Raw genomic sequence first — 84,331 nt, 5'->3', positions numbered from 1 at the left:
AAAGCCGTCCTCCGCTCCGCTAAAGGACGGGGCTTTAGACCCAATTTTTTGGTAAAATTATGTCGGGATGCTAAATTTAGCATCCCGACATTAATCTCTCGCGTCTAATTGTTCCCAAGCCGCATCGATATATCTCTATTTTTTAATTTTACTGGCGATCGCAATAATTATTCAGATCTGTGACCAAGCGGTCTTCATCTTGAGTTGCCGTTTGCAAATCATTCAACGCCGCAAAAATTTCTTCTTGGTCTTCAGTGGCAAACGCATCTACAAAACGTCTCGTCATGAGACTGGTTTGCCGATACATCGTAATAAATCCTTGACGGTAGCCATTGAGAGCGCCATCGCTCAAAGATAAATTCGCCATTTTGTTTGCGGCTTCGTTAATAGATTCCGCAGCCATTAAAAGCGCTTGTAATTGATCTTCACCTTCATCGGTATTGGCTGACTGTGCTGCGGTTACCGCTTCATTGGCAATGTCAATCAGGCGATCGCATTGAGCTTCTTTGGTGTTTTGTGCGAAGGCTGGAGAAGCCAGATAAACAGGGCTAAATGCGAAAACACCAACACTAATAATGAGATTTGAGACTGTTGCTTTAATTTTCATTTTAATTCAGTATAAAGGGTGAATCATTGAGCGATCGTGTGGGCAAGTCCCGACACGATCGAAGAGGCAATCAGTTAACTTTTTTGAGAAGCAGGAATGGTAATATCAACGATGTTAATATCGTCATTCAAATTACTCAAAGGCGGGTTAATATCGGCGGAGTTGCCAACAACCAAAGTGGTGAGGCGATCGGGATAGAGATATTTGCGAGCAGCCTGTTGTACGTCCTCAATTGTTGTGGCTTTGATTCCTCGCTGATACTGAAAAATATAATCGGGAGGATAGCCATAAAATTCATAGCGCATTAATCGCTGAATGGTTTGGGCCGGGTCTTGAAAGTTGAAAACAAAGGAGTTCAGAATAGATTCTTTGGCATAGTCTAACTCTTCTGGGGAAATAGGAGACTCTCGCAAGGTTGCAATTTCTTTGAAAATGGCTTGAATAAACGGCACCGTTGTATCCGATCGCGTCTGTCCGCCCGCAATAAACATCCCCGGATAATCGTATTGGGGACTCCAAAATCCATAGACGGAATAGGCCAATCCTTGGCGCGATCGCACTTCATTAAAAAAGCGCCCGCCAAAGCCATTTAAAACGCCATTGACAACACTCAAAGCTGGATAATCTGGGTTTTTCAAAATTCCCCCCAAATGACCGATTTGAATGTAACTTTGGGTAAGTTGGGGCTGTTCGATGAAAAAGAGTCCGCCTTGTTGTTGCGTTGACACTTCAGGCATGGCGGGGAGAGGAGCGGCGGCGGGAGGTTGCCAAGAGCCAAATTTTTCAGCAATTAAGGCTTTCATGCGATCGCGATCGAAATCCCCAATAATTCCCAATAACATTTGCTCTGGACGGAAAGAACGTTGATAAAAATCAATGAGATCTTGCCGAGAAATATTCTCGAGATGTTCGTATTCGACTGTGCGAGCATAAGGACTTGTATCGCCATAAATGAGCTTAGAAAATTCTCGGCCGCTAATACTATCGGGATCGTCATTGCGGCGAGCAATTCCCCCGCGAATCTGTTTTTTTGCTAACTCGAATTGTGCGGGATCGAAAGCAGGTTCTTGAATCACTTCAGCAAAGAGAGAAAAGACCTGTTCTAAGTCTTCGCTGAGGGCATTGAAACCTGCACTGCCACTGGTTTCACCGATACCTGTTTCGACTGAAGCCGCTCGATTTTCGAGGATTTCATTGAGTTCGTCGGGCGCATGTTTCAAGGTGCCGCCACTTCGCATCACCGAGCCGGTCAGTCCGGCTAAACTAATTTTATCGGCGGGTTCTAAACGAGAACCGGTTTTAAATAAAGCCGTTCCTCCCACGAGGGGCAATTCTCGATCTTGGACGAGGTACACCACAATTCCATTATCGAGTTGATAGCGATCGTAGTCGGGAAGTTGAACTTCTGGCAGGGGAGGAAATTCCAATTCGTCATAATGTCTCGGGGTAGCGGCTGTCACCGATCGCGCAGAAAAGGCAACCAATAACAACGTCACTAAAAACAATCCCAACCACTTTAAATAGTTTTGCGTTTTTTTCATTCTTTTTCTTTCAAACAACAAGAGATAGAAACGAGCCACAGAGGAAGAGGGGAAAACGTATTTCAACCTTCATCTTTGAGCAGTCTGCCGATAGTTTTGTTTTCGGAAGTAAATGTTGTCTTGGCAACCCGGAGAATATCTTGGGGAGTAACGGCTTCAATTTTTTTCAACTGCTCGAATAAATTGCGCCAGTTTCCTGTTTTTGCTTGATATTCGACGAGGGAATATGCCATTCCAGCATTGGAATCCAAGTTATAAAGAACGCCTGCTAGCGCTTGAGTTTTGAACCGCTCTAACTCTTCCGTGGTGACGGGTTCGGTTTGTAAGCGTTCGATTTCTTGATCTAATGCTCGTGCTACTTCTTCTAAGGTATGACCGGGTGCTGTGGTCGCATAAAGCATCATTAAGTTAGGATACTTATCTCCCGGAAATCCAGTAAATCCTGCGGCACTGAGGGCAATCTGCTGCTCTTCTACGAGGGATTTATAGAGACGAGAGGTGCGACCGTTACTGAGGATCGCCACGATCGCATCGTAAACGGCGCTATCGGGATGGTTGAGAGAAGGACGGTGAAAGCCTTCGAGATAAATGGGTTCGGATTTGAGTTTTAAGGTCACTTCCCGGGTCTCTCGCTGCGGGGGTTCCACAATCGTGACTTCTGGGGGAGCGGGTTTGGCGGCATAGCGTCCGAAATAAATTTGCGCCAGTTCTCGAACGCGATCGGGATCGACATCACCGACGATCGCAATCGTGATATTGTTCGGAACATAGTAGAGATCGAAAAATTCTTGTACGTCTTCCCGCGTTAAGTTCCGAATATCTTCATCGTAACCGATAATGGGTCTTTTGTAAGGATGAGCTATAAAAGCCTTGTCTTGAAAGGCTTCTACCAGTTGTCCGATTGGGGAATTGTCGGTACGCCACCGCCGTTCTTCTAAGATGACATCCTGTTCTTTAAAAAATTCGCGAAAGACGGGATCGAGAAAGCGTTCTGACTCGAGGGACATCCAGAGTTCGAGTTTATTGGCGGGCAAACTATAGGAATAAAACGTGAAATCAATGGACGTTGCCGCGTTTAACCCCTTCCCTCCCGCTTGTTCGACAATTTGTCCGAATTGATTTTTAATGCTGAGATCGTCGGCTTGTTGTTGCACGGCGAGAATTTCGGCGGCGAGTTTTTCGGCTTCTTCGCTTTTCTCGGCAGCGATCGCGGCTTTTTGTCGAGCCACTAAGGTGTCAAGGCGATCGAGGAGGGGTTTTTCGGCGGCGTAATTGCGCGTCCCGATACGGCTAGTCCCTTTAAAAGCAAGGTGTTCGAGGAAATGCGCGACTCCAGTTTTGCCATCGGGTTCGTCAACCCCCCCGACGTTGGCATAGGTGGCAAAAGAGACCACTGGGGCTTCGTGACGTTCCAAAACAATGAATTGCAAACCATTCTCAAGGGTAAACTCCGTCACTTTTTCGATCGCGCGATCGAGATAGGGTTGAATGTTAGCGTGAGGAGAGTTAGGAGTGCGTTGGGCGGAGGCGGAACTGGGGAGCAAACCCCACACCAGAACCGCGATACAGAAGTAACAAAAGAGTTTTTGCCAAAGAGCTAATCGTTTCATTCGTGCCAATTACCAAAAGCGATCGCGACAACCAATAAGGGAAAGATGAGGGTGAGATCGGGATAGATCTTGAATGCAGATGGGTTTCATTCTTGCCCGTATCTTTCATCCCCCAACAATAGCTTTTTTTGGACAAAGGTTGCAGAATCCCCCGGGTCGAGATCGCGATCGGCGAAAGAATGAGATAATTAGCCTGGATTTAACTCTGAACTGTGCGATGAAAATCTATCCCTCACCCGCGAATTTTAAGCAAGCAATACTCAAAGTCATAACTGTTTTGTTGGTATTATTGGCGATTGGTTTGTTTACTGTTAGAGATTATGGCGTGAGTTGGGATGAAGGGACAGAAATTTCTACGGTGAAATACAATTATGAACTGATCGCTCGAGGTCGAGAAATCCCTAAAGATTTGCAATATTATGGGATTGCTTTTAATTTGACCAGTGAGATTGCTTTTCAACTCAAGGAATATGCAACCAAAGGATTATCCCACAATCCCTTAGAAGCACAAGCGATCGAGGAAGGAGATACAGGGGTAGCCCAAGCAATTTACGAACGGATCAAAGTCAAACATCCCCTCACTTTTTTGGTCGCATTTATCGCTTATATTTGCGTTGCTGCGATCGTTGGCATACTCGTAGGAATAGATTATGCTTGGTTCGGCCCTATCGTATTAGCTTTATTTCCCCGTTTTTGGGCACACGGATTTTTTAATCCGAAAGATATTCCTTTCGCAGCAATGTTTACGCTGGGAACATTAATGGGATCGTTATTAATCAATTTTTATCTTCAAAAAAAGGAATGGGAACTCAAATTAGGATTCAATAAAATCACGCTTTGTTTTCTCCTCTATGGCGCTTTAATTGGGTTGGTAACGGGAACGCGAATTGGTGGCTTTTTCCTCTTATTTTTTATTGTTCTCGCTCATGGTTTGACGCGGTTTAATCTGCGAGATATTTGGCGTGATATTCCTCGCTATTGGCTTTTTTATCTCTTGATTGGTATTGCTTGGATGGCAACGACTACTCTTGTTTATCCGGCTTCTTGGTCGAATCCTGTCGGCTGGTTTTTAGATACTCTACACTATACTTCCAATCATGCTTGGCCTGGAGTTAATTTATTTCAGGGTATGGAGATTAAACCTAGCGAAAATCCTTGGTATTATTTACCGTTGTGGTTCTTTCTTGCGAATCCATTTCTTTGGTTGATTTCTTTCATTATCGGTTTAATTTTTATTGCAGCCAATTATCGAATTTTCACCAATCTACAACGTGCATGCGTGGTTTTAGTGCTACTACAAGTTTCCTTTTCTCCTCTCCTTGCCATTGTTTTACACGCGAATGTTTATGCGGGAATGCGTCAATTTCTCTTCATTATTCCTGGAGTTGCGGCCATTGCTGCAGCCAGTTTGAGTTGGATTTATCAGAAAATATGGCAGCAGACTTGGAAATTAGCCGCGATCGCATTCTTGATGGTTTTAATTAGTCCGATTATTTTTGATATGATGACGCTACATCCCCATCAATATCTTTATTTTAGTCGAATTTCAGGAGGATTGAGTCATGCTCATGGGCGTTTTGATACGGATTACTGGGGATTAACATTACGAGAAGGAACGGAATGGGTTAATGAAAATGCCGAACCTAATTCAACCCTTGCGATCGGCGGTCCACTTTATATCGGGCAAATGTTTGCCAAATCCGATCTACAAGTGCTAGATATAGAATCCGATTTGGATTATGGTGTAAAAGGTCGTCCTGATTACTATGTTGCGATGCCTTTTATTGAATTACAAGATTTATTTCCCGAATGTCCCATCGTTCATAATGTTGCGAGGCAAGGTGTTCCCATTACGATTATTAGGGACTGTCGCCAAGCAAAACAATCTTCTTAGATATCTAAAGCGATCGCCTTTAAAATCAGATCAAAAACCTAACAAAAATTCAAGATTCCGAATCAGTTACAAATCGACATCTACAAGCGATCTCTGAACGAATAAGGAAAAATCATTGTTTGCTGTTCGGATATATTGCAAACAAAAATGAAGAAGGATGAAGAATCATTTCAATTAAACAATATTTTCATTGTTTAATTGAGCGATAAAGGCAACAGGTATCAAGCATTGCAAGGATTTTAAGGATTTGGAGAATAGTTATAAAGAGATTGGGTGAAAAATCGCGATCGCCCAAATTTCTGAGACAATGCTCTAGCAACGAATCGTCGAGCATTAAGAAATTTTACAATTACTTGCTGGAGGCAATCTTTTATGAAATTGGCTTATTGGATGTATGCAGGACCCGCACACATTGGCACTCTTCGCATTGCCAGTTCTTTTAAAAATGTTCACGCGATCATGCACGCACCTTTGGGGGATGATTATTTTAACGTTATGCGATCGATGTTAGAACGAGAACGAGATTTTACCCCCGTGACCGCGAGTATTGTCGATCGCAATGTTTTAGCACGAGGTTCTCAAGAAAAAGTTGTCGACAATATTACCCGTAAAGATAAGGAAGAAACTCCCGATTTAATCGTTTTGACTCCTACTTGTACTTCGAGTATTTTGCAAGAAGATTTACAAAACTTTGTCGATCGCGCCCAATTAGACTCCAAAGGCGATGTGATGCTGGCAGATGTAAATCACTATCGGGTCAACGAACTGCAAGCAGGCGATCGCACTTTACAACAAATCGTTCAGTTTTACATTAATAAAGCCCGTAAAAAAGGCGAACTTTCTGAAGAGAAAACGGCAAAACCCTCGGTTAATATTATCGGTATTTCTACCCTTGGTTTTCACAACCAACATGACGGCACAGAATTGAAGCGTTTAATGTCAGATTTAGGGATTGAAATTAATGCCATGATTCCTGAAGGCGCCAGCGTCCACGAACTTAAAAACCTTCCGAAAGCATGGTTTAATCTCGTTCCTTATCGGGAATTAGGAATGATGGCAGCACAGTATTTACAAGAAGAGTTTGGTACGCCTTATGTTGATATTACCCCAATGGGAGTGGTAGAAACGGCTCGTTGTATTCGACAGATTCAAAAAATTCTCAATGAACAAGGTGCGAACGTTGATTATGAAAGTTTTATCGACAATCAAACTCGCTATGTTTCTCAAGCGGCATGGTTTTCTCGTTCCATTGACTGTCAGAATTTAACCGGTAAGAAAGCAGTCGTTTTTGGCGATAATACTCATGCTGCAGCCATGACCAAAATTCTCGCACGAGAAATGGGAATTCATGTCGTTCTTGCGGGAACGTATTGCAAGTATGATGCGGACTGGTTTAAGGAACAAGTCAGCGAATATTGCGACGAGGTTTTGATTAGTAATGATAATGGAGAAATTGGCGATGCGATCGCGCGGCTCGAACCTTCTGCTATCTTTGGAACTCAGATGGAACGTCATGTCGGCAAGCGTTTAAATATTCCTTGTGGGGTTATTGCCGCACCTATTCACATCCAAAATTTCCCCATTGGTTACAGTCCTTTTGTGGGCTATGAAGGCACCAATCAAATTGCAGATTTGGTGTATAATTCCTTTACATTAGGGATGGAAGATCACCTCTTAGAAATCTTTGGCGGTCACGATACCAAAGAAGTAATTACGAAAGGAATTTCTGCAGATTCCGATCTGAATTGGAGTAAAGAAGCGAAAGGAGAATTGAACAAAATTCCCGGTTTCGTGCGCGGAAAAGTGAAGCGAAATACTGAGAAATTTGCTCGCGATCGCAATATTGGCGAAATTACTTTAGAAGTGATGTATGCTGCCAAAGAAGCAGTAGGAGCATAAGATATTGAGATCGGAAAGGGTATTTTTTGAAATATCCTTTCCTTTCATAACAGAACGATATAAAGATTTTTGAAGATTCTGACGAAATCACAGGATTTTATGATAAGAAATAGGATAAATATTTTTGTTGCTTCACCAGAAAAAAATTAATAGATAAGCGCTAACATTCTTCTATGAAGATAAGCAATAGAGGTATTGGTCGCAATGATAAATTCAGAAAAAATCGATCGCCGCTTACCGCTCGTTCTCCTTTTGCTGAGATTGAGTGTATTTTTAGTGATGGCTATTTGGACGGCTGATAAGTTTGTCAATCCAACGCATGCGTCGAAAGTTTTTGAAGCTTTTTATAAAATTGGCGGTTTGGGAAATACAATTATTTACGTCATTGGAGCCGTACAACTCTTAATTATTCTTGGCTTTGTTGTGGGCTTTAAAAAGCATTTAACCTATGGGGCGGTCTTGCTCATGCACGCAGTTTCTACGTTGTCTGCTTTTGGTATATACTTCACCCCTTTTAAGAGTCCGAATCTGCTCTTTTTTGCGGCTTGGCCGATGTTAGCCGCGTGTTTTGCGCTCTTCTATCTTCGTGATGCCGATCGCCTTTGGACGGTGGGTAAAGTTCTGACTCCTCAAGTTGAAGAATAGAGTCGGCGATCGCGATCGATAATTTGTAGGGATGTAAAATTTTACGTCCCTACAAATTTAGAGATTTAACCTTGCATCCATTCCGTATGGGTAAACTCCCCACGAGGCTTATCGATGCGTTCGTAGGTATGCGCCCCAAAATAATCCCGTTGCGCTTGGGTCAGATTTTGCGGCAGGCGATCGCGGCGATAGCTGTCAAAATAATCTAAAGAGGCGCTAAATGCCGGCACCGCAATTCCCGTACTATTCGCAACCATCAAAACCTCTCGCCATGCTTTTTGGCGATCGAGAATGCTTTGTTTGAATTCGGGAGCTAACAGCAAATTGGGTAGATTGGGATTGTCGGTAAATGCCTTTTTGATCTTATCGAGAAAACCTGCTCGAATGATACAGCCACCTTTCCAGATGCGCGCATCCTCTGCCAAATTGAGATTGTATCCTTTTTCGTCAGATGCCTTTCTCAACAAAGCCATTCCTTGAGCGTAAGAACACATTTTGGAACAATATAAAGCATCTCGAACTTTGTCGATAAATGCTTTCTTATCCCCAGAAAAAGGTGTTATCGCGGCAGTAATTTCCTTAGATGCTGCCATCCGTTCCTCTTTATAAGAAGACATAACGCGAGCATTCACCGCCGCAAACATGGTCGGAATGGGGACTCCTAATTCTAAGGCACTGACAACCGTCCAGCGTCCCGTGCCTTTTTGCCCTGCCGCATCGAGAATCAAGTCAATTAAATGAGTCTTGGATTCTTTATCAACATATTTGAAAATATCTGCTGTGATTTCAATCAAGAAAGAGTTTAACTCATCCGTTTTATTCCATTCCGTAAAGATTTCATGAAGTTCTGGATTGCTCACTCCCAAACAGGATTTCATCAGGTCGTAGGCTTCGGCAATTAACTGCATATCGCCGTATTCAATGCCATTGTGAACCATTTTGACATAGTGACCTGCGCCTCCGGGTCCGATAAAAGTTACGCAAGGACCGTCATCAACTTGAGCGGCAATTTTAACAAGGATGGGTTCGAGTTCTTTATACGCACTTTCAGTTCCTCCAGGCATTAAACTGGGACCGTTTAATGCTCCTTCTTCACCACCGCTAACCCCCATCCCTACAAATCCCAATCCGGTCGCTTCTAATTCTTGGGTGCGCCGTTCGGTGTCATCATAGAGAGAATTTCCCCCATCGATGATCATGTCTCCTTCTTCGAGGAAAGGTTTTAGTTGTTGGATAACTGCATCGACGGGTTTCCCCGCTTTTACCATCACTAAAATCTTGCGCGGGCGATCGAGCAATTTCACAAATTCTTCAAGAGAATAGGCGGCCTTTACGTCTTTTCCTTGCGCCCGTTTTTCCATAAACATTTTTGTTTTGCTTTCGGTTCGATTGTAAACAGCAATCGGAAAGCCTCGGCTTTCGACATTCAGAGCCAAGTTTTCTCCCATTACCGCCAAACCGATCACGCCAAAGGTTCGTTTCGCCATAAGTCCTCTCTGTAAAAATTACGAATTGCTGGCAAGTGGAAATTTTACTCAATTTTGAGTTGAGAATCGCTTTCATCCTAGCCCGATCTTTGGCGTTATCATCTAAAGAAGAAGTTAAATATTAATTGTCAAAACATTTTTCAAAATAAAAGCGTAATTAAATGCACAATAAATATTAAAAATTGCTTAAAATAGATCGGGTAACAGTTATCATCAGTCACCCGTTAAGCTATAGAGAGAAACTCATTACCGATTGAATATGAGGGAAACAATTGATAAGACAGAAAACGAGATGGCGATCGCGTCTCGTACTTATCTTTGGTTGGGGGCGATCGCTTTAATCTATTTACTCCTTGTGGCGGTGGGGGCGATCGGTTCGGGATTTCGTCTGGTGGTTGGGGAGAGGGCGATCGATTTATTTGCTTTTGCCACCAATCCCTTTGCTGGCTTATTTGTCGGCACTTTAGCCACGGCATTAATTCAATCCTCGAGTACGATTACTTCGATCGTTGTCGGGCTAGTGGCGGGAGGTTTACCCGTTTCTGTCGCCGTACCGATCGTGATGGGGGCAAATATTGGCACGACTATTACGAACACTATTGTCAGTCTCGGTTATGTTCGCGAAAAAGAGGAGTTTCAACGAGCATTTGCGGCGGCGACGATTCACGATTTCTTTAATTTTATTTCTGTGGTCATCTTTCTGCCATTGGAAATTTTCACTCACTTTTTCGAGAAATTGGCGCAGATTTTGGCAGGTTTCGTGGTTGGGGAAGTTGCTGTCGATGCAGAGAAATTTAATTTAGTTGGGGCAGTTACGTCTCCTGTTGAGGGACTTTTAGGGGCGATCGCTAATTATTTTCCAACTCCATTTAATGGTACAATTCTTATTATTTTCGGTATTCTTGCTATTTTGGCTGCAATTTTCTTTTTAGGCAAGTTATTAAAAGAGTTGCTGGTGGGAAAAGCAAAGGAAATGTTAGAAAATGCGATCGGATCCGGGGCGCTAAAAGGGATTTTTTCTGGCACCCTAGTGACAGTTTTGGTGCAATCCTCTTCCACAACGACGAGCTTAATTGTGCCGTTAGCCGGAACGGGTTTTTTGAGTTTAGAACAGGTTTATCCGTTTACTTTGGGCGCAAATATTGGCACTTGTATTACGGCAACGATCGCAGCAACGGCAGTGACAACCCATCAATTACCAGCGTTAGAAATTGCTTTGGTGCATTTACTGTATAACGCGATCGGGGTCATTGTTATCTATGGTATTCCGTTTTTAAGAAATCTGCCAATTATAGGTGCAAGGATGCTGGCAAAGATAGCCTGCGAGCAAAAAATTTGGGCTTTTATTTATATTATCTCTGCCTTTTTTCTCCTTCCTGCTCTCTGTTTCGCCCTAGGATAGCGATTATTTCAGTTATCAGTTATCAGTTATCAGTGAAGAGGATTTTCGAGGAACTTTTTTAACCTCGCATATTGCAGATCGGTTTGAGATAAATGAGAATAAACTGGTAGAATAGTATGGAGTGCATGCAGTCTGTAATCGTTTCGATCGATGCAAAAATTGAGCCGCGAACGTCCGAATTTTCCTCGCTTGAGAGCGATCGCCGTCAGTGTAGGACGGTTGGCGATCGCAGGAACGATCTGCGGTATGGGAGTATTTGCCGTACAATATAGCGATCGCTTTGCAGATAAAGAGACGCAAGCGAACTTATCAGGCATTACTTTAGTCAGTTGGGTGGGGATGAGCTTTGCTTTCTGGGGTTGGGGGGAATATTTTTATTATCAAAGAGAACGAGAAGCACGCGATCGCCGACGACATTTTACCCATCATTTACGCGAACGAGAACAGGAGAATTTAGCCTTGCAAGCACAGTGGGATAGCGATCGCCAACAGTGGGAAAATGCGATTGTCAGCTATCAAGCTCAGTTATCCGAACAAATCCAACGACGACAGGAAATGGCTTGGGAATTAGAACAAACTCGCAAAGTATTACCAGAAATCAAAGAACTATCAATTGTGGATGACATACTACAAAATAATCAAACTTTAGAAGCAGAAAATACTAGGCTTTTACAAAATGTAGAAGTTTTTCAAGGACGCATTCAGCAGTTACAACAAGCTCTCGATCGCCGTAACGATCGCGAGCTTGTCTTAGAGAATGATAAAAACCAAATAAAGCGATCGATACCGTTATCTCAACTCACAGGATTTTCCAGCAAAGAGGTTATTCGTGCTTTTAAACGTTTGGGTTTTAGCTGCGATCGGCAAAGAGGCAGTCATGTCACTTTAAAAAAGCATGTCAATTGCGTTATTCCCATCAAAGCAGAATTAGCTCCCGGAACGCTAAAAAGTGCTTTGCAGCAAGCAAATATCAGCATTGATGAATTTTTAGATAGTCTTTAAAATTAAGGATGAAGTAGGAAAGCTCCTCGCCGTTCGAGTTCTGATAAAATTTGTCCCGATCGCTCTTTACCGATTAAAAAATGCAACCGTTTTAACTGCATTGCATTATATTTATCAATTTCTAATTCTGCGATCGCTTGTCGTTTCTGTGCTATCGATAAATGCCCTAAAACTACCTCGATCGCATCGATGAGATGATAGGGGAGTTTTTGGATTGCTGGGATGAATTCTGCGAGAATTTTAATTAAGATTTGGCGATCGCTATCTGACAAAGGCGATTGTTTAAACAGCGTAACCCCCATGACATGATGTCGAGATTTATTTTTCAGCATTTCTTTGAGAGCCTGAATAATCATTTCTTCCCGACAATCTTTAAGGAATTGACGATAACTATTCAGTTCCCATCCTTCTAAAATACCCTGCATGACAAATCGGAGAATCTGAGGATTGTTGGTTTCCATAAAATCCGTCAGACAAGGAAAAAATAATGGCTTGAATTCACCGAGTTCTTTGCGATCGAGAAAACCTGCAATTTGTGCGAGATGGTAGGTATTTTCAGCTTTGAAAATAGAGTACAGGGTTCTTTCTTGTACTGTTGTTGCGAAGGCGATCGCTTTTTCGGTATAGCGTATCCCCCATGTTTCCATTTCGTAAGCGCGTTCGAGAATATCTCGCGTTGCAATTTGTAGAATTGTCCGTTTTTGAGGGTGACTTGCAATTTGAAATAGTTTAACGCGATCGAGATTAAATTGTTGAGCATTCCAGTAAATCGGAGCATTACTTTTGCGATCGCTCAGCAGACAAGCTGGTGCCTTATGAGGCGCAAAAACGGAAGATAGGAGACATTGTATGCGATCGCGCTCCGAAGCTGGCAACGGCAAAAAATCCGTAGTTTGAGAAGTCATAAATCTATTCCTCACACAGTTAGTCGATCGCGGGGTTTTGAACACGTTCTGCACTCTGTCCAACACAATACGCCTGTTGGTTTTCTGACGCAAACAGAGTCTTTAGTCGTTGCCTTTTCTCCATAATTTGGGGGTCGATATGCCTTCTGATAATAGTCAATCAAGGCCTGAAGAGGGTTTGAATAGGACAGAATTTTAATTGTCTGCATTATCATTTTCTTGACATTGTGTTTGTTTGACACTATGCTTAATGTGTCGATTACACAAAGCTATGAAAGGTCAATACGAACTTGCAATGGGTTCGATCGCGGGACGAGAACATATTCGTCTCGGTCGCAATAATCAAGATGCGTTATCCGTACTGAGTTGCGATCGTTTTACTCTAGCAGTGGTGTGTGATGGTTGCGGTAGCGGTCGTCACAGCGAGGTGGGTGCTAAAATCGGGGCGAGATTAGCGATCGAAACTATCTCTAAGTGCTTAGACTTGAAGGAGATCGCAGAGATTAGCGATCCTAAATTTTGGCAGTCTATTCATCAAGATATCCTCACTCAATTGCAGGTTTTTATTAAAGCAATGGGAGGGAATTGGCAGCAAACTCTTAATGATTATTTTCTATTTACCACGATTGGGGCATTGATAACGCCGGAAAATACTTGGATTTTTACCATTGGCGATGGTGTAATTTTATCTAACAATTGCTTGACAAAATTGGAGTTTGCCGGTAACGCACCGCCCTATATTGCTTATGGTTTAAAATATCTCTGGGAAGCGCGAGAATGCCCTCAAGAATTTCAATTTCACATTCATGAATTTTCGGCAACGGCGGAATTAAATCATTTATTAATTGGTACGGATGGAGTTGGCGATCTCATTGATGTCTGCGGTCGCATGATTCCGGGAAAATCAGAAAAAGTCGGTCATATTTCACAGTTTTGGCAAAATGACAGTTACTTTGAAAATCCCGATAAAGTTCGCCGAAAACTCTTTTTAATGAATCGCGAAGTTCACAAAACCGGACAACGAAAAGAAGTAGGATTATTACCTGATGATACCACCTTAATTGCGATTCGTAAAGTAAAAAAGAAGGAGTAGGGAGACGGAGAGAAGACAAAATACTAATTATTTATCACTGACAACTCACTCAGAAAAATGGATATTTATCTCAAAGGCAAACGCATTCGCCTCAAACCCAGTCAAGCGATCGGGAAAGGAGGAGAAGCCGATGTTTACAAACTCGGACAAGATCGTGCTGTTAAAATTTTTAAATCTCCCGATCATCCCGATTACCAAGGACTATCTCAAGAACAGAAATCGGCAAAAGAAAGATTAGTCGAACATCAACAAAAGTTGCGTCAATTTCCAACTAATTTACCGCATCATGTTGTGACTCCAGAAGAGCTTGCAATGGATAAACAAGGTAGTATTATTAAAGGGTATACAATGCCTTTAATTAGTAACGCTGAAGTATTATTGCGTTATGGAGAACGATCGTTTCGTAGTGGAATAATTGATAATCAAACTGTATTAAAAATCTTTCAGAATTTATATGAAACTATTGCTAAAATTCATCTTGCAGGAGTTGTTATTGGTGATTTTAACGATCTGAATGTTTTAGTAAAAGGAACAGAGGCATATTTTATTGATGCTGATTCTTTTCAGTTTAATGGGTTTTATTGTCGTGTCTTTACGGCAAAGTTTGTCGATCCTTTACTTTGCGATCGCACTGCATCCAGTCCGATTATGCAATCTTATCACAACCAAGATTCAGACTGGTATAGTTTTGCGGTGATGCTCATGCAATGCTTATTATTTGTCTCTCCTTATGGGGGAATTTATAAACCCAAAAATTCCCGCAAACGAATTCCTCAAGCAGCGAGATCTCTCAACAGAGTTACTATTTTTAATTCAGAAGTTAAATATCCCAAACCTGCAATTCCTTATCAAGTCCTTTCTGACGATCTCTTACATCATTTTTATCAAGTTTTTGAGGAAGATAAACGAGGAGAATTTCCGCGATCGCTTCTCGATCGTCAAGGTTGGCAAAAATGCTCCAGTTGTGGAGTAGAACATGCGAGATCTAGCTGTCCGCTTTGCACGAATATACAAATTATACCCTCAGTTTCTCCCATCGGAACAAAAACCGTGCGAGGAACTGTCACCGCAGAACTCATTTTTAAAACCGAAGGAATAATTCTGAGTGCAAATTATTCTGAATCAGGTTTACAATGGTTGTACTGGAATGGCAACGAATTTAAACGGGAAGATGATGCGATCGTTTTTACGGGAAAGCTAGATCCTTATACTCGCTTTCGCTTGCAAGGAAAAGCAACATTAGTTGGAAAAGAAGGACAAGTCATTACTCTCAGTCCGAATGCTCCTCCAGACCGTTTAGCTGCGGATAATTGCGGAATGCAGGTACAATTTGATACTAATGCGATCGCGCGATATTGGTTGCATAACGGCCAATTATTACGAGACGGACAGTTAGGATCGGAGTATATTGGTGATGTTTTAAACCATCAAACTCGCTTTTGGATGGGTTCGCAGTTTGGGTTTGGGTTTTATCGTGCAGGAAATCTAACTGTTAGTTTTGTTTTTGATGCACGAAGAAAAGGTCTAAACGATCGCTTGCAAATTCCTCTCGGATCGGGACAATTGGTAGACGCTGATTGTACATTTAGCGATCGCTTTTGTTGGTTCTTTTGGTCGATGCAGGAAAGAGGAACAACTATTCATCGCTGTGCTTTAATTTCCGCTAATGGAGAAATAAAAGCATTACATCAAGGAAATGAATCTTGGTGTAATACTTTTCGAGGAAAATGTGCAGTGAATCATTTTCTTCTCTGCGGGACAGATGCAGGGATCGTGAGAGTGGAAGCACATAGCGATCGCTTATTTGTCGCCAAAGAATTTCCCGATACAGAACCTTTTGTTGATACAAATACTCGTCTATTTCCGGGTCGAGATGGATTATATGGAGTGAGTCAACAAACCATCTATTTACTCAAAATTAGCTAAAATTGAGTGGATAAATTTAAGCACATTATATTCATGTAGTTTCTCTAAGTAAAGTTAAGAGTTATTGAAAATCTAAATAAAATATTTATTTTTATGTCAGCATAGTACCTTATCTAATTTCCTCAAAGAAAATGAAATCATATCGATATACATTAGTAACTCTGATGTTTGCAACTTGTCTTTATATTATTACTGTTTCTCTAGAACTCGATCTGTTTGAAAAAATTTTAGAACTGTTGCACGAACTTGAAGTATTTGAAATTGATGAGTTTATTTTACCAATTTTAGTGGTTCTTGCCGGAATTTTTTGTGATGCGATAATCAGAGCGAATAAAAAGCAAGTGTATCTGGAAAAACAGAAAGAAAGAATAGATGTTTTTCAAGCTACGATGCGAACAGTTCAAGATATTGTTGGAAACTTTTTAAATAATTTATTACTATTTGTGATGGAGGTTGAAAATTCTCAAGCTCTCGATGAAGAAACAATTGAGGAATTAACAAGTTTAATTTATGAGACTTCAGAACAATTAAATAAACTTGCGGATTTTAAAACAATTATTGCAAACGATGGCAATAATAAATTGCAGAGAATCGATATGAAGAAAAGTCATTAATGATTATATTAATATAATATTTTAGCTGAAACCTGTCACATTTTTTCTTTAAAGTTCATTAATCAGTAGAGCAACAAAGTCAATTATCTCTGTTGTTTTTAACAGTTGATCTCACAAAAAGAAAATGAAATCTTATTCTTGTACATTAACTATGCTGGTTTTTGCTGTATTTTTTTGTGTTCTCACTTTCAACTCCGATCGCGAAATTCTATCAAGAATCTTAGAACTTTTATATCAACTGAAAATATTAAAATTTGATAAATTGATATTGCCATTTTCGATGATTTGTGGTGGTTTTATTTGGGATCTTTTGAGAATATCAAATGAAAAGAAAATAGCTTTAGCAAAACAGAGAGAAAGAATAAATATTTTTCAGATTACAATGCGAACGGTACAAGATATTGTTGGTAACTTTTTAAATAACTTGTTGTTTTTCGTGATGGAAGCTGAAAATTCTCAAGATTTCAACAAAGAAACAATTGAAGAATTAAATAATCTAATTCAAGAAACCTCAGAAAAATTAAATAAACTTGCAAATCTAAAAACAATTATTGAGCAAGATAACAATAATGTAGTTCGTCTGATTGACATAGACAAGAGCTATTAACGATTAGGATACAAACTCAATATTTCAGTAAGATAGATAAGATTGAATCTGTCTTAATAGTACCATTTTATCTAATGTTGTCTCAAAGACTTTCCATTGAATCTCGCCAATATCCAAAGATTCTTGTTTTTGACGAATGGCAACTGTGGCATCAGAAACATCATTTTTTCGATCTTTAATACGCTGATAAGCAACCTCTGAAGGAACATGCAACCAAATTCCATAGAAGGGAATATCGCCGATTTTAGCAACAGTTTCAATGTCTTGACGAAGGTGGCGATCGGCAAAAACACAATCAACAATGACGCTAATTCCTGCTTGTAATGCTGTTTGCGCGATCGCAAACAACTTCTGATAGATAATCTTACTGACTTCCTTTCCATAACAATGACTGGGTAAGCTATCGCTCAAGGGAATACCAAAGTGAAGTTTTCGCATAACATCACTTCTGAGAATTAGAGCACCGGGACAGCGATCGAGTTGTGGCGCGATCGCTTGGGCGAGGGTTGATTTACCCGTCCCTGATAAGCCACCAATAACAATACATTTAGGTTTTCTCGGAGCAAGATAGGCAAGTGCTTTGGCGAGATAATCTTCAGCATCCTGTAAGAATTTCGGCCGTTTTGCGCGATCGTGTAAACTTTCTGCGATCGCAACACTCACATGAGCGCGAACGGCGGCGCGAGTTGCTAAAAACAAAGGCAATAAAGCGACTCCTGCAAAGTCATTTTCGTGCCAACTATAGTAATTAAAAATCCGATTGGCATAAGTCGAGAAATTGCGAAAATCCAAATCCATTAACAAAAATGCTAAATCGTAAAGTACGTCAATCATTGAGAAAGATTCGTTAAATTCAATCGCATCAAAAAAGAGAGGTTTTCCTTTATATAAACAAATATTGTGTAAGTGTAAATCCCCATGACAATGTTTGATATACCCTTCTTTTTGACGGCGATGGAGTAAGCTGCGATATTTTTTGGCAAAACCGAGAGAAAGCGAAGTTAATTCTCGGGTACGATCGCGCGGTAAAATATGAGCAAAGTTAGCAAACTGCTCGTCATTGCCCACAATAATTTGCAGAATACGCTCTGCTCCCGGAACGCGATCGCAAACTTCTGCTTTTTGATGAAACTCAACTAAATTAGCAGCAATACTCTCAATCATTTCTAAGGTTAATTCTCCTCGATCTGCGACGCGATCGAGAACATCAGACGGTTCGAAACGATTCATTTCAATTAACCATTCGATCGCTTCTCCTTCTCCATCAAAAGCAAGACGATTATCGGTTTCTCGGGTAATCGGAAGAGTGCGTAAATAAATTTCAGGCGCAGTTCGTCGATTCAAAAAGATTTCGCGATCGCACATGAATTTACGCTGGGTCAGGGTAGAATAATCCATGTAGGGAAAATAGACCGATTTTTTCAATTTATAGGCTTGGGTATCGGTCAAAAACACGATCGCGCCGTGGGTTTCAATTTGTTGAACTTGTGTTGTTGCTTCGGGGTAGTTCTTCGCCTCGGAGAGAAAAGCAATAACGCGAGATTGGTCTTCGATAATGCTCATCGCTCAAAAAGTAGCCCTATATTTTTAGTATAAAATGCAATTGAAAGTTCCAGCAAATATGACACTTTTTGTAAAATTTAGCAATGCGATCGCTGACCTAAAGTCGTAAAATTGTTGCAGGAACATTTATTCAAACAAAAATAATGAGTTACGATAATTCTGATAAATTTTAATTTCCGAGGAGTCCATCTCAAATTTTCAACCCTGTCATTCATTTAACGAGAGGCTCTTGACTCAATTTCTATCTTTTTTTAAGACATAATAATTTATCGATACCTGAGTTTAAACCATAAAATTGTCGAAGCCAGCAATCCTGTTACAATATTGGTCAAAATAACCGGTATGTCTTGAACTAAGAATCCATAGGTTACCCATAAAAAGACTCCCGTGCAAAAGGAAATAAACATTCCTTGAGAAATATCTTTGGTTGATTTTGACCTCCAAGTTTTCACCACTTGAGGAACAAAAGCGACTGTTGTTAACGATCCGGCTGTTAAACCAATAAATGTTGCAAAATCCATGACAATAAACCCAAGATTAACAATGCCCATATTCATAGCATGAGTAGTTTAGTTTCTCTCGATCCCTTTGATTTAGCTTTAGGTTTGGCCTTGATGGCGATCGCGATCGCTTTGGCCGCATGGCAACAGTTGGGACTGGCCGGACAAATGGCGATCGCGACCGTCCGCACCGTCATGCAGCTTCTTGTAGCGGGTTATCTTCTCGCCTTTATTTTTGCCCTTAATACCCCTTGGTCCGTCGCGATCGCTCTCATTTTCATGCTCTCGGTGGCAGCGATCGTTACTCACAACCGCATTGCGCCCAAACAGAAACCTCTTTTACCCATCATTTGGGGATCTTTGTTAGCCAGCCTGTTTCTCACCTTGAGTTATATTATTGTCGCGATCGTGCAACCGCCAGTTTGGTATAGTCCTCAATATCTCATTCCTTTGGGGGGAATGATTCTCGGCAATGCCATGAATGCTGCTGCCATTTCGGGAGAGCGTTTGGCAAGTGCGATCGAGCGCAGCACCCTCGAAATTGAAACCCATCTCAGCTTGGGAGCAACTTCTCAACAAGCAGTGGTATCTTACCGAAAAGCGGCCATTCGAGCAGGTCTCATTCCCTTGATCAACCGCATGATGGTGGTGGGACTGGTTACATTACCCGGTGCCATGACCGGACAAATTTTAAGCGGAATTGACCCCATTGATGCCGCACTCTACCAAATTCTCATCATGTTTATGGTTGCTTTTGCGGAATTAGTTGCAGTTTTGCTCGTAACTCGCGGTGTTTCTCGCCAATTCTTCAGCCGCTACGAGCAGTTAAAGGGACTTTGAGAGAAATATTGGCCAATCGATCGCTGCTTTTTGACCCCAAGGAACTTATCCTGCGTAAAATAATTCTTAAAGGAAAGAAGGTTTCCATTCTATTCATTACCTGTTTGGTTTTCTGCGCTTATGTTAACGATTGCAAAATTGTCTCGAATTGTCGGCAGACCGATGGTGCGCTCTCTCGCGATCGCGGGTTTGGCGATCGCGGGGATCGGTTGGGGAGTCGTGCCAGACTTGACTCGTCCCGCTCCTCATTGGTTTAATACTGTTGTTCGCGCTCAAAATGTGACCAATGATGAAATTGAGAATTATGCGAGAGCCGTTTTAGATATGGAACCCATTCGCCAGTCGGCATACAACGACATTAAAAAAATTGTCACGCCTAATGCTCCTCCAAATATCGTTTGTAATGCTGGGGCTTCTTTTAGCGGCCTTCCCGGTAATGCCAGACAAGTTGCTGTAAATTACTGCAATGAATCTCGTCAAATCGTACAAGAGAGCGGACTCTCCATCGAGCGTTTTAATGAAATCACCGCTCAAATTCAAGGCGGCGATGCCGATCTCGAAAGACGCATTCAAAGTGCCATGAGAGAGTTACAATAAGTAACGCTCTCAACCAATTTCAATGTTAACTTTAACTCAGCGTCTTCCTCGGAATGCGATCGCATCCTCAGATTGTTTGCGTCTGCTTCTCAATGCTGAAGAAAGAACTCGCAGTCGCCATCGTTTTGAAACTTCCGATGGTCAGGTTTTTATCTTGCGTTTGCAGAGGGGGACGGTTATGCGTGATGGCGACTTTCTACAAGCAGAAACCGGGGAAATTGTTTGTATTGCTGCCAAACCCGAACCTGTTTTGACAGTGAAGGCGAAAACTGTTTTAGTCTTGCTTAAAGCAGCTTATCATTTGGGCAATCGTCATGTTGCTTTAGAAGTTCGCGAAACGTATTTGCGTCTTGCTCCCGATCCAGTTTTGCGATCGATGTTGGAGCAGTTAGATCCCGGTTTGGAGATTGAGGCAGAAATCGCCCCTTTTTCTCCTGAAATTGGTGCCTATCAACATCATCATTAAATTACCGCGATCGCTTCTTTTCTTATTCCTAATGTATCAGAAAGAGCAAGGGAAATCATTACGCGATCGCCAAAAAACTTCCGTACTTTGTCGCAATATCTTTTATTGTCCTAAGAGAATATTTATCAAGTCAAATACGAGGACAAATTTTGGTAATTTAAGGTTTGCATTCTTACTTTTAAACTAATCGCAATGTGCCGATGAGAACGTATTTTCCATAAAATTTCGTGCGCGTCCCGTAAATCTCAATATCGACTTGGCGGCGATCTTTACGCTGCCCTTTAAACTGACAAGAAAGAATAGGGTTGTAGCCTTGAAAACACTGGGAAAGTAACTCGGCGACTTGATGATAGTGGGTCGTCGCCACTAACTTGAGAATTGACTTTAATGTGACCAATTCCCCAAACTCAAAGCCAAAAATTTCGGCAACTCTCTGATTGGCGTAGAGAAATCTGCCATTTTCCGCCACAATATATAACCCTAAATGAGCCAGATCGCGATCGCTTTCATTCTTGTCTGCTTTAGTTTCTGTGACCTTCTCTTCCTTCTTACCGTGTTCTTTCACATAAAGACGAGCATTATCTAGGGCTAGCGCCATTTGCCGAGCGCACATCTGCATCAAATCCGACAATTCTTCGTTAAAGTGATAAGGATCGGGATGAGTAAGGGTGAGAATACCGAGGAGAACTTTTCCTCTGAGAATGGGAACGCAGAGAGCAGAACCGACAGTGTAGGGTTGTCCCGGTAGCGTTAGCCAGCGTTCATCCTTACGAGTATCCTGAATTAAACCGACTTGACGGCGCTCGACAACCCAGCCCGCCAAACCGCTATCGAGAACCTTACCAATGAGATGTTCTTTCTGTTCTTTTATTGTTGCCCCACGAGCGAGAATACTTTCTGTTACTGCACCTTTTGTGTTGAGCAAAAAGAGACTGCTTTCGTGAGCATCAGTGAGTTGCACTGAAACCTTAATCGTCGTTTGTAACATCGATCGCAGCATCAAGCGCCCGGTTGCCGTTTGCCCGATGACCACCAGAGAGCGCAACATATCATCTTGAGCATCAAAAGCAATCTCTACTTTTCGGAGACGCTCAATTTCGCGCAATACAGCCTCTTGTGGTTGCTGTAGCAATTCTTCTGGCGATAATCTGGATAGAGTGCGGCTCATGCTTCCCCCTTGTCTGATATATTGTCGGCGCTTGTGAATGCCTTAGAAATTGCGCTGATATTCTTCGAGCAAGTCCATTAAATCGACTTGGCAGGCGAGGGGAAGTAAATCGAGAAGTGGAATTTCGCGCTTGCCACCGCCAATTTTAACAGGAATGCCTTGCAAAATTTGGATGACGCTATCTTCATCGAGTCGGTTCTCTTCGAGCAGTGGATACACCCCTTGTGCCACTACGAGATGCAGCTTGGCATCGGCGAGATATAAATGCCATTTGGCAATATCAATATAGACGTTTTTGCCAATTTCCGCCGCGAGCATTTCAATTGCTTCGGTTGTTTGAGAGTTTGCCATGATTGAAATGAGTTCCGATCGCTCTTAGCTATCGGATTTTATAGAGTAATCTGCGATCGCTAGAATATAAATTAAATGTAGCAAAAGTACGCCCAGCCAACTCAATGTGAACCCGGTTTCCCAAGGCCAATCGGCATTTTTAATACCCGAAACAAACCACAACCCGGAATTGATCGCCAGATAGATTCCCACGTGAATCGCAAAATTCATGCGATCGTCCAAGCGACGATATTCGGGGTCATTGCGATCGGGTTTGCGCGGCCAACGAGGGGGCATGCTTTTCTCCTTTTAAGATGGTTGGGGATACCCAGAGGAAACGAATATTTTCTCAGGTAATTCTTTCATATTGCCATATTCTCCGCACTCTTTCCCGTTTCTCGCTGGTAATCTCCGGACTTGCCTCCAGTTTTTCGCACGAGATAAATCGCTTCGATCGCGATCGCTTTCTCTAGGGCTTTGGCCATATCGTACAGGGTCAAGGCGGCCACGGAAACGGCGGTGAGTGCTTCCATTTCGACTCCGGTTTCGGCTTTGGTTTTCACCGTTGCTTGAATTTGATACCCCGGCAATTCGCGATCGGGGGCAATCTCCACGGCAATTTTACTCAAAGGGAGGGGATGACAGAGGGGGATGAGTTGGGCTGTTTGTTTGGCCGCCATGATTCCCGCAATTTTTGCCGTGGCAATAACGTCGCCCTTGGGAGCATTTCCCGCTTCAATGGTTTCGAGGGTCGATCGCAACATTCGCACCCGTCCCACTGCGATCGCTTCCCGTTGCGTGGCGGTTTTGGCAGTAACATCCACCATTTGCACCTGCCCTTTTTCGTCGAGATGAGATAATTTTTCCGTCATCTTGTTTTATTGAGAAAAATCGTGTTATACTCATAAATCGTTGCACAAATGCAGCGTTTTGCTTTAGGGGACTGTAGCTCAGTGGACTAGAGCACGTGGCTACGGACCACGGTGTCGGGGGTTCGAATCCCTCCTGTCCCGCTTCGATTTAAACCTTGTATAACATCCCTTTCAATTGCTTCCCAATGGGATAACTCGTACTGATACTGCTTTCGTGAAAATGATTCCTTCTCTTTCGTTCCATAGCGAGAGCAGATCGGGCTCGGTTCATCCGTCAAGGTCAAGCCTACGGTTGCCCCTTCAGGTCAAACCCTGACTGATGCCCCTATGAGCCTGTCTCTCGGATTTTTTGCATATCTCTATACAGAGGCTCTAGAGCCTCTGTATAGAGATATACACATACTTATGGGCAAGGAGAGACTCGAACTCTCATGACCAAAGGCCGCTACATTTTGAGTGTAGTGCGTCTACCAATTCCGCCACTTGCCCGGATTTTTGTCAGTTTTGCTATTATAACCTACTTTTCCTCGATTTAGCAAGTCTTGATAAGCAGGAGAACTCGCCCAGCGATCGATCTCTCGGGCGCGGAGGACAGGGACAGGGTGGGTTAATTGACTATTTTGGCTGGTTTTCAGCATTTCTCCCAATTCCGTCCCGCTCATTTCGTCGTAATCTTTAGCTTGAGCGATAAAAGCATCTAAATTCAACATGGGCGCAAGACTGGGGGATCCCCCCGCTAATTTCATCAATACTGACATGACCGTGCGTGGGTTTTGAGTGGCCAGAAGGGCCGCGCGATCGCAACTAAATTCGGCACAGCGCAGCCATTCTAGCATTTGCTCTTGTAAAGATTGAGCAATTAAAGATCCCCAAATCGGCAAAATATTCGAGGCGAGAACGATTAAATTAGCGAGAGTTAAATAGACCCCGTGTTCGCATTTGAGATGACCTAATTCGTGCGCCATGACCGCTTGAATTTCCTCTGGAGTCAGCATTTCCACCAGTGAAGTATGCAGCACCATAAACGGCTTTTTCCCTCGCATGGCAAACGTGTAAGCATTGGGGACGGGATTTTGCTGGAGGTAAAGTTGGGGTGGTTCGAGATCGAGAATCTTGCAAGCCTCTAAGAGCAGATCGTGCAGGTGAGGCAATTGGCGATCGCCGACCCGCACGCTCGAGGCAATATTATTGAAATAAAATAATTCCTCGGCTACAGATCCTAACAGGGTGCGGACAGCTACATCCATGCCGGGGAGTTGTTTCAAAGCATTAGTTGCCGCCAAGTCGAGAGGATGTCGGAACAGATCGGCTTTAAGTCCAATTAAAGAGACTTTGTTCGCTGTGATTTTGTTAGTTGTCATTTGGGGATATTTCACTCAAACAACCAGTTTTGAACGCGAATTAGGCTAGCCCAGTCGGGTTTTCGGCTCAAGCCATCCTCAAGATTTTCTTGGATTTCTTGACGAATTTCTGCACTAAAGGCCATAACGCGTTGGACGGCTTCAATCTGTTCGCGCACGCCTTTGGTTTCTGTCTCTAAGAGAGCAATAGCAAGATTAATGCGACCTTGGGGAGAATTTTTGTCTAATTTCACGCCTTTTTGTGCCGCCTTGAGAGCTTGTTGGGGCTTATCCACCAAGAGATACAGCCATGCTAAACTCGACCATGCCGTAGCGTTTTTCTTGGCGCGATCGCAAATTTCTTTAAAAACGGGAATAAGAGACTCTGGACTTTCTCCATTTTTATAGCGTTCTAAGCCATTTTCATAGAGAGAAGTAACGGGTTCAACCATAATTGAGGAAGTAATGAGTAAATAAGTAACAAGTAAATGAGTAACGAAGAATCAGTCGATTAGACTCCGAAGGATTTGCCACAGCCGCAAGTTTGGTTAGCATTAGGGTTTGTAAAGTCAAAACCGCCACCAATTAAAGCTGTACTGTAGTCAAGAACTAAACCATAGAGATAGAGCAGACTTTTCGGATCGCAAATAATTTGAAAGCCATCATAATCGTATACTTCATCATCTTCGCGAATATTGGTGGGATCTTCAAAATCCATCATGTAAGACATTCCAGAACAACCGCCGTTGCGAACGCCAACCCGCAAACACAGATCCTTTCCTTGTTGATTTCTCAGGGCTAACAAATGGTCTAAAGCGGTTGAGGTGAGTTGGATTCCCTGTTGAGTGGTTTGAGTGGCTTGAGTCATGGATAGACAAACTCCTAAAAATTTATGATGGGAATTTCGATGATGATGTTGTACTTAAGAGCATTGTACAATATCCATCATAACGAGTTCTCTCTATCTCGCGGGAGACTATTAACTGATGGCTGGTGACTGATAACTGATAACTGGTGACCGATGACTGTTCCGCGTTACACTAGAACGGTTAGATTAATATTTGCGTTGGCGATAAAGTGACGAGTTAAGTATGAGCAATCTCCCTCTAAATACCCTGCGTCGATTGAAAAAAATTCCCCAAAATCCTAGTGTTTGGGAGGGGGATCGGCGATCGCTGACGGCACTGACTCCAGAGTCGGGAACAGAGGATGAGGGAGGAGATTGTATTATTTGGGTCGATGGTTCCGAAGGTATGGTCAGGGCAATGGAAATTGTCTCTCCAGAAATTGGCGTTGAGGCGATCGCGAGAACGCTATTGCGTGCCATTGAAAGCCCCCAAAGCCCCGGACGACCTGCCAGACCGAAAAAAATTGTCGTGCGCGATCGCGAAATCCAATTTTTCTTGCGTGGTGCCCTACAAAATCTCGATATTGCCATCGACTACGTGCCGGAATTACCCATCGTTGACGAATTATTTCGCAGTTTCGCCGAGTTTCAAAATGCTCGCCCTCCTCGTTTGCCCGCGCAATATGCCCGAGGGCTGCAAGAGGCGGCTGAAGAAATTTGGGAAATTGCGCCGTGGGAGTATTTGGAAGATTGCGATATTCTTGCCGTTGAGGTGAATTATGGGGATATCGAGACGCTATATATCACGCTATTGGGAATGCTGGGACAAGAATATGGCGTATTGCTCTATCGGTCTTTGGATTCTCTCAAGCGATTTCGCGCTTCTGCCATTGCCAAGCACTCAATGGAAGCCTTAGAAAGCGCCTTTTTATCTCAAGATTGTTTGTTTCTCAATTACGAAGCCGATGAAGATGTCAATTTCGATCCCGAAGATGAAGAGGAAAATTTAGCCGATTTACCCCTAGAAGATATCGTTCCTGTTTTTGGCAGTTTACACCCCTATGAAGGATTGCGCCCCTTTTTAGATGAAGAAGAAGCGATTGTCGTTTATTCTGCCCTGAAAGCGTTGGGAGAGTTTTTTGAGGAATATAGCGATCGCCTCGAAGAGGAAGATATCGTCCCCATTTTACAGAAATCTTATGCGATCGCTTTACCGGAAATCGATTCTGCTCCTCAAACGTTAGAAATTGGCGTAAAAACGTTACCGGATTTAACCGACGAACTTTTGGGTATGGGGGTAGAAGAGGACGATGATGAAGATTTTCCAGAAATTCGCGATGATTTGTTTCCCGATAAATCTTTTGTCAGCATTGGCGTACTGCCTTGGTCAACGGTGCAACAAATTCGCGTTAACCCCAGAACCTTCAATCAAATGCAAGAGTTCCCCGAAGAAGGAGAAGGACTGCCGATTATTCTGGTTCAAACCTCTCGTCCGAAAGCGAAAGATACCATTGTTCGGATTCAAAATGAAGGCGGAATTGCAGCGATCGCCTTCACCCCGGGAGAAGATCCGTTAAGTGAAACCGAGTACGATTTGGGGGTCGTCAAAACGGGAGAAGAAGTTCTCTATGTTTTTTCAGAATATGAAGGAGACGACCCCACTCACCTACGGGCAAAAAAGAACTGGACCCAGCGCTTGAAAAAAACAAAGGGTCATTGCGGATTGGTTTTAGCAATGGGAGTCACGGGGGCTTCTCGGGGCAAACCTAAACTGAAAGATATGTTAGCTTTATTTGAAACCCGCGCGGTTAACCCAGAAGAGTTGGGCATCGGAACTCTACAACTCATTCCCAAAATTATCAGTGAAATGGATTGGTAATCTCAATTCGCAATTAGAAAATAGAGATCGAGAGGGAGATAAAAGAGGAAAGAGAGGCTTTCTTCCTGCTCCCTCTATTTTTATTCAAATGTCGGAATTGTGCGTTCTGAGCTTGTACGAGGACGACTGGGACGAGAGTTAATATTAATTGGCCGTCGAGGAGGGGGAGGAGTCGTCGTGCGCGGGCGAGGGGGGGGAGATGTGGGTCGAGAATTGGACTCGGGGGTGAAAATCAACTCGCGATCGGCGGGGGGTAAAGGGGTATTCGCGGGCGGATTACTTTCTCGAGCGGGGGGAATATTCGCGGTATTGCTATCGGAGGTGAGATAGACGTGACCGAGCATTCGTCCGTTATAAGTCCGCTTGGTAAAGCGCCAACCGGGATCGAGATGAATTTTGAGATAGCGATCGCTCCCATCCATCCCTCGCGTCCGACCAATTTCAACAGCAGTCCGCTCTCGCAGGGAATTCGCCATTAAAACCAGTTCGTCTCCCCGTCGAACGACACTAAGAATAAAGCGCGAACCCATATCATTATCATTAACTCGCATGGAGTAACCGTTACTATCGGTACTGCGCCCGCAAATACCCGTAAAATCAAAACTTTCCCAAGTGGGTTCGATAAAAGTCGGGTTGTCGCCGTATTCTCGCCAGCAAGCACGACTATTAGATTGTTGTTCCATGACAATGAGATTATAGTAGCGCCGACCGACTCCAAAGGGGGTTGCGATCGCTACGAAGCGGCGCTGATCCACCTCAACTTTGCTAAAGTTATAGGCCCCTCGTGCAGGAGTCAGCATTCCGCAAGATAACAGGATAGCTGTTGTTAAGGTTGCCGTTAGTTTGTGCAGAAATTTCATAAACAATAATTGGTAAACGTAAGCTGTAAATTTCTCGGTTCGCAGAAAAAGTCTCACTTTTTCAATTGGAGCAAAACAGTCAAATCTTGACTGGGATTGAGTGTTTTCCCTGACGTTTATCTTAATGATTTGTTCTCCAAATTTGAAGCCCCCGAGGGGGAATCCCTCTCATTGTTTTTCTGCCAAGCTGCCCACAGATCGGGACGACAAGTGCGGGTTTTCTCGATTTGTCGTTCTTTTCTCCATTGAGCGATCGCGGCGTGATTTCCCGATCGCAAAACTTCGGGGACTTCCCAATCGCGAAAAACAGCAGGGCGAGTATATTGAGGATAGTCAAGCAATCCAGCCTCAAAACTTTCGGCTTTTAAGGATTCTTCTTTCCCTACGGTACCCGGACGCAGGCGAATCACGCCATTAAGTAAGGCGAGAGCAGGGATTTCCCCACAAGTTAAGACAAAATCTCCCAAGGAAACTTCTCGGTTAATGAGATGCTGACGGATGCGATCGTCTACTCCTTCATAATGTCCGCAGATGAGAATCAATTGCTCGTAATTTTGTGATAATTCGAGCAATGTTTCTTGGTTGAGAGGTTTGCCTTGAGGAGACATGAGAATAATTTCTCGTCGGGGTAAAACCGGCAAAGATTCTACCGCCGCAAACAAGGGGTCGGGTTTGAGTAACATCCCCACTCCTCCCCCATAAGGCTCATCATCAACGCGCTTGTGTTTGTCCGTCGCGAAATCTCTGGGATTGATTAAATTAACGGTAGCAATTTGTTTTTCTATGGCTCGTCCTAATAAACTTGCTTGGAGAGGAGATGTAAAAAATTCTGGAAAGAGAGTAACAATATCAAAACGCATCTTTTCAATGAACAATGAGCAATTATTAATGAACGGTTATTCAGATATTTTTTGCATAAGTCATGAACGGTTATACGGTATCATTATTCGTTGGTAAGCAGCAAAATTAAAGAGGAAGGCGGGTAAGATGACTTTACTCCTAGCCGGTGATATCGGCGGCACGAAGACGATTTTACAGGCTGTTGAAGCAACTGACGCGGGATTAATACCACTGTTTGAGGAAAAGTACCCCAGCCAAGATTTTACCGATCTCGTGCCGATCGCTCAGCAATTTCTCGCGAGTGCCGCTCGGGAAGCGGGCAAGGAATTACGGCCGGAAAAAGCCTGTTTTGCGATCGCGGGTCCGGTGGCCGATGATAAGTGTATTTTAACTAATCTCAGTTGGGTTTTAGACGGTCGGCGCTTGGAGAAGGATCTCGGGATTGCCAAAGTTAGTTTGATTAATGATTTTGCTGCGATCGGTTATGGGGTTTTGGGATTAAAACCGGAGGACATTCACAGTTTACAAGATGTTCCGGTTGATAAGACGGCCCCGATCGCCATTCTCGGGGCGGGGACGGGTTTGGGGGAAGGGTTTGTCATTCCTCAAGGCGATCGTTATCGGGTATTTGCGTCAGAAGGCGGACACGCGGATTTTGCCCCTCGTAACGAACGAGAGTTTCAGTTATTACAATATTTTCACGCGGTGCGAAAATTAAAACGAGTGTCGGTGGAACGAGTGGTTTCGGGGATGGGAATTGCAGCAATTTACGAGTTTTTAAAGTCTTTGGGAGAGACTCCCGAATCGCCGGACATTGGGGCAGCGATCGCCCAAGAAGATGCGGATATTGGGGCAATTGTTTCTCGAGGAGCGACGGAAAAAGGCGATATTTTATGCAAGGAAACCTTAAATTTATTTATTGAGGCTTATGGAGCAGAAGCAGGGAATTTAGCCTTAAAATTATTACCTTACGGGGGATTATATATCGCGGGAGGTATTGCAGCAAAAATTCTCCCCGTACTCCAAGAAGGCAAGTTTATGACGGCTTTTAAAACGAAAGGTCGGGTCAGTCCGATTCTCAATAATGTTCCCATTCACGTTATTTTAAATCCGCAGGTAGGTTTGTTGGGTGCGGGGATTTGTGCGAATCAATTGTAAATTTACAATATTGTAAATAGGGGGAGATTGCATCATGGTAAATTCCACAATAGCAGGAAATTGCTATTATAAATATTATCGGTGGAAAATAAATTGAGTTTAATCTCGCGCAGATGAAAGATTGGAATATCGAGTTTGCCTCCTCTAGACAAAGAAACCAAGTTATTTATAAAGAGGTCAAATATGATTGGTTGAAGGCATACAAAACATCACAAAATATAGAACATCCTTGGTATAGATGTCAGGCATTATCTGCTATTGCCGAAAATGCTAGCGGTGCGACAAAAAAGCAAGCAAGGCTAACAAGACAAAAAATCTTACTGGAGGCAATTAAAGCTGCTTTCAAATGTCATGATGAAAATCGACGAGTGTCAGCTGCTATGTGGCCGTTAAGCATTGCGATAAAGTATAATTTCCGACGGATAGCACAAGATTTAATTGTAAGGTGCATATCAGAAATTAAGCAAGATTCTCATCCTATTAGTCGATGGGATGCGTCTACAAATATTTTATACTGTATTTTGGATGCAGATTATCTTATGGACATTTTTGAAACCGTATTTATAGAATACACTCAACAAGGTCATGGTTGGAGAATGGAACGCACGCTCAAATTTTTGTTACAGGATGAGAAAATTCAGAATCGATCTAATCTACATGATTATTTAGTTCGTAGAAAACAGGCAATTGATGATTGGAAAGCCACAAATACACTAATGAAAAACACAAAAAACTAAATTCTCGCTATCCACAATGCTGGCCAACCTCGAAACCGAATTACAACAACTTGCCAAACCTCAAAAAGCCAAAGAACTGAGCCGATTTTTTAAAACTGGAAAAGGAGAATATGGTGAGGGAGATGTTTTTTTAGGGATTACCGTTCCTCAACAGCGCAAAGTTGCCAAAAAATATAAAAATCTTTCTTTCTCAGACATTGAAACACTTTTAAGCAGCGAAATTCACGAGTATCGATTTACCGCTTTGGTTATTTTGTGCGATCGCTTTTCCCAATCTCCTCTCAATACCCAAAAAGAAATCGTAGAATTTTATTTAGCCCACAGCGATCGCGTCAACAATTGGGATCTCGTGGATACATCAGCTTATAAAATTTTAGGGGCATATTTGTACGAAAAAGATTGTACTGTTTTATATGAATTGGCGCGATCGCAAAATCTTTGGCAGCAGAGAATTGCGATCGTGGCGACTTACTATTTCATCAAACGCGATCGCTTGAGCGAAACCCTAGAAATCTCAGAAATTCTTCTTAACCATCCCCACGATCTCATTCACAAAGCGGTAGGCTGGATGCTGCGAGAGGTAGGAAAACGAGATAAAACGACTGAAAAAGCATTTTTGGACAAATATGCAGGTAAAATGCCGAGAACTATGTTGCGTTATGCGATCGAAAAATTGACACCTGAGGAGAGAAAAGCCTATTTGCAGCAAAAAGATCGGGAAAATTGAAGCATCGTGACAGAGCTTGGGGTAAGATGGGAGATCGCGATCGCTAATAAGTTCATAAAATCTGGAGGAATTATTATGTCCCGTAGATGCCAAATGACCGGGAAAAAAGCCAATAACGGCTATGCAGTGTCCCACTCTCACCGCAGAAACAAAAAATTACAGCAAGCCAATTTACAGTGGAAGCGGATCTGGTGGGCAGAAGGCAATCGTTGGATTCGTATTAAACTCTCCACTAGAGCTTTGAAAACCGTTCAGAAACATGGTTTGCAAGCAGTTGCCAAAGAAGCAGGAATCAATCTGAATAAATTCTAGATCTCGCTTTTTGCCAAAGCCAAACCGTAAATGTAGTAAATGTAGGGTGTGTTAGCGCAATAAAATGAAGCGTAACGCACCTACTTTTTAGAGAATTTTTTATGCGATCGAATATTGTCAGGGCGTTCAATTGAACGTCCCGACCGACAGGATAAAAAGATATCCCAACAGACTAACAAACAACCAAAATCAATAACAAAATGGGTGAAATTCAAGCATTACGGGGAACTCAAGACATTCTCCCTCAAGAAATCAGGTATTGGCAGCAGATTGAAGCAACCGCAAGAGATATTTTTGCCAAAGCTATTTATCAAGAAATTCGCCCCCCCATTATCGAACAAACCGAACTTTTCGAGCGGGGGATCGGGGAAGCAACAGATGTAGTCGGCAAAGAAATGTACACCTTTCGCGATCGCGGCGATCGCTCCATTTCCCTGCGTCCGGAACTCACAGCAGGAGTCGTCCGCGCCTTCATCGAGCATAATTTTGGCGCGGGAGTTCATCGCTTGTGGTACGCCGGCCCTGTTTTTCGCTACGAACGCCCAGGAGCCGGACGACAGCGCCAATTTTATCAAATTGGCATGGAAAATATCGGCAGCCAAGACCCTCGATCCGATGTGGAAGTTATAGCGATCGCCCTGCAATTATTTCAGGATTTGGGCTTAAAAAGCCTGACACTAGACTTAAATTCAGTGGGACGAGGGCCAGATCGCCAACGCTATCGAGAAGCCTTGGTGAGCTTTCTCACCCCCTATAAAGAAGAATTAGACAAGGACTCCCAAGACCGTCTCGATCGCAACCCTTTAAGAATCCTAGACAGCAAAGACAAGCGCACTCAAGAAATTGTCGCCGATGCACCCAGCCTTTTAGATTACTTAGGAGACGAATCTCGCCAGCACTTCGATCGCGTCCGGCAAATGTTAAGCGATTTAGAGATTTCCTATCGCCTCAATCCCTTTTTAGTCAGAGGTTTGGACTATTATACTCACACTGCTTTTGAAATTAAAGCCGCAAGTTTGGGCAACGAAGCAACCGTATGCGGCGGCGGTCGCTATGATGGGCTAGTCGCGGAATTAGGAGGTAAGGACACCCCGGCTGTCGGTTGGGCGCTAGGAATGGAGCGTTTGGTCTTGCTGCTGAAACAATTAGAAACCGAGCAAACCCCCCCCTTAGACTTTTATCTGGTTTCTCGAGGCGATCGCGCCGAGTCCCAAGCATTAGTTTTAGCGCAAAAGTTGCGTTATTTTGGCTTCAGCGTAGAATTAGACCTAAGCGGTGCAGCTTTTGGAAAACAATTCAAACGCGCCGATCGCAGTAAAGCCACGGCCTGCTTGGTCATTGGGGATGCCGAAGCGGAAAATCAAACCGTAAATTTGAAGTGGATGGCGACCCAAAAACAAGAAGCGATCGCGCAAAGTCAATTGTTAACCATGACAGACACCCTCAAAGACCAAATGAAACGATAAAAAATTGAATTTTTATCTTTCATCTTTTATCCTTCATTCTTCATTCTCGATCGATGGACTCTTGGGAATTTCTCATTCAGAAGAAGGGGACTCGCTCTTGGCTTCCTCTTAAGCGCAGGAGACTTAAAATTGAAGCAGGCATCTACCGAATTGTTGCCCAATCTTGTCGTGCCAATGTTGATGTAGAAATTCGGGTGATTCATCGTACCATTGATGAAATCCCCCCCAAGCGGCGATCGCAAAAACGGACTTGTCGCACGTCCAAAGAAGGATTGATGATCGCCATTCCTTTTACTTACATTCGCCCTGGTTTTTGGGAATTTCGCTCCACTTGCGAGAAAATGAACGAAATTCAAGGGAAACCTTGGCAAGAAATCGTTCAACTAGAAGTCATCCCCGCTAAAGTCATTGAGAAAAAAGAGAAAAAGAATTCTCCTTCTACCCAAACGAAAAAACCTTCAGAAAAAGTTGTTCGGCAAGTTGAATCAATTAACAGTCACCAGTCACCAGTCACCAGTCACCAGTCACCAGTCACCAGTCACCAACGTGGACTGAGCGAAGTCGAAGCGTCATCAGTTCAGAAAGAATTTGTACAAACTAATTTAGAACAATCGGATGCAACGATCGCAGCAAAATCTCAACCGAAAGTCGAAAATATAGGACAACAAGAAACCAAGACGACTTCTCCCTCTAAGGATCGGGTTGAAGTTCATCACCAGACAGAGATTGCAACTCATGCGATCGCGGCCAATTTAGAAAAAATTGAAGAGACAATTACCTCTAAATCAAAATCCCCAGTTGTTAATCAGCGATCGTCAAAATATTTAGAAGAATCTGAAGAAGCGATCGAGCCGATAAGCCAACAACAAATAACCAATGATAATGATGCTCATTCTCTTCTAGAACAGTCGATCCAAAATTTAGAACAGATTCTACAACAAGTTAGCGAACCTGAACCTACAATACAACCCGAAACACAATCGCAGGAACCTTTAAAACTCGAGCAAAAAGATTCTCAAATCGAATCATCTCTCCCCTCTCTTTCTGTCGCAACAAAAGACGATTTAGAAGGAATTAAATTCCCTAATGATTTAGCAATTAGCTTACTACAAGATCATTTCATCCGACGCAAAGATGAACCGCTTCTAATTTCCGGTCATGTCAACTCTTTAGATCTGAGTCAAACCAGTATCCTCGATTCTGGATTTGAGGGAGTTTTGCATTATGAATTGCGCGATCCTCACGGTACGGAACTATTACTTGATGTTTGCCAACCCCTCAGCGACGCAACAATTCCTCTCGTATTTAACTATTTATTAGACATTCCCACAGAGTACGATACGCGCTTAATTTTAGGGGAAGTTGTTCTCGAAGTGTTCATCGATCGCGGGGACGGACGTGCGAAAAAAACGGCTCGCTTGGCCAGTCAAACCTTTTCGATTACGGCAGGTTTAGATGATTTACTCGAGGCGATTGCCAATCCCATTGAAACCGAAAATCCCGCTCGAGTCAAACATCTCAATAATTTTTCCGAGGAGCAAGAAAGTGAAACAACTCCTGTCAATGCTGAGTTTCTCGATCTAACCAAACGCGAGATCGAATCGCGACCTTTTGAGCCGATAGAACGACAAATTTTACCGCCAAAATTGTCTCTATCTAGACCAAAAAAATCAGCGAAAATAAAAAATATCGATCTACCGAATTTTAGTTCGCCTCCTCCTCGAGATTCTGCATATCACACTTATAATGTCTCTTCCTTGTCACCAGATTTCTTGAATTCTCTCAAAAATGAGTCTTCGTCCGAGGAAAAGCGATCGGATACAGAAAATAGTGTTTCTCCTGCCACGATTTCAAAAAGCGATCTGGCCGATAATACGCCAGAAGAAGAAACCGATAAAATTGAAGCTCCCAATCTCGAAAAAGAGGAAATATTGACAGAGGGTTTAGAAAATCAAAATGATACCTCTGAGAGCAACAGCGATCAACCTTCAGACGCAGAATATATTGCAGAAATCGATGAAAATTCAGAAGAAGAGCAAGACGATCGCTCATTTCAAAAAGTGAAAATGCAGGGTAGATTTTGGAAACAAATTAACCTGATGAAAGTTGACGAAGAAGTGAATGAGGAATTGGTAGAATGGTTGCAAGCTCATCCAGTACGATCGCAAAATAGTGAAGAGACTTCAGAAAATAAACAGAAAAAGAATGATTTAGAGGAAACGGCTCAACGCTTAGCCGAGAAAGCTGAAGTATTACAAGAGCTTGCAGAAGAAGAACGCAGTGCGGTTTTAGCGGATATTGCCGAGGAATTAGAACTGAGTGAAGAAACGCCAGAAGTAGAAATATTAGAAAAGTTAGCCAAAGAAGCTGAATTTTTAAAGAAATTAGCCGCAGAGATTGATGAAAAGGAAAATAGTTCTTCCGAGAAGCAACCCGATCGCGATATATTAAGAGCGCCGGAAATTCCTTCTCCAAACAAAGAAGAAGAAGAAGAGGTACAAGTTGCAGAAGTCACGATCGATCGCACGAATCATGAATTTGTGGTTGATGATGAGGAAGATGAAATAGATGAAGCGGTTGCAATTGGGAGTGCATTACCGAAACACGATAGCTCCGGTTTACCTTATCCCGTAGGAATACAAAGTTTAGTCACTTCGCGATCGATGCCATTTTCTCCACCTATTGAAAAGAATCGCGAAGAAGTCGCAATTTCCGAGATGCGCCCAGAATTTTCTCCTCAACAAAGTAGTACTCTCGTCACTCAAGCCCAGTCTTTAATTCCTCATCAATTACGTCAGGAAATTGCCGTCCCAACTCCGATTTTAGATGTTCCCAGTGGAGAATTATCGGGAGGAGAATTAGTTTTAATTCGCGTCAGATTGCCTGCTTATCCGGGGTCAATTTATGTTAAACTGTGGGTACAAGATCGAGAAACGCGACAGTTATTAGACGGGCCGCGTGCTTTTGTTGACTTTACATGGAATCATGCAGGAGAGTTGGAAACCTTAACGCAATTAATTGTTCCAGTTGCCAGTCTTTCCATTCGTTTTGAAGCGATCGCGATCGATGTGGAAACGCAAAGGGAAAGTCATAAAGCCATTTGCGATCGCACGGTGATTCCTCCAGAGTTTCAACAAAAGTCTTTTGAAATGATTTAATTCCTCCTAACCTTCCCTTTCAAAGAGAAGGAAAGAATTTTTTATTGGAGTCTGCAATGAGTAAAATTCAACTCGATAGTATTTATAATTTCGTACAGATTAGCGATCGTCTTGCGACTGCGGGACAACCCACAGAAGAACAATTTGCAGAGGTTAAAAATGCCGGCTATGATGTAATTGTTAATCTCGCTCTTCCCACCTCAACCAATGCGATCCCTAATGAAGCAGAGATCGTCGAGCGCAATGAGATGGAATACGTTCATATTCCGGTAATTTGGGAAAACCCCACGTTAGAAGATTTTCAAAAATTTGTTGAGGTCATGCAACGCAATTCAGAGCGTAAAGTATTGGTACATTGCGCGATGAATATGAGAGTTTCCGCGTTTGTTTATTTGTATCGTCGAGTCTGCGATCGCGTGGAAGAGAAGGAAGCAAAACAGGTTATTGAGAAAATCTGGACTCCCAATGAGGTTTGGCAAGCATTTATAGAAAAAGTACAAAAGAATTATACAAATTAGCCTTTTGAGCTTCCTAAATCTCTCAATGCTGATGGACTGTGAAGAATTTTCCTTGAAGCGTGCGATCGCTGAGAAAGGTAATATCAAGGGCTTAGAATTATAGCCAAGGTTCAAATCCTGTCATCCTGATTTCAGCGCCAATAGCCAACCAAGATAAACGGAGCCCAATAATAGGGGTGCTGGTAGGTTGGTTCTTGTAAAAGGGAAAGTTGAGCCTGACGCAAGGCTCGAGCGCGATCGCCTTTGAATTGGGCGAGAAATCGATAAAATGTCACCATTAGTTTGGCCGTAGACTCATCATTGACCGACCATAAACTCGCAAGGGTCGATCGCGCGCCCGAGCGCACGGAAATTCCCGCCAGTCCTAACGCGGCGCGATCGTCTCCTTTGGCGGTTTGACAAGCACTTAAAACGAGAAGTTCGATGGGGGTAAAGCTACCGCTCTCTCGCTCCCACAGCAGATTAGCAAAGGTTTTGAGATCTAAGGGTCCATCCCACAGAAGTAAAAAAGTCTCCTCGAGCCGAGAACTAAATTGACCGTGGGTGGCGAGATGCAAAATCGGAAAAGGGCGATCGTTGAGAACTTGTTGGAGATTTGCGGCGGTAAACTGCTCGTTGAGGAGAACTTCTGAGGATAATTGCCTGCCGATCTGCGTGATTTCTTCTGCTACTGCGGGTAAGGGCGTAAAAGGTTCTCGGGCTTCGCTCAACCCGGCGGCGATCGCTTGCAATGCTAATTGTTTTGGCGATCGTTCGACTAATAATTGCAATCCTGGAATTAAGACTAATTCGTATTGTTCTAATAAATAACGCTCCCTATCGTGGAGGACAGCCATAGGAATGTTTTGCAAAGCGCCATCAAGAATAAAAGCAAGGGTGGAAATTTCGTTGGTTTTCAACTCACTTTCAATGGGTTGAATAATTTGTTCGTATAACTTTTGAGCGTAGGGAAGATGATATTGAGAGGAAAAAATGGGACTGAAAGATTGACGCAATTGTACGGTCAATTCTTTGAGTTCTGTGGGAGAAATGTGGATGGGATAATGATGCAATTTTCCATTGGGAAGAGAAACAAGAATTTCGATGCGATCGCGCACAATTATCGTGTAGATGACGGCCAGTTTTGTTTCCGATTCTTCCAGAGATTGGTGGATCAAGCAAACTTCTTGGAGAAAGTCTTCTAATTCCGCGACGCGCAATCCTTCTATGGCTTTCTTAACGTCTTGAAGTTGTTGGTTTGAAGGCTGAGATTGCAATTGTAAAGCGATATAGCTGCGATAAATCGGTTCGATGCGATCTCGAAAGTTGTAGCGAATTTTGGGGTTTAAACCGATTAAATCTCGACGCAATTTTTCAAAGGTAGAAATTGCGTCTTGATAAGCAGCGATCGCGGCTGCAGTTTCTCCTTGAATTTCTAAAAAATGCGCCAATTGTCCTTGCCATTCATAGAGAAATTCTAAGTCTCTAGTGAGATCGATCGCCTGTTGGGTTAAGACGATCGCTTCTTGAATGCGATCGCTTTCTCCATAAAGAGATCCCAGCATGCCTAAAATCTGCGATTCTGCTCTAGAATTGCCGATTATTTTAGCTTGGCGATGCAGGGTTGCAAGGCGAGCGGCTATTTCACTATATTCTGCAAAATTTTCTCGTTTTTGGTGGAGTTGCAGCCAACTGCGATAAATATTAAGTTGGGCATAAATTGCGGTTTCTGAGGCTGGAAGTGATGCCATTAATGAGCGAATGTTTGCGAAAAGAATCTCGGCTTCTGCAAATTTTTCGCTTTCAACCAGCAAGCTGAATTGATTGGCAAAACTTTCCATTGCAATGATAATATCTTCGGGATTATCTTGCGTATAAGCTATTTTAGCGGCTTTTTTATACAATTCCAAGGCTTGGCTTTCCTCTCCTAAAAATCGCTCTGTATTGCCTAAAACTAAAAGGCTTTGGGCAATTTCTGAAGGGCGATCGAGAGTTTGAAAAATGGCTAAACTTGCCGCGATCGCTTCTCTCGATTGTTCTAAACTTCCCAAGGCTTGCAAAGATACCCCCAAACTCCTCAATCCCAAGCCTTTTAAAAGCAGATCGGGTTCTTCTGCGATCGCTTGCAAAACTAACGCAAAGGTTTCTGCATCGATCGCTTTACAACGCACATGTTTAACCCCAAAGGCTCTCAAAATGCGATCGCAAGCGAGGCGATAATTGCCTATTTCTTCTAAAACTTGAGCCTGATTAATTTGACTGCCTAATTGTCCGATTCTATCATGCGTTTGTCGATATAATGTTTCGGCAATTTCCCAATTCACAAGAGCTTCATCGAGTTGTCCTCGGGTGAATTGCAAGCGAGCGAGAGTATTCTGTATACTTGCTAAAAGTATGGATGGAGACTGACTTTGTAAGAGAGCGATACTTTGTCGTATTATTCCTTCGGCTTCTTCATATTGACCCAATGCTTGATAACTCCAACTGAGATAAAGTAAACTTCTCGCTTGTTCGTTAATTTTTCCTTGTTGTGCAAAGGCGTGAGAAGCAGTTTGCAAAGTTGCGATCGCTTCTATTAATTGTCCGGTTTCGTATTGCTGTTTTCCTCGTTCTAAGAGACTATTTGTAGCATTTTCTGCTCGTATTATTTCGCGAGCCAATGATTGAGATGTAACCGCCAGACCAATTCCCAGAAAACACGATATCAAAATCACTATCTCTACAAAATTTTTCCAATTGTCTTTTCTGCGATCTTTTTTCACTTAAAAGAAAACTCCATGCAGCGATCTTTATATATATATATTTTTTTTGTTTGTAATACAGATTATATCAAAAAAGGGCAGGCATTGCCCACCCTAATAATTATACTTGTTTTGCTTTCCTTCGTGCGAGCGATCGCATAATTTCACCAATCCAGAGAACATTCGAAGTTCCGCCAATAATTGTGAGCCAATCTATCCCTGAAAGAGGAACAGTGCGAAAGAAATCGCCGCCAAATTGTACCATCAAAACTTGCCCAAAGAAAACGATCGCGGCAATTGCCAAGAATCCTTTATTTTCACCTAGATTTACCAAGGCTGACTCTTTTAACCCGAAACATTTTGCATTAAATAAGTTCCAGAATTGCAGCATAACAAAGGTAGTAAAAAACAGAGATAATTCGTAAGCAGTCACAATGCCATCCCTTTGAATATAAATCAAGAAACCAACGAGAAAAGCAAGGAAAATTGGCGCAACTGAGAAGATATTCACTGCCATTGACTTCGAGATAATGAACGCTTCTGAATTACGTGGAGGGTTGTCCATAACTTTCTCATTTGGCGGCTCTGTTGCCAATGCTAAGGCAGCAAAAGTATCCATAATTAAATTAACCCACAATAGTTGAACCACAGTTAAAGGAAGATTAATTCCAATAAAAGGTCCCAGTAAAGCAATGCCACAAGCTGCAACATTAATGGTTAATTGAAATAGGATAAATTTCTGGATATTTTGGTAAAGAGAACGCCCCCACATGACTGCATTTTCGATGCTTTTGAAAGAATGGTCAAGGATAATGATATCACTTGCTTCTTTAGCAACAGAAGTGCTATTTTGTCCCATCGCCAACCCAACTTGTGCCTGATTGAGTGCGGGTGCATCATTTGTTCCATCTCCAGTCACGGCTACGACTTCACCATTCTCTTGTAACAGTTTAACCAAACGTTGTTTATCACTAGGACGGGCGCGAGAGAGAACTTTTACCTGTTGAACTGCTTGTTTTGCAGCTTCGTCATTCAATTGCGCTAATTCTTGTCCAGTAAGATAGTATTCTGCTCCATCTGTTTCTGAAATCAAGCCAATTTGACGAGCAATTTCTTTGGCAGTGAGAGGATTATCTCCTGTGACGATTTTAACTTGAATTCGCGCATTTTTGCAGGCTTCAATGGCAGCAGGAACATCGGGACGAATGGGATCGGTAATGGCAACAAATCCCAACCATGTCATGTTTTGAGTTAATATTTCAATGTCTTCAACCGGTTCGATATTTTCGCGATAGGCAAATCCTAAAACTCGCATTCCTGCTTCTTCATAACTTGCTAATTTCTCCTCGATAAATTGCTTGCTGGGAATGGGTTTAACTCCAGAATTAGTCAGCATTTTATCGCAGCGATCGAGGAGGATTTCCGGCGCACCTTTGACATGCAGAATATTAGCAAAAGTGAAGGTATTAGCACTGGTGAGAGAAGATGTGCCAAGTGTTGCCATATATTTTCGTTCCGTAGAAAACGTCCACTCATCGAGAATATTGAACTTTTCTCGGACTTCTTCGTAAGCGATCGCATTCTCATCTAACCACAATAACAATGCACCTTCTGTCGGATCGCCGATAGGACGAGTTTCGCCGTTGCGTTGCAAATTTGCGGTACTGTTTGCGGCGATCGCTTCTGCAACCAACGGTAAGCGATCGGGGAAATGAGCATCATTCACGCGCATTTCATTGAGAGTGAGAGTGCCTGTTTTATCAGAACAGATAACGGTTGCTGCACCAATGGTTTCACAAGCGTGCATCCGACGCACGAGATTATTTTGTTTTGTCATTTTTCGCATACTATAAGCGAGACTGAGAATCACGCTTAATGCTAATCCTTCAGGAACAGCGACAACAATAATAGCGACAGCGATCGCAAAGTAGGTTAGGAGTGCGGTGGCTTCATCAAGAGGGATCCAGTCCATCGGCGATGCAGGAATCCAACCCATTCCCCAGCCAAATAGCAAGGCGTAACCGAAGACACTAACCCCTAACCCTAAAGTCCTCAACCAAGCAGCGAGAGTGTCATTTTCCAGCCATTCCGGGGCTTCTAAGTTGATCCCGGCTAACTCGAAACCATCGTAAATAATGGGCAACCAAACACGGCTAAGGGCGGTTAGAGTCCCGGTAGTGAGGATACTGGTAAAGTACCACTGTTGTGCTGTGAGATTAAATTCTCCAACCAGTACGCCTCGAATAACTAGAGCGAGATCGATCGCAACGGCGATGAGTAAACCCAATACCCCAATGAGGCGACTGAGGCGATCGAGTTGCTGGTTGAGAGGGGTTTCTTCTTCTGTGGTTGCGATCGCGGCGCGGGCAGTTTTTCCGATTTCGGTATTGTCGCCAACGGATAAAATTTTAATGGTAGCGTGTCCGTCTACAATCGTCGTACCGCGCAGGACAGTAGCGGGAGTATAAGTTGTCTCGAGTTCTTCGTTTTCTGCACTGGCAAATTTAGCAACGGGTTTGCTTTCTCCAGTTAAACTCGCTTCGTTAACTTGCAAAGAAACACTATTTAAAATGCGTCCATCGGCGGGAATTTCATCCCCCGTTTCCAACCAGACAATATCGCCGACAACGATATCTTTTTTAGGTACAGTGGTAAACTTGCCATTTCGCACCACTTTAACGGGAGTTTCGTTGTTAACTTGGTTGAGAATATCGAATTCTTGGTTCGCTTTATATTCGTTGATAAAGGCGACGGTAGTAGCTAAAAGAATGGCGACGATAATGCCAATTCCTTCAATATATTGCCCGTTGACGATGCCAATGGCAATGGAAATAACAGCCGCGACAACGAGAATGCGAATAATCGGATCTTCGTATTTTTCGAGGTACAATTTCCACCAAGATTCTCGTTCTGGAGGTGTGAGAATATTGCTGCCGTATTGATGGCGATTTTCGTTGGCTTCTGCGGTTGTCAGGCCTTGCAAACGTGGGGTTTGCAGCCCTTTTTCATAGGTAATGGTCATAGTTTCCTCCTGAAACAAACAGAGAGTGCGAGTTTTGCTGCTGTAACGCAAACTCACAATTCCTATGATGGTTGCAGTATGGGAGTTTGACCAGATAGAAGAGGGCAGTTTTAGGCAGGTTGAGGCAGAGGTGAAGGGCAGGGAAGTAATATAATTTAAGAACAAATAGATGCAAAAAAATTAGCTTAAAAAGTTTTTCAAATCGTTTGCTAATTTTTCAAAATCAGATTTCGTATAATTGTAAATAAAAGCACATACTTCCTTTTCAAAATCTATATTTTGATCGTTGGCATATTTAGAAAGCATCTTAAATAAATCTTTCTTACTTTTATTTTTTGTTTTCGTTTTCGTTTTATCTTTTTTTTTGTATTCATTTACTATATAATCAATGCTTGTAGTTGAAAAATATGTATCCCCAAGTTTGGGTAGTATTAAATATGTAGTGATAAGAGTTTTTTTCGGTTGATTAAGTATTAGAAAAAGAAACATCCATAATTAAAGTTAAGAAAAAATCAGGAATTCAGAACAAGAAAAAGGAGTAAAATATAAAACTGTAGATAGCAAACAACCAAAGACGATGAATGATTCTCGTCCTCCTTGTCCCTATTGTGGACATACTCATGTTGTAAAAAATGGAAGCACTCATCATAAAAAACAAAAATATCGTTGCAAAAAATGCCTGAAACAATTTGTAGAAAAAAGAGTCAAAAAATATATTAGTTTGTCAACAAAGGAGATGGTCAAAAAACTCCTTTTGGAAAGAATTTCTTTGTCAGAAATTGCTAGAGTTTTAGATATTTCGCTGACGTGGTTGCAAAAATTTGTTAATAATTTTTATCGCCAAATTCCTTGCCAAGTCAAGATTTCCGGTGAAGTCAAAGACAATTTAGTTTTAGAAATTGATGAACTATGGTCATATGTATGTAGCAAAGCTAATCAAGTTTGGATATGGCTTGTTTTAAATCGTAAAAATCGAGAAATTTTGGGCGTTGCGTTTGGCAATCGCTCTCAACAAATAGCACAAGAACTTTGGGATTCTCTCCCGGAACAATGTCGTCAATCTGCACAATGTTATACTGATTTTTGGTCAGCTTATGACAAAGTTATCCCTTCAGAACAGCATCATCCATCTGATAAATCTAGTGGGGAAACTAGCCATATCGAAAGATTTAATAATACACTTCGCCAAAGAGCATCTCGTTTGGTCAGAAAAACTCTCTCTTTTTCCAAATCTGATGCCAATCATGAAGGAGCAATTTTATATTTAATCAATCACTATAATGCTTCTTTAGTAACAACATGATTTTGTTTTCACTACATATTTATCACTACCTAGCTTGCAAAGTTGTTTCTGCATTCGCCAACCACCTCGATCGAGAGCAAGATACATTGCTTCTGCAAAACAAGCCCAAGTTGTGACGAGAGGTGTAGATATTTTAGCAAGCGTCTTGATGACAGGAATGTGTTGTGGTTGAGTAGAATCGACAAGAGCAAATAACGGCCCCGTATCGCACAACGTCATAATTGTAATCCTTGTTTGCGATATTTTTCCAGAATTGCGTCATGGTAATCGTCAGATTGTGAGCGATCGCTTACAACTTCAAGTTGTTCGACTTCTGCCAGCCACTTTTTCCATTTTGGTGATAATTGACTGGTATAATTTTGAGGATTATCTTGCTGAATATTTTGTTCGTATAACTCTGTTTCAATTTTCTCAGATGTAAGCCGATCGATCGATAAATTTCCCGCAACAGCTAATATAGGATCTTTTTGAGAGGATGGGCGATCGCTACCTTTTCGCTTAATTAAAAACTCAACAAAATTTAAAACTTCATCAAGTTCAGTTTCAGGAAGAAAATCCAATTTTTCCTCAATTCTTTCTTTAAGGGAACTCATAATTTTTTTCAATCTCACTATAAATCAATTGAATTATAACACGATCTCATTTTTTCCTGAAAGCGATCGCCTTTTTCGTTCGTAATATATTGTATTGGCTCATTCATAACAATTCTCTAACTCTCCAATATTCTATCTCTATCTAACTCCAGCTAAAAAGATTGTGCGATCGCATTCCCTCAAATCAATCTGTAAACAAAATCGTAAATCCTTCTTGAGTAAAATGGCGATCGTGAGTCAAAATTTCTGTAATTCCAAGTTTTCTCATGGTTTCCATAGAGATACAATCTATCAAACTATAACCTTTATCCGGACGACTTTCGTATAACTCTAAACCTGCGAGAAAAGATTCATGAGTTTGTTGGACAACTTCTATATTAGGATTTACAATAATGCGTCGAACAAGTTGGATCGCTCTCATTCTCATTCGACTCCCACTGGTTGAAAAAAATGTTAAAACTTCTGCTAAAACTTCCTCTGTCGTTACAACTGGAGTACGATCGAGAGTTGCTGTCACTTCAATAACACGATCGTGCCAATCGTCACCAACATTAATAGAAGCTGCCCAATAAAATGTATCTGCAAATACTTTTCTCATTGCGTTCTTTTTGGCGTTCCATAAATATAATGGTCATGTTGTTCTGCTCCATCTTGAGGTAATCGATCAATTTCTTCTGGTGTCATATCTTCTGTAAGCTCGTCAAACAATTCTAGAAGAAATTGACTCGTCGATTGAGTTTCTTGCTGCTCCTGTTTCCCAATAGAAATATCATCACTGGCAATCTCAGATGTTGTTTTTTCCTGTTTTGCTTTCACAAATTGCAAGAAATCTAGTACCTCTTTGATGAGATTATCTGGGGTACGTTCGATTTCTTGAAGGAGTTGCTCTTTTATGGGTATCATAGTTCTATTCTTCAGGCCAATATAAGCTCTATCTTCTCAATATTATAACTTTAAAACCTGTCGTCAATATTTTTCCAAAATCAACTTATGCTAGTCTTCGAGTTGGATGCGATCGCTCTCATACAAACGTCTTTGATAAGATATTAAAGACTCATGAGATATATCCCATAAGTCTTGAGGTTACTCCCCAGTCTTGCTTGTTATGTTTGCATCGGCACATTTCAACGAGTGCAAAGAATCAACAAAGATTCCTCGAAATATAGAACAAACTGCAAGCAAACAAGAAAATTTTGATCGCAATAAATGAGTTAACCATTCTCAATGGCGAACTGCGAATTATGAATTTATGCAAGAGTCTCGGGACAATAGCCCAAACCGCGAGTAAATTGGCGGCGAAAAGCCTCGATATCGGCTTTGTCGGGATCGCCGTGAGAGACAACCGCGACTTGATAGCGACGCATCACATCAATCGGAGATTGCCCAGTTTCCAAACTCCACAACGCCATTTGAATGCGAATATCGGGTTCGTAGGGAATGCCGAGTTCATTCATATAGGCAACAAAATCGCCGTGTTGTTGAGGGGTAACGGGATCGCCGAGTTTAACGCGCACGATCCAGCCATCAATTTGATGAATGACTGTGATAAACTCAGCCGACAAATGAGGAGAATCCAAGAGGTGTTCCGTGACGCGAAGGGTTAAGCTGGCATTAGCGAGGAAATACAGGTAATACATGAGCGTCCGATTGCTGCTTTCAAGCAAAGGTTATAGAAGGGGGGTATATGTTTAGTCTCCCTCGCGATCGCGACAAAACATAAGGGTAAACCCCCCCGACTTGATATAGGGGAAGTTACCCAATTTAGAAACGAGTAGAGTTAAAACAAATCACGAGATGGGACGGATTCTCTGGGGAAGTTTGCCCGCTCTAGAATAAAATTGCTATGAAGCGCCAATTTTGCTTGAAGTTTCTCTTAAGCTGTCGGTACTGTTCACTGTTCACTGTTCATTGTTCACTGTAATGACGATCGCAACGGATCGACTTTTATCCAGCTATCAGTACGAACTCCCTCGGGAGTTAATCGCCCAAACTCCCGCCACTCCGAGAGATTGCTCTCGCTTGGCGATTGTTGACTCTCCCCATACCCATCAGCACGGGATTTTCAAAGATTTGCCCAATTGGTTAAAACCGGGGGATTTATTAATCTTAAATGATACTCGTGTACTGCCCGCCCGCCTTTTCGGTCGCAAATCAACGGGGGCACCTGTCGAAATTTTGCTCTTGCGAGAAGAACGGAAAAATTGCTGGTTGGCATTAGTCAAACCCGGTAAGCGGTTTAAAATCGGGAGTGAAATTTGTTTCCGGCCGGAAGGGGAAACCGAAGGAGAAACTCAACTTTGGGCAACGACGATCGCTCGCGATACCACAATGGGGGGGCGCGTCTTAGAGTTTCACGTTCCCGAGGGGCATTCTTTCTTAGAAATGTTGGAGAAAGTAGGCAAAGTTCCCCTTCCTCCCTACGTCACCTCCCGCGAGGCGCTACCCGACCAATACCAAACCATTTACGCTAAAACCCCGGGAGCTGCCGCAGCCCCAACCGCAGGGCTGCATTTTACCGAAGATTTACTCCAACGGCTAACGGAGCGAGGCATTGCTCGCTCTCATATTACCCTGCATGTCGGTGTAGGCACTTTTCGTCCGGTGGAAGTCGAGGATATTACTCAGCACCAAATGCACTCGGAATGGGTGGAGGTGAGTGCGGAAACTGTGGAGAAAATCCAGCAAACTCGAGCGGCAGGGGGACGGACGATCGCGGTGGGAACGACGGCGATCCGCGCCTTGGAAGGGGCTGCGAATCGACAAAATGTCTCGGCAACCGAAAGAGTGCTGCGAGAGCCATTTGCGGGTCACGTGGATTTATTTATTTATCCGGGTTATGAGTGGAAAATTGTTGACGGGGCAATTACCAATTTTCACCTGCCGCGATCGAGCTTATTGATGTTAATTTCGGCACTCATCGGACGAGAAAGGCTTTTGGCGATTTATGAGGATGCGATCGCTCAAAAGTATCGCTTTTACTCTTTCGGCGATGCCATGTTAATTTTACCGGAGGCGGTGAGAATGGCGCACAGCGAACAGTGAACAATTTTATGAGCGATCGCTGATGCCTTTTCCTCGCCAAAGTTGTTGAAATTGCTGGCGTAAATGGGAGATATTGGGAGTCTTGTCTCCATAGCGCCATTGACTATAGGCATGGGAGATTTCTGTAATGATATCTGCGGTTCTTTGCTGGAGTTGTTCGCGCGTACTGACAGCATATTCTAACGGGGTTTGGGCGGGATGTTTGCGATAGCCTTTGGCGGCTAAAACTTGCAGCATTTGTTGATAGAGGCGCTCCATAGGGGGGAGTTTGGCTAAATTGCGCCATCGGTACCACGATCGCAAGCGCAATGCAGCCAGCCAACTCAAGAAGGCTAGAGCGATCGCGCCAATTAAGCCGCTAAAGAAACCAATGGCGCTACTGGAGATAAAGAGCCAAATTCGCACGGTAATCCACGCGATCGCTTGCATACTTTTCGTGACAATATAGGTCAGCAAACCTGTTACAGGAGAAGGCAACCAACCGGCAATCCAATTCCAAAATTGTCTTAAGACCCCAAAGGTTTCATTTTCTTCAAAAGAAAGAGGGACGATCTCGTGACCGGGAAGGGGATCGAAAGCAAACCAGCCGCGATCGGGAAAATAAACTTCTGTCAGGGCGTGGGCATCGGTATTGCGAACCAAGTAAAATCCGGTAAAGGGGTTAAATTGACCTGTGGCAAATCCCACGCTCAAACGAGCGGGAATACCGAGAGAACGCAACATAACGGTTAAAACCGTGGCAAAATGATCGGGATATCCCCCTTGATATTCCCCGAGGAATGTTTCGGCGAGATCTGCCCCTTCCGCAAGTTGAAAGTTTGGACGAATCTCATAATTTTGCTTGAGGGCTTGGGCAAGAAAAAGCGCCTTTTCATAGGGGTTTGTAACAGGTTTGGCGGCTTTAGAGAGCAATTCTTCAGCCTGTTGGCGAATTTTCTCCCTTGTCTCTGAGGGAAGTTGGAGATAATACTTCGTAATATTGTCGGGATAGTCAGTAGAGGCTTGCCCGAGTTGGGTGCGATCGCGGCTGGGAACGTCAGAAACAACAGTATAAGTTAAATCTTCGCTCAAAATAACCGGGGCGCGAATGCCGCCCTCAGGATCGAGAGCCACTTCAGGAGTAGGGAAATATAAAGCGCGAGCCTGACTTAAAGCCGGGATGAGATTGGGAAGATCGTCAACAATAGTATAGGTTTGGATAATCGGCCGGGTTTGACTTCGATTGTAAGGGTTTGCAATATGAAAGCGATAAGTCCACGGGGGACGACGGACGGTAAAGAGGGTCTCGTCTCGGGAAATCTCCCATCCCTTTCCCGTGTAGCGATCGAAGGCTAACACGCGCCAAAATCCGGGAGCTTGCGATCGCACCCGCATCACCACTTTTGAGGTCGAGAATCCGCTACTATTTTGACTCTGATCGATTTGCGATTGAAACCCGTAATATTGAGAATCGTCTCCGATGCTCTCTCCGGTTTCTCCCTCTCCTTCTCCCACAGTATCTTCTTCGCCATTTTGTCCGGTTCTCACCCCCGGATTAAAAATTCGGCGATTGATGTCGCTAAATCGTTCGTTATCAAATTCAATGGAAGAGGTAACGGGAAAGGTTTGTAATTGATATCCCGGAAAGCGAGGCATCAGGGCAAAAATTATTAAACCGATCGCCATGACGATCGCGCAAAAGGAAACAAGACGGGTGAGAGAAAAAGGCAATTTTCCTCCTTTTTTCTCCTGCCTTTCTGCTCCTCTCCTCCGACTTCGGATTTGGTCGAAACCAAGGCGAGAGCGATAATCAAGGACGAGGACGGGGAGGGCGATCGCTAAAAACAAGACGGGAAACGGGGCAAACACAAGAGTTTCACTTAAAGTTCCCGCCACCCCTAACAAAATTAAGCCGATGACCATAGAATACCCTAAATCCTTGCGGCGCGGTAGGTCAAAGCTGTGGAGGACTTGAAGTTGAATCAAAAGTTCGGCGAGGACAAGGCGAGTATCGTTTAAGTTATCAATTAAATTGCCAAAGAAATATACTAAAGTCCCCAACATGCCCATCGCAATGATAAATTTCATCGCGATATTGTGCTTTTTGCGCCGATACCAACTGTAGGTACTGCCCGCAAAACTGAGGGGAATCGCCCAAGTACTCATGGAGGTATCGGCAGCAATATCCGTGGCGACAATACCGATAAGCACTAAAATCTGCACTAAGATTCTTAACCCGATAGATTCTTCGGTTTGGGGTTGAGGAAGAGTTTCGAGACGCTCCCATAATTGGGCGATACCGGGGAGGCGACGCAGTTTAAAGCTATCCATGAGGGGTGGAGATTGGGTTTATCTTTTAGGGTAGCAAAAACTGACTGCGAGTATCCCTCGCTCCCAAAACTGGAAGTTAAGAGAAAATGCGATCGCATTTCCGGAAATCATTGTCAGTTGCTCTAGAAAGAAACCACATTATCGAGGGCAATCACAAGAAAGATCGCTTCCATTTCAGTATTTTTTCGGTTGACTTTATGTCAAATAACTAGGAAATTATATTTCTCTCGCGATCGCAATTTTTATTCTCCCATTATCTTTAAGTTGATACAATTGGGAATAATCGCATAAGTTGGGCGCATTCTGCCGCAATATTTATTATGACAGCTGTTCGACCCGCCAATGAGATCGATCGGCGATCGCCAGACGACAACGCGATCGCTGCTCCTCTTTCCCCACCTTCTTCATCCAGTCACCCTTTCGATGCTCGAGGCATTAAAGCTCTATTAATTTCCTATGGCGAGCAGAAATTTACAGGGAAACTAGAACTACAATTAACCGCCCGAGAGAAATGGGTACTCTATCTGAATTTAGGGCGATTGATCTGGGCAACAGGAGGAATTCACACGGTTCGACGATGGCGCAGGCAATTGTGGCGGTGCTGTCGGGAAATCAATCCCAGTCAAATTAACCTACGCAATAGCGATGCCCTCGAATGTTGGGATTATCAAGTTTTGGTGGTTTTACTTCAGCGTAAATTAGCCGATACCGAACCCATTGTGGCCACCATGTTGGGTACAATGACGGAAGTATTATTCGATCTCATGCAGTTTGTCGAATTAGCCGCCCTCAAACTCAACACAATTCACGATCGCAACAAACAAAAACCTCATTATTCTTTGCTGGCTTATCCCGGAACCCGTCCCTCCGATCGCGGTTTACTCCCCCAAACTGACTGGTTATTAGAAGCGGCGATCGTGCAAATCGATCTGGTTTGGCAACAGTGGGTTAATTCGGGATTACAAGGCTATTCCCCCAATTTCGCTCCTGTTATTAGCCAGCCCGAACAACTCAAACAAGTTATTCCCGAAACAACTTATAATAATCTCGTGACGCTCTGCAATGGACAAAGAACTCTACGAGATATTGCCGCCCTTTGCCAACAAGATGTTTTAAAACTTTCCACCTCTTTAGCCCCCTATATTCGCCAACAAAACATTAAATTAGTTAAAGTTCCCGATTTGCCTCATCCGATTTTCAAAGAGTTTGAAACGGTTGTCAAACCTCGCCAACCTTTAATTGCTTGTATTGAAGACGATCGCCAAACTCTGCAAATATTAAAAAAAATTCTCACAGACGCAGGATATCGCTTTTTAGCGATCGCAAGAGAAGTCGAAACCTTACCCATGTTATTACAGCACGGACCGGATTTGATTTTTCTCGATTTAGTCATGCCTATTGCCAACGGCTATGAAATTTGCGCTCAAATTCGTCGGATCGAACGGTTTAAAGAAATTCCGATCGTCATCTTAACAGGAAAAGATGGCATCGGCGATCGCGTGCGAGCTAAAATGGTTGGCGCAACTAATTTCTTAACTAAACCGATTGATGCCAATAAGGTTTTAAACTTAATTCGCGAACACTTGGACAATGAACAATGAGCAATGAACAAGTAGGGAGAAAAATGCACAATCAACAAATAAGCTTTCTGGGATTAGGGGTGATGGGAGGATATATGACCGCGAATTTGGCAAAAAGTGGCTGTTCTGTGAAAGCATGGAATCGAACAAGCGATCGCCCGGGCATTAAAATTGCGACTGAAGCCGGGGCAAAAATTGTCTCTTCTCTTCAAGAAGTGGTAGAATCAGCCAGTATTATCTTTTCTTGCTTGGGAGATGTTCCCGATGTCGAAGAAGTACTGTTGGGAACCGAAGGTATCGTCAATTATGCACCTAAAAATGCGTTAATTGTTGATACCAGTACTATCGGTTCAACAGCAGCAAAAAAAATAGGTGATGAGTTAGTCAAGCACGAGCTTCGCTTTCTCGATGCGCCGATTTCTGGGGGAGATGTGGGGGCAAAAAATGGCACTTTAACCTTTATGGTGGGAGGAAGCGAACAAGATTTTACTGAGTGTAAACCTTTTTTGCAAATGATGGGAAAAAATATCCGCTCGTGTGGCAATATCGGCAGCGGTCAAGCTGTGAAAATGTGCAATCAAATTCTCTGCGCTCTCAATTTGGTCGGTATCTGCGAGGCGATGCTATTGGCCGAAAAGCAAGGCATCGATCCCAGTTTAATTGTAGAAGTATGCAGTACGGGAGCCGCAGGATCGTGGGCGCTGTCTAATTTAGGGATAAAGGTGGCAAATGCAGATTTTGCCCCGGGTTTTATGGTCAAACACATCGTTAAAGATCTGCGTTTGGTCCGAGAAATTGCCGAGGTTGCATCTTTGGAATTACCGGGGACGGAATTGAGCGATCGCCTCTTTAAGATCGTACAAAGTTTGGGCAATAGAGAAGGAAATGAACAAGGAACTCAAGCCATGATTCGCGCCTATCGAGAGAAAGAATAGTGAATTCAACGTTAATTATGTAGTTATATAACGGTTTTTTGTTTCTCTGCATAAAAATCCTCAGTCACTCCAGAGAAGTCTATAGAAGTGATTATTTATGGCTTCTGCGATCGCCCTGACTTTTGCCCTGACTGAGGATTTTCGATATATGTTACTTTTCTTCAATTTACTGCTTAAGTTCTTTTCTTCCAAAAATTCTAACTCTTCTCAGGAGTCTTCAGAGTCTTATTTTCAAGCCTTTATTCTTGAACCCATTTTAACTCCCGGGGTTATATTATTTGGGATGGGCAAAAAGCGATCGCTTATCTCAATCCTTCGCCTCCTCCCGCTTCAATTCGTCCATTGCATCATGGTGCTGATTTTGATGGAGATAGAAAAACCGATTTCATTCGTCAAGAGAAGGGTGCATGGGATAACGATCGCCATCGCACGAGAGAAGGGTGCATGGGATAATGACCGCTATAACACGGCTGAAGTTTATCTGTCTAACGGAGATGGAACTTTTGATCAAGTTAATAACTTGACCGATGGTTCTGATGCTTTTAAAGGAGATTTAACCACTTTAGTCACGGGTCTTGAAAAACGCTTTTCAGCACCACCTAACTCTTTATTAAAGAGGAGTGGACCGGCTGTTTACATTGTCAACGAGTTAAATAATCTTCGTCATGTTCCCGATCCTGAAGGATGGAGCAAAGATGATATGTATGCTAATTATCGAGGTATAAATTTTGCTGCGTCGATTTAATTGATAAAAGAAAAACGAGCGCATTTCTTCTATTTCCCCAAGAGAAGCGATCGCACTTTTTTAGGACTAAGAGAAAGAGAAGCGATCGCATTTCTGATATTTTTTCGGGTGGTGCGATCGCAAAGAGTTCGTCGTTCGTCTGCAAGAATTGCTCTTGTTTGATAGTTCAAGATTTACTCCTCTTTATCACCAAAAACCATCTGTAGAACTGTTGGTTTGCCCCCTTTCTGATGGTATTTATCCGCCCAATTGCGAATTACTTCATCTAATTCTGCCTTCGCTTCAGCTAAATTTTCCGGGGGAATATCTAACTCCTCTAATAAACGCATGACATTCAGTTTTTCTTCTGCCCAATCTCGCATCATGCGAAAATAGCGAGCCGTATCTTCCACCATCGTATAGGTGCGTTCCTCTCGTCCTGCGGGAGAGTAGGTAGAACGAGTGAGAATATAGAAAGGTAAACCCCAAGGATTATCCGCTCGCATCACTGTTCCCGAGTACATTAAGCGACGTCTTATATGCTCGGCTAGTGCCTCGCTCATCGGCATTCTGCGCTCTTTAGGTAGCATTTCTTGGGAACGCATATGTAAAAACTCGATTAACTCAGAGAACTGAAATGAGCTAATAAAAAGTGCATTGGGTAAATTATTGGGAACTTTTGCCTCGATGTACTGCTTTTGCTCCGAGGTTAAGCTGGTGGAATCTATTCGCGATCGCTCCTCCTGCCAAGGATATTTTTCCAACCAAACATAGGGAAACTGAATCAGGTAGCGGGGTTCTTGAGAGCCTAATGTTTTTAATAACTTGCCCTCGGCGATCGCTTGACGAACTTCGGCGACAATTGCTTTCACCCGTTTGGGTTCGATATGGTGCAAGTGACCCGTCATGCGAATATTTTCGCTTTGTTCGACAAAGGTTGTATAAATCGCGCATTTGGCTGCGGTCGCCGCCGCATCGAGGAAAGCACCGTGGCGATGACCGCTCGTTCGCATGGCGCTAAAGGCCAAATAAAACATGATCTGATCCATTGCACTGGGGCTGAGAGTCTTGATCAGATCGACATCGGTTGTTAGTTCTGGAGATACTGACATTATTGGGGAAGAACGTGACTTTACTCTACTCGCTACAACATCCGGGCCTGAGAGGGATCATTCCCACAATGCGGTTCTGTTTTCCTCTTTTGGCTGGGGCACCCTAACGTCAAAACGTTGCTTCGTGTTTTTTCATTATAGTCGGGAGAGAGCAATTGTTGAAAACTTGCCCTTTTCTGTTTTCTGTTGGGAGAAAGGAAATGCAGAAGCGATCGCGAATTATCCCAGTCCGAAAAATCGCTTGAAGAAATTAATGACCTGCTCCCCAACATCGGAATAACGCTTCTCGCCACAGAGAATTTGACTCATAATTTTAGCGGAGATGGGACGTTTAACCCCGATTTTGTAAATTTGCGAAGACATGCCGGGGAGATTCAATTTATTATAGAAAAAATTACCCAAAGTTTGGGCGTACCCCATATCTTTTCCCCACTCTTCTTGCAGGGTTTGCGTATAGTGTTCTAAGGCATTATTTTTGCTGGCGAGGGCGTTATCGAGGGTTTCCGCCGCAATCTTGCCACTCAATAGAGCCGGACGAATGCCCTCGGCGAGAAGCGGATCGGCCAAGCCCGCCGCATCGCCAACTAACAAGGCATTTTGAGCATGGAGGTCGCGATTTTCGCTCCACAATTTCGTGGGGGCATCATAGTAGGTGAATTGACTTTTATCGAGATTGAGATTTTTGGCATAGTTCAGCAATTGTTTTTTGACTTCTTGAGCTTTGCCCGAGCCTCTCATAATCGCGGCACTGACGGTGTGAGAATCCCCTTGAGGGAAATCCCAGATAAACCCTTTTTTGAGAGAACCAAAATCAAAATGGACGGCATTGGCCGTTTCGGGGGGGGTCTGAACCGCTAAGACTCCGCCTTGGCGAAGTTCGCCGCCTCCCAAGCCAAACAATTTCGCACAAATGCCGGTTGCACCATCTGCCCCGATCGCATAGGTGGCCTGAAAATTCCCCCCAGTTGTGGAAACTTGCCAAACCGTACCGTTAAACTCGAGGGCGGTGACTTCCGTTTCATCTTGAACCTCTGCCCCGAGGCTTTGCGCTTGCTCCAGCAATAGGCGATCGAGAGCATCTCGCTTGACCATCCACATGGGTTCCGTCTCGAGGTTTGCCTCCACGCGATCGCCCTGTTGCCACGTAAAACGAACGCGATCGACCTTCGCGGCGATAACCGGCGCAAAATCAAAATCGAACCATTTGGCGACGACGGGGGAAAGACCGCCCCCACAGGGTTTATAGCGAGGGAGTTTGGCTTTCTCTAAAACAAGAACCTTGCGCCCGCGTTTGGCGAGATGATAAGCAGCAGATCCGCCCCCGGGTCCGGCTCCGATAATAATACAATCCAGCATTTCGAGTCCTCAAATCGTGGTGATATCTTTTTCTTTGGCTGCCAAAATTTTATCGATTTCTTTATTGTATTTATCGGTCATTTTTTGGATTTTCTCTTGTATATCTCGAGATTCATCTTCAGAAATCTCGTGTTTTTTCTCTTGTTTCCGCACGGACTCGATCGCGTCCCGGCGAATATTGCGAATCCCGACGCGGCCTTCTTCGGCCAGTTTCCCCACTTGTTTGACCAATTCTTTACGGCGATCGGCGGTGAGGGGGGGAATATTCAAGCGAATATTGCTGCCATCATTATTGGGAGTCAACCCCAGATCCGACAGGGTGATGGCTTTTTCAATGCCAGCCATGCTGCTTTTATCGTAGGGTTGAATGAGAATGGTGGTGGCATCGGGGGTGCTGATGTTGGCCACACCTTTTAGGGGCGTGTCCGCACCGTAATATTCCACCGTAATGCGATCGAGTAATTGGGTGTTAGCTCTTCCCGTGCGGATAGTATTAAAGTTCCGTTGAGTGGCTTCCACAGTTTTAGTCATGTGGTCTTCAATTTCAGTTAATTTCACAAGATCCTCCTACAAGTGTTCCAATCTGTTCCCCACACGCCGAGCGAATGATATTGCCGCTAACCGAAAGATCGAAAACGATGATGGGGATATTATTTTCTTTACATAGGGCGATCGCGGTACCGTCCATTACTCTTAAGTCATGGCTTAAAACGTGGCCGTAAGTCAAACTTTGATAGCGTCGCGCCTCGGGGTTGAGTTTGGGATCCGCATCGTACACGCCATCGACTTTGGTGGCTTTAAAAATCACCTCAGCATCAATTTCGGCAGCTCTGAGGGCGGCGGTGGTATCGGTGGTAAAGAAGGGATTGCCGGATCCGGCTCCAAAGATGACCACGCGCCCTTTTTCGAGGTGGCGAATGGCTCTACGTCGGATATAGGGTTCGGCAATTTCCTGCATGGCGATCGCGGTTTGCACCCGGGTGGGAATTTCCATGCGCTCGAGGGCATCTTGTAAGGTCATGGCATTCATGACCGTAGCAATCATGCCCACATAGTCGGCGCTGGCGCGATCCATGCCGGCGGCTGAGGCTTTAACCCCTCGGAAAATATTACCGCCTCCGACCACAATGGCGATTTGTACGCCAATTTTAACCACTTCGGAAATCTCCCGAGCGATATCTGCAACCACTTGCGGATCGATTCCGTAGCCTAAATCTCCCATTAAGGCTTCGCCGCTTAGTTTGAGTAAAACCCTTCGGTATGTCATCGATTTTTTGCGACTCGATTTTGACTGGATTTGGCGTTTGCCTCAATTACTATACAGTTATCAGTCACCCTCTCACCAGTTTGCTGCTATTTTTTACTTTTCGCGCCATTGTAGAGGGGAGCCGATGGCAGGGGTTCTCTCGAGCGCAATGGGCTGATTGGCTAAGAGAGCCGCGATCGCATTTTTCAAATAGGGATTGCTAACGGCTTCAGGGGTTTCGGCACAATCGTCGATCGCCCCGCGATAACAAACAATGCCGTTTTTATTGACTAAAAATACTTCGGGGGTCACTTCAACGCCGAAGCCCGAGGCGACATCTTGAGAGGGATCTCGGAGATAAGGAAAATTTAAGGTTTGCGATCGGGCAAAGGCTTTCATCTGCTCGAAGTTGTCGGCGGGAACTCGGGCGGTGTCGTTGGAGCCGATCGCTATGAGGGAAAAACCGCGATCGCTGAATTCGGCTTGAATTTCTTTGAGGCGATCGAGATACCGTTGGACGTAGGGACATTCATTACCAATAAAAACCACACCCAAACCTTGTAAGGGTTTGAGGGCAGAGGCGAGATGGTACACTTCGCCGTCAACGCCTGGTAACTCAAAATCCGGAGCATAGTTACCGAGAATACTCGAGGATGTTTGTGCTGGGGTCACGATTTTGCCTCCGAAGCGACTAATTATTAGTGTATCAACATCGCTCTCGTTCTGCTGGCTCAAATCTGCCAACTGCATTAGGCGATCGACTCGCGCTACCATCGATTAAGGATTTTCCTTAATTCACTTTTGAATCGATCAAGAATCAACGATGCGTTTTTCAATACCCATGCAAAGACTCGGTACTCATTTACTCGCCCTAATTTTGGGCGTGGTCTTAACGTTTGGGACGTTGCGGGTTTCTTCCTCTCAAGCAGATCCGATCTCGATCGCCCCATCTCCCGTCGAAAATTCGGGAACTTTTGTTGCTCAACGTCCTGCTTCTAGTCGTCGCAATTTTGTCACGGAAGCGATCGCGAAAACCGGCCCGGCGGTGGTTCGCATTGATACGGCGCGGACGGTAGAAAACCGCGTACCGCCGATGTTTAACGATCCGTTTTTCCGGGAGTTTTTCGGTGATAGTCCCTTCGGACAGATGCCCCAAGAACGGCGGGTATCGGGTCAGGGATCGGGGTTTATTATCGATACTGAGGGAATTGTTCTCACTAATGCCCATGTCGTCCGAGGGGCGGATGAAGTGAGCGTTACTTTACAAGATGGTCGCGAATTTGAGGCGACGGTGTTGGGATCGGATCCGGTGACGGATTTGGCGGTGGTGAAAATTAAGGGGGCGAGTAATTTGCCCGTGACTCCTTTGGGGAATTCCGATCGCATGGAGGTCGGAGACTGGGCGATCGCAGTGGGCAGTCCGGGGGGATTGAATAATACGGTGACTCTGGGCATTATCAGCACTTTAGACCGTCCTTCCTCGCAAGTGGGTATTCCCGATAAACGTCTCAATTTTCTGCAAACCGATGCGGCGATCAATCCCGGCAATTCTGGCGGACCTCTCTTAAATGCGAATGGGGAAGCGATCGGGATTAATACGGCGATCCGCGCCAATGCGACGGGGATTGGGTTTGCCATTCCTATTAATAAGGCGAAGGAGTTAAAAGATACGCTGGCGGCGGGGAAAGAAGTCCCTCACCCTTATGTGGGCATTGAAATGCGAGATATTACGCCAGAATTGGCGAAACGCAGCAATGACGACCCGAATTCCACTTTTATCGTGCCGGAAGTGGAGGGGGTGTTTATTTGGCGGGTGTTGCCGGAGACTCCTGCCGCGCGATCGGGGTTGCGGCGCGGGGATGTGATTGTGGAAATTGACGGCCGGCGCGTGAAAACTGGGCTGGAGATTCAAAATATGGTTGAGGAGAGTCGCATCGGTCAATCTTTGCGTTTTAAGGTGCGACGGGGTAGCGATTCTCTCGATATTTCTGTGAAACCGGCTCAATTAAGCGATCGCTAATTTCCTTGTTCTTTTTTCTCTCTTCCAGTGGGCATTTTGCCCGCTCTTTTTTTGGATAAATTCATACTGTTTTCTTTTGAAGATAAATATTTTTAATTGACGATCGCATTATCCCAATTCTGCAAAACCGTTTACATTAAAACCAGTCCAATTTATCTTCATCAATGGCTCTCTCAACAAACAAAAGATTTCTAGAGCAATGGATTTTCCTCCACGGAATCAGTGGGGTATTTGCGGTAAGTGCATTTGCTTTCTTTGCCAATCTCCATATAGAAGAAGGCCATGGCAATAACGGCTGGTTATTCTCCTTGCTCTATCTCACCGTGGGACTGTTTGGATTCCAATGGTGGATACTCCGGCGCATTCGACGTGATATTGGCGGTTGGCAGTTCACAGGTCTAATTGCATTGATTATCTCGTTTCCTCCGTTATTCTTGACAGTGACGGTGCTGCCACCGATCTTTTCTTTCTTAATGTATCCTTCTGTTTTAAGTACATCACAGTGGTGGATTTTACGCCGTATTGTTAAACACGCTTACTGGTGGATCGTTCTCAATTTTGTTTCCTTGATGTTGAGTAGTTTCCTCGCGGCCTTTTTAGGTGTTGCTCTTGATCATTTGTTAGTTCTGTCTCCTACAATTGTCGGTGCGATCGCCGGAGGTTGCTGGGGATTATTGTATGGCAGTTTATCGGGTTGGGGGCTAAAGCGGCTCCTGCGGCAGCAAAAAACCATTTCTAAGCCATCCTCTCTATCACAGCCAGAAACCTCAACCTCTCAATCCAAACTTTTTCAGTTTGTCTCCTTAATCTTGTCTTTTTTGCTTATTTTTCTGTGGTCATTTCAAATTCCTCAACCGAATTCAGAATCTCTCAGTGTCTTATGGTTGATTGTTTTATTAGTTATTTTTTTCCCTTACTTTTACCTCTCAATTTTGGTTCACGAATTAGGTCATCTCATTGCAGCCTTATTCTGTGGCTTTAAACTCAGATTTATTGCGGTTAAGCGTTTTGCATTAGTTCGCAATAGTCAGGGTCTTCGCTTTCGGTTCTTGCCAAAATACGCTGCTGGAGGAATGACCAATACATTTCCCCTGAAAATTAAGCATCTGCAACGCAATCTCGCGATCAAAATTGCAGGCGGACCATTTGCTTCCTTTTTGCTGTTTTTGTCGGGGGTTATCTTAATTCAATTCCCGCAAACCACGGCACAAAATCCTTTATTATGGTCTCTAGCATGGTTATCTTGTCTGAATTTGAGCATCGCCATTCTTAATCTTCTTCCTCTCAAGTTTGGCGTATTTCAGACCGACGGTCGCCTGCTTTTGATGTTGCTTCGCAATACACCGGGCGGTTTTTGCCTTCGCGGAATATACACTTATGCTGCCGCACAAATGCAAGGAATTCGACCGCGAGATGTAGATCCAGAAACGATCGCTTGGGGTTTGGCGATCGACGATCGCTCCATGTTTCAAGTATTTGGATTGCTCATGGCTTACCACCATGCTTTGGATGCCGGAGAGTGCGAAAAAGCGGGAGATTATCTCGATCGCGCTTTAGCTCTCAAGCAAGCTCTACCCGAGTTCTATCGTACTGCTCTCTTGCTAGAAGGTGCGTATTTTTCCGCTCATATTCGCCGCGATCGGTCGGTTGCTCGCGATTGGTTTGCAGCCGCAAAAGATTTTACTCTCGTGGAGTCCTATACGCTACACCGAGTTAAAGCAGCATTAGCATTGGTTGAAGAAAATTATGGCGAAGTTCTCGAACAAACTCGAGGAGGAATTCAACACGCAAAGGACAGTGATTTTTTGCGGGGAAGTGCGATCTCTGAACTGGATATCCTTCAACAAATTGAAGCGGAGGCGCAAGAGGCATCTAGAGAAGCGATCGCCTGAATCAGGATTGAGAGCATAGCAAGCGATCGCATCGTTGTTTAATAAAAACTCCCAGTTTTGCGATAATGAACGGCGGTTTTGCCTTTCTCATCCAACACTTGTCCCGTATCGGTAATCGCGTAAACAATCCAATGATCGCCACATTCCATCCGACTGGTCACGTGACATTCTAGATAAGCTAAAGCGTCTTTAAGAATCAAGCCGCCGTTGCTTGCTTCTTCAGTTTCAATGCCTGCAAAACGGTCTTCTCCGGGGGCATAATTCTTCATAAACCGTTTCTGAATGGGATTACCCTCGGGTAAAATATTGAGGACAAAGCGATCGCCGGATTGCACGAGATTCTCAATAGCTCGGTCTTTGGCGACAGCAATGGTTAAACCCGGTGGATTAAAAGAGGCTTGTGTCACCCACGAGGCTAACATAGCGCTAGTGAGTTCGCCTTTTTTCGCCGTGACAACAGACAAAGACCCCACCACTCGCCCGACCGCTTGTTCGATACGGGCGGCTTCAGACTCGGAACCGATCGCTTTTGTTTTGCGTTGTTTCTCCTGTCGTTTCAATAATTGAGCAAAATCCGTCCCCGCTTCCTCGCAATATTGGAGAATGCTATCGGTGGGTTTAAATTTAACCCGGATCGGCTCAAATCCGAAGCGATAGCCCGCATCTCGGAATTTTCCTTCTAAAATATCGATCGCTTCCCCACTCCAGCCAAAAGAGCCAAAAACCCCCGCGAGTTGATTCTTATCGGCGGTTGAGAGAACGATACCGAGGGCGGTTTGCACTTGGGTGGGGGCGTGACCGCCGAGGGTAGGGGAACCCATGATAAAGCCGGCGGATTGTTCCACGGCGGCTTTGATGTCCTCGGGTTCGGCGGCTTCGCAATTGATAGAGTTGACGGCGACTCCGGCTTTGGTGATTCCTCGCGCGATCGCTTGTGCGATCGTTGCGGTGTTTCCGTAAGCTGACGCATAAATGAGGGCGACGGTGTTGGCTTTTTTTTTCTGTTTTTCTGCCCACTCTCGATACAGATTAGTGAGTTCTGTCAAGCCGTATTTAACGAGAGGACCGTGACCGGGGGCGTATAATTTGGCGGGATATTCAGCAAATCGATTCAGGGCGGTGGCGACTTGGGTAGCATGGGGTGCCATCAAACAATCGAAATAATAACGACGATCTTCGGCGTAAACCTGCCAACCTTCATCAAAGATTTGGTCGCCGCAAACATGCGCCCCAAACAGTTTATCAGTGTAGAGAATTTGGGTTTTCGGGTCGTAGGTACAGAGGCGATCGGGCCATCTCGGACTGGGGGCAGGAATCAATTGTAAGTGATGGCCAAGACCGAGATCGAGAGTTTCTTCCCCTTTAATAACAGTAATATTCAGTTCTCGTTCTTCAAGAATTTTCCGCAGAGAAATTGCCCCCGGATTGGAACAAACGAGGGTAATTTGTGGAGCAAGATCGAGTAAAACTTTTAGAGTTGTGGCACGATTGGGGTTAACGTGACCCAGAATCACGTAATCGATCGCATGAAGATCGATGCGCTCTTTTAAAGCGGCGAGAAATACTTCCGTAAAAGATTCTCCGGGGGGATCGAAAAGAACTGTTTTATCTCCTTCAATGAGATAAGAATTAGCTGTCGTTCCTTTTTGCAAGGCATATTCAATTTCAAATTTGAGTCTATCCCAAGTGCGCGATCGCAGCACTCTTGTCTCTGCGGCAATCGGAGACACTTGAACGTCGCGAGGTTTTTCTGACATTGTTATTTTGTTGTTGATTGTTAGTTATTAACTGGTGACTGGTGACTGGTGACTGGTGACTGATAACCGGTGACTGTTAATAATAATTTCCGACTTTGCGATGATGAACAGCAGTTAAAGAGTCAGGTTTAGAGACGCGACCTTCATCAACTTGGCTGTAAACAATCCAATGATCGCTTGTTTCCATACGGCTTAAAACTTCGCATTCGAGGTAAGCCAACGCCTCGATTAAAACAGGAGAACCGTTTTTAGCATTTTGTACTTTTACCCCTTCAAACCGATCTTGACCGGGTTTAAATCGCTTGAGAAAATGTTTCATTAAATGCTGATAGTTGCCTTCTTCGAGAATATTTAAAACAAAGCGATCGCCGACTTGCATTAAAGATTCGATCGCTCGATCTTTAGCAACAGCGATGGTAATTCCCAAGGGTTCAAAACTGGCTTGATTAACCCAAGAAGCTAACATTGCCCCTTTAATGTCACCTTTTGTTGCGGTAATAATATAGAGTCCGCTACTAATGCGACCGATCGCTTTATCGAGATCGCTATCGAGAGATTTTCGTTTTTTAATCGACTTTTCTTTAGTTAAAAATTGTCCCATATCTGTCCCTGCTTCTTCGCAGAGTTGGTAAGTGGTTTCGGTGGGAGTATCTTTAATGCGAATACTGGGAAATACTTTCGTGAGTCCCAACTCGCGAAACTTGGTTAAAACTGGGTCGATGGGTTCGTCATCTTCTCCATAGGATTCAAAAAATCCCATCACTTGCTTATTACTAGCAGAAGCGAGAATCGTACTGAGGGTTGTTGCTGCTTCTTTGGCTTTCTCACCAGAAGCAGGTGGCATTGCGATCGCTAACCCTGCCGAATGTTCCACTAATTCTCGCACCTCTTGGGGATCTGCCCCGATCGCATCCATCATTTCCACGGTGATTCCCGTTTTGGTAATACCTCGGGCGATGGACTGGGAAAGGCGATCGCTATCCCCGTAGCCGGAAACGTAGAAGACTGCGACGGTTTTATCTCCTTTGGTTTGTGCTTCACTCCAATCTCGATAGCGATCGATTAACTCATTGACATTATGCTTGAGTAAGGGACCGTGGCCGTTAGCGACTATGGCGAAATCCCCTAATTTTTTCATGCGTTTGAGGGCAGATAAAACCGACCGCGCATTGGGTCCCATCAAACATTCATAGTAGAAGTGATAATCGGGTTCAATTGCTTTTAAGTTGGCATCAAAAAGATCGTCAGAACAATAGTGCATTCCGAAAACATCGCAGGTATATAATGTTTTTGTTCCCCAATCATAGGTTAAAATTGTATCCGGCCAGTGTAAATTAGGTGCATTGACAAATTCTAAAACGTGACCTTTACCGAGGTCGATTTTATCCCCATTTTTAATAACTTGGCGTTCAAATTTTTCGTGTACGAATCCTTCAAGGAATTGAATCGCAACTTTTGCCCCAACGATAGTTACTTGCGGGTTTAATTTGAGAAAATCTTTGACTAATCCGCTATGATCCGGTTCCGTATGGCTGATAATCAAATAGTCGATTTGTTTGGGGTCAATGAGTCCCGTTAGGGTGTCGAGATAGAGTCGGCGAAACTTTTCGTGGGAGGTATCGACAAGGGCAATTTTATCCCCTCGGATCAGGTAGGAATTGTAAGTCGTGCCGTTTTGTAGTCCAAATTCAATATCAAAGCGATCGCGATCCCAGTCCAAGGAACGAACTGTAGTAGTATCTTGAGTAATCTCTGCTGTTTGAATGGTTAAGCGTTTTTCGGTTCTCTCTAGAGTTGCTACCATCAGCCGCCTCCCGTGATTTTGTTAAATTTTCTTTACATTTCTATTTTGCCACATTCCGATCGCCAATTTGTTCAAGATTTCCAATTCCTTGTATTAGTTATTGGTAATTCGCGATTGCATTTCGGTTATTTTGCTGGTGGAAAACTGGTGAAAACGTGGGATACCGGGCATATTTCTCAGTCAGTGACGAGGTTTCCTTTAGGGCTATTCCCGTTAGAAATTTTGGGAAAAGTTATTCACTCTCTGACTCTTTATATTGCTTCTGTTGTTCCCGAACAAACACAATTATGGCTGTCTTATTCTTATAGCAAAGAAATCACTTTAAAACATCTTCCTTTGGAAGGAATCTATCCAACAATGGGGATCGATCGCGCGTTGGCGGTTTATGGGGCGGCGAAATCTTGGGGTTGTCCGGCATTAGCGATCGATGGGGGAACCGCACTCACTTTTACGGGGATTCAGGAGGATTATCGGTTAGTAGGGGGAGCCATTTTACCGGGGTTGCGATCGCAATTTTTAGCCCTTTCTCAAACCACTGCGGTGTTACCCGATGTTGTCTTACCGTCTCAACTTCCGACTCGCTGGAATTTGCAGACAGAAGGTGCGATCGCGAGTGGAATTATCTATACTGTTTTAGCGGGAATTCGCGAATTTATTCTCAGTTGGTGGCAAGATTTTCCCAAAGGTCGCGTTATTTTGACGGGAGGTGATGGGGTTTGGTTGGGGGAAATGTTACCGATGCTTTATCCGGAGTTTGCCGGCAAAATAGCGATCGATCCAGATTTAGTTTTTAAAGGGATTTTAGCGGTTATAAATTTACAATAAGGTGATTTTCATAGGGTAAAATTGGCGCGGGGATTTTTATTATTATAGCGATCGCTTTCCCTATTTCAGTGATAAAATAACTTTTATAAATGCTGGGCAAAGCGATCGTCAAAAAGATTAAAATAAAAGAAATCATGCGTATCATTAGCCGCAAAGCACTGAGAGAATTTTGGGAGAAACACCCAAATTCTCAATCGGGACTGTTACTTTGGTATGAACGCATTACTGATGCTACTTTTACTAATTTTAATGATATTCGACAAATATTTCCATCAGCCGATCTTGTTAGCAATTTTATCGTTTTTAATATTAGCGGTAATCACTATCGCTTAGTTGTTTATATTGATTACGAATATCAAATTGCTTTTATTCATTCCGTACTTACTCATGCAGAATACGACAAGGAGAAATGGAAAAATGACGATTGGTTTGAAAGCACCTAGTAATTACTATCTTGAGTTAATCACTAATTTTCCACCTCGTCCGATTACGAATGAAGGAGAATATCAAGCAACTCAAGAACAAATTAATAAAATCTTAGATCTTCCTAAACTGACAGAGGACGATCGCGCTTATCTCAAAATCTTGGGATTAACGATTTATGATTATGAAGAAAAACATGAGATTTTTCCTGTTTTGAAAGGTGTTGACTTAATTAAGGCGTTACTTGAGGAATCTAATCTTTGCGATCGCGATTTAATTCCGGTTTTGGGAGATGAAACGATTGTCAAAGAAATTCTCAGTCAAGATCGCACTCTCACCCCCGAAGATATTACCAAATTGGCGGTATTTTTTCGGATTTCTGAGGAGAAGTTTTGACGCGATCGCTGCCCAATCAATTCAATATGAGAGAATTAAGTTATATTGAAAAGGAGGCTGACATTTGCCCACAACTCAGCAGGCTTTCCGTTGTTTTCAGCTTTGCCAGCAACTCACCGATCGCTATCTTTCCATTGATATGCTTCGTTTAGATAAGAGAACTGGCAACTGTATCATTATTGCAGGGATTGAAATCTTGATTGAAGTCTATCCCAATGGAAATTGGAGATTTATCGATGAAAACTGAATTTCAAGCAATGACTCTACAAGAACTCAAACACTATGTTCTGGAACATCGCAGCGATCGCACTGCGTTTCAAGCATTAATGGAACGGATTGAAAAACAACCAGCAGAACGAGTCTATCGCGATATCGATACAACTCAATTTGGTCGATTAATCGAACAACGACTCGGAAGCGATCGCCAAATTGAATAGCCGTTTTCTCAAATTGCGATTAGCCTCTTTGGATCGGAATATTTCAGCTATGCTTCGGCAAATCGATCGCATTATCGTCGCTACAGCCTTATTTTTAGGATTGCCTTTAGTGACTCGCGATCGCCAAATTCAGGCATTAACAAATATTGAGACGATTTGGTAGCGATCGTATTTTGATTTGAGGTTGGGTTAGCTTAAACCCAATTGTTGTTTTAATTTCTCTGGTACATTAATCGCTGTTTCCAGTCCTCGAACTCCATCCCAATTTGTTGTTTCATCCCAGCGAATATCTCCCCATATTTCATCGCTGAGATATGCGCCAGTGAGATTTGCGCCAGTGAGATTTGCGCCAGTGAGATATGCGCCAGTGAGATTTGCGCCAGTGAGATATGCGCGAGTGAGATATGCGCGAGTGAGATTTGCGCCAGTGAGATATGCGCCAGTGAGATTTGCGCCAGTGAGATCTGCGCCAGTGAGATATGCGTCAGTGAGATATGCGCCAGTGAGATTTGCGCCAGTGAGATTTGCGTCAGTGAGATATGCGCCAGTGAGATTTGCGCCAGTGAGATTTGCGCCAGTGAGATTTGCGTCAGTGAGATCTGCGCCAGTGAGAAATTTCCGGACAGTAAAGCCAAATGCTCCAATACAGGAACTATAGCCAATAATTTTTAAAAGTTTCGTATTATCTTCTAAATCTCCATTATTATCGGGCTTTCCACAAGGATAGAAATGAATTTTATCTTTCAGTACTTCTTTTGCTTGTCCATAACGATGCAATTCTAGCAGTAAAATCATCACATTCAACCCTGTATAAACATCAACTTGTCGTAACCCCAAAACTTTCTCGCTATTTGTAATAGTCTCTCGGAGAGACAGCATTTTTTTCTGAGGGTAGTTTTCATTGGGAGGCGCATCAATATATTCTCCTTCGCACCAACATTCATAAAAATTCTCCAAACGTTGAAACAAGGAAATATAATCAAAATCCTCAATTTCCATTAATAATCCCATCAGATATTCCACGATTTCCGGCGTTAGCCCTCCAAAACCCAACAGATCGTAAAGTTTGTCTGCTAAATACTTATAATCGCGAAGAAAGCCTTCTGTCCTTTGCCTCATGGTTATTTTTTGCGTCCATTCCTCCAAACTCTCTACAATCCGTTTTGCACAAAGAAACTCCCCAAAACTCTTATGAAAAAACTCCACCGATCCCTCATTATCTCCCGATGCAGGTTGCAAATAAAACACCGCCAACGCATTTTTTAAACCCTCATCTCCTTTTTTTTCTCGCATCCGATCGATTAAATTGAGAGAACCCTTTTCTCCTTGCAAACGCTTTTCAATTGTCTGTACTTTCGTATATTCTCCCCCCGACTGCACGACGCATAACCCCGTCTCCATCAGAATACGCTGTAAATCCTTAATATCTAACCCTGTTAGCTGCTGCTGTAACCATCTTTCTCGCTGTTCATTCAATACCCAATCTAAAGACTTCTCATAAATTTTAATCTTAGCTTGAATTCTCGTCGTCCCCTCAAAATCTGAAACTTTCAAGGCTCCATCCCGGTGCATCGCCGCCAAAAGATACAGTAACAAAGGCTCTCTCGCTAACTCTTTTTTCACGGTTTCAGGACAATGACGCGATCGCAAAAAATCTTGCAATGCTTTAACTTTATTCTTTGCTGTCGTGGCATCATCATCAACAACCTTCTCCCAGTTTTCCAGCCATTTTTCTTGTAAAATATCATCCATCGGCAATAATTTCACCCGTGCCAAATTTTGCGGCAAAGAACTAATTCCTTGTAATGCCAAAGATCGCCCCGTCAAAATCACCCGATGTCCCATTTCTGAATTTTGTAAACTATCTCGCTGAAATACCCCAACCTGCCGAATAAATCGTTCAACTCCGCCGCTTTTACGCCCTTCCAAGCGCAACTCGTCAAACCCATCCAAAAGAAACAAAAAACGAGTATTTTTGTCAGTTAACCATCCCTCATCCGTCCGCGCAAAATCTGCTTTTACTGCATCTCGTAACGTCTCCTCAAAACTCTGCTGAAAATCCTCAATATCTCGCAAGCGAATCACAATCGGAGTCCAAATCGGGTGTAAATGTTGGCGCACCCAATCCGCAAACATCCGACAAAATACGCTTTTTCCTCGTCCCGGCGCACCCTGAACAAACATGACTTGTTTTTGTTTCTCTTTTGCTTCGCTATCAAGCATTTTCCGCGCCCATTCTTCCAGTACAAAATCATCAGCATATCCAATTTCCTTCCCATTCGCATCCAAAGGAATCGCCTTCAAAGGCACATAAATTTGTGCAAAAGTAAACGTTTCTTTGGCATTAATGGTTTCCTTGGGTTTGGGTGCAATTTGTTCATCGAGATAAGTCTCGATACTCAAATACTTTTCAAAAACTGCCTTTCCTTCCATCTGATACCATTTCAGCACCCTTTCCACTCCTTCCCCCGCCGCCGCCACAGCATCATACAGATGAGATTCAGCATTCCGCGCCACCTTCTCCGCCACCCGTTTCGCCTCACCTTCTGCAATCCTCGCCTCCTGTAACCGCGCCACCAAAACCGTATTAAACTCCGCCGCCAACTGCGACTCGTGAAAATAAACCAGTGCAATTCTCGCTTCCTTATCCGCTAACTCAAAATCCCCTAACTTTGCGATTTGCCTTGCTAGTCCACCAGAAGCGCGAGGTTTTCCTTCAATTTGCTCTCGTAACCCCTCATCCTCCTTGAGAATTTCCCGTAAACTCTGCAAATACGCCGCTTGAGAAATTATCGCTACCGTACTACCGAGAGAAGGTTCTTCCTTTGTTGTCTCCAAATACCATTTCAGTAACCCCGTGCCAAGCTTAATAAACGGTAACGCCGATTCTGTCACCTCCATTAAAGGTGAATTGAGAACATCCAACAACGTCGAACAACGCCTGAGAAGCGGCTGTAATTGTTCTAAATTGGGCGCTTGTTCCTCCAACGTCTCCGCCAACTCCAAAACCGCTTGCGCCGCGTCAATACCTCCGCTTACAGTATCCTCTGACATTAACTTGCCTAGAGGTGTATTGCAAAATTGCCATAGTCTGCGAAGGGTTGCTTTCATATCACTTATTCTTGCGTCTCAATTCTCTCCTCTATCATAGGAGAAAATTTTGATTTTGTGGCGATTTTCCGTCGCGCGATCGCCTCCTAGCAATGCTACAATAATAGCGATTGACCTAGAAAATGCTGTTGGTCAATATATTGTCTATCAAGATGTCCTCAAGAGAATAGAGCCAGAAAGAATTTTATATTTGGCGATAGATGTAGATACATTTCATGGAATATTTAGCGAACCAATTGGCGAACTACTTCTAGAAAATAAGCGCCTAAATTTAGTCATTTTCAACAAAGATGAGGAGGTTATTTTAAAATGGATACCACCACTCAATATCAACAAATAATTAGGAAAACAATTGATGATTATGCTCAATTACACTACTCTCTTGGTGAAGTAGAAAAACACACCGTTTTTGACCGAGAAAAGAATCGATATCTATTAATGATTGTTGGCAAAGATGGAGATAAAATGGTTCATGGCTGCTTAATTCATATCGAAATTATCGATGATAAAATTTGGATTCATCGCGACGGGACAGAAGATGGTATAGCAGGGGACTTATTAGCAGGAGGAATTCCTAAAGAAAAAATTGTTTTAGGGTTTTATTCCCCAGAAAAACGCAAAATAACTGATTTTGCAGTTTGTTAGTTTTAGAAGCGATCGCCTTTCCTACTCTTTCCTCAAATACGCGATCGCTTTGACTAAAACTCAATCTTGTTTAAACATCCGGTAATTGATATTGACCGACAATTTTTTTCGCAAATTCAGGAACGTGCGCCTCTAATTTTTCCGGATGATTGCGTTTAACATAAAGATAATTGCGAGTGAAATGAGAATCAATAGAAAAACGAGCATATTCCAATCCTTTCGGACCGATTTTTTCAATCACCACACCCATTAATTGCGCCGCCCACATCGGTAATGTAACTTCTTGTTCGTAAGCGGGAATGCTTTGCTGTACCGCTTGTTTTCTGTTCCCCCGAGAAGATACCGGCTGAGTCTCCAATTGATCTTTAACAAACTCTAACATTTCTGCCCCCATATCGTTGCGAACGACAATCCATTGCCAACCAAAAGGCGCACCCATATATCCTACGACTAAATCCGCGAGAGCATTCGTATAATCAAAACAACTGAGACAGGAAGGTGCAAAAACGTTTTTCAATTTCTTCGTATTTAAACCGAAGAACGGTACTTTTTCAATCGAACCATCTTCGTGTTTGAAATGCACGCGAAAATCCTGCATAAACTCGTAATGCACGACAGTATCCGGGGATTTACTGGTCGTATCGAGGAACTTTTGCAACCCTTCTCGACTGACATTATCGACACAAGGCGTTCCCAAAACATAGAGTTTTTCTAAACCTAATTTTTCCTCGACTTCTCGTAAGGCTTGAATTTGACAGCCGACTCCTATAACGAGTAGGCGTTTCATGCCCGATCGCTCGATTTGTTCTAATACGGATAAGTTCGGGGAAAGCGTGGGTTTATTCACTTTTGCCGCTAAAACTTCCTCGGGGGTTCTGGCAATCACGGGCATGGGTTGAAAGCGGTCTTCCTTCGTATTCTGCACGCAAACTACCCCTTCAACAATGCCGCGATCGAGCATCTCGCAAGCAATGGTACTGACGATACCCGTCCATTGCGCCCCTTCAATGGGTTGTTTTTTCCGAGCCGCCATCATATCCTGATGTACGCCGAAATAAAGTTCATTTTCGTTATCGAGATTGCGGCTTGACCCGTGAAATTTGGTTTCTAATTCGGCAATTTGTTGATTGAGAAACGCGCAGGCTTCTTTCACATAATGAATATAATAAGTATCGCAAAGACCGCACTCGCTACAAAGTTCTTTGGCGGGGCGACGGCTTCCGGGTTTTAAGGCTTTGGCTTTTTGGTGTTGGTGGGGTAAAGCGGCGGTCATATAAAAATTTATTATTGGAGTAAATCGGGTTCTTCTCTGACGATTTTCTCATAAAGCGACTGAAAACTAAACCAGCCCATATAATGACCGCCGATTTGAGAACAGGTTAAACGGGCAATATCTGGGGCGATCGCAATGGGATTTCCTGCTTTTTCAGCCATTAATTGCGCTTGGCAACTCCGATCCATCGTGATAAACCACCATGCGGCTTCATCAACAGAATGACCGACGGTTAATAAGCCGTGATTGCGTAAAATCAGTGCCTTTTTGTCGCCTAACGTTGCAGCAATGCGATCGCCTTCTGTAGGGTCTAAAACGACTCCAGTATAGTCATCGAAGAGGGAATGATCCTCGTAAAACGTGCAAGCATCTTGAGTGAGGGGATCGAGGAGTTTGCCCAGACTCGACCAAGCTTTACCATAGAGAGAATGAGCATGGGCTGCGGCGATAACATCGGGTCTGGCTTGGTGAATTTGGGCGTGAATGGCAAAAGCGGCGGCATTAATCGCGCGATCGCCGGCAACGACCTCCCCTTGATGATTAACCAAAACCAGATCGGAAACGCAGATATGTCCAAAATACATGCCGAAAGGATTAACCCAAAAATGGTCGGTTAATTCGGGATCGCGGGCGGTTAGATGTCCCGCTACCCCCTCATCAAAACCATAGCGGGCAAAGAGGCGAAAAGCGGCGGCTAAATGGCTTTTGCGATAATCTCGTTCTGCTTCTACCGTCGTAAAGGTGGGAGGTTGAGGGATTTTGAGATCGGGCATAATTTGCGAACAAAAGCACCAAATGTATACTAACCCAAATTGCCAATCTGTATAAACCCGTAAAGATGCGATCGCCCTGTACCTCGATCGCTCCTCAGTGTGGGAGAATGAGAGTCAGGTATTCTCAATTCCCACGATCAAAACAATAAAATATCAAGCCTCTCGCTGTTAGCGGTTGAAACTGATAACTGATAACTGATAACTGATAACTGAAATGACTTCCTCGCCGCGTCCCTATAAAAGTCGTCTGTTTAACTTTCTCAACCGCCAGAGGATCGTGCTGGGCGATCGCCTTGCGAAAAACTTTCGCCAAGCAAAAACAACGGCAATATGGGGAGCGCAAATTCTGATTTATCCAGCTTACCTTGTTGCTCAAGCCGGACGCGCTTTGGTTCGGAAACTGGAACAAAAAGTTGCCCCCATTCCCCTCCCAGAAACCGGCAAAACGAACTCAGAAGATTATATTCCCGTCGATACTCCCGTTTGGAAAACTCTCGATCGCGTTAAACCCCTCCTCGAAACCCTACCCGGAAACTACGAAATTCAAACCTTTGCCCCGCCAGTTTTCTGGAGTGCAAATACCCCTCAGATTGCACCTTCTTCTAACATCCCTCCTCAAGCCCCGAAAACTGATAAAGCACACCGCATTCGGGGTATTGCCTCGACGCTAAACCAACATCATTTAGTTTTGGCAACCGTTGACAATCAATCCCTCGATATTCTCACCCAAAAACAGCAAACCAGTCTCGAACAAACCATTCGCTGGGAATTGGCCGACTATGCCTATCGACAATACTTGCAAAGAGTTAAAGTGCGACAATATTTAATTCCCCCTGCTTTGACCGTCAATCCTCATGTATTTCCCCCCTTGCGCTGGTTTTGGCAACTAATGCGTTGGGAACAACAAAGCCAGATCGCGATCGCGATCGACTTGTTTAATGAGGCGCAGATCGTCCCCCAATGGCAGGAAATCACTGCTACCTCAGAGACAAACACTGGTGCAATTGAAATTGCGCGATCGGCGGAACTTTGGCAGCCACCGCCTCCCGTCACCGATCTGGTTGTTGAGGTGGATGAAGCGATCGCCCTTTGGGAAACCCAGCAAGATCGTTGGCGCGATCGCTTAGGAATTTGGTGGCAGGAGTCGCGAAAATCGAACTTAAATGATAGCGATCGCCTTGCCAAACTCCAATTTCTCTTACGTGCGGCGATGGATTATTTCTTCGGGATGTCCAAAAATCAGACTTTGCCTGCTTCTAATGTTGAGGAAGAGCCTTGGTTGGCATGGGAAGAACTCTACGATCGCGCTCGAGAAAATTTTACCCCCTCCATTCCCCAAGAAGTGGCGATCGCCGATCGAGAAATGCAAGAATTTTACCCTCACTCTAAAACCCAGTCACTATCAGTCTCGAATCAGAATCCTCACTCTTTATCCTTACAAAAATCAGTCTCTATGTCTGCCGATCCCGATCCTCAAAAAAACCGCCTTTCTCCACCTCAAAATGAACTAAGCAAAACCTCAAACCCACTCGACTCCGAGGAAAATTCACTAGAAGTCGATGCGAAAATAACAGGATATGTAGAACATCCCCTCGAAAAAATCCTGAAACTCGTCGATCGAATCATGGCAAAACTAGAAGATGCGATCGTGGCAATTTGGAACTTTTTAAAAAGAAACTTTTGAAGGCAGAAAAAATGGGAGTTAGTTATAATAAACACGATCGCAATATTGTTAAACTATGGCACAACAAAGCAAACTCATGCCTCAAGCCTTTATTCCTTTTTCTGCTCGTCTCATGGCAGCTTTGCGAGCCAAAGAAACAGCCAGAAGCGATCGGCTATTTGTCGATCCGTTTGCAGCACAATTAGCCGGGAAAGATGCTCTCGAGTTTGCCGATATCAAATCCCAGTCTCGAGATATTGCTTATCTCGCGATTCGGACAAAATTATTTGATGATTTTTTTCGAGAAGCAATGACCGAAATTTCTCAAGTTGTTTTCTTGGCTGCAGGCATGGATACGCGGGCATATCGCCTTCCTTGGCCGGAAAATACTCATCTTTACGAATTGGATTTTGCTGGGATTTTAGAATACAAAGAGAGTGTTCTCGGGGGAGTTTCCCCAAACTGTCAGCGTATTGCGATCGCGGCGGATTTAACTCAACCTTGGACGCATCTTCTCTTAGAGCAAGGCTATCAACGCGATCGCCCTTCGATTTGGCTATTAGAAGGATTATTAATGTATCTCGAAGCACAAGAAGTCGAAGAATTACTGGCAATCGTCTCAGATTTAACCGTACCGGGTAGCAAATTAGGATTGGACTTAATCAATCGCAAAGCATTAAATTATGAACCTTATCAAGGCTATTTTAAATCTGGAATCGACGATCCAGAATCATTTTTAGCAGATTATGGTTGGGAGGCTCGCGTCATGCAGCCCGGAGATAAAAATGCAAATTTTGGACGCTATAGCGAAAAACTTCCTCCTCGTCATGTTCCTGATATTGCTCGAGTTTTTCTCATTAAAGCGCAAAAATAAATAGATTATTTATTATGAGGTATCTGTATAATATTATTGTACTTTTTTTGTCTATTCTCAGAAATTATTGGAGGTTGAAGTAATGGCGGTATCAGAGGAAATTCAATACCGGATCGAACAATTGCGCCGACAATTACAAAAGGCAGGATATGCCTATTATGTCCTCGACGATCCCATCATGGAAGATGCCGTTTACGATCGCCTTTATCGGGAATTACAAGACTTTGAAACTCAATATCCTGACCTCATTGTTCCCGATAGCCCCACTCAGCGCGTCGGCGATCGACCGGCGACTCAATTTACCTCAGTGCGTCATAATATTCCCCTATATAGTTTAGAAAATGCGTTTAATACAGAAGAGTTAACAAAATGGCAAGATCGATGGCAGCGTCAAGTCTCAGAGATTGAAGAATTTAGTTATGTTTGCGAACTGAAAATTGATGGCTCTGCTTTAGCATTAACCTATGAAAATGGACTGTTTGTAAAAGGAGTGACGCGAGGAGATGGGATATCGGGAGAAGATATCACCCAAAATGTCCGCACGATTCGCAGTATTCCTTTGCGATTAAATTTAGCCAATCCACCGGAATTGGTAGAAGTTCGCGGTGAGGCTTTTTTACCCATTGATGAATTCGATCGCATCAATCAAGAACGAGAAAAAACAGGAGAATCTTTATTTGCCAATCCGCGTAATGCGGCGGCAGGAACTTTGCGACAATTGGATCCTCATGTCGTAGATCGGCGACGCTTAGACTTTTTTGCCTATACTTTACATTTACCCAATCATCCTGAAATTCAGCCGGAAACTCAATGGGAAGCCTTAGAATTTCTGCAACAAATAGGCTTTCGCGTCAATCCCAATCGCAAGTTATGTTCTTCTCTCGCAGCAGTAACAGACTATTTTCAAGAATGGGATGAAAAAAGAAAAACCTTATCTTATCTGACCGATGGGGCCGTCGTAAAAATCAATTCTGTCCCTTTACAAACTCAATTGGGTTTTACGCAAAAGTTTCCCCGTTGGGCGATCGCGTTGAAATATCCTGCCGAAGAAGCCCCCACTCAAGTTAAGGCCATTACCGTCAATATTGGACGAACGGGAGCCGTGACCCCCATGGCAATTATGGAACCCATCCAGTTAGCAGGGACAACGGTACAACGGGCAACTTTACACAACCGCGATCGCATTTCCGAGTTAGATATTCGCGTCGGGGATACGGTGATTATTCGCAAAGCTGGAGAGATTATTCCTGAAGTTTTACGAGTATTACTAGAATTGCGTCCTGTGAATACCACTCCTTACCAAATGCCGGAAAATTGCCCCGAATGCGGCTCTCAATTAGTCCGTCCAGAAGGAGAAGTCGTGACTCGCTGCGTTAACAGTTCTTGTCCCGCGATTTTACGAGGAAGTTTAGTGCATTGGGCTTCGAGGGATGCGTTGGATATTAACGGCTTGGGAGAGAAAATCGTCGAACAAATTGTCGCCAACAACCTCGTAAAATCTGTTGCGGATCTCTACACTTTAACCAGCGAACAACTGTCTGATTTAGAACGCATGGGCAAGAAATCTTCTGAGAAATTAGTTGATGCGATCGCAGACTCTAAAAAACAGCCCTATGCGAGAGTTTTATACGGTTTAGGCATTCGTTACGTGGGGAAAGTAAATGCTGAGTTATTAACCGATAATTTTACAACGATCGAGCAATTATCAAAATTGTCCATCGACGACCTCGAAAACGTGCATGGTATTGGCTTAGAAATTTCGCGATCGGTTTGGGAGTGGTTTCAAAACCCTGCAAATACGACCCTTGTGGAAAATCTCCAAGCAGCAGGATTGAATTTTGCACAAAATACGACCAATTTATCATCTACCCTAGATTTTACCACAACGGGGGATTTAGCGGGCAAAATATTAGTTGTAACGGGAACTTTGCCAACATTAGGACGCAAAGAAGCAGAAGCATTAATTAAGCAAGCAGGAGGAAAAGTTAGCAGTTCCGTGAGCAAGAAAACAGATTATCTTGTTGTGGGTGAAAATGCCGGATCGAAACGAGAAAAAGCTGAAAAATTAGGCATTCCGCAACTCAGTGAAGCAGAATTAAGAGCCATAATAGAAAGAGAATCAGCGTAAATTTGCGATCGCTAAACTAGAATGGGTTGGATTCCATATCAAAATCCAACCCATTCTAGTTTAGTTAGAGTTCATCAAAGCGCACGTTGATATTGATTGTATCGGGTCCAAGCATTGTTCCTTGTAAGACCAGAGCAACGCTTTTAGACGCATCTGCGGGCGTTAAATTAACACTATCGGGGGGATCGAAGACTAAATTAAATCCCCATGCTCCCGTTGCTCTGTTAATTGTTCGCTCGACATATCCTTTTTCAGCCAGCTTTTCTTGATAGAAAGCGACGGCATCATCGGGCTTGAGAGTAGCCTGAAAATTGAGAGATTGTTGACCGTGGGCATTCGCACTAAAAAGCTCGGAAATATTGCCGGTAATTCCACTCGGTTGAGGCAGTCCTTTCAAAACAGAAAGAACGTCAGAGGCTTGTGCGAGATACTGTGTTTTGTTGCTGGAACGATCGCGATCTCCGATCGATTCCGCTTGACCGAGTTGGGGAGATAAAACCCAGACTCCAGCTAAACCGGCTACACCAACACACGAAAAGAAATATTTGTAGAATCGAGATGGCATGATTTGCCCTCCTAAACCAATATTGACTTTTAACAAAAATGCACTCTGGGGACGATAATATTATAAAGCGGTATTAATTGCATTGCCATAATGTCTCAATTAAAATGGCCTCTATTGTTCATATGAATTGTACAATAAAAGCTGTTTTTGGTAAATCACCAATCACTAACAACTAATTTATTTGTTCTGTTTCCCCATGTTTTTTGAGGAGGGCGGAAATTTTATGGCGGATGAGAATGCCCGGTTTATCGGTCATCATATGTTGTTCTTTTTTAACCTCTAAAGGTACATCATAATCAGTCGATTCTAAAATAGCTTTATCTTCGAGAGTAACTTGGCGATCGAAGGCAACAGCATCTGCGGCTTTAGTTTGTTCTTCTGTATCATTTCGCAGACAAAATTGCACGATTTGCGAAGAAGAATCATCAATAGGAGTCGCGGTATTAACAACAATATGAGTCAGTCCATTGGGATAATTAATTCGCAGCAAACAGGTAAAAGGCATAAACCAATCAATATCTAAAGTCCGATGAGTTTGTTTCGCCTCTATTTTTAAATTTTTTTGTTGTAATTCTGGATTGACAACTCCTAATTTTGCCTTAACTTTGATGCCGTAATCTGTGTCGTGAATCTCCATTTCATCGGGAATAGGATGTTCTGTACTGCCAAAGGTTGTTGTATGAACGTAGGTAGGATGAGCCAAATCCATTTCATTTTCCATAACTCGCAATCCCGCACAATTCCACGTTTCGTAAAATTCAGGAATGAGGCGATAATCGCCCTGATTCGCTTCGGGAATTTGCGGGATATCTTTTAAGGGTTCGTCTGCCAAACAAACCCACGCATAACCATACTTTTCTTGACATTGATAGGTTTTAATTTTATAAGTTTTGGGAATTTGTGCCTTATCATTAATTTGTGGGACGTGGATGCAATTGCCCGTTGCATCAAATTCCCAACCATGATAAGCACAAGCAATATTGCCATCTTTTACTTTTCCGAGAGATAATTGTGCGGAACGATGACAGCAGCGATCGCGTCCCGCGATCGCTTTTCCGTCTGAGTTCAACCACAAAACCAGTTTTTCTCCCAGTAAAACAAAACTTTGAGGTGCATCTGCTAACTGAGAAATAGGCATTACGGGATACCAGAAGCGTTTAAATACGGGTTGGCGAGTAATCAGCATGGTAAGCAGAAATTTTAGAGGCTAAAATGGTTAAACTCTACGAGTTATTTCACAATATTAGAGAATGCTTTGTCAGCAAGCATACATTTTAATGAATTGTAACTTTTAAAGGGTGGGAAACATAAGCAAATATGAATTGAGGCGATCGCCTTCTTGCTTTTGGTTGGTCAATAATGAGTCTATTCGTAATGACTGGAATTTGCAAAGAAAAAGACAAAATCCAGAATGAGAGATATGAAGACAAAATATGATTTTCTTATCCTCCATCTAAAAACGAGAAAGTAACATTTAATTTCCCGGTATATTGTCAATCTGTCCTGACTTCTCGGAAAAATTGCTGTTATATGGATTATCCGATGAATTCAAGGTTTTTAGCAATGAGCGATCCCTATTTATTCGCGATCGGTTTATTATCTCTGTCTGCCAACTTACCCGAACTTCCCGCACTTTGGCAGTCGGATTTTTGGGTTTCTCCCCTCTCTCCGAACCCCGATCGCCTCTCTAATTCTCAACAAAATATAGCGATTGCTACCGCTCCGGAAATTATCCCAGATGCCGGCGAATTTCCCGAATTTTCCCCGATAGACGTGCAGAAAACCCACAAATTAATGCGATCGCCCGAGTCTCCAATATTCCCCAAATCTGGCGCTCAACTGTACCGACAGCGCCTTGCAGCCCTCAAGGCTGGACAACTCTACACCCGCTTGCGTCCGGGAAGTTTTGTCGAACTTTGGCGCAAAGCGATCGCCTCTCCCACTCATCAGCAATGGAAAACCCTCTTATCGAGAGAAAGCAAAGCGATCGCGGGAGGTCAAGGTACGAATCACCTGAATATTTTAATGGGAGATTCTCTGAGTTTATGGTTTCCCAGCCATCTTTTACCGCAGAATCGTTTTTGGCTCAACCAAAGTATTTCCGGGGAAAATTCCGGGCAAATTCGCGATCGCCTGAACTTTTTTGCCCAAACGCGACCCAGCAAAATCTATGTTATGGCTGGAACTAACGATCTGCTTCAAGGCAAGAGCGATGCAATAATTCTTAATAACGTCCAAGCAATCGTGCAAGGTTTAAAACGGAATCATCCCCAAGGAGAAATCGTCGTTCAATCTATTTTACCCACCCAGATTGCCACGATTTCTAACGAGCGCATTCGTCGCTTAAATCAAAACTTAGCCGCAATTGTTCGTCGCGAGGGTGGAGTATTTTTAGATATCCATGCTTTCTTCGCAGGCGAGGGTGGAGAATTGCGCTCGGATCTCACCACAGATGGCATTCATTTAAACAATCGCGGTTATGAAATTTGGCGATCGCATCTGGATTAATAATTATTTAGGGAAAAGCGATCGCAGACCTCAAAAAGCCTGCGATCGCATCTTTAAACCGGATAAAATTGGAGATTAGGAGAACACAGTTCCCATTTAAACCTACAATCTAAGCACTTAAAATAACCAACAATTGTGCATCTTTTATAAGCGTCACACTGCCTATAAATCGGGAACTTTCCTCTTTTTGAACCGACAAAATAGTTATCAGCGATAAACAATTGAGGGTTCTCAAAATGCAAAGATTTCTCATCAAAGGCGCGATCGCGATCGCCACAATTTCGACAGTTATATTCTCGGCCAATACAGCCTTGGCCGGAGAAAATACCCCAAGCGGAACCGATGCTACTTATATCGGGGTTGGGGTTTCTGCTGGCGTAACCAATGGCGGACAAACTGGGGATGCTGCTACCTTTGGCGGCAACATTCAAGGGCGTTTTGCCATTCCCGAAGCCCCCGTTTCCGTCAGAGGCGCAATTCTCTTTAGCGACGAAACCAGCGCCCTGATGCCGATCGTTTCTTACGATATTCCCATTACCAATAACGCTAATGTTTACGTGGGAGGCGGCTATTCTTTCGTAGAAGCAGATGGACAACCCACTCCCCTCGGCAATCGTAATTCTGTGGTTCTGACTGCCGGCGGCGAAGCACAATTGGGCGACAGTATCATCGTTTATGGCGATACCAAATGGGGTATTGATGCCTATGAAAATAGTCCCGCCGATGCCCTGAGTTTTCAAGGTGGAGTCGGATACAAATTCTAGCTTAAAAATTCGTAAACTATAAAGTGCGATCGCACGCTCGCTGGGTTGGTATAATAGAGACTCTGAAAACGCCGGAAAACCTAGGAATTCTGGCGTTTCCTTGTCAAAACAACTGCGAAAACGATCGCACTAATTTAATTTCCTATGGTTCAAACACCAATCGCCCCCCCCAAAGTTTCTAAACTGGAAGGCATTAAAGAACGCAGTAATTTCTTACGCGAACCCCTAGCAACGGAACTGTTAAACGATTCGACTCATTTCACCGAAGATGCCATTCAAATCCTGAAATTTCATGGCTCTTATCAACAAGATAATCGAGATAATCGAGTCAAAGGGCAAGAAAAAGACTATCAAATGATGCTGCGAACCCGCAGCCCGGGGGGGTACATTCCCTCGCAACTTTATTTAACTTTAGATCGCTTGGCAGACGAATACGGCAATCACACCCTGAGAGTGACCACTCGCCAAGGTTTTCAAGTTCACGGCATTCTCAAGAAGAATTTAAAGACTGTTATTAGTGCGATCGTCCACAATATGGGATCGACGTTAGGGGCTTGTGGCGATCTCAATCGTAACGTCATGGCACCGGCAGCCCCCTACAAAAACCGTCCCAACTATGTGTTAGCAAGGGAATATGCCAATAAGATTGCCGATCTCTTAACACCGCAAACCGGGGCGTATTATGAAATCTGGTTGGATGGAGAAAAAGTTATCAGTGGGGAAGAAGCCTCAGAAGTCAAAGCTGCCAGACAGCGCAACGGCAATGGGACAATTATCCACGATAAAGAAGAACCCATTTACGGCACCCACTACATGCCCCGCAAGTTTAAATGTAGTGTCACCGTACCGGGAGATAATTCCATCGACCTCTATACCCATGACGTGAGTTTGGTCGTCATTGCTGACGATGGCGGGGAATTGCAAGGATTTAACGTCTTTGCTGGAGGTGGGATGGGACGCACCCATAATAAAGAGGAAACTTTTGCCCGCATGGCCGACGAGATCGGCTATGTGGCCAAAGAAGACGTTTACGATCTGTTGAAAGCCATTGTCGCCACTCAGCGAGATTATGGCGATCGCAAACAACGCCGCCATGCAAGAATGAAATACCTCCTTCACGATTGGGGGGTAGACAAGTTTAAAACCCAAGTTGAAAAGTATTTCGGTAAAGCGATCGCCCCTGCAAAACCTTTGCCCGAGTGGAAATATGAAGATTATTTGGGCTGGCACGAACAGGGAGACGGCAAGTTATTCTTAGGGCTGTCCGTAGAAAATGGGCGGGTTAAAGATGAAGGAGAATTTCGCTTAAAAGCCGCTTTAAAAGAAATTGTCAGCACGTTTGCGACTCCCATGTATCTCACGGCGAACCACAATATTGTTTTAGCCGAAATTGCCCCCGAAGTTCGCGAGAAGATTGAAGGGATATTGGTGCAACATGGCATTGTTATCGATCCCGAAGCGATCGCACCCTTGACTCGCTATGCCATGGCCTGTCCGTCCCTCCCGACCTGCGGCTTAGCCATTACCGAATCAGAACGGGCATTACCGGGAATTTTAGACCGCATTCAAGCCTTATTAAAGAAATTAGGGCTGGGCAATGAAGAAATTGTCATTCGCATGACAGGATGCCCCAATGGATGCGCCCGTCCCTATATGGCAGAACTGGGATTTGTAGGCAGTATGCCCAACGCCTATCAAGTTTGGCTGGGAGGCGATCCCCATCAAACCACCTTAGCGCGTCCTTTCGTGCAGAAAATGCCCATTGATGACTTGGAAACCTTCCTTGAACCTCTCTTTGTCTATTTCAAAACAGAACGGCAAACTGGAGAGAGTTTTGGCGTATTCTGCGATCGCGTCGGGTTTGATGCCTTGCGAGAGTATGGAAAAAATTACCAACCAGACTCCCAAACCCCGAAATCTCGCCGTCCCCAAGGGCGTAAAATTCGCTATCGGGTGGGAATTTACGACGAGATTTACGATCGCGTCAAAATTGCTGCCAAAGAAAAGAATATTTCCATGACGCAACTGGTGGGAGATGCCTTGGACAAATATCTCGCCGATCTTTGAATCTCAATTCTTTAGGGGCATTCTCAACAATGTCCCTATTTTTTTGCGATCGCCTCGATCCGTCACTGGTAACTGAATAAAAAATTCCCCTAGTGCGTTACTAGAGGAACTTTTCAAAAATTGGTTCGCCGCTTCGCCGTCTTACCTCAGTTTTTGACCTGGGAAACCCAGGTGGGTGTCGGTGCCTGCTGCTTAAAGTTTCTGAGTACAAGCTCAGTTTACTGCCGCGCAAGCGATTGAGGACGCCCTTATTATCAAAACATAGATCTAAAAACTATATTGGCAGTCACCAACGTCGCAGCTAAACCAATTCTATTCTAGTCAATTTTTCTTGAAAAAGGGGGGGCTGGAAAGAAAAATAAAAAATTGCGATCGTGACCGATCCTTTTTGCTACAAAATCTGTTATGCTAAATACTCGTCAAAAAATTTAACTCGGGGGCGTGGCGGAATGGTAGACGCTGCGGACTTAAAATCCGTTGACCTTTATCGGTCGTGAGAGTTCAAGTCTCTCCGCCCCCACTGATTTCAGCGTTTTAAGGGTGCTTTTGGCCGGAATAGAAATCACAGATAATTGTGATAGTTTTTCCCAAAATTGCCCCCATTATGACCCCGAAAAAAAACCCGTTACAAAAGGCCAACAGCCAACTCGATCGCATCAAAATCGAGCAACATCACAACCGCTTGCGACTTGTAGGCACGTTGCCTAGAAAGGAAGGTCAGCCCGACACCAAGCGAGCAAGAATTTCCACAGGCTACCTTGCAAACCCAAACGGGGTTAAGTTGGCTCTGGCTAAAGCTAAGGTATTGGAAGGAGAAAGCGATCCCAAAACCAGATTGAGAAAACGATTTGCGATCGCATTTCAAAAATTGGTAGTCCGTGAATTTGGCTGGCTATTGATATTGACACAAGTGAGATTGTTGGTGTCTATATTGGCGATCGCTCCGAAAAAGGGGTACGACAACGTGACGTTCTCTCCCGCTAAATCAAAGATTCTAGCGGGAGCTGTGCGACCTGAAAAGGTCATTTGAACTGGAACACCGAGTTCCTTGGA

The 84,331-nt window shown here is 43.6% G+C and carries 79 protein-coding genes, 3 tRNA genes and 1 other RNA gene; 43 read left to right on the top strand and 40 right to left on the bottom strand.

The genetic code is table 11. The annotated features are described in order from the left end of the window. Positions 1 to 148 precede the first annotated feature (148 nt). From AC6RV6_RS17475 to AC6RV6_RS17465, 3 genes are all read right to left on the bottom strand, one after another. Positions 149 to 607 carry a hypothetical protein gene (locus AC6RV6_RS17475; RefSeq protein WP_500242162.1) on the bottom strand — a complete coding sequence of 153 codons (459 nt, stop codon included), beginning with the start codon at positions 605 to 607 and terminating at the stop codon, positions 149 to 151. Between the two features lie 74 nt (positions 608 to 681). Further along, entirely contained in the window at positions 682 to 2,148 is a 1,467-nt protein-coding gene (locus AC6RV6_RS17470) for a M16 family metallopeptidase (RefSeq protein ID WP_500242161.1), read from the bottom strand. A gap of 62 nt (positions 2,149 to 2,210) precedes the next feature. Beyond that, positions 2,211 to 3,758 (bottom strand): M16 family metallopeptidase, encoded by a 1,548-nt coding sequence (locus AC6RV6_RS17465; RefSeq protein WP_500242160.1) that lies wholly within the window; start codon positions 3,756 to 3,758, stop codon positions 2,211 to 2,213. 217 nt (positions 3,759 to 3,975) lie between these two features. On the opposite strand from AC6RV6_RS17465, the gene AC6RV6_RS17460 reads away from it, so the two are divergent. The 3 genes from AC6RV6_RS17460 (at position 3,976) to AC6RV6_RS17450 (ending at position 8,196) form a co-directional block, all read left to right on the top strand. Then, positions 3,976 to 5,652 (top strand): glycosyltransferase family protein, encoded by a 1,677-nt coding sequence (locus tag AC6RV6_RS17460; protein WP_500242159.1) that lies wholly within the window; start codon positions 3,976 to 3,978, stop codon positions 5,650 to 5,652. Positions 5,653 to 6,024: 372 nt separating this feature from the next. Further along, entirely contained in the window at positions 6,025 to 7,551 is a 1,527-nt protein-coding gene (gene bchB / locus AC6RV6_RS17455; protein WP_500242158.1) for a ferredoxin:protochlorophyllide reductase (ATP-dependent) subunit B, read from the top strand. 204 nt (positions 7,552 to 7,755) lie between these two features. After that, the gene (locus tag AC6RV6_RS17450; protein ID WP_500242157.1) at positions 7,756 to 8,196 is read left to right on the top strand and encodes a hypothetical protein; all 441 of its coding nucleotides are present in this window, start codon (positions 7,756 to 7,758) and stop codon (positions 8,194 to 8,196) included. Positions 8,197 to 8,261: 65 nt separating this feature from the next. Here AC6RV6_RS17450 and gnd read toward each other — a convergent pair whose 3' ends face one another. Beyond that, entirely contained in the window at positions 8,262 to 9,683 is a 1,422-nt protein-coding gene (gnd, locus tag AC6RV6_RS17445) for a decarboxylating NADP(+)-dependent phosphogluconate dehydrogenase (protein ID WP_500242156.1), read from the bottom strand. A 259-nt stretch (positions 9,684 to 9,942) separates the two neighbouring features. On the opposite strand from gnd, the gene AC6RV6_RS17440 reads away from it, so the two are divergent. Further along, positions 9,943 to 11,085, top strand: coding sequence for a Na/Pi symporter (locus tag AC6RV6_RS17440; RefSeq protein WP_500242155.1), 1,143 nt, complete (start codon positions 9,943 to 9,945; stop codon positions 11,083 to 11,085). Between the two features lie 150 nt (positions 11,086 to 11,235). Next, positions 11,236 to 12,087, top strand: a complete 852-nt coding sequence (locus AC6RV6_RS17435; RefSeq protein ID WP_500242154.1) for a type II toxin-antitoxin system HicA family toxin — start codon at positions 11,236 to 11,238, stop codon at positions 12,085 to 12,087. A 2-nt stretch (positions 12,088 to 12,089) separates the two neighbouring features. Here the strand turns inward: AC6RV6_RS17435 and AC6RV6_RS17430 are convergent, their stop codons facing one another. Next, complete coding sequence (locus AC6RV6_RS17430) at positions 12,090 to 12,992, bottom strand: hypothetical protein (RefSeq protein WP_500242153.1); 903 nt, start codon at positions 12,990 to 12,992, stop codon at positions 12,090 to 12,092. A gap of 271 nt (positions 12,993 to 13,263) precedes the next feature. Between AC6RV6_RS17430 and AC6RV6_RS17425 the strand changes: the two genes are divergently transcribed. The 4 genes from AC6RV6_RS17425 to AC6RV6_RS17410 all read left to right on the top strand — a co-directional run bounded on the left by AC6RV6_RS17425 (position 13,264) and on the right by AC6RV6_RS17410 (position 17,232). Further along, positions 13,264 to 14,085: a protein phosphatase 2C domain-containing protein gene (locus AC6RV6_RS17425; RefSeq protein ID WP_500242152.1), complete on the top strand. Its 822-nt coding sequence runs from the start codon at positions 13,264 to 13,266 to the stop codon at positions 14,083 to 14,085. A gap of 57 nt (positions 14,086 to 14,142) precedes the next feature. Further along, on the top strand, positions 14,143 to 16,011 hold the full coding sequence (locus AC6RV6_RS17420) for a hypothetical protein (protein WP_500242151.1): 1,869 nt from the start codon (positions 14,143 to 14,145) through the stop codon (positions 16,009 to 16,011). A 164-nt stretch (positions 16,012 to 16,175) separates the two neighbouring features. Next, positions 16,176 to 16,625: a hypothetical protein gene (locus AC6RV6_RS17415; RefSeq protein ID WP_500242150.1), complete on the top strand. Its 450-nt coding sequence runs from the start codon at positions 16,176 to 16,178 to the stop codon at positions 16,623 to 16,625. A gap of 124 nt (positions 16,626 to 16,749) precedes the next feature. Further along, positions 16,750 to 17,232: a hypothetical protein gene (locus AC6RV6_RS17410; protein ID WP_500242149.1), complete on the top strand. Its 483-nt coding sequence runs from the start codon at positions 16,750 to 16,752 to the stop codon at positions 17,230 to 17,232. A 24-nt stretch (positions 17,233 to 17,256) separates the two neighbouring features. Here AC6RV6_RS17410 and AC6RV6_RS17405 read toward each other — a convergent pair whose 3' ends face one another. Both AC6RV6_RS17405 and AC6RV6_RS17400 read right to left on the bottom strand, forming a co-directional pair. Beyond that, positions 17,257 to 18,795, bottom strand: coding sequence for a bifunctional aminoglycoside phosphotransferase/ATP-binding protein (locus AC6RV6_RS17405; protein WP_500242148.1), 1,539 nt, complete (start codon positions 18,793 to 18,795; stop codon positions 17,257 to 17,259). A gap of 266 nt (positions 18,796 to 19,061) precedes the next feature. Then, complete coding sequence (locus AC6RV6_RS17400) at positions 19,062 to 19,352, bottom strand: SemiSWEET transporter (RefSeq protein WP_500242147.1); 291 nt, start codon at positions 19,350 to 19,352, stop codon at positions 19,062 to 19,064. A gap of 3 nt (positions 19,353 to 19,355) precedes the next feature. Here AC6RV6_RS17400 and AC6RV6_RS17395 point away from each other — a divergent pair, with 3 nt between their 5' ends. The 3 genes from AC6RV6_RS17395 to ureE all read left to right on the top strand — a co-directional run bounded on the left by AC6RV6_RS17395 (position 19,356) and on the right by ureE (position 21,198). Then, on the top strand, positions 19,356 to 20,135 hold the full coding sequence (locus AC6RV6_RS17395; protein ID WP_500242146.1) for an ABC transporter permease: 780 nt from the start codon (positions 19,356 to 19,358) through the stop codon (positions 20,133 to 20,135). 120 nt (positions 20,136 to 20,255) lie between these two features. After that, a complete protein-coding gene (locus AC6RV6_RS17390) occupies positions 20,256 to 20,732 on the top strand; it encodes a DUF4168 domain-containing protein (protein ID WP_500242145.1) in 477 nt (158 codons plus the stop codon). Between the two features lie 22 nt (positions 20,733 to 20,754). Beyond that, a complete protein-coding gene (ureE, locus tag AC6RV6_RS17385) occupies positions 20,755 to 21,198 on the top strand; it encodes an urease accessory protein UreE (protein WP_500242144.1) in 444 nt (147 codons plus the stop codon). A 178-nt stretch (positions 21,199 to 21,376) separates the two neighbouring features. On the opposite strand, the gene AC6RV6_RS17380 is transcribed toward ureE, so the two are convergent. The 4 genes from AC6RV6_RS17380 to moaC form a co-directional block, all read right to left on the bottom strand. Then, positions 21,377 to 22,366 carry a GAF domain-containing protein gene (locus AC6RV6_RS17380; RefSeq protein ID WP_500242143.1) on the bottom strand — a complete coding sequence of 330 codons (990 nt, stop codon included), beginning with the start codon at positions 22,364 to 22,366 and terminating at the stop codon, positions 21,377 to 21,379. Between the two features lie 42 nt (positions 22,367 to 22,408). Then, on the bottom strand, positions 22,409 to 22,717 hold the full coding sequence (locus AC6RV6_RS17375; RefSeq protein WP_500242142.1) for a DUF3181 family protein: 309 nt from the start codon (positions 22,715 to 22,717) through the stop codon (positions 22,409 to 22,411). A 24-nt stretch (positions 22,718 to 22,741) separates the two neighbouring features. Then, positions 22,742 to 22,993 carry a 2TM domain-containing protein gene (locus AC6RV6_RS17370; RefSeq protein WP_500242141.1) on the bottom strand — a complete coding sequence of 84 codons (252 nt, stop codon included), beginning with the start codon at positions 22,991 to 22,993 and terminating at the stop codon, positions 22,742 to 22,744. Between the two features lie 65 nt (positions 22,994 to 23,058). Further along, the gene (gene moaC / locus AC6RV6_RS17365) at positions 23,059 to 23,568 is read right to left on the bottom strand and encodes a cyclic pyranopterin monophosphate synthase MoaC (RefSeq protein WP_500242140.1); all 510 of its coding nucleotides are present in this window, start codon (positions 23,566 to 23,568) and stop codon (positions 23,059 to 23,061) included. 67 nt (positions 23,569 to 23,635) lie between these two features. Here moaC and AC6RV6_RS17360 point away from each other — a divergent pair. After that, positions 23,636 to 23,709: transfer RNA gene (locus AC6RV6_RS17360), tRNA-Arg, on the top strand. Positions 23,710 to 23,974: 265 nt separating this feature from the next. Here AC6RV6_RS17360 and AC6RV6_RS17355 read toward each other — a convergent pair. From AC6RV6_RS17355 to AC6RV6_RS17340, 4 genes are all read right to left on the bottom strand, one after another. Continuing rightward, positions 23,975 to 24,057 (bottom strand) — tRNA-Leu (locus AC6RV6_RS17355). Continuing rightward, positions 24,036 to 24,929 (bottom strand): M48 family metallopeptidase, encoded by an 894-nt coding sequence (locus tag AC6RV6_RS17350; protein WP_500242139.1) that lies wholly within the window; start codon positions 24,927 to 24,929, stop codon positions 24,036 to 24,038. The genes AC6RV6_RS17355 and AC6RV6_RS17350 overlap by 22 nt, the downstream gene beginning before the upstream one ends. 11 nt (positions 24,930 to 24,940) lie before the next feature. Continuing rightward, a complete protein-coding gene (locus AC6RV6_RS17345; RefSeq protein ID WP_500242138.1) occupies positions 24,941 to 25,360 on the bottom strand; it encodes a tetratricopeptide repeat protein in 420 nt (139 codons plus the stop codon). Positions 25,361 to 25,419: 59 nt separating this feature from the next. Beyond that, a complete protein-coding gene (locus tag AC6RV6_RS17340; RefSeq protein ID WP_500242137.1) occupies positions 25,420 to 25,776 on the bottom strand; it encodes an iron-sulfur cluster assembly accessory protein in 357 nt (118 codons plus the stop codon). Positions 25,777 to 25,999: 223 nt separating this feature from the next. Here AC6RV6_RS17340 and AC6RV6_RS17335 point away from each other — a divergent pair, with 223 nt between their 5' ends. Then, positions 26,000 to 27,634 (top strand): DUF6930 domain-containing protein, encoded by a 1,635-nt coding sequence (locus tag AC6RV6_RS17335; protein WP_500242136.1) that lies wholly within the window; start codon positions 26,000 to 26,002, stop codon positions 27,632 to 27,634. Between the two features lie 80 nt (positions 27,635 to 27,714). Here the strand turns inward: AC6RV6_RS17335 and AC6RV6_RS17330 are convergent, their stop codons facing one another. Then, the gene (locus tag AC6RV6_RS17330; RefSeq protein ID WP_500242135.1) at positions 27,715 to 28,494 is read right to left on the bottom strand and encodes a DUF3747 domain-containing protein; all 780 of its coding nucleotides are present in this window, start codon (positions 28,492 to 28,494) and stop codon (positions 27,715 to 27,717) included. A 116-nt stretch (positions 28,495 to 28,610) separates the two neighbouring features. Then, entirely contained in the window at positions 28,611 to 29,354 is a 744-nt protein-coding gene (gene trmD, locus AC6RV6_RS17325; protein WP_500242134.1) for a tRNA (guanosine(37)-N1)-methyltransferase TrmD, read from the bottom strand. A gap of 127 nt (positions 29,355 to 29,481) precedes the next feature. Here trmD and AC6RV6_RS17320 point away from each other — a divergent pair, with 127 nt between their 5' ends. The 7 genes from AC6RV6_RS17320 (at position 29,482) to AC6RV6_RS17290 (ending at position 37,410) form a co-directional block, all read left to right on the top strand. Continuing rightward, the gene (locus tag AC6RV6_RS17320) at positions 29,482 to 30,492 is read left to right on the top strand and encodes a glucokinase (protein WP_500242133.1); all 1,011 of its coding nucleotides are present in this window, start codon (positions 29,482 to 29,484) and stop codon (positions 30,490 to 30,492) included. Between the two features lie 113 nt (positions 30,493 to 30,605). Next, positions 30,606 to 31,229, top strand: a complete 624-nt coding sequence (locus tag AC6RV6_RS17315; RefSeq protein WP_500242132.1) for a hypothetical protein — start codon at positions 30,606 to 30,608, stop codon at positions 31,227 to 31,229. Positions 31,230 to 31,245: 16 nt separating this feature from the next. Continuing rightward, the gene (locus tag AC6RV6_RS17310) at positions 31,246 to 31,956 is read left to right on the top strand and encodes a DNA alkylation repair protein (protein WP_500242131.1); all 711 of its coding nucleotides are present in this window, start codon (positions 31,246 to 31,248) and stop codon (positions 31,954 to 31,956) included. Positions 31,957 to 32,031: 75 nt separating this feature from the next. Further along, positions 32,032 to 32,268, top strand: a complete 237-nt coding sequence (gene rpmB, locus AC6RV6_RS17305) for a 50S ribosomal protein L28 (protein WP_500242130.1) — start codon at positions 32,032 to 32,034, stop codon at positions 32,266 to 32,268. 200 nt (positions 32,269 to 32,468) lie between these two features. Further along, a complete protein-coding gene (gene hisS, locus AC6RV6_RS17300) occupies positions 32,469 to 33,734 on the top strand; it encodes a histidine--tRNA ligase (RefSeq protein ID WP_500242129.1) in 1,266 nt (421 codons plus the stop codon). Between the two features lie 53 nt (positions 33,735 to 33,787). Further along, positions 33,788 to 36,892, top strand: a complete 3,105-nt coding sequence (locus AC6RV6_RS17295; RefSeq protein ID WP_500242128.1) for a hypothetical protein — start codon at positions 33,788 to 33,790, stop codon at positions 36,890 to 36,892. 56 nt (positions 36,893 to 36,948) lie between these two features. Beyond that, positions 36,949 to 37,410 (top strand): protein tyrosine phosphatase family protein, encoded by a 462-nt coding sequence (locus AC6RV6_RS17290; RefSeq protein ID WP_500242127.1) that lies wholly within the window; start codon positions 36,949 to 36,951, stop codon positions 37,408 to 37,410. Between the two features lie 131 nt (positions 37,411 to 37,541). Here the strand turns inward: AC6RV6_RS17290 and AC6RV6_RS17285 are convergent, their stop codons facing one another. The 3 genes from AC6RV6_RS17285 to AC6RV6_RS17275 all read right to left on the bottom strand — a co-directional run bounded on the left by AC6RV6_RS17285 (position 37,542) and on the right by AC6RV6_RS17275 (position 43,641). After that, entirely contained in the window at positions 37,542 to 40,049 is a 2,508-nt protein-coding gene (locus AC6RV6_RS17285) for a CHAT domain-containing protein (RefSeq protein WP_500242126.1), read from the bottom strand. 202 nt (positions 40,050 to 40,251) lie between these two features. Beyond that, on the bottom strand, positions 40,252 to 43,152 hold the full coding sequence (locus tag AC6RV6_RS17280) for a calcium-translocating P-type ATPase, PMCA-type (protein ID WP_500242125.1): 2,901 nt from the start codon (positions 43,150 to 43,152) through the stop codon (positions 40,252 to 40,254). A 180-nt stretch (positions 43,153 to 43,332) separates the two neighbouring features. Next, entirely contained in the window at positions 43,333 to 43,641 is a 309-nt protein-coding gene (locus AC6RV6_RS17275; RefSeq protein ID WP_500242124.1) for a hypothetical protein, read from the bottom strand. A gap of 88 nt (positions 43,642 to 43,729) precedes the next feature. On the opposite strand from AC6RV6_RS17275, the gene AC6RV6_RS17270 reads away from it, so the two are divergent. Continuing rightward, a complete protein-coding gene (locus tag AC6RV6_RS17270) occupies positions 43,730 to 44,455 on the top strand; it encodes an IS1 family transposase (RefSeq protein WP_500242123.1) in 726 nt (241 codons plus the stop codon). Here the strand turns inward: AC6RV6_RS17270 and AC6RV6_RS17265 are convergent. The 5 genes from AC6RV6_RS17265 to AC6RV6_RS17245 all read right to left on the bottom strand — a co-directional run bounded on the left by AC6RV6_RS17265 (position 44,441) and on the right by AC6RV6_RS17245 (position 46,685). Beyond that, positions 44,441 to 44,674, bottom strand: a complete 234-nt coding sequence (locus AC6RV6_RS17265; protein WP_500242122.1) for a hypothetical protein — start codon at positions 44,672 to 44,674, stop codon at positions 44,441 to 44,443. The genes AC6RV6_RS17270 and AC6RV6_RS17265 overlap by 15 nt on opposite strands. Next, positions 44,671 to 45,048 carry a DUF2281 domain-containing protein gene (locus AC6RV6_RS17260; protein WP_500242121.1) on the bottom strand — a complete coding sequence of 126 codons (378 nt, stop codon included), beginning with the start codon at positions 45,046 to 45,048 and terminating at the stop codon, positions 44,671 to 44,673. Before AC6RV6_RS17260 ends, AC6RV6_RS17265 begins: the two co-directional genes overlap by 4 nt. Positions 45,049 to 45,232: 184 nt before the next feature. Then, complete coding sequence (locus AC6RV6_RS17255; protein WP_500242120.1) at positions 45,233 to 45,646, bottom strand: type II toxin-antitoxin system VapC family toxin; 414 nt, start codon at positions 45,644 to 45,646, stop codon at positions 45,233 to 45,235. Further along, positions 45,643 to 45,951: a hypothetical protein gene (locus AC6RV6_RS17250; RefSeq protein WP_500242119.1), complete on the bottom strand. Its 309-nt coding sequence runs from the start codon at positions 45,949 to 45,951 to the stop codon at positions 45,643 to 45,645. The genes AC6RV6_RS17255 and AC6RV6_RS17250 overlap by 4 nt, the downstream gene beginning before the upstream one ends. Before the next feature lie 344 nt (positions 45,952 to 46,295). After that, a complete protein-coding gene (locus AC6RV6_RS17245; RefSeq protein ID WP_500242118.1) occupies positions 46,296 to 46,685 on the bottom strand; it encodes a hypothetical protein in 390 nt (129 codons plus the stop codon). 283 nt (positions 46,686 to 46,968) lie between these two features. Here AC6RV6_RS17245 and queA point away from each other — a divergent pair, with 283 nt between their 5' ends. After that, positions 46,969 to 48,090 carry a tRNA preQ1(34) S-adenosylmethionine ribosyltransferase-isomerase QueA gene (queA, locus tag AC6RV6_RS17240; RefSeq protein ID WP_500242117.1) on the top strand — a complete coding sequence of 374 codons (1,122 nt, stop codon included), beginning with the start codon at positions 46,969 to 46,971 and terminating at the stop codon, positions 48,088 to 48,090. 6 nt (positions 48,091 to 48,096) lie between these two features. On the opposite strand, the gene AC6RV6_RS17235 is transcribed toward queA, so the two are convergent. Beyond that, positions 48,097 to 50,400, bottom strand: a complete 2,304-nt coding sequence (locus AC6RV6_RS17235; RefSeq protein WP_500242116.1) for a transglutaminase TgpA family protein — start codon at positions 50,398 to 50,400, stop codon at positions 48,097 to 48,099. A 320-nt stretch (positions 50,401 to 50,720) separates the two neighbouring features. On the opposite strand from AC6RV6_RS17235, the gene AC6RV6_RS17230 reads away from it, so the two are divergent. From AC6RV6_RS17230 to AC6RV6_RS17220, 3 genes are all read left to right on the top strand, one after another. Further along, the gene (locus AC6RV6_RS17230; protein ID WP_500242115.1) at positions 50,721 to 52,001 is read left to right on the top strand and encodes a response regulator; all 1,281 of its coding nucleotides are present in this window, start codon (positions 50,721 to 50,723) and stop codon (positions 51,999 to 52,001) included. Next, positions 51,998 to 52,915: an NAD(P)-dependent oxidoreductase gene (locus AC6RV6_RS17225; RefSeq protein ID WP_500242114.1), complete on the top strand. Its 918-nt coding sequence runs from the start codon at positions 51,998 to 52,000 to the stop codon at positions 52,913 to 52,915. Before AC6RV6_RS17230 ends, AC6RV6_RS17225 begins: the two co-directional genes overlap by 4 nt. A gap of 97 nt (positions 52,916 to 53,012) precedes the next feature. Next, positions 53,013 to 53,660, top strand: a complete 648-nt coding sequence (locus tag AC6RV6_RS17220) for a hypothetical protein (RefSeq protein WP_500242113.1) — start codon at positions 53,013 to 53,015, stop codon at positions 53,658 to 53,660. A gap of 29 nt (positions 53,661 to 53,689) precedes the next feature. Here AC6RV6_RS17220 and AC6RV6_RS17215 read toward each other — a convergent pair whose 3' ends face one another. From AC6RV6_RS17215 to AC6RV6_RS17190, 6 genes are all read right to left on the bottom strand, one after another. Then, positions 53,690 to 53,830, bottom strand: a complete 141-nt coding sequence (locus AC6RV6_RS17215; RefSeq protein ID WP_500242112.1) for a hypothetical protein — start codon at positions 53,828 to 53,830, stop codon at positions 53,690 to 53,692. 3 nt (positions 53,831 to 53,833) lie between these two features. Continuing rightward, entirely contained in the window at positions 53,834 to 54,751 is a 918-nt protein-coding gene (hetR, locus tag AC6RV6_RS17210; RefSeq protein ID WP_500242111.1) for a heterocyst differentiation master regulator HetR, read from the bottom strand. A gap of 219 nt (positions 54,752 to 54,970) precedes the next feature. Continuing rightward, on the bottom strand, positions 54,971 to 56,107 hold the full coding sequence (locus tag AC6RV6_RS17205) for an NAD(P)/FAD-dependent oxidoreductase (protein ID WP_500242110.1): 1,137 nt from the start codon (positions 56,105 to 56,107) through the stop codon (positions 54,971 to 54,973). A 9-nt stretch (positions 56,108 to 56,116) separates the two neighbouring features. Next, on the bottom strand, positions 56,117 to 56,665 hold the full coding sequence (gene frr, locus AC6RV6_RS17200) for a ribosome recycling factor (RefSeq protein WP_500242109.1): 549 nt from the start codon (positions 56,663 to 56,665) through the stop codon (positions 56,117 to 56,119). Beyond that, positions 56,652 to 57,374: a UMP kinase gene (gene pyrH / locus AC6RV6_RS17195; protein ID WP_500242108.1), complete on the bottom strand. Its 723-nt coding sequence runs from the start codon at positions 57,372 to 57,374 to the stop codon at positions 56,652 to 56,654. Before pyrH ends, frr begins: the two co-directional genes overlap by 14 nt. A gap of 93 nt (positions 57,375 to 57,467) precedes the next feature. Next, complete coding sequence (locus AC6RV6_RS17190) at positions 57,468 to 58,127, bottom strand: thioredoxin family protein (protein WP_500242107.1); 660 nt, start codon at positions 58,125 to 58,127, stop codon at positions 57,468 to 57,470. 49 nt (positions 58,128 to 58,176) lie between these two features. Here AC6RV6_RS17190 and AC6RV6_RS17185 point away from each other — a divergent pair, with 49 nt between their 5' ends. Then, positions 58,177 to 59,373 carry an HhoA/HhoB/HtrA family serine endopeptidase gene (locus AC6RV6_RS17185; protein ID WP_500242106.1) on the top strand — a complete coding sequence of 399 codons (1,197 nt, stop codon included), beginning with the start codon at positions 58,177 to 58,179 and terminating at the stop codon, positions 59,371 to 59,373. Positions 59,374 to 59,537: 164 nt separating this feature from the next. After that, positions 59,538 to 61,265 carry a M50 family metallopeptidase gene (locus AC6RV6_RS17180; protein WP_500242105.1) on the top strand — a complete coding sequence of 576 codons (1,728 nt, stop codon included), beginning with the start codon at positions 59,538 to 59,540 and terminating at the stop codon, positions 61,263 to 61,265. A gap of 38 nt (positions 61,266 to 61,303) precedes the next feature. Here the strand turns inward: AC6RV6_RS17180 and AC6RV6_RS17175 are convergent, their stop codons facing one another. Continuing rightward, a complete protein-coding gene (locus AC6RV6_RS17175; protein ID WP_500242104.1) occupies positions 61,304 to 63,022 on the bottom strand; it encodes a diflavin flavoprotein in 1,719 nt (572 codons plus the stop codon). Between the two features lie 76 nt (positions 63,023 to 63,098). Further along, positions 63,099 to 64,826 carry a diflavin flavoprotein gene (locus tag AC6RV6_RS17170; RefSeq protein ID WP_500242103.1) on the bottom strand — a complete coding sequence of 576 codons (1,728 nt, stop codon included), beginning with the start codon at positions 64,824 to 64,826 and terminating at the stop codon, positions 63,099 to 63,101. Between the two features lie 45 nt (positions 64,827 to 64,871). On the opposite strand from AC6RV6_RS17170, the gene AC6RV6_RS17165 reads away from it, so the two are divergent. The 5 genes from AC6RV6_RS17165 (at position 64,872) to AC6RV6_RS17145 (ending at position 66,907) form a co-directional block, all read left to right on the top strand. Then, positions 64,872 to 65,651, top strand: coding sequence for a pantothenate kinase (locus AC6RV6_RS17165; RefSeq protein ID WP_500242102.1), 780 nt, complete (start codon positions 64,872 to 64,874; stop codon positions 65,649 to 65,651). Positions 65,652 to 65,785: 134 nt separating this feature from the next. Further along, complete coding sequence (locus tag AC6RV6_RS17160; protein WP_500242101.1) at positions 65,786 to 66,094, top strand: type II toxin-antitoxin system HigB family toxin; 309 nt, start codon at positions 65,786 to 65,788, stop codon at positions 66,092 to 66,094. After that, positions 66,069 to 66,470 carry a helix-turn-helix domain-containing protein gene (locus AC6RV6_RS17155; RefSeq protein WP_500242100.1) on the top strand — a complete coding sequence of 134 codons (402 nt, stop codon included), beginning with the start codon at positions 66,069 to 66,071 and terminating at the stop codon, positions 66,468 to 66,470. Before AC6RV6_RS17160 ends, AC6RV6_RS17155 begins: the two co-directional genes overlap by 26 nt. Positions 66,471 to 66,534: 64 nt before the next feature. Next, the gene (locus AC6RV6_RS17150; protein ID WP_500242099.1) at positions 66,535 to 66,717 is read left to right on the top strand and encodes a DUF6888 family protein; all 183 of its coding nucleotides are present in this window, start codon (positions 66,535 to 66,537) and stop codon (positions 66,715 to 66,717) included. Further along, a complete protein-coding gene (locus AC6RV6_RS17145) occupies positions 66,707 to 66,907 on the top strand; it encodes a DUF6887 family protein (RefSeq protein WP_500242098.1) in 201 nt (66 codons plus the stop codon). Before AC6RV6_RS17150 ends, AC6RV6_RS17145 begins: the two co-directional genes overlap by 11 nt. 189 nt (positions 66,908 to 67,096) lie before the next feature. Here AC6RV6_RS17145 and AC6RV6_RS17140 read toward each other — a convergent pair whose 3' ends face one another. Beyond that, entirely contained in the window at positions 67,097 to 70,018 is a 2,922-nt protein-coding gene (locus AC6RV6_RS17140) for a pentapeptide repeat-containing protein (protein WP_500242097.1), read from the bottom strand. Between the two features lie 49 nt (positions 70,019 to 70,067). Here AC6RV6_RS17140 and AC6RV6_RS17135 point away from each other — a divergent pair, with 49 nt between their 5' ends. Then, positions 70,068 to 70,358: an element excision factor XisH family protein gene (locus tag AC6RV6_RS17135; RefSeq protein WP_500242096.1), complete on the top strand. Its 291-nt coding sequence runs from the start codon at positions 70,068 to 70,070 to the stop codon at positions 70,356 to 70,358. Further along, entirely contained in the window at positions 70,328 to 70,663 is a 336-nt protein-coding gene (locus tag AC6RV6_RS17130) for a XisI protein (protein ID WP_500242095.1), read from the top strand. The genes AC6RV6_RS17135 and AC6RV6_RS17130 overlap by 31 nt, the downstream gene beginning before the upstream one ends. Before the next feature lie 70 nt (positions 70,664 to 70,733). Here the strand turns inward: AC6RV6_RS17130 and AC6RV6_RS17125 are convergent, their stop codons facing one another. Together AC6RV6_RS17125 and AC6RV6_RS17120 are read right to left on the bottom strand one after the other, a co-directional pair. Further along, a complete protein-coding gene (locus tag AC6RV6_RS17125; protein WP_500242094.1) occupies positions 70,734 to 71,936 on the bottom strand; it encodes a Coenzyme F420 hydrogenase/dehydrogenase, beta subunit C-terminal domain in 1,203 nt (400 codons plus the stop codon). 11 nt (positions 71,937 to 71,947) lie between these two features. After that, positions 71,948 to 72,709 (bottom strand): class II aldolase/adducin family protein, encoded by a 762-nt coding sequence (locus AC6RV6_RS17120; protein WP_500242093.1) that lies wholly within the window; start codon positions 72,707 to 72,709, stop codon positions 71,948 to 71,950. A gap of 214 nt (positions 72,710 to 72,923) precedes the next feature. Between AC6RV6_RS17120 and AC6RV6_RS17115 the strand changes: the two genes are divergently transcribed. From AC6RV6_RS17115 to ligA, 3 genes are all read left to right on the top strand, one after another. After that, positions 72,924 to 74,393: a hypothetical protein gene (locus AC6RV6_RS17115; RefSeq protein WP_500242092.1), complete on the top strand. Its 1,470-nt coding sequence runs from the start codon at positions 72,924 to 72,926 to the stop codon at positions 74,391 to 74,393. A 55-nt stretch (positions 74,394 to 74,448) separates the two neighbouring features. Continuing rightward, positions 74,449 to 75,246, top strand: coding sequence for an SAM-dependent methyltransferase (locus tag AC6RV6_RS17110; protein WP_500242091.1), 798 nt, complete (start codon positions 74,449 to 74,451; stop codon positions 75,244 to 75,246). Between the two features lie 82 nt (positions 75,247 to 75,328). After that, a complete protein-coding gene (gene ligA / locus AC6RV6_RS17105; protein WP_500242090.1) occupies positions 75,329 to 77,374 on the top strand; it encodes an NAD-dependent DNA ligase LigA in 2,046 nt (681 codons plus the stop codon). A 64-nt stretch (positions 77,375 to 77,438) separates the two neighbouring features. Here the strand turns inward: ligA and AC6RV6_RS17100 are convergent, their stop codons facing one another. Together AC6RV6_RS17100 and AC6RV6_RS17095 are read right to left on the bottom strand one after the other, a co-directional pair. Next, on the bottom strand, positions 77,439 to 77,939 hold the full coding sequence (locus tag AC6RV6_RS17100) for a hypothetical protein (protein ID WP_500242089.1): 501 nt from the start codon (positions 77,937 to 77,939) through the stop codon (positions 77,439 to 77,441). Positions 77,940 to 78,111: 172 nt separating this feature from the next. After that, positions 78,112 to 79,125 carry an aromatic ring-hydroxylating dioxygenase subunit alpha gene (locus AC6RV6_RS17095; RefSeq protein ID WP_500242088.1) on the bottom strand — a complete coding sequence of 338 codons (1,014 nt, stop codon included), beginning with the start codon at positions 79,123 to 79,125 and terminating at the stop codon, positions 78,112 to 78,114. 377 nt (positions 79,126 to 79,502) lie between these two features. On the opposite strand from AC6RV6_RS17095, the gene AC6RV6_RS17090 reads away from it, so the two are divergent. The 3 genes from AC6RV6_RS17090 (at position 79,503) to sir (ending at position 83,278) form a co-directional block, all read left to right on the top strand. Then, positions 79,503 to 80,447, top strand: a complete 945-nt coding sequence (locus tag AC6RV6_RS17090) for a GDSL-type esterase/lipase family protein (protein ID WP_500242087.1) — start codon at positions 79,503 to 79,505, stop codon at positions 80,445 to 80,447. A gap of 236 nt (positions 80,448 to 80,683) precedes the next feature. Further along, positions 80,684 to 81,211, top strand: a complete 528-nt coding sequence (locus AC6RV6_RS17085; protein ID WP_500242086.1) for a hypothetical protein — start codon at positions 80,684 to 80,686, stop codon at positions 81,209 to 81,211. A gap of 144 nt (positions 81,212 to 81,355) precedes the next feature. Next, positions 81,356 to 83,278 carry a sulfite reductase, ferredoxin dependent gene (gene sir, locus AC6RV6_RS17080; protein WP_500242085.1) on the top strand — a complete coding sequence of 641 codons (1,923 nt, stop codon included), beginning with the start codon at positions 81,356 to 81,358 and terminating at the stop codon, positions 83,276 to 83,278. A gap of 121 nt (positions 83,279 to 83,399) precedes the next feature. Here the strand turns inward: sir and ssrS are convergent. Beyond that, positions 83,400 to 83,585: non-coding RNA, 6S RNA (gene ssrS / locus AC6RV6_RS17075), on the bottom strand. Between the two features lie 128 nt (positions 83,586 to 83,713). Between ssrS and AC6RV6_RS17070 the strand changes: the two genes are divergently transcribed. Next, positions 83,714 to 83,798 (top strand) — tRNA-Leu (locus tag AC6RV6_RS17070). Between the two features lie 84 nt (positions 83,799 to 83,882). Continuing rightward, positions 83,883 to 84,308, top strand: a complete 426-nt coding sequence (locus AC6RV6_RS17065; RefSeq protein ID WP_500242084.1) for a hypothetical protein — start codon at positions 83,883 to 83,885, stop codon at positions 84,306 to 84,308. The last annotated feature ends 23 nt before the right edge of the window (positions 84,309 to 84,331 follow it).

The sequence above is a fragment of the Spirulina sp. LEGE 11439 genome, assembly GCF_059821285.1.
Note: the sequence above shows the minus strand (reverse complement) of the source record. Positions and strands in the feature narration are given on the sequence as shown.

Excerpts from the sequence above, each read along its gene's own strand:
- AC6RV6_RS17410 (WP_500242149.1), top strand. The coding sequence starts at position 16,750 with ATGAAATCTTATTCTTGTACATTAACTATGCTGGTTTTTGCTGTATTT.
- pyrH (WP_500242108.1), bottom strand. The coding sequence starts at position 57,374 with ATGACATACCGAAGGGTTTTACTCAAACTAAGCGGCGAAGCCTTAATG.
- AC6RV6_RS17310 (WP_500242131.1), top strand. The coding sequence starts at position 31,246 with ATGCTGGCCAACCTCGAAACCGAATTACAACAACTTGCCAAACCTCAA.
- AC6RV6_RS17155 (WP_500242100.1), top strand. The coding sequence starts at position 66,069 with ATGACGATTGGTTTGAAAGCACCTAGTAATTACTATCTTGAGTTAATC.
- AC6RV6_RS17320 (WP_500242133.1), top strand. The coding sequence starts at position 29,482 with ATGACTTTACTCCTAGCCGGTGATATCGGCGGCACGAAGACGATTTTA.
- AC6RV6_RS17400 (WP_500242147.1), bottom strand. The coding sequence starts at position 19,352 with ATGAATATGGGCATTGTTAATCTTGGGTTTATTGTCATGGATTTTGCA.
- AC6RV6_RS17255 (WP_500242120.1), bottom strand. The coding sequence starts at position 45,646 with ATGAGAAAAGTATTTGCAGATACATTTTATTGGGCAGCTTCTATTAAT.
- AC6RV6_RS17435 (WP_500242154.1), top strand. The coding sequence starts at position 11,236 with ATGCAAAAATTGAGCCGCGAACGTCCGAATTTTCCTCGCTTGAGAGCG.
- AC6RV6_RS17110 (WP_500242091.1), top strand. The coding sequence starts at position 74,449 with ATGGCACAACAAAGCAAACTCATGCCTCAAGCCTTTATTCCTTTTTCT.
- ligA (WP_500242090.1), top strand. The coding sequence starts at position 75,329 with ATGGCGGTATCAGAGGAAATTCAATACCGGATCGAACAATTGCGCCGA.
- AC6RV6_RS17475 (WP_500242162.1), bottom strand. The coding sequence starts at position 607 with ATGAAAATTAAAGCAACAGTCTCAAATCTCATTATTAGTGTTGGTGTT.
- AC6RV6_RS17125 (WP_500242094.1), bottom strand. The coding sequence starts at position 71,936 with ATGACCGCCGCTTTACCCCACCAACACCAAAAAGCCAAAGCCTTAAAA.
- AC6RV6_RS17225 (WP_500242114.1), top strand. The coding sequence starts at position 51,998 with ATGAGCAATGAACAAGTAGGGAGAAAAATGCACAATCAACAAATAAGC.
- AC6RV6_RS17450 (WP_500242157.1), top strand. The coding sequence starts at position 7,756 with ATGATAAATTCAGAAAAAATCGATCGCCGCTTACCGCTCGTTCTCCTT.
- AC6RV6_RS17130 (WP_500242095.1), top strand. The coding sequence starts at position 70,328 with ATGGATACCACCACTCAATATCAACAAATAATTAGGAAAACAATTGAT.
- AC6RV6_RS17340 (WP_500242137.1), bottom strand. The coding sequence starts at position 25,776 with ATGACTCAAGCCACTCAAACCACTCAACAGGGAATCCAACTCACCTCA.
- AC6RV6_RS17375 (WP_500242142.1), bottom strand. The coding sequence starts at position 22,717 with ATGGCAAACTCTCAAACAACCGAAGCAATTGAAATGCTCGCGGCGGAA.
- AC6RV6_RS17295 (WP_500242128.1), top strand. The coding sequence starts at position 33,788 with ATGGACTCTTGGGAATTTCTCATTCAGAAGAAGGGGACTCGCTCTTGG.
- AC6RV6_RS17140 (WP_500242097.1), bottom strand. The coding sequence starts at position 70,018 with ATGAAAGCAACCCTTCGCAGACTATGGCAATTTTGCAATACACCTCTA.
- AC6RV6_RS17175 (WP_500242104.1), bottom strand. The coding sequence starts at position 63,022 with ATGTCAGAAAAACCTCGCGACGTTCAAGTGTCTCCGATTGCCGCAGAG.
- AC6RV6_RS17115 (WP_500242092.1), top strand. The coding sequence starts at position 72,924 with ATGACTTCCTCGCCGCGTCCCTATAAAAGTCGTCTGTTTAACTTTCTC.
- AC6RV6_RS17065 (WP_500242084.1), top strand. The coding sequence starts at position 83,883 with ATGACCCCGAAAAAAAACCCGTTACAAAAGGCCAACAGCCAACTCGAT.
- AC6RV6_RS17235 (WP_500242116.1), bottom strand. The coding sequence starts at position 50,400 with ATGGATAGCTTTAAACTGCGTCGCCTCCCCGGTATCGCCCAATTATGG.
- AC6RV6_RS17395 (WP_500242146.1), top strand. The coding sequence starts at position 19,356 with ATGAGTAGTTTAGTTTCTCTCGATCCCTTTGATTTAGCTTTAGGTTTG.
- AC6RV6_RS17470 (WP_500242161.1), bottom strand. The coding sequence starts at position 2,148 with ATGAAAAAAACGCAAAACTATTTAAAGTGGTTGGGATTGTTTTTAGTG.
- AC6RV6_RS17460 (WP_500242159.1), top strand. The coding sequence starts at position 3,976 with ATGAAAATCTATCCCTCACCCGCGAATTTTAAGCAAGCAATACTCAAA.
- AC6RV6_RS17390 (WP_500242145.1), top strand. The coding sequence starts at position 20,256 with ATGTTAACGATTGCAAAATTGTCTCGAATTGTCGGCAGACCGATGGTG.
- bchB (WP_500242158.1), top strand. The coding sequence starts at position 6,025 with ATGAAATTGGCTTATTGGATGTATGCAGGACCCGCACACATTGGCACT.
- AC6RV6_RS17100 (WP_500242089.1), bottom strand. The coding sequence starts at position 77,939 with ATGCCATCTCGATTCTACAAATATTTCTTTTCGTGTGTTGGTGTAGCC.
- AC6RV6_RS17185 (WP_500242106.1), top strand. The coding sequence starts at position 58,177 with ATGCGTTTTTCAATACCCATGCAAAGACTCGGTACTCATTTACTCGCC.
- AC6RV6_RS17190 (WP_500242107.1), bottom strand. The coding sequence starts at position 58,127 with ATGGTAGCGCGAGTCGATCGCCTAATGCAGTTGGCAGATTTGAGCCAG.
- moaC (WP_500242140.1), bottom strand. The coding sequence starts at position 23,568 with ATGACGGAAAAATTATCTCATCTCGACGAAAAAGGGCAGGTGCAAATG.
- AC6RV6_RS17270 (WP_500242123.1), top strand. The coding sequence starts at position 43,730 with ATGAATGATTCTCGTCCTCCTTGTCCCTATTGTGGACATACTCATGTT.
- AC6RV6_RS17350 (WP_500242139.1), bottom strand. The coding sequence starts at position 24,929 with ATGACAACTAACAAAATCACAGCGAACAAAGTCTCTTTAATTGGACTT.
- AC6RV6_RS17380 (WP_500242143.1), bottom strand. The coding sequence starts at position 22,366 with ATGAGCCGCACTCTATCCAGATTATCGCCAGAAGAATTGCTACAGCAA.
- rpmB (WP_500242130.1), top strand. The coding sequence starts at position 32,032 with ATGTCCCGTAGATGCCAAATGACCGGGAAAAAAGCCAATAACGGCTAT.
- AC6RV6_RS17405 (WP_500242148.1), bottom strand. The coding sequence starts at position 18,795 with ATGAGCATTATCGAAGACCAATCTCGCGTTATTGCTTTTCTCTCCGAG.
- AC6RV6_RS17290 (WP_500242127.1), top strand. The coding sequence starts at position 36,949 with ATGAGTAAAATTCAACTCGATAGTATTTATAATTTCGTACAGATTAGC.
- AC6RV6_RS17245 (WP_500242118.1), bottom strand. The coding sequence starts at position 46,685 with ATGTATTACCTGTATTTCCTCGCTAATGCCAGCTTAACCCTTCGCGTC.
- queA (WP_500242117.1), top strand. The coding sequence starts at position 46,969 with ATGACGATCGCAACGGATCGACTTTTATCCAGCTATCAGTACGAACTC.
- AC6RV6_RS17085 (WP_500242086.1), top strand. The coding sequence starts at position 80,684 with ATGCAAAGATTTCTCATCAAAGGCGCGATCGCGATCGCCACAATTTCG.
- AC6RV6_RS17260 (WP_500242121.1), bottom strand. The coding sequence starts at position 45,048 with ATGAGTTCCCTTAAAGAAAGAATTGAGGAAAAATTGGATTTTCTTCCT.
- AC6RV6_RS17415 (WP_500242150.1), top strand. The coding sequence starts at position 16,176 with ATGTTTGCAACTTGTCTTTATATTATTACTGTTTCTCTAGAACTCGAT.
- AC6RV6_RS17220 (WP_500242113.1), top strand. The coding sequence starts at position 53,013 with ATGGCTTCTGCGATCGCCCTGACTTTTGCCCTGACTGAGGATTTTCGA.
- AC6RV6_RS17095 (WP_500242088.1), bottom strand. The coding sequence starts at position 79,125 with ATGCTGATTACTCGCCAACCCGTATTTAAACGCTTCTGGTATCCCGTA.
- AC6RV6_RS17170 (WP_500242103.1), bottom strand. The coding sequence starts at position 64,826 with ATGGTAGCAACTCTAGAGAGAACCGAAAAACGCTTAACCATTCAAACA.
- hisS (WP_500242129.1), top strand. The coding sequence starts at position 32,469 with ATGGGTGAAATTCAAGCATTACGGGGAACTCAAGACATTCTCCCTCAA.
- AC6RV6_RS17315 (WP_500242132.1), top strand. The coding sequence starts at position 30,606 with ATGAAAGATTGGAATATCGAGTTTGCCTCCTCTAGACAAAGAAACCAA.
- gnd (WP_500242156.1), bottom strand. The coding sequence starts at position 9,683 with ATGGCGAAACGAACCTTTGGCGTGATCGGTTTGGCGGTAATGGGAGAA.
- AC6RV6_RS17335 (WP_500242136.1), top strand. The coding sequence starts at position 26,000 with ATGAGCAATCTCCCTCTAAATACCCTGCGTCGATTGAAAAAAATTCCC.
- AC6RV6_RS17330 (WP_500242135.1), bottom strand. The coding sequence starts at position 28,494 with ATGAAATTTCTGCACAAACTAACGGCAACCTTAACAACAGCTATCCTG.
- AC6RV6_RS17345 (WP_500242138.1), bottom strand. The coding sequence starts at position 25,360 with ATGGTTGAACCCGTTACTTCTCTCTATGAAAATGGCTTAGAACGCTAT.
- AC6RV6_RS17145 (WP_500242098.1), top strand. The coding sequence starts at position 66,707 with ATGAAAACTGAATTTCAAGCAATGACTCTACAAGAACTCAAACACTAT.
- trmD (WP_500242134.1), bottom strand. The coding sequence starts at position 29,354 with ATGCGTTTTGATATTGTTACTCTCTTTCCAGAATTTTTTACATCTCCT.
- AC6RV6_RS17430 (WP_500242153.1), bottom strand. The coding sequence starts at position 12,992 with ATGACTTCTCAAACTACGGATTTTTTGCCGTTGCCAGCTTCGGAGCGC.
- hetR (WP_500242111.1), bottom strand. The coding sequence starts at position 54,751 with ATGTCAGTATCTCCAGAACTAACAACCGATGTCGATCTGATCAAGACT.
- AC6RV6_RS17465 (WP_500242160.1), bottom strand. The coding sequence starts at position 3,758 with ATGAAACGATTAGCTCTTTGGCAAAAACTCTTTTGTTACTTCTGTATC.
- AC6RV6_RS17275 (WP_500242124.1), bottom strand. The coding sequence starts at position 43,641 with ATGTTTCTTTTTCTAATACTTAATCAACCGAAAAAAACTCTTATCACT.
- AC6RV6_RS17280 (WP_500242125.1), bottom strand. The coding sequence starts at position 43,152 with ATGACCATTACCTATGAAAAAGGGCTGCAAACCCCACGTTTGCAAGGC.
- AC6RV6_RS17440 (WP_500242155.1), top strand. The coding sequence starts at position 9,943 with ATGAGGGAAACAATTGATAAGACAGAAAACGAGATGGCGATCGCGTCT.
- AC6RV6_RS17205 (WP_500242110.1), bottom strand. The coding sequence starts at position 56,107 with ATGCTGGATTGTATTATTATCGGAGCCGGACCCGGGGGCGGATCTGCT.
- AC6RV6_RS17230 (WP_500242115.1), top strand. The coding sequence starts at position 50,721 with ATGACAGCTGTTCGACCCGCCAATGAGATCGATCGGCGATCGCCAGAC.
- AC6RV6_RS17250 (WP_500242119.1), bottom strand. The coding sequence starts at position 45,951 with ATGATACCCATAAAAGAGCAACTCCTTCAAGAAATCGAACGTACCCCA.
- sir (WP_500242085.1), top strand. The coding sequence starts at position 81,356 with ATGGTTCAAACACCAATCGCCCCCCCCAAAGTTTCTAAACTGGAAGGC.
- ureE (WP_500242144.1), top strand. The coding sequence starts at position 20,755 with ATGTTAACTTTAACTCAGCGTCTTCCTCGGAATGCGATCGCATCCTCA.
- AC6RV6_RS17090 (WP_500242087.1), top strand. The coding sequence starts at position 79,503 with ATGAGCGATCCCTATTTATTCGCGATCGGTTTATTATCTCTGTCTGCC.
- AC6RV6_RS17160 (WP_500242101.1), top strand. The coding sequence starts at position 65,786 with ATGCGTATCATTAGCCGCAAAGCACTGAGAGAATTTTGGGAGAAACAC.
- AC6RV6_RS17425 (WP_500242152.1), top strand. The coding sequence starts at position 13,264 with ATGAAAGGTCAATACGAACTTGCAATGGGTTCGATCGCGGGACGAGAA.
- AC6RV6_RS17265 (WP_500242122.1), bottom strand. The coding sequence starts at position 44,674 with ATGACGTTGTGCGATACGGGGCCGTTATTTGCTCTTGTCGATTCTACT.
- AC6RV6_RS17420 (WP_500242151.1), top strand. The coding sequence starts at position 14,143 with ATGGATATTTATCTCAAAGGCAAACGCATTCGCCTCAAACCCAGTCAA.
- AC6RV6_RS17120 (WP_500242093.1), bottom strand. The coding sequence starts at position 72,709 with ATGCCCGATCTCAAAATCCCTCAACCTCCCACCTTTACGACGGTAGAA.
- AC6RV6_RS17180 (WP_500242105.1), top strand. The coding sequence starts at position 59,538 with ATGGCTCTCTCAACAAACAAAAGATTTCTAGAGCAATGGATTTTCCTC.
- AC6RV6_RS17370 (WP_500242141.1), bottom strand. The coding sequence starts at position 22,993 with ATGCCCCCTCGTTGGCCGCGCAAACCCGATCGCAATGACCCCGAATAT.